Below are 111,637 nucleotides of genomic sequence, written 5' to 3'. Positions count from 1 at the left end.
CGCGCGCATGGCCGCCAACGCCCTGATCGGCCGGACGAAAGCCTCGACGGACGCTTGGCTGCTCACGTATCGAGCGGTTCAGCACGCCTTCGTCAAGGACGTGATGCGGCGCCCGGAGGTGCAGGCGTCGCACGACGGCGTGCGGCAGTTCGCGAGCATTTTCATCGCGCTCCAGGAACTGCGTCACCTTGCGGACTACGACCCGAGCCGCTCTTTCACCCGCGAGGAGGCGGTGACCGCTGTCGAGCTCGCGGAACGCGGCATCGCCGCACTCGCCACCGTCCCCGCCGCCATCCGCCTCGACCTCGCCGCCCGCCTCCTCTTCAAGCCCCGGCCCTGAACCGGCGCCGCCCGCGACACGAACGGACCCGACCGATGAAGCTCACCCTCTCCTGGCTCGAGGAGCATCTCGAGACCGCCGCCTCCCTCGACGTGGTCGCCGAGACGCTCACCCGCATCGGCCTCGAGGTGGAGGCCGTGGAGGACAAGGCGAAGGCGCTCGCGCCCTACCGGATCGCCTCCGTGCTCACCGCCGAGCAGCACCCCAACGCCGACCGGCTGCGGGTCTGCACGGTCGACGTCGGCGACGGCGCGCCGCCGATCCAGGTCGTCTGCGGCGCACCGAACGCGCGGGCGGGCATGAAGAGCGTCTTCGCCCCGCCCGGCACCTACATCCCGGGCAAGGACATCACGCTCGGCGTCGGCGTCATCCGCGGCGTCGAGAGCGCGGGCATGCTCTGCTCGGAGGCCGAGCTCGGCCTCTCGGAGGACCACGACGGCATCATCGACCTGCCGCAGGAGGCGCCCACGGGCCAGGCCTTCGCGGCCTATGCGGGCCTCGACGACGCCGTGATCGAGATCGGGCTGACGCCGAACCGCTCGGACTGCGCCTCGGTGCACGGCATCGCCCGCGATCTCGCCGCCGTCGGCCTCGGCGCCCTGAAGCGCGCACCGGAGCCGGCGCTCGAGGGCGCGTTCGAGCTGCCCGTGCGGGTCGAGCGCGACCTGCCCGGCGAGGAGCACCTGTGCCCGGCCTTCGCCTTGCGGCTCGTGCGCGGCGTCCGCAACGGCCCCTCCCCCGCCTGGATGCAGCGGCGGCTGAAGGCGATCGGCCTGCGCCCGATCAACGCGCTCGTCGACATCACGAACTACATGACCTTCGACCGCGGCCGCCCGCTGCACGTCTTCGACGCGGACAAGGTGCGCGGCGACCTCGTCGTGCGCAAGGCGCGCGCCGGCGAGAGCCTGCTCGCGCTCGACGGGCGTACCTACGCGCTCGACGAGAGCGTCGTCGTCATCGCGGACGAGAACGGCCCCGAATCGATCGGCGGCATCATGGGCGGCGAGCACACCGGCTGCGACGAGGGCACGACCAACGTGCTGATCGAATCCGCCCTGTGGGATCCGCGCGACATCGCGCGCACGGGCCGCCGGCTCGGCATCGTCACCGACGCGCGCTATCGCTTCGAGCGCGGCGTCGACCCCAACGACACGCTGCCCGGGCTCGACGCCGCGACGCGGCTCGTGCTGGACCTGTGCGGCGGCGAGGCCTCGACGCGCGTGCTCGCGGGCGCCATTCCGGACACGAGCCGCATCATCACCTTCCCGTGGAGCGAGACGAAGCGGCTCTCGGGCCTCGACGTGCCCCAGGCGGAGGCGAAGGTGATCCTCCAGGAGCTCGGCTTCCACCTGTCGGGCACCGGAGCGGGCGACGCGGTGAAGGTGCTGCCGCCCTCCTGGCGTCCCGACATCGAGGGCAAGGCGGATCTCGTCGAGGAGATCGTACGGATCGCCGGCATCGACCGGATCGACGCGCGCCCGCTAGCCCGCGACCGCGGTATCGCCAAGCCCGTGCTCACCCTCGTGCAGAAGCGCACGCGCACGGCCAAGCGCACCCTCGCGGCACGCGGCCTGCTCGAGGCCGTGACCTGGTCCTTCATCGCCAAGGAGCAGGCACTGCTCTTCGGCGGCGGCGACCCGTCGCTCGAGGTGGCGAACCCCATCGCGTCGGACCTCTCCGACATGCGTCCCTCGCTGCTGCCGGGGCTGATCCGTGCCGCGCAGCGCAACGCCGATCGCGGCTATCCGGACGTGGCGCTGTTCGAGGTCGGCCAGTGCTTCCGCGACGACACGCCCGCGGGCCAGACCATGCGCGCCGCCGCCGTGCGGCGCGGCACGGCGCGGCTCGAAGGGTCGGGGCGGCACTGGGACGGCGGTGCGCGCACGGTCGACGTGTTCGACGCCAAGGCCGACGCGCTGGCGCTCCTCGCCGCCCTCGGCATGCCGGTCGGCGCGCTCCAGATCGTCGCCGGCGGGCCGGACTGGATGCATCCCGGGCGATCCGGCCGCATCCAGCTCGGGCCCAAGGCGGTGTTCGGCCATTTCGGCGAGCTGCACCCCTCCGTCCTGAAGGCGCTCGACGCCAAGGGGCCGATCGTCGCCTTCGAGATCGACCTCGAGACGCTGCCTGCGCCGAAGGCGAAGCCGACCAAGGTGAAGCCGCCGCTCGCGCTCTCGGGCTTCCAGCCGCTGACCCGCGACTTCGCCTTCGTGGTCGACGCGGGCGTCGAGGCGGCGGCGATCGTGCGCGCGGCGCAGGGCGCCGAGAAGGCGCTCGTGGCCGACGTCGCCGTCTTCGACGTCTACGAGGGCGAGCGCGTCGAGGCCGGCAAGAAGTCGGTCGCCGTCGCCGTGACCCTCCAGCCGCGCGAGAAGACGCTGACGGATGCCGAGATCGAGGCGATCTCGCAGAAGATTGTCGGCGAGGTGGGCAAGAAGACGGGCGCCGTCCTGAGGACGTGAGCCGCTGGAGCGGAGGGCGGACGCCGGCGGGATGCCGAACGAGGACGTGCAGCTTTCCGCTCGCGCGGCGGCGGCGCCTGCGGTAGAAGCGCGCCGCCTCCCCTCGACACCGGATCCGCGCCATGGCCACGCCCGTCTCCCCCCTCGCCCCCGCGACGCTCCCGACGCTGCCCGAGATCGCGGGCGTGCGCCTCGCCACGGCCGCGGCGGGCATCCGCTACCGCGGCCGCACCGACGTGCTCTGGGTCGGGCTCGACGCCGGCACCGCGGTCGCGGGCGTGTTCACCCGCTCGAAGTGCCCCTCCGCGCCGGTCGACTGGTGCCGGGCGAACCTCGCGGGCGGGGAAGCGCGGGTTCTCCTCGTCAATTCCGGCAACGCCAACGCCTTCACCGGCCGCAAGGGCGCCGACGCGGTGGCGCTCTCCGCCGACATCGCCGCGCGCGCAGCCGGCTGCGCGCCGGCGGAGGTGTTCGTCGCCTCCACCGGCGTCATCGGCGAGCCGCTCGACGCCACCCGCTTCGAGGGCGTGCTGCCGGACTGCGCGGCGCGCGCCGAGGGCGGCGCGGCCGCCTGGGAGGCGGCGGCGCGGGCGATCATGACCACCGACACCTTCCCCAAGCTCGCGACGCGCACCATCGACCTCGACGGCGTCCCGGTGACGCTCAACGCCATCGCCAAGGGCGCGGGCATGATCCAGCCGGACATGGCGACGATGCTCGCCTTCGCCTTCACCGACGCGGCGATCGCCGCCCCGGTGCTGCAGGCGCTGCTCGCCGCCGCGACGGAGCGCTCGTTCAACTGCGTGACGGTCGACGGCGACACCTCGACCTCGGACACGCTCGTCGCCTTCGCCACGGGCAAGGCCGACATGGCCCCGATCGCGTCCGCCGACGACCCGCGCGCCGCCGCCTTCGGCGCGGCGCTCGAGGACCTGCTCGTCGAGCTGGCCCAGCTCGTCGCCAAGGACGGCGAGGGCGCGCGCAAGTTCGTGACGGTCAGGGTGTCGGGCGCGGTCGACGACGCCTCGGCCAAGCGCATCGCCTTCTCGATCGCCAACTCGCCGCTGGTGAAGACCGCGATCGCCGGCGAGGACGCGAACTGGGGACGCGTCGTGATGGCGGTCGGCAAGGCCGGCGAGCCGGCGGACCGCGACCGGCTGTCGATCTCCTTCGGCGGCGTGCGCGTCGCCCGGGAGGGCGCCCGCGACCCGGACTATTCCGAGGAGGCGGCCTCCGCGGCAATGCGCCTCCCCGACGTCGAGATCGGCGTCGCGCTCGGGCTCGGGGACGGCGCGGCGCGGGTGTGGACCTGCGACCTCACCAAGGCCTATGTCGAGATCAACGGCGACTACCGCTCCTGAGCCGCGCCGGCGAGAGGCTCGCCGGGATGACCCGCGTGCGTCGACTCCGCGCGGCATGAACGTCGCCATCGTCGGCGATGCCCCCGCGTGCCGCCGCGCACGGCTCGAACGGCGCGACGTCCCGCGCACCTCCGACCCCTTCACCGGAAAGTGAGCAGACACGCGCCGGCCGTCTTGCGTGCCGCGGCGCTTTGGGCCAAACACGGGCGCTCACGCGCCGCCCTCCTCGGAGCTTCCACCGTGGCCAGCAAGACCAACTCCCGCAACCTCCTCACCGTCGTGTCGGTGATGATCCTCGTCGGCGTCGAGGTGTTCGGCGTCGCGCTCGCCGCCGGGTGGGCGATCGCGGGGCTGTTCGAGCTCGGCGACACGGTGAGCTACGTGCTGATGGCGCTGTTCAGCGTTCTCGGCCTGTGGCTGATGTGGGGCTTCTGGAAGAAGGCGGTCGAGATCGAGCCCGTCACGGGCTGACGCCCGCTCGCGCTTGCTCCCTCCCCTCCCCGCACGCTTGCTCCCGGCTCGAAAGGTTCGTATCTGAACCGTGCCGCCGGAAACCCGTTCTCATCCGGTGCAGGCATGCCTCGCATCATCGGCCCGGGCCACCGGCGCGCGCGCCGCGAGTGATGCGCCAGCCGAGGGAGTGAACGCGTGAGCGACAACGACGCCCCGAAGACCGCATCCGAGGAGACGGCGGAAAACCTGCCCCCGCGCGAGGCGATGGATTTCGACGTCGTCGTGGTCGGCGCCGGCCCCGCCGGGCTCGCGACCGCGATGCGGCTGAAGCAGCGCGCCGCCGAGGCCGGTGCGGAGATCTCCGTCGTCGTGGTCGAGAAGGGCGCCGAGGTCGGCGCGCACGTGCTCTCGGGCGCGGTGATCGACCCGTCGGGCCTCGACGCGCTGGTGCCCGATTGGCGCGAGGACCCCGAGCGCCCGCTGGATACCGAGGTGACGAAGGACGAGTTCCTGTTCCTCGGCCCGGCCGGCGGCGTGCGGCTGCCGAACCTGTTCATGCCCTCGCTGATGTCGAACCACGGCAACTACATCGGCTCGCTCGGCCGCGTCTGCCGCTGGCTGGCGCCGCGCGCCGAGGCGCTGGGCGTCGAGATCTATCCCGGCTTCGCGGCCTCCGAGGTGCTGGTCGAGGACGGCAAGGTGGTGGGCGTCGCCACCGGCGATCTCGGCATCACCCGCGAGGGCAAGCCCGGCCCGAACTACACCCGCGGCATGGAGCTGCGCGCCAAGTACACGATCTTCGCGGAGGGCGCGCGCGGCAACCTCGCGAAGCAGATGATCAACCGCTACGGCCTGATGGAGGGCCGCGAGCCGCAGAAATACGGCATCGGCGTCAAGGAACTCTGGGAGCTGCAGCCCGAGAAGCACCGCCCGGGCCTGGTGCAGCACTCGTTCGGCTGGCCGCTCGACAACCGGACCGGCGGCGGCTCCTGGCTGTACCACTACGGCGAGAACCTGGTCTCCGTCGGTTTCGTCGTGCATCTGAACTACGAGAACCCGACGCTCTCGCCCTTCGACGAGATGCAGCGCTTCAAGACGCATCCGATCATCGCGGAGACCTTCGAGGGCGCCAAGCGCATCGCCTACGGCGCGCGCGCCATCGTCGAGGGCGGCTGGCAGTCGGTGCCCAGGCTCTCCTTCCCCGGCGGCTGCCTCGTCGGCGATGCCGGCGGCTTCGTCAACGTGCCGCGCATCAAGGGCTCCCACAACGCCATGCTGTCGGGCATGCTGTGCGCCGACCACGTCTTCGAGGCGGTGCAAGCGGGGCGCGCCCACGACGAGGTGGCGAGCTACGAGGAAGCCTGGCGCGCCTCGGCGGTGGGCGAGGACCTCTACCGCGTCCGCAACGTCAAGCCGATGTGGTCGAAGTACGGCACCGCGCTCGGCGTCGCGCTCGGCGGCTTCGACATGTGGACGCACCAGATCATGGGCGCGTCCTTCTTCGGTACGCTCCCCCACGGCAAGCCGGACCATGCGTGCCTGAAGCCGCTCTCCGAGGTGAAGCCGAAGACCTACCCCAAGCCCGACGGCGTGCTCGCCTTCGACAAGCTCTCCTCGGTGTTCCTGTCGAACACCAACCACGAGGAGGACCAGCCGAGCCATCTCGTGCTGCTCGACCCGAAGGTGCCGGTGGAGCACAACCTGCCGAAATACGGCGAGCCGGCGCGGCTGTACTGCCCGGCGGGGGTCTACGAGATCGTCTATTCCGATCCCGACGCGAAGACGGACCCGAAGTTCGTCATCAACGCCCAGAACTGCGTCCACTGCAAGACCTGCGACATCAAGGACCCGACGCAGAACATCCAGTGGGTGACGCCCGAGGGCGGCGGCGGGCCGGTGTACCCGAACATGTGAGCGGCTGTCATCCCGGACGGCGAAGCCGATCCGGGACCCAGAACCTCGGGTGTTCGTGGAGCGGCGCGCCAGCGCCGCGGCCGGGACGGCTGCCGGCAGCGACCGTGGACGCGCGCGCTCTCGCGCACGCCGAGAGGTACGTCGCGGATCTGGGCCCCGGGCCCGCTTCGCGACCCGGGGTGACAGGGGTGCTCACCCCTCCCCGGCCAGCACCTCCGCCAGATCCCGCGTGAGCGTCCCCACCAGCGGCTCGAGGTTCTCGCGCCGGGTGCGCCGCACGCGCTCCGCCTTGAGGATCGCCTCGAGGTCGTGGAAGGTGCGCTCGAGGTCGTCGTTGACGAGCACGTAGTCGTAGTCCCGCCAGCGCTCGATCTCGCCGAGCGCGGTGCGCAGCCGCCGGCGGATGGTGGCGTGGTCGTCCTCGGCGCGGCGGGCGAGGCGCTTCTCCAGCTCGGCGATGGAGGGCGGCAGGATGAACACGCTCGCCACGTCGGGCCGCATCGCCTCGTAGAGCTGCAGCGTGCCCTGGACGTCGATGTCGAAGAGGATGTCGCGGCCCAGCTCGAGCGCGGCCTCGACCGGCGCGCGGGGCGTGCCGTAGTAGTTGCCGTGCACCTGGGCGTGCTCCAGCAGCTCGCCGCGCTCGCGCATCAGCAGGAAGTCGCGCTCCGGGATGAAGCGATAGTGCACGCCGTCGACCTCCGAGGCGCGGCGCGGGCGCGTCGTCACCGAGACCGACATGGTGATGTCCTTGTCGGTCTGGAGCAGCAGGCGCGAGAGCGTCGACTTGCCGGCGCCGGACGGCGAGGCGATGATCAGCATCACGCCGCGGCGGCTCCGCTCGCGCGCGCTTTCGGCCTCCACGATCGTGCCGGTCTCGGGTGCCATTGGCGTCACTCCACGTTCTGCACCTGCTCGCGCAGCTGATCGACGACGTGCTTGAGCGAAAGCCCGATCTGCGAGAGCGTCACGTCGTTCGCCTTGGCGCACAGGGTGTTGGCCTCGCGGCCGAATTCCTGGGCGAGGAAGTCGAGCCTCCGGCCCACCGCGCCGCCTTCGGCCAGCAGCGAGCGGGCCTGGGCCACGTGTGCGGCGAGCCGGTCGAGCTCCTCGCGGATGTCGGCGCGCGTGGCGATGAGCGCCGCCTCCTGCTGGAGCCGCCCCGCGTCGAGCCCGCCATGAGCCTCGAGGAGCGCCGCGACCTGCGCCGCGAGCCGCGTGCGGACCGCCTCGGCCGAGCGTCCGGGATGCGCCTCCGCCCGCGCGACGAGGTCGGCGATCGCGGCGAGATGCCCCTCGATCACCGCCTCCAGCGCCGCGCCCTCCTCACGGCGCGCGGCGGCGAGCGCCTCGGCGAGCCGCGGCAGGGCGGCGCGCAGGTCGGCTTCCAGTGCCGCGGGGCTCTCGGCGGCCTCGCCCTCGTCGAGCTCGATCACGCCGCGCACGGCGAGGAGCCCGTCGAGGGAGGCCGGGGCGACGCCGTCGGGCACCCGCACGTCCGCGAGCGCGTCGAGCAGCGCCTGCAGGACCTCGCGGTTGACCCGCACCGTCGGCGCGGCCGAGGCGCGCTGGAACGTCAGCGAGAGCTGCACCTGGCCGCGCGCGAGTGCCTGCGAGAGCACGCGCCGCGCCTCCTCGCCGATCGCGTCGAAGCCCGGCGGCGTGCGCGGACGCACATCGAGGCCGCGGCCGTTCACCGACTTCGCCTCGAGCGCCCACGTGGTGGCGCCCGTCGTCCCCGCTTCGCGGGCGAATCCCGTCATGCTGGCAATGGCCACGCGCGCATCACTCCGTTCCGTCCGGCGGCGCGCGGACCATAGGCGCGGCGTGCCCGCGGAACAAGACGCCCGATCCCGTCCTCCCCCGGCGGCCGCGCCGGCGTCGACGGGACACGCACGGGAGGTCCGTCGTGCGTTTCGGCCTCACGGCAAACGAGGGGAGAAGCCGGGGCTGGTCGGCGGCGCGCGTTCCCTCGACGCTCTCGTCGGCGGGGACCTCGCGCGGCCGGGCGCCGGAGCTAGTCCGCTCCGCGCCGCTCCCAGGCCTCGAACAGGTAGAACCCGTTCCAGCGCGCCAGAACGTCGGCGGCGCGCGTGTCGAAGCCGTGGGGCACGGGCGTCTCCCCGTCGAGGCGGCCGACGAAGGCCCAGTCCCGCGCGTCGATGAAGGCGGGGACCGCGCGGTCCTCGGGGACGGCACAACGCAGTTCCTGCGCGTCGCGGCGCATGAAGACGTTGAAGCGCGCCGACGGCGCGCGGACGGAAGGCGCGGGAGCGACGGTATCCGTCATCATGACCTGCTTCTCCCCTGCGGCGAGCCGTTGCGGGTGGTGCGATGCGACCGCACCGCGATTTCGACGATTCGTACCGGCGATCCGCGGCTTTTCGATGACGCGGCGGACCGTCGCACGCTGCAAAGGCCACGCTGACCCATTGCCGCCGGATTGGCAGGTGAAGCGTGCCTCACCGATCAAGAGCGCCCGAATCGCGGCGCGCATTCGTCGAGGGGTGGAATGACGCAGGCGATCACGGCGCGGCTCGACGCGTCCGCGGGCACTGCCGCGAGCGGGTCCACGCAGGTGGGTCACTCGCAAACCGGCGCGAGCCGGATTGGTTCCCTGCCGGTCGGCGCGACCGGCGCGACCGGGGCGGCTCGCTCCGCCCGCCGCATCGCCGCTGTGCTCGGCATCGGGCTCGCCGCCAATCTCCTGGTCGTCGACGGTGCGCGCGCACCGAGCGCCGGCATCGCCGCGGCGGTCGCGAGCCCCGCCCCGTGCTGCGTGTCGGGCCTCGTGCCGCTCGCCCTCGCCTCCGCCGGCCTCGACGCGCTGCGGACCCACCTCGCCGCCGCGACGCCGCAGGCGGCTCACACCCACATCGCCGCGCGCATGGCCCGCGCGGCGCCGGCGGCGGCGGGCGCGAAGCTCGAGACGCTCGAGCGCGCGATCTCGCGGGAGACCCGCACGGTGCGCTTCGGCGCCATGCGCGTCGAGCGCTGGATCGTCACCGCGGTCCGCGCCGCCGCCGCGCGCACGGGCGCCGATCCGGTCTTCATGCTCGCGCTCGCCGACAAGGAATCGAGCCTGCGCCCGGGGGTGGGCGCGAGCACGTCCTCCGCGGAGGGGCTGTTCCAGTTCATCGAGCAGACCTGGCTGCAGGTCGTCTACGCCTTCGGCGCCGATCACGGGCTCGCGGACGAGGCGGCGGACATCGCGCAGAACGCCGACGGACGCTACGTCGTGGACGACGAGGAGCGGCGCGCCGAGATCCTGGCGCTGCGCCGCGATCCGCTGCTGTCGGGCCTCATGGCCGGCGAGATGCTCGCCCGCGACCGGGCGCGCATCGAGGCGGCGCTCGGTCGGGGGCTCGCCCCGCACGAGGTCTACATCGCCCACTTCCTCGGCCCGGGAGGCGCCGAGCGCTTCCTCGCGGCCAAGGACGAGACTCCCGAGGGCGCCGCGGCCGCGATCTTCGCCGCCGCCGCGCGGGCGAACCGCACGATCTTCTACGACGGCGGCAACCGCAGCCGGCCGCTCAGCTTCGCCGAGGTCGACGCGCGCTTCGCCGCGATGATCGGCACGCGCATCGACCGCTACGTCTCCGTCGACGGGCGCTCCGAATCCGCCCGTGCGCGGCGCCTCGCGCGCCTGCTCGAGCACGGCAGCGCCGTCTATGCGCGCCTCGATCCGGACGCGCCCGGGGACACCGACGCCGCGGCCGCGTCCGAGGCGGACGCGCTCGTCCTCGCCACGATCGCCGGCGAGGAGGGCAAGACCGTCCCGCTGCCGCCCCGCGCTCGCCGCGGCGGCTGAGACGACACGCGCGCACCGGCGTCGCGCCGCCGTTGATCCAGATCAGGGCGGCGCCCCCCGGCGTCGGCCTAGCCTTCCCGAACGACATACCAGGGAAGGTCACCGCCCGTGCTCGCGTCACGCCACGTTCCGACCGACCGCGCTCGGCCGGCCCGACCCGGAAGGCGGCTCGACCGCGTCGTCGTCCCGACCGGCGCCGAACGGACCCTGCCCCCCGGCGAGATCATCGTCACCAAGACCGACCCGAAGGGTCGGATCACCTACGCCAACGCGACCTTCCTGGCGATGGCCGCGCTCGACGAGGCGCAGGCGATCGGCGCGCCGCATTCGATCATCCGCCATCCCGACATGCCGCGCTGCGTCTTCGCCCATCTGTGGCGGGAGATCGAGGCGGGCCGCGAGGTGTTCGCCTACGTGAACAACCTCGCCGCCGACGGCGCGCACTACTGGGTCTTCGCTCACGTCACCCCGAGCCGCGACGCCGCGGGACGCCTCGTCGGCTACCATTCGAACCGCCGCGGCGCCTCCGCCGCCGCCCGCGCCGTGGTCGAGCCGCTCTACGCCGAGCTCCTCGCGATCGAGCGCGCGCACGCGAGCCGCCGGGACGGGCTCGCGGCGTCCCAGGCCGCCCTCGCGGCGCGGCTCGCGGCACTCGGGCGCAGCTACGACGAGCTCGTCCTCTCGCTCGTCCGCCTGTGAGCGCGGGCGACGCGGCGTCGCACGCGCGTCGTCGAACCATGCTCCATCGGCTGCGCTTGACCTTCGGCCGTTCGCGCGCCTCCCATGACGGACCCGTTCCCGACGACCCCGCGCGCCGTGCAGCCGTGCCGCGCCCGCAGGAGAGCCCGACCATGAGCACCTGGAACCTCGACAAGCTCTTCGCGCCCCGCTCCATCGCCCTCGTCGGCGCGAGCCCGCGGGAGGGCTCGCTCGGGCGCACCGTGCTGCGCAATCTCGGCCGGGCGGGCTTCACCGGGCCGATCACGCCGGTGAACCCGCGCCACCGCGAGATCGACGGGCGCCCCTGCGTCGCCAGGCTCTCCGACATCGCGGAGGCTCCCGATCTCGTCGTCGTCGCCTCCCCGCCGGGCTCCGTGCCGGGCGTGATCGAGGACGCCGGGCGGATCGGGGCGGGCGCCGCGATCGTCATCACGGCGGGGCTGGGCCACGGCCCGGGCTCGCTCGCCGAGGACGCGCGCCAGCGGGCGCGGCGTTACGGGCTGCGAATCGTGGGACCGAACTGCCTCGGGGTCATGGCGCCCCGGGCGGGGCTCGACGCGAGCTTCGCCGCGAACGCACCCCTGCCCGGCGATCTCGCGCTCGTCTCGCAATCGGGCGCCATCGCGGCCGGCCTCGTCGAGTGGGGCAAGCAGCGCAACGTCGGCTTCTCCGCCGTGGTCTCGCTCGGCGACAAGGCGGACGTCGATTTCGGCGACTGCCTCGACTACTTCGCCGCCGACCGCCACACGCGCGCGATCCTCCTCTACGTCGAATCGATCAGCGCCGCGCGCAAGTTCATGTCCGCCGCCCGCGCGGCTTCGCGGGCGAAGCCCGTCGTCGTGATCAAGTCCGGCCGCCACGCCCAGGGCGCCAAGGCGGCGGCGACCCATACCGGCGCGCTCGCGGGCTCCGACGGCGTCTACGATGCGGCCTTCCGCCGCGCCGGCCTGCTGCGCGTCTACGACCTCGACGAGCTCTTCGCCGCCGCCGAGACGCTCGGCCGGCAGAAGCCGTTCCAGGGCTCGCGCCTCGCGATCCTCACCAACGGCGGGGGCGTCGGCGTGCTCGCCGTCGACCGGCTGATCGACCGCGGCGGAACGCTCGCCGAGCTCTCGGCGGACACCCGCACGGCGCTCGACGCCGTGCTGCCGCAGACCTGGTCGCGGGCGAACCCCGTGGACATCATCGGCGACGCCGACGCACATCGCTACGCCGCCGCGCTGGAAGCGCTCCTGAAGGACCCGGCGAACGACGCCGTCCTAGTCCTCAACGTGCCCACGGCGCTCGCCTCCGCGCCCGCAGCCGCGCAGGCGGTGGTCGAGACCGTGGCGCGCGACCGCGAGACGGCGTTCCGCCGCAAGCCCGTCTTCGCCGTGTGGCTCGGCGAGGACCCGCAGGCCGGGCGCGCCTTCGAGGCTGCCGGCATCCCGCACTACGCCACCGAGGCCGAGGCCGTGCAGGGCTTCATGCACCTCGTGCGCTGGCGCGAGGCGCAGGACATCCTGATGCGCACGCCCGCGAGCCTGCCGCAGGACTTCGCGCCCGACCGCGCCGCCGCCCGCGCCATCGTCGAGCGCGTCGTCTCGGAGGGGCGCACCTGGCTCGACCCGATCGAGGTGTCGGGCCTGATGCGCGCCTACGCCATCCCCGACGCGCCGGTGACGCTCGCGCGCACGGCCGAGGAGGCCGGCGCCGCGGCGCGGCCTTTCGTCGAGGCGGGCGGCACGGTCGCGGTGAAGATCCTCTCGCCCGACATCGTCCACAAGTCCGACATCGGCGGCGTCTCGCTCGACCTCACTAGCGTGCAGGCGGTGGAGGAGGCGACCCGCGACGTCCTCGCCCGCGCGGCTCGGCTGAAGCCGGGGGCGCGCGTCACCGGGGTGACGGTCCAGCCGATGGTGCGCAAGCCCAAGGCCCGCGAGCTCATCGCCGGCATCGCCCACGACGACACGTTCGGCCCCGTGATCGTGTTCGGCCGCGGCGGAACGGCGGTCGAGGTGATCAACGACAAGGCGCTGGCGCTGCCCCCGCTCGACATGAACCTCGCCGCGGGCCTCGTCGCCCGCACGCGGGTCTCGCGCGTCCTCGCCGCCTATCGCGACGTGCCCGCCGCCGATCTCGAGGCGGTCCAGCTCGTCCTCGTCAAGCTCTCGCACCTGGCCGCCGACCTGCCGGAGGTGCGCGAGCTCGACATCAACCCCTTCCTCGCCGACAAGGACGGGGTGATCGCCGTGGACGCCCGCGTCGCCGTGGCACCGGTGAGCGGCCGTCGCGCGAGCGCCCCCCACGCGAGCTTCGCGGTGCGGCCCTACCCCGTCGAGTGGGAGCGCCGCCTGCCGCTCCCGGACGGGCGCGAGGTCTTCGTGCGCCCGGTCCGGCCGGAGGACGAGGCGCTCTTCCTCGACTTCTTCAAGCGGGTCACCGACGAGGACCTGCGCCTGCGCTTCTTCGCACCCGTGAAGGACTTCTCGCATTCCTTCATCGCCCGCCTCACCCAGATCGACTACGCCCGCGCCATCGCCTTCGTCGCCGTCGACCCGGACACGGGCGAGATGATGGGCGCCGTGCGCCTCCACGCCGACGCCAACCACGAGAGCGGCGAGTACGCGATCCTGCTGCGCTCCGACCTCAAGGGCATCGGGCTCGGCTGGCGGCTGATGCAGCTGATGATCGAGTGGGCGAAGGCCGAGGGCCTCGCCCATGTCGAGGGCCAGGTGCTGCGCGAGAACAGCACCATGCTGGAGATGTGCCGCCAGCTCGGCTTCGCGATCCGCGCGGACCCGGACGATCCGGACCTCAAGGTGGTGCGGCTGGATCTGGAGGCCTGACGATGGCGAGCGTCCACGTAGCCGATCGTCCGTGTGGCCATGCGCACGCGGACGCGACGTCGCCGCGGCGCATCTCCCTATGGTTGCTGTTTGCGCCGCGGATCGCATAAGCTAAATCCCAGCGGCTCCCGGCGAGGGCTCGGCAATCCCCGATCAAGGCCGTGCGGCTGCGAAAACCCGCCGATGAATTCCTTCTCTTGCATAGGTCCTATGCCGGGTCTACGCTTCGGATCCGGGCGTGCGCCGCTCGGCCAGACGACAACGAGAGAATGGAGGAACCGGCATGCTCGACGATGCTTCCACGACGCCCCGCAGCCCGGCAGCCGACACCGCGGCTCCCGTGAGCGACACGGTCGAGCCCGGCCGTCGCGGCTTCCTGAAGGGCGCGAGCCTCGGCGCGATGGGCGCGCTGCTCGGCACCGCCATTCCGTTCGGCCGCAACATGCCCCCGGGCTTCGTGCCGGTGGCGCTCGCCCAGGATTCCGGGCTGGGCCTGATGGACGCCAAGCAGGGCCTGACGCTCCTCAACGACCGCCCGGTCAACGCCGAGACGCCGGCGCACCTGCTCGACGACGACGTCACGCCCTACGAGCGGATGTTCGTGCGCAACAACGGCCTCGTGCCCCAGCACGCCCTGGACATGAATGCCGACAGCTGGACGCTCACCATCGACGGCGAGGTCGAGAACCCGCTGACGCTGACGCTCGCCGACCTGCAGAACGAGTTCGAGACCGTCACCACTCCGCTGTGGGTCGAGTGCGGCGGTAACGGGCGCGCCTTCTTCCAGCCCGGCGCCTCGGGCAACCAGTGGACCGTCGGCGCCGTCGGCTGCCCGGAATGGACGGGCGTGCGCCTCAAGGACGTGCTCGAGCGCGCGGGCGTGAAGCCGACCGCCGTCTACACCGGCCACTACGGCAACGACGTCCACCTCTCGGGCGACCCGGACAAGGAGGTGATCTCCCGCGGCGTGCCGATCGAGAAGGCGCTCGCCCCCGAGAACCTGATCGCCTGGGCGATGAACGGCGAGCCGGTGCCGGCGATGCACGGCTTCCCGCTGCGCCTCGTCATCCCGGGCTTCCCCGGCTCGGTCTCGCAGAAGTACCTCACCCGCATCTGGGTGCGCGACCGCCAGCACGACGGCGCCAAGATGACGGGCTACTCCTACCGGCTGCCGGCCTATCCGGTCGCGCCCGGCACCGAGGTGCCGGAGAGCGACATGGTCGTCATGATGGAGATGCCGGTGAAGTCGCTCGTCACCTTCCCGGCGACCGGCGCCGAGGTGGCCGCCGGCCGGCCCACCGAGGTGCGCGGTCACGCCTGGTGCGGCAAGGGCGACGTCGCGGCCATGCACGTCTCCCTCGACTTCGGCCAGACCTGGCAGGAGGCGGAGCTGATGGCGCCGCCCAACACCTTCGCCTGGCAGCGCTGGACGGCGAGCGTCACCCCGCCGGAGGCCGGCTACTACGAGGTCTGGGCGCGCGCCACGGACAAGGACGGCAACATGCAGCCGGCGGTCGTCCCGGGCTGGAACCCGCGCGGCTACGGCAACAACATGATGCACCGCATCGCGCTGTTCGCCGTCTGAGGCGCCCGTTCGCCATGCATGCGACCCGGACCGGGCGCCCGCGATCGCGGGCGCCCGGCTCCGTCGCGCCCCTCGCACCGCCATTTTCGAGATCGCCGACCCATGATGTCACGCCCCCGCCGCGTATCGCCCGCGGCAGCCGCTCTCGCCCTCGTCGCCCTGCTCGCTCCCCTGCTCGCTCCGGCCGGCCTCGCGGCCCAGGGCTTCGACCCGATGCGCCCGGGCGGCGGCGGCTTCAACCCGATGCTGCCGCAGGGCGGCGCCCCCACGCCGCCGGCGGACGACGTCCCCCGCAATGCCGAGTTCGGCAACCTGCCCGACACGCCCGGCATGGAGGACACGTTCTATCTCTGCTCGGCCTGCCACTCGCTCGACATCGTCACCCAGCAGCGCATGACCGACGCGCGCTGGGACTACACCTGGACCTGGATGGTCGAGGAGCAGGGCATGGCGGAGATGGACGAGGAGACCAAGGACCTGATCCTCTCCTACCTGAAGCGCCACTTCTCCTCCGAGCGCTGAGCGGCGCGACCGCCTGCCGGCTCAGGCGAAGGCGAGCACCCGCGCCGGGCCGCCGGAGCCGCCGCGATGCTTCGGCGCGCCGAGCACCAGCGTGGCGCCGGAGGCGGGCAGCGCCTCCAGGTTGGCCACGCATTCGAGGCCCCAGCGGTTCTCGGGCAGCCAGGCATAGTGCGTTGCGAAGTCCGGCGAGGGGCCGTGGTCGAGGGAGAGCGTGTCGACGGCGATCCCCACCGCGGTGCTCTCCTCCAGCAGCATCTGCGCAGCCTCGAGATGGAAGCCGGGGAAGTGCATCGTCCCCTCCGCATCGACGTTGCGGAAACGCTCTCCGTCCACGTACGCGCCCCAGCCCGAGAGCATGGCGACGCAGCAGCCCTGCGGCAGCGGCCCGTTGGTGGCGATCCAGGCCTCGAGGTCGTCGGGCGTGACCTGCGCGTCGGCGTTCTCCGCCGCCTTGGCGCGGATGTCGACGATCGCGAGCGGGGCGACGAGGCTCGTCACCGGGATCTCGTCGACGCTCGCGCCGTCCTGCGAGAAGTGCAGCGGCGCGTCGACGTGGGTGCCGGTGTGCTCGTTCACGCGCAGCACATTGAGGTTGAACATGTGCTCCGCATAGTTGAACAGGTTCTCGACGAAGAACTGCTGCTCGCCGAAGAACGTCGGAAAGCCCTCGTGGAGCGTGTGCGTCAGGTCGACCGGCGCGCCCGCGATCTGGGCGCGGGCGGGGCTCGCGCCCAGCGTCGCCGCCCCCGCGGAGACGGCGGCGATCGCCGCCGCGCCGCCCGCCCCGCGGCGGAAGAGGTCCCGGCGGCTGAGCATGCGGTCCTTGACCGCGTTGGTCACGCAGATGTCGCACATGATCGCCTCTCCCCTCCGTGCGCGCTGCCCCGTGTCGCGCTTCCCCTGTGGGAAAAAGCTTAGCCGGGTGCGGCATCGCGTCAATCATCGAAGATCGTCTGTGCGTCCTCCCGCTCGAAGCACAGGTTGACCGTGCGCATGGTCGCCCGCGAGCGATGGCGCACGCCGGCCGCGACCAGATAGGCCTGCCCCGGCCCGAGCACGACGGTGCCCTCGTCGAGATCGATCTCGAGCCGCCCCTCCACCACGACGAAGAGCTCGTCCGACCCCGGATGCCGGTGCCAGCGATACGTCCCCTCGAAGACGGCGATGCGCAGGCAATGGTCGTTCACGCCGGCGAGGACGAAATTGTGGTGTCCGTCGAGGCCGCTCGTGACGGCTGCGAAGTCGACGGGCTGCGGGGTCTCGGAGGTCATCAGGCGGGCTCCCGGCGTGTGTATGCGGCATCCGATCCATCGGCGAGAGGTGCGCGCCTACGCAACCGTAAAGGTCGCGTTCCCCGTCACCCCGCGACCGCCCGCCCGCTTGCCGAAAGTTCACATCCGAACTACTCCTGGCCTGCGCCTTTCGTCGCATGAAGACGGCTCGCCCGAGAGCCGCCAGAGGAAACGCCAGAAAGCCTCCGAGGAGCCCGCCATGGCCTATCGCGCCCCCGTCTCCGAGATGCTGTTTTCCATGCGCGCCGTCGCCGGGCTCGACGCCAAGATCGCGACCGGCCTCTACCCGGACCTGACGCCGGACCTCGTCGCGCAGATCCTCGAGGCCGCGGGCGACTTCGCCGCCGAGCGGCTCGCGCCGCTGAACCGGCCGGGCGATCTCGCGGGCCTGACCAAGGACGCCGCCGCGGTGCGCACGCCCGACGGCTTCGCCCGGGCCTACCGCGACTGGATCGCCGGCGGCTGGAACGCGCTGCCGGGGCCCGTCGAGCACGGCGGCCAGGGGCTGCCGATCCTCGTCAACACCGCCTGCGTCGAGATGTGGAACTCGGCCAACATGGCCTTCGCGCTCTGCCCGATCCTGACCATGGGCGCCATCGACGCCATCGAGGCGCACGCCGCGCCGGAGCTCAAGGAGCGCTATCTCGGCAGGCTCGTCTCCGGCGAGTGGACGGCGACGATGAACCTCACCGAGCCGCAGGCGGGCTCCGACCTCTCCGCGCTGCGCACCCGCGCCGAGCGCGCCGAGGACGGCAGCTACCGCATCTTCGGCCAGAAGATCTACATCACCTACGGCGAGCACGACTTCGCCGACAACATCGTCCACCTCGTGCTGGCGCGCCTGCCGGACGCGCCGCACGGCACGCGCGGCATCTCGCTCTTCCTCGTGCCGAAGGTCCTGCCCGACGGCACGAGGAACGACGTCGTCTGCGCCGGCCTCGAGCACAAGCTCGGCATCCATGCCGCCCCGACCTGCACCATGGCCTACGGCGAGCGCGAAGGCGCGGTGGGCTGGCTCGTCGGGGAGGAGAATCGCGGGCTCGCCTGCATGTTCACGATGATGAACAACGCCCGGCTCGCCGTCGGCGTACAGGGCGTCGCCATCGCCGAGCGCGCGACGCAGCACGCCCTCGCCTATGCGCGCGAGCGCCGCCAGGGGCGCACCGCGAGCTACACGGGACAGGGGATGGTCGCCATCGCCGAGCACCCCGACGTCAGGCGCATGCTCGCGACCATGCGCGGGCTCACCGACGCCGCGCGCGGCATCTGCTTCCTCACCGCCGCCTCGCTCGACGAAGCGGCGCGCGCGCCCGACGTCGAGACGCGCAGGGCCGCGTTCGAGCGCGCCTCGCTGCTCACGCCGGTCGCCAAGGCGTTCTCCACCGACATCGGCGTGGAGGTCGCCTCGCTCGGCGTGCAGGTGCACGGCGGCATGGGATTCGTCGAGGAGACCGGCGCCGCGCAGCACTATCGCGACGCGCGCATCCTGCCGATCTACGAGGGGACGAACGGCATCCAGGCGATCGACCTCGTCACCCGCAAGCTGCCGCTGTCGGGGGGCGCGACGGTGCGCGGCGAGATCGCGCGCATCCGCGCGGTCGCGACCCGCGTGACGAAGGAGGCGGACGACGCCTTCGGCATGCTGGCCGCGCGCCTGCGCGAGGCGGTCGGGCGCCTGGACGAGACGACGTCGTGGATGCTGGCCGCGCTCGCGGACGGGCGTCAGGAGGATGCGCTCGCCGGTGCCGGCCCGTACCTGCGGCTGTTCGCGCTCGCCCGCGGCGTCGCCTGCCTCGCCGAGGAGGCGCTCGCCGCAAGGGCCGCCGTCGACGCGGGCGAGACCGACCCGGCGCACGCCGCGCGGATCGCGCGGGCGCGCTGGATGGGCGAGGCGCATCTGGGCGAGACCGAGGGCCTCGCCCGCGCCGCGACCGCCGGCGTGGCGGCATTGCCCGCAGCCGACGACGCGTGATACCGGTCGCGGCGGGCCGCGCGCGGCACACCACGATCGCGGAGTGACACTGCCGATGGAGACCGGCGCACAGCACGTGGTCGCCCTGGTCGCCGGCGCCTCGCGCGGCGTCGGGCTGGGCATCGCGCTGGGGCTGGCCGAGGCGGGCGCGACGGTGATCGTCACCGGCCGCTCGTCGGAGGCGGGCGCGCGCACCGAGGGCAGGCCGGAGACCGTGGAGGACGCCGCGCGCGCGGTGGAGGCGGCGGGCGGGCGCGGCTACCCCTACGTCTGCGATCACGGCAGCGAGCGCGAGGTCGACGGGCTCGTCGCCTGGGCGCTCAGGCGCTTCGGGCGCATCGACGTGGCGATCTCGTCGGTCTGGGGCGGCAACGAGGGGTTCGACGGGGAGACGTTCCCGGACGGCTCGCGCTGGGGCACGCCGTTCTGGCGACGTCCGGCCGGGCTGACGAGCCGGTTCCACGAGACGGGCGTGCGCCCTGCGCTCCTGCTGGCGCGCGCGGTGGCACCAGCGATGGTGGCGGCGCGGCGAGGGCTGATCGGCTTCGTGTCCTTCGACACGAGCGAGGGTTATCTCGGCGATGTCTTCTACGACGGCGCGAAACATGCGCTCAATCGCCTCGCCTTCGCCTGCGCGCAGGAGCTCGCGCCCCACGGCGTCACCGCGCTCGCGCTCTCGCCCGGGCGGGTGGCGACCGAGCGGGTGCGCGAGGCGGGGGAGGCGGACGCGGCGACGGAAACACCGCTCTTCGTCGGGCGCGCGGTGGCGGCGCTGGCGGCGGACCCGGAGGTCGCGCGCCACGCCGGCCGCGTCGTCGCCACCGCCGACCTGGCGCGCCTCTACGGCTTCACCGATCGAGACGGGGGCGTGCCGGAGCGCTTTCGGCCCTGACCGGCGGCCGGCGGCGCCGGGGTGGCGTGGCGCCCCGCGCATCGACGAGGCCGAGCGCCTTCGCCGTCTCGGGCAGGGACAGGCCGAAGCTCGCGAAGTGGGCGAGCGCGTCGACGACGCAGTAGGGGCACCAGGCCCGGTCGACGAAGGGCATCCGGTAGAACAGGTACTGCGCGGCGACCGCCGCCTGGGCACCGGAGAAGGCGCTCGCGGCGACGGGAATCCACGGCCGCTCGCGCCAGCGCTCGGGCGGGCCGGCGGCGGCGAGCGAGAGGTTCGCGGCGTGCATCGACAGCGTCAGCGGGCCGTCGGGCATGCCGTAGGAATAGGCCTCGTCCGAGGTGTTCACCTTGGCGGTGTCGAAGTGCGGCCGGCGCGTCGGCGGATCGGGCAGGCGACGCAGGGCGCCGGTCTGGAACAGCGTGACGAAGGCCATCGAGGCCATGCCGACGAGCGAGGTCGCGACGATCGCACGGCGATAGGCCATGTCCCGCGAGCGGTCGTGGCGCATCCGCGTCTTCAGGCGCTCGGGCGTATAGCCCGGGCTCGTCGCCTCCATGAGGTACTGCTTCATCGGTGCCTCGCTCTCGTGCCGCGGTCGGGTTCTCCGGCCAACGCCTGCCGCGTCGCGAGAGTTGCCGACGCGGCGAAATCGCGCGAGGGTGCCCGCCGCTTCCGGGAGAGACGATCCGCATGCCGAGCGACCCCACCGCCGATACGCGCCCCATCGTCGCGCTGGTCGCGCACGACGAGAAGAAGGGCGACCTCGTCGCCTTCTGCCGCTCGCACGCCCGCGAGCTCTCCCGCTTCCGGCTGGTGGCGACGGGGACGACCGGCGGGCGCATCGCGGAGGCGCTGCCGCAGCTCGAGATCACGCGGCTGAAGTCCGGCCCGCTGGGCGGGGACCAGCAGATCGGCGCGCTCATCGCCGAGGAGCGCGTGGCGGCCATGATCTTCTTCGTCGACGCGCTGACGCCCCACCCGCACGACGTCGACGTCAAGGCCTTGATGCGGCTGGCGATCCTCTACGACATCCCGTTCGCGCTGAACCGCGCCAGCGCGGAGCTGGTGCTGAAGGCGGACGAGGCCTGAGGGCGCACCTGCGCCGACGCGACACCTGCGCGGACGCGAAAAGGGCGCCCGGTCTCCCGGACGCCCGTCCCGATGCTTCGCCGTCGCAGTCGGCGCCTCACGCGCCCTGCTTCTCCAGGTCCTTCGACCATTCGCCGGTGGAGGCGAGCCCGTTCATGCGGGCGCGGTGGTTGAAGGCGGCCTGGCCGGCCTCGACGTTCTCGGGCTTGCCGGACCACGCCTTCTGCGGCGCCGCCTGGAGGGCGCGGCCGTAGGAGAAGGTCATGTGCCAGGGGAAGCCGCCGATCTTGTTCATGGCGTCGAGATGCGCGGTCGCATCCTCGTCCGACTGGCCGCCGGAGAGGTAGGCGATGCCGGGCACGGCGACTGGCACGCAGCGCTCGAGCACCTGGATCGTGCGCTCGGCCACCTCCTCGACGGAGGCCTGCTTCGGGGACTTCTTGCCAGGCACGACCATGTTGGGCTTGAGCACCGTGCCTTCCAGCACGACGCGCATCTCGTAGAGCTCCTGATAGAGCGTCTTGAGGACCCACTCGGTGACGTCGGCGCAGCGCTTGATGTCGTGGTCGCCGTCCATCAGCACCTCGGGCTCGACGATCGGGACGATGTCGGCCTCCTGGCAGATGGCGGCGTAGCGGGCCAGCGCGTGGCAGTTCGCCTTCACCGCCGTCCAGGTCGGGATGCCGTCGGCGATGTCGATCACCGCCCGCCACTTCGCGAAGCGCGCGCCGAGCTCGTAGTATTCCTGCATGCGCCGCGGCAGGCGGTCGAGGCCCTCGGTGATGGTCTCGCCCGGGCAGCCGGGGAGCGGGCGCGCGCCGGCGTCGACCTTGATGCCGGGGATCGCGCCGGACTGCTTGATCACCTCGACGAGCGGCGTGCCGTCCTTGGCCTTCTGGCGGATGGTCTCGTCGAAGAGGATCACGCCCGAGATGTGGTCGCGCATCGCCGGCTGCGTGCGGAACATGAATTCCCGGTAGTCGCGGCGATTGTCCTCGGTGTTCTCGACGGAGATCGCGTCGAAGCGCTTCTGGATGGTCGCGGTGCTCTCGTCGGCGGCGAGGATGCCCTTGCCGGGCTGCACCATCGCGTAGGCCACCTCTGTCAGCTGGTCGATGTTCATCGCGCCCCTTTCCTTTCCTCGGTTCCGGTCTCGTACGGTTCGGATCTCAGCGACGCAGCGCCTCGACGCCCGGCAGGCTCTTGCCCTCGAGCCATTCGAGGAAGGCGCCGCCGGCGGTGGAGACGTAGGAGAAATCGTCGGCCACACCCGCGTGGTTGAGCGCCGAGACGGTGTCGCCGCCGCCGGCGATCGACACGAGCGCACCCTCCCGGGTGCGCTTCGCGGCATAGCGCGCGGCCTCGACCGTGCCCTTGTCGAAGGGCGTCTTCTCGAAGGCGCCGAGCGGGCCGTTCCAGACGAGGGTCTTCGCGTCGCCGATCGCCGCGCGCACGCGGTCGACGGAGAGGGAGCCGACGTCGAGGATCATGCCGTCGTCGGGAATGGCGTCGATGCCGTACTCGTGGTGCGGCGCGTGCGCCTCGAACTTCTCCGCCACCGTGGCATCGACCGGCAGCACGATGGCGCAGTTCGTCGTCTTCGCCTTGTCGAGGATGCGCTGGGCGGTCGCCGCGAGGTCGCGCTCGGCGAGCGACTTGCCCACCGCCACCCCGATGGCGTGGAGGAAGGTGTTGGCCATGCCCCCGCCGATGACGAGGCTGTCGACCTTCGAGACGAGGTTCTCCAGCAGGTCGAGCTTGGTCGAGACCTTGGCGCCGCCGACCACCGCGCAGACCGGCCGCCGGGGGTGCTCGAGCGCCTTCGTCAGCGCGTCGAGCTCCGCCTGCATGGCGCGGCCGGCGAAGGCCGGCAGGATGTGCGCGACGCCCTCGGTCGAGGCGTGGGCGCGGTGCGCGGCGGAGAAGGCGTCGTTGACGTAGAGATCGCCGTTCTCGGCGAGCGACCTGGCGAAGTCGGCGTCGTTCTTCTCCTCGCCCGCGTGGAAGCGGGTGTTCTCGAGCAGCAGCACGTCGCCGTTCTGGAGCTTCGCCACCGCCTCACGCGCGACGTCGCCGACGCAGTCCTCGGCGAAGGCGACCTCGCGGCCGAGCGCCCGAGCCAGCGCCGGGACGACGACCGAGAGGCTCTCGCTCTCGACCCGCTTGCCCTTCGGCCGCCCGAAATGCGCGAGGAGGACGACCCGCCCGCCCCTGTCGGCGATCTCGCGGATCGTGGGGACGACGCGCTCGATGCGGGTCGCGTCGCCGACGCGGCCGTCCTCGACGGGGACGTTGAGGTCGACGCGCAGCAGCACGCGCTTGCCGCGCGGGTCGGCGTCGTCGAGGGTGCGGAAGGCGCTGGTCTTGTCGGCCATGGCGGGCACTCCGTGCAGGAAACGCGGGACGTCACGCTCGAGGATCGGATCGCGGGCGCGGACCCGGCGCACCGGGCGCCGGGCCTCGCAGGGGGTCGCGTCAGATCAGGCGCGCCATGTGCACCGCGGTGTCGGCCATGCGGTTGGAGAAGCCCCACTCGTTGTCGTACCAGGACATGACGCGCACGAGCGTGCCCTCGAGCACCTTCGTCTGGTCCATGTGGAAGATCGACGAGTGCGGATCGTGGTTGAAGTCGATCGAGACGTTCTTCTCGTCGGTGTAGCCGAGCACGCCCTTCATCGGGCCCTCCGCCGCGGCCTTGATCGCGGCATTGATCTCGTCGACCGCCGTCGCGCGCTTGGCCACGAACTTGAAGTCCACGACCGACACGTTCGGCGTCGGCACGCGGATCGCGACGCCGTCGAGCTTGCCGTCGAGCTCGGGCAGCACGAGGCCCACCGCCTTCGCCGCGCCCGTCGAGGTCGGGATCATCGACAGGGCCGCCGCGCGGGCGCGGTAGAGGTCCTTGTGCATCTGGTCGAGCGACGGCTGGTCGTTCGTGTAGGAGTGGATCGTCGTCATGAAGCCGTGGTCGATGCCGACCGCGTCGTTCAGCGCCTTCGCGACGGGCGCGAGGCAGTTCGTCGTGCACGAGGCGTTGGAGACGACGAGGTGGTCCTTCGTCAGCCCCTGGTGGTTCACGCCGAAGACGACGGTGAGGTCCGCGCCGGAGGCGGGCGCCGAGACGATGACGCGCTTGGCGCCGGCCTCGAGGTGCAGCGCCGCCTTCTCGCGCGACGTGAAGATGCCGGTGCACTCGAGCGCGATGTCCACGCCGAGATCCTTGTGCGGCAGCTCGGCCGGGTTCTTCACCGCCGTGACCTTGATCGGCCCGGTGCCGACGTCGATCGTGTCGCCGTCGACCGTCACCGTGCCGGGGAAGCGGCCGTGCACCGAGTCGTAGCGCAGGAGATGAGCGTTGGTCTCGACCGGGCCGAGGTCGTTGATGGCGACGACCCGGATGTCCGTGCGCCCGCTCTCGGCGATGGCGCGCAGGATGTTGCGCCCGATCCGCCCGAACCCGTTGATGGCGACCTTCACCGTCATCTCGATCTCCCTGTGCTGCGCCGGCGCGCCGCGCCGGCTCGTCGATTGCGTCCCGTCTCGCCGCGTGGCGCGCCGCCGAGGCGGCGCGCGCGGCTCAGCCGTTGTGCCGCGCCGTGATCTTGTCGGCGAGCGCCGCGGCGGTGATGCCGAAGTGCTCGTAGAGCTGCTTGTAGGGCGCGCTCGCCCCGAAGCTCTCCATGCCGACGAACACGCCGTCGCTCCCGATCACCGCGTCCCAGCCGAAGCGCACGCCCGCCTCGACGGCGGCGCGGATCGGCGCGTCTCCGAGGATGCGCGCGCGCACCTCCTCCGGCTGCGCGAGGAAGAGGTCGAGCGCAGGCGTCGAGACAACGCGCGAGGGGATGCCGCGTTCGGCGAGCAGCGCCTGCGCCGCGAGCGCGATCTCGACCTCCGAGCCCGAGGCGAAGATCGTCGCCTTCGCCGCGCCGCCCTGCGCCGGGGACAGCTCGTAGGCGCCGGTCTCGCAGAGGTTCGCGTCGCTGTGAGTCGTGCGCGCCGGGGCGAGGTTCTGGCGGGTGAGCGCGATCACGCTCGGCCCGTCCGTGCGCTCGAGCGCGAGCTGCCAGCACTCCGCGGTCTCGACCGCGTCGCCCGGCCGGAAGACGCGCATGTTGGGCATCGCGCGCAGTGCCGCGAGGTGCTCCACCGGCTGGTGGGTCGGGCCGTCCTCGCCCAGCCCGATCGAATCGTGCGTCATCACGTAGATCGCCGGGATGCCGGCGAGCGCCGCGATGCGCATCGCGGGTCGCGCGTAGTCGGTGAAGACGAGGAAGGTCGCGCCCGCCGGGCGGAAGCCGCCGTGGAGCGCGATGCCGTTCATCGCCGCCGCCATGCCGTGCTCGCGGATGCCGTAATGCACGTAGCGGCCGGCGAAGTCGCCGGGCTTCACGGGGACGGAGGTCTTGACCTTGACGTTGTTCGACGGCGTCAGGTCGGCGGAGCCGGCGACGAGCTCGGGCACCGCAGCGGCGATGGCGTTCAGCACCGCCTCGCTCGCCTTGCGGGTCGCCACCGCCGCGGGGCCGTCGACGAGCGCGCGCTTGTGGGCGGCGATCGCCTCGCCGAGCGCCTTCGGCGGGATGCCCGCGAGGCGCCGCTCCAGGTCGGCGCGGGTCTCGGCGGGCAGAGCCTGGAAGCGCTGCTCCCAGGCCTTGCGGGCGGAGCGTCCCTTGCGGCCGGCCTTCTCCCAGGCCTTCTTGATCGAGGCCGGGATCTCGAACGGCGCATGGCCCCAGCCGAGCGCCTTCTTGGCGCCGGCGAGCTCCTCGGCACCCAGCGGCTCGCCGTGCGCCTTCGACGTGCCCGCGCGCGTCGGTGCGCCGAAGCCGATCGTGGTCTTGCAGGCGATCAGCGTCGGGCGATCCGCCTTCCGCGCACGGGAGAGGGCGCGGGCGATCGCCGCCTGGTCGTGGCCGTCGACGCGCATCGTCTTCCAGCCGCAGGCCTCGAAGCGCTTGCACTGGTCCGTCGTGTCGGACAGCGACAGCGGCCCGTCGATCGAGATGCCGTTGTCGTCCCACAGGACCACGAGCTTGTGGAGCGCCAGGTTGCCGGCGAAGGCGATCGCCTCGTGGGAGATGCCCTCCATCAGGTCGCCGTCGGAGGCCAGCACGTAGGTGTGGTGATCGACGATCTCCTCGCCGTACTCCGCCGCGAGCATGCGCTCGGCGAGCGCCATGCCGACCGCGGTGGCGATGCCCTGGCCGAGCGGCCCGGTCGTCGTCTCGACGCCCGGCGTGACGAAGTTCTCGGGATGGCCGGGGGTCTTCGAATGGAGCTGGCGGAAGTTCTTCAGCTCCTCGATCGTCATGCCCTCGACGCCCGTCAGGTGCAGGAGCGCGTAGAGCAGCATCGAGCCGTGGCCGGCGGAGAACACGAACCGGTCGCGGTCCGGCCAGGCCGGGTCGGCGGCGTCGTACTTGAGGAACTTCGTGAACAGCACCGTCGCGACGTCCGCCGCCCCCATGGGCAGGCCGGGATGGCCGGACTTGGCCTTCTCCACCGCGTCCATCGCCAGCGCGCGGACGGCGTTGGCGAGATCGGACGGAGTCGGGGCCGCCTCGGCGGCTGCGGCGGCGCGGGCCGGGTCGGGCTGGTCGTTCACAGGGTCTTGTCCGTGGCTCGTGGGCGGGCCCCGGATCGCGGGGCCATGTCGGGTCGCGGGCTGATTACCATGGCCCGCCCCCTTGTCAAAGCCGGCCCCGAGACTTTCGACGCAACCGCAGCACGCGCGATCAGCCGCCGCACGCCCCGGGGGCGTCCGCGGCGTGCGGTGTGCGCATGCGAAAAGGCGCCCGGGTGGGGCGCCTTCGCGGGGACGATGCTGTCCGGAGGGACGGGATCGAAGGAGGCGGGGCGACCGGAACGGCGCCCCCGCGGCTCACTTGATCTTCGTCTCCTTGAAATCGACGTGCTTCTTCGCAACGGGATCGTACTTCCGCTGCGTCATCTTCTCCGTCATCGTGCGGGTGTTCTTCTTGGTGACGTAGAAGTAGCCGGTGTCGGCGGTCGACAGCAGCTTGACCTTGATGGTGACGGCCTTCGCCATGGGATCGTCCTCGTGAGCCTCGTCGCGGCGCCGGGACCCGTCGGGCCGCCACCACACCGCCAAAACCGAAGAGGCCGGGCGAGCCCGGCCGAAAGTCGCCTGCATATGCGCGATCGGGCGTCGCGCGTCAAGGCCGGATCGGTGCGCCTCAATCGAACAGGGAGTCGATGTCGTCCTGCGAGACGTGGCCCGCGTCCTCCTCGAGCTTGGGCCCGTTGAGCAGCGCCTTCTCGTCGTCGACCTTGGGCCCGAGCACCTCGTGCTGGATCAGCTCCTGGAACGCGTCGAGGCCGCCCCACACGTCGATCATGCGGTCGAGGCGCTCCTCGACGAACTTGAGCACGTTGACGATCTTGGTGATGCGCTGGCCGGTCAGGTCCTGGAAGTTGCAGGCCTCGTACATCGAGATCACGCGGTCGAGGATGGCGCCGATCTCGTCGCCCGAGCCCTTCGTCCCGCCAGAGGCGCGCAGCATGTTGACGTGCGTCTCGATGTCCTCGAGGCCCGACAGGATCGAGCCCGTCGCCTCCTCGGTGGCGGTGACCACGGCGTCGAGCTCGCCGGCGACCCGGCGCATGCCCTTGCCCTCCTCGTCGGACTTGTAGAGCGAGGCGATCTCGCGCTTCGTCTGCGTGATCGCCGCCTTCATGGCGTCGATCTCCTGGCGCAGCGCGTAGACCTCCGTGATCTCCTTGCGATAGGCGTCGATCACGTCCGACGCGAGGCGTTGCGACGGGTCGAGGAACTGCCGCAGCTCGCCGATGGCCTCGATGATGTGCGACAGCCGCGGGTCGGCACAGCCGGACCCCGCCGCGGCGCCCGGCACGGCGCAGCCGCCGTTGAGCACCGGCGGCAGCGTGATCGGCTCGTGCCGGAGGGTTTCCTCGATGCGGTAGCGCTTTTGGGAAAAGGACATCTGTCGCCGACGCTGGTCTGGACACGGGGATGGCGCACAGTCGCCCATCAAGGTTTAGGATTGGGTGAACGTGACCGACGAGCCGGCAGCGTCGGCCGGGCGCCGCGCGTTCACCACGTTGCTGCACGCGCGCTTAAGGTTAAGTTCAACGAGGCATCGCGCGTCCACGAACCTTCAAGGCTGCGCGCCCTTCGCTCTCTCGCGGGCGTCCGTGCCGAGCGCACGGCCGCCGGGGAACGGAGGGAGAGTGGATCATGCTCGCAAAGCTCGGGCTCGCAAGGCTCGTCCGGCGCCCGCGAAGCGGCGCCATCGTCGCGGCGGCGCTCGCCGCCCTCGTCGCGCTGGCGGCGCCCGCACCGCGGGCGCAGGCGCAGGATCTCGGCGGCGGCTTCCTGGAGCTGCTGCTCACCGGGAGGGACCCGACGCCGCAGCGCGCCGCGGCGCTCTACGCCGCGCCCCCGCCGGCGGCCGCCGGCCCGGCGCGGGTGGCGCCGCCGGTCGAGACGCGCCGCCCCGCACCGGCCGCGCCGCAGGTCGCCGCCGTGCGACCCGGCGGAGGCGCGATCGCCGATATCTATCGCCGCCAGGTCGTCGGCTACGACGGCCCCCACGCGCCGGGCACGGTCGTCGTCGACACGCGCAACAAGTTCCTGTTCCTCGTCCAGGAGGGCGGCACGGCGCTGCGCTACGGCGTCGGCGTGGGGCGCGAGGGCTTCTCCTGGCGCGGCACGGAGCGCATCACCCGCAAGGCGGAATGGCCGGACTGGCGCCCCCCGGCGGCCATGCGCCGGCGCCAGCCGGAGCTGCCGGCCTTCATGCCCGGCGGCCCCTCGAACCCGCTCGGCGCCCGCGCGCTCTATCTCGGCGACACGCTCTATCGCATCCACGGCACCAACGAGCCGGGCTCCATCGGCCGCGCGATGTCCTCGGGCTGCATCCGCATGATGAACGACGACGTCGTCGACCTGTACCAGCGGGTGCGGGTGGGGACGCGGGTCGTGGTGATGTGAGCGGGCGCGGGGGTGCATCGCGCGAGGCGAGCACCTCTCGGCAGCCGTCCGGCGCAGGTCGACGGCGCAGGTCGACGGCGCAGGTCGACCGCGCTTGCGCCGGAGCCCCGTGACGAAGACGTCGCGTCGATCGCGCGCGTGGAGCGGGTCGGCGCCGGCGACCGCCGTGACGGGCCGGGCAGACCGGCCGGTCTCGTAGCCGACCCGTCGGCTCGCCGTCGGGCGAAGCCGACGCCTCGGCGCGTGCGCCTACGCGCGCCCGAAGAGCCCGAAGAGCCCGGATAGCCCGAAGAGTCCGAAGAGCCCGGACATCCCGCCTCGGCGCACGGCGCACCACACGCGTTGCGCGGTTTCGCACCGCCCTTCGCACCGACGATCAACCATTTCTTCATGCCCGACGAACGAAGTTCTGCTCACCTATCTTTACGTAAGCGAGACGCAGATGCGAAGAGTACGGGCGTTCGGGCTTCAGGCCGTCATCACCGCCACGGTCGCCGCGGTGGCGCTCCTGGCGAGCGTGGCCGTGGGCGTCATCGCCTACCGCAGTGCGCACGAGGCACTCACCGAGGCGAGCCGCGAGCGGCTCGCACTGATCTCCACCTCCCGTGCCGCCGCGCTCCAGCGCACCCTGGATGCGACCGTGCGCGACATCGAGGCGCTTTCGGAGAACGTCGCGGTCCGCTCGGCGCTCGGCGAGCTGAAGGACGCCTACTTCCTCAACCCGCAGGAGCGTGAGCGCTTCGTCACCTACTTCACCGCCCCGGCGGGGATCGAGGAGCGCATCGCCCTCACCGGCCAGGGCGAGCGCACGCTCTACGCCTGGCGGCACGAGGGGGTGCACGCCTCGTTCCGCGCGATCATGGCCGATCGCGGCTACGCCGACATCCTCGTGCTGACGCCGGAGGGCGACGTCGTCTATTCGGTGGGCAAGCACGGCGACTTCGCCGGCGCCGTCGCCGACGCGACCCTCGCCGGCAGCGGGCTCGCCCGCGCCCACGCCGCGGCGCTCGCGGGCGTCGAGACGACCGACGGACGGGTCGCGGCAAGCACCGCGGCGATCGACTTCGCGCCCTACGCCGCCGTCGGCGGCGAGCCCTCCGCCTTCCTGGCGCGCGCCGTGGTCTCGCCCGACGGCAGCCTCGTCGACGGCGTGCTCGTCTACCGCATCGCCGCCTCGAGCTTCGACGCGGTCCTCGCGGACCGCACGGGGCTCGGCGAGACCGGCGAGAGCTACATCGTCGGGGCGGACGGCCTGCTGCGCTCGCAGCGCCCGCGCGTCGACGCGACCTCGGTCCTCGCCCCGCTCGGCCGCCCGGCCGTGATGGAGGCGGCTGCCGGCGGCTTCGAATACGTCCAGGATGGGGTCGAGCGCTTCGCCGACAAGCGCGCGCTCTCCTTCATGGACGTGCCGTTGAATCTGGTGACCGAGCAGGAGGCGAAGGAGGCGCTCGCGCGCGTCGCGGCGACCCGCGACGGCATCCTGGTGGCGACGCTCGCCGTCCTGGGCGGCGCGCTCGTCCTCGCGCTCCTGATCGGCCGCTCGATCGCCAAGCCCATCTCCGCGCTCGCGGTGGCGCTGCGCGCCATCGCCGACGGGTCGGCGACCGCCGGCGAGGGCCGCATCGTCGGTGACGAGCGCCGCGACGAGATCGGCGAGATCGCCCGCGCCGTCGCCGGCATCCGCGACCGCGTCCAGGCCGACGCGGCCGCCCGCGAGGCGGAGGAGCGCGACGCCCGCGAGCGCGAGGCGCAGGCGCGCCAGCGCGCCATGCGCGCGCTCGCCGGCGAGCTCGAGCAGACGGTCGGCGAGGCGCTGCGCACCCTCGGCCGGGAGGCGCAAGCGCTCTCCGCCGCGTCGCAGGACATGGCCCGTCTCTCCGAGAGTGCACGCGGCGGCTCCGAGCGCGTCGCGGGCGCGGCGGGCGCCGCCGGCGGCTCGGTGCGCGACGTCGCCGTCTCCGCCGAGCAGCTCTCCGACTCGATCGGCGAGATCGCCGGCCTGATCAGCCGCTCGGCGACGATCACCAACGAGACCAACGCGCACGCCGCCTCGACGAGCGACGTCGTCGCCTCGCTCGAGGAGAACGCCCAGCGCATCGGCGAGATCGTCACGATGATCGACTCGGTGGCGGAGCAGACGAACCTGCTGGCGCTGAACGCCACGATCGAGGCCGCCCGGGCGGGCGCCGCCGGCAAGGGCTTCGCGGTGGTGGCCGCCGAGGTGAAGTCGCTCGCCTCGCAGACGGCGAAGGCCACCGAGGAGATCTCCCGCCAGATCGCCTCGATGCGCGACGCCACCCGCAACGCCGTCGGCGCGGTGGGCTCGATCAAGACCCGCGTCGCCGAGATCGCCACCGCCATGACCTCGGTCGCGAGCGCCATCGAGGAGCAGTCGGCGGCGACGCAGACCATCGCGGCGAGCGCGGAGGGCGCGCGCGAGAACGCCGCGGGCGTCAGCGACGGGATCGAGGAGGTGCGCGCCGTGGTCGTCTCCACCGACGAGGCGGCCGATCGCGTGGTGCGGGCGAGCGCCGTGGTGCGCGAGCAGACGACCCTCCTCGACGACCGCATCCGCCGCTTCCTCGACGAGGTCGCCGCGGCGTGACCACGCTGCCGGGCGGCGCGGCATTTCCGCCGCGCCGCGGACATTCGTCCTCGCCGTGCGCCGCGCGCCGTTGACGGGCGCGGCGCACGAACTAAAGGTGCGCGCTCCCGTTCCCGCGGAGGCTTCCCCCGCATCCCGAAGGAGACAGCGCACGATGACTGCCGTCTGGCCCGTGCATGGCGAGATCACCGGCCCGATCGTGATGATCGGCTTCGGCTCGATCGGCAAGGGGACGCTTCCCCTGATCGAGCGTCACTTCGCCTTCGACAAGGACCGGTTCACGGTCGTCGACCCGAGCGATGCCGACCGGGCGCTGCTCGACGATCGCGGCATCGCCTTCGTTCACGAGGCGGTCACCCGCGAGAACTACCGCGAGCTGCTCACGCCGCTGCTGACGAAGGGCGGCGGGCAGGGCTTCTGCGTCAATCTCTCGGTCGACACCTCCTCGCGCGACCTGATGCGCCTGTGCCGCGAGCTGGGCGTGCTCTACATCGACACCGTGGCGGAGCCCTGGAAGGGCTTCTACTTCGACAAGGACGCCGGCCCCGAGGCGCGCACGAACTACGCCTTGCGCGAGGCGATCCTGGCCGAGCGCCGGGACCGGCCCGGCGGCACGACGGCCGTCTCCTGCTGCGGCGCCAATCCCGGCATGGTGTCGTGGTTCGTCAAGCAGGCGCTCGTCAACGTGGCCACGGATCTCGGGCTCGCCTTCGAGACTCCGACGTCGCGCGAGGGCTGGGCCGCGCTGATGCGCGACGCCGGCGTCAAGGGCATCCACATCGCCGAGCGCGACACCCAGCGCGCCCGCGACCCCAAGCCGATGGGCGTGTTCGTCAACACCTGGTCCGTCGAGGGCTTCGTCTCCGAGGGGCTCCAGCCCTCCGAGCTCGGCTGGGGCACGCACGAGACCTGGATGCCCGACAACGCCCGCACCCACGAGTCCGGCTGCGGCGCGGCGATCTACCTGCTCCAGCCCGGCGCCAACACCCGGGTGCGTTCCTGGACGCCGACGGCGCAGGCGCAGTACGGCTTCCTCGTGACGCACAACGAGTCGATCTCGATCGCCGACTACTTCACGGTGCGCGCCGGCGGCGAGGTCGCCTACCGCCCCACCTGCCACTACGCCTACCATCCGGCGAACGACGCCGTGCTCTCGCTGCACGAGATGTTCGGCGCCGGGGGCGTGGCGCAGGAGACGTTCCACATCCTCGACGAGCACGAGATCGTCGACGGCATCGACGAGCTCGGCGTGCTGCTCTACGGGCACGAGAAGAACGCCTACTGGTACGGCTCCCAGCTCTCCATCGAGGAGACGCGCCGGATCGCCCCCTACCAGAACGCGACGGGCCTGCAGGTCTCCTCCGCCGTCCTGGCCGGCATGGTCTGGGCGCTCGAGAACCCGAACGCCGGCATCGTCGAGGCGGACGAGCTGGACCACGTGCGCTGCCTCGAGATCCAGCGTCCGTACCTCGGCCCGGTCGTGGGGGTCTATACCGGCTGGACGCCCCTCGACGGGCGCCCGGGCCTGTTCCCAGAGGACATCGACACGAGCGACCCCTGGCAGTTCCGCAACGTCCTCGTGCGGTGACCGTCGCCGTCCTGCGACGCGGGAGCGGGATGACAGCTCCCGGGTCCGCCCCCATATTTCGAGGCGGATCCGGAGCCCGAGCCACGATGCCCCATTTCGACCCCCACTACGCCGACAAGCTGCGCGGCTCGCAGGGCGTGGCGGACGCCGACAGCGTGCTCGACCTGCGCGGGGCCGGGCGCGCCGCGGCGGAGGCCTCGCTCGCGGAGCTGATCGAGCGCTCCCGCTTCGGCGAGGCGAAGGCGGTGGCGATCCGGATCGCCGCGCCGCTGCCCGGGGCGGGCGAGACGCTGTTCCAGCCGGTGGGCCGGGCGCTGCTCGAGGCCAAGCGCAAGGGCCACGTGACGAGCCTCTCGCCCCTGCCGGCGGGCGACGGCCTCGGCTTCTTCGTGCGCCTCGCCGGCCGCGCCGGCAAGGCTTGACCCGGGCGATCGGGCTTGCCATTTCGCCGGTGTGGCTGTAAGGACCCGCCTTCGCCAGAATTTCCCCGACCCGGCAAGCCCGTCGGCAAGCTCATCGAAAGGGGCCGCTCATGGCTCGCGTGACCGTCGAAGACTGCATCGACAAGGTCGAGAACCGTTTCGAGCTGGTGCTGCTCGCCAGCCACCGCGCCCGCATGATCTCGTCGGGCGCCCCGCTCACCATCGATCGCGACCGCGACAAGAACCCGGTCGTCGCGCTGCGCGAGGTCGCCGACGAGACCGTGCGCCCGGACGACCTGCGCGAGCAGCTCATCCACTCCATGCAGAAGTACGTCGAGGTCGACGAGCCGGAGGCCGAGGCCGTGCCGATGATCGGCGCCCCCGCCCCCGAGGGCTCCGGCGGCGAGGACGGCGAGGTCAGCTTCGACCGCATGTCGGAGGAGGACCTCCTGCGCGGGCTCGAGGGGCTGCAGCCGCCGGCGCAGACGGACGACGACGAGGGCTGAGGGACCGGCCCACTGCCGGTTGGACGTTCATGAGCCCGGCCGTGAGGCCGGGCTTTTTCGTTGCGATCGCGACCGCCCGCCGGCGCGGACGCGTCAGCGCGGGCGGGACCGCGACGACGGCAGGGCCCATGCCATCGCCGCCTCGAATTCCCCGTCGGTCATGGCGACACCGGCGCGGGCGAGGTGCCGGAAGGCCTCGAGCGCTTCCTCCGGCGGCAGGTTGACCAGCTCGGTGACATGGCACCTTGCGTCCATCAGGAGGCGGGTGACCTGATCGAACCAGTCCAGGTGCGCCTGGGGCACGACGCGGCCCGGCGTGCGCAGGACCAGCGACCACAGGAGCGCGTTCTCGAACAGCGCACGCACCGGCACGCGGTTGCCGCTCGTCGCCTCCTCGACGGGGACGAAGTGGATCGCGCGGGCTTCCGGGTCGCCGACCAGCGCCTTGCCGGATCGCCACGTGGCGCGCTCCGCCTGCGTCATGTCGGACGGCCCCGGCGTGTCGAAGGGAGCGAGCGACCACGCGAAGGTGGCGAGCCGATTCTGCCCGTCGAGCAGGATCGAGAAGCGCCGGGCGTAATGGGGCTGAAGCGGGCCTATGCGCCCGCGCGAGGCACCCGCGAGATCGATTCCCTCCGGCGGGCGCCAGATCAGGAACTGGCCGATGGGCCAGCCGCGCAGCAGGCTCGCCCAGAAGCGCTCGACGTCGTCCTGTCCCCAGACGTAGGGGCGCCGGAACGCGGCCGGCGCGAGGAAGCCCTCGCGGGCGCGTCGCATGACCGTCTCGATCAGCTCGCCGTTCACCGTGACCCGCGCCATGACGTCCTCCCGACGCCCGCGTTCCAGCCCACCGCGCGACCGAATTGAGCGCTCGCGCCGTGCGCGCTGCGGAGCTTAGCGGAAGTCGCGATCGTGCGCACGCGGGTCGCGCGGCGCTACCGAAGCTGTCGGCGGCGATCGACGACGCGCTCGCGCCGGCCTGAGGATCGACCGCCCGAGAGGCCCGCGGAGGCGAGCCGATCGCGCTCCCATTCGCCACCCGCACCCCGCCAATTCGCCACACGGCCCTGTTCACCGCTCGCGAAAACACTCATCTTAGGCGCATGCACGCACGCGCGCGTTCGGCGCGTGCCCGGAGGTCCCCCACGCGCATGATGCGTCAGTACGAGCTGCTCGAGCGGGTCAAGCGCTACAACCCCGCCGCCGACGAGGCCCTGCTCAACCGGGCCTACATCTACGCCATGCGGGCGCACGGCACCCAGACGCGGGCGTCGGGCGACCCGTTCTTCGCGCATCCGCTGGAGGTGGCGGCGATCCTCACCGACATGCGGCTCGACGACGCCACCATCGTCGCCGCCGTCCTGCACGACACGGTGGAGGACACCGAGGCGACGCTCGACGAGATCCGCGGCACGTTCGGGCCGGAGATCGGCGCGCTCGTCGACGGGCTCACCAAGCTCAAGCGGCTCGACCTCGTCTCGAAGCGGGCGGCGCAGGGCGAGAACTTCCGCAAGCTGCTGCTCGCCATCGCGCAGGACATCCGCGTGCTGCTCGTCAAGCTCGCGGACCGCCTGCACAACATGCGCACGCTCCACTTCATGCCGCCGGAGAAGCGCGCGCGCATCGCCGAGGAGACGCTCGACATCTACGCCCCGCTCGCCGGGCGGATGGGCATGCAGGAGATGCGCGAGGAGCTCGAGGACCTCGCGTTCAAGCATCTGCGGCCGGAGGCCTACGAGACCATCACCAAGCGGCTGGAGACGCTCACGGCCAAGAACGAGCGGCTCGTCGAGGAGATCGAGCGCGATCTCGCCCAGCGCCTGGAGACGAAGGGGCTCGGCGCCGTGGTGAAGGGGCGGCGCAAGCGCGCCTACTCGATCTGGAAGAAGATGGAGCGCAAGTCGGTCGCCTTCGAGCAGCTCTCCGACATCTTCGGCTTCCGCATCCTCGTGGGCAGCATCGACGCCTGCTACGGCGCGCTGGGCCTCGTGCACTCCACCTGGCCGATGGTGCCCGGCCGCTTCAAGGACTACATCTCCACCCCCAAGCAGAACGACTACCGCTCGATCCACACCACGGTCGTCGGCCCCGGTCACCAGCGGGTCGAGCTGCAGATCCGCACCCGCGCCATGGACGAGGTCGCCGAGTACGGCATCGCCGCGCACGCGCTCTACAAGGACCCGGCCCAGGCGCCGAAGCCGATCGGCGAGAGCCGCGCCTACCAGTGGCTGCGGCGCACGATCGACCTCCTGGCGGAGGGCGACAACCCGGAGGACTTCCTCGAGCACACCAAGCTCGAGCTGTTCCACGATCAGGTCTTCTGCTTCACGCCCAAGGGCCGCCTCATCGCGTTGCCGCGCGGGGCGACGCCGATCGACTTCGCCTACGCCGTGCACACCGACGTCGGCAACACCGCGGTCGGCGCCAAGATCAACGGCCGCATGGCGCCGCTCCTCACCGAGCTCGCCAACGGCGACGAGGTCGAGATCGTGCGCGCCGGCGGCAGCCAGGTGCCGCCTGCCGCCTGGGAGAGCCTCGTCGTCACCGGCAAGGCGCGCGCCGCCATCCGCCGCGCGACGCGCACCGCCGTGCGCAAGCAGTATGCCGGGCTCGGCCTGCAGATCCTGGAGCGCGCCTTCGAGCGCGCCGGCAAGGCGTTCTCGGAGGAGAAGCTCAAGGCGGCCCTCCCGCGCCTCGCCCGCACCTCCGTCGACGACGTGCTCGCGGCGGTGGGGCGCGGGGAGATGTTCTCCGGCGACGTGGTGCGCGCGGTCTACGCGGACTTCAAGGACGTCGGCCGGCTGGTCTCCGGGGCGGCGACGCAGGGGGCGGGCTGGGTCGCGCTCGGGGCCGATGCGCTGAAGATGAAGCTGCCCGACGCCGCGGACGACCCGCGCGCGATCCCGATCCGCGGCCTCGACGCCGACCTGCCGGTGCGTTTCGCGCCGGAATCGGGGGCGGTGCCGGGGGACCGGATCGTGGGCATCATCACGCCGGGCGAGGGCGTGACGATCTACCCGATCCAGTCGCAGGCGCTCGCCGCCTTCGAGAACGTGCCGGAGGCCTGGGTCGACGTGCGCTGGGACGTCGAGGCGATCACGCACAAGCGCTTTCCCGCGCGCATCAAGCTCGAGACCATCAACGAGCCCGGCTCGCTCGCCCAGATCGCGCAGGTCGTCGCCGACCACGACGGCAACATCGACAACATCTCGATGCAGCGCCGCACCCCCGACTTCACCGACGTGGTGATCGACGTCTCGGTGTGGGACATCAAGCACCTGAACGGCATCATCGCCGAGCTGCGCGCCAAGCGCGTGATCTCGAAGGTCGAGCGGCTGATGGGGTGAGCCCCGGCCCGCCGCTGGGCATGGGCCGGGGCCGAGTTCCGCCGCGCGCTCAGCGCACGACGTAGACCACGCGGCGCGTGCCCGGCTCGACGAGCACCGGGACGCCGTTCACGTAGGCGTACTCGTACTCGTAGTCGGGGATCGAGCGCAGCTCCACCGCCGGGGGCAGGCCGACGCCGGCGACGACCTCACCCTCGAGATAGACCGGCTCGACACGGTTCTCGACGACGTAGGTGCGCACCGGCGGCGGCGGGGCGGTGAAGCCTTCGACGGCGCCGCCGATCGCGCCGGTCACGGCGCCGACGGTCCCGCCGATGATGGAGCCGACGATCTCCCCGGCGACGGCGCCCGTGGCGGTCACGGGGTCCCACTCGGCCCGCGGCACGATCTCGCGACGCTGCGTGACGACGACGCGGGCGTTCTCCACCTCGGCCGTGAGGTAGTCGCCGTAGGCCCAGGCCTCGGTGCCCTCGTGCTGCACGCGGCACCAGGCCGAGGACGGCAGGCAGCCGAGCACCGTGACGGTGGCGTTGCCGTCGATCACGTCGACGACCTCGTAGTTCGGGCCGGGCCCGGCGCGCATGTTGAGGTCGGTGGTGGCGGTGGCAGCGACCTGCGCGGACGCCGGGGCGGCGAGCCCGATCGCAGCCGCGCTGGCGGCGGCGAGGAAGATGGTGCGGGTCATGAGTCCCTCCTTCGTTCTCGTGAGGACGGGCGAGCGAACGCCGCAGGAAGGACGATGTTCCGGGGATGTGCGACCACCGGCGGCGCGCCGGTTCTCCCCGCTTTTCCCCGGCGCTCGGGCGATGCTAGCGTGCTCGAGAGCGCCGACCGAGCGCCAGCCGAGGAGCCCCCGCCCCATGAACCTTCACGCCCTCGCCGCCGCCCGCGCCGCGCAGTCCCGCCCCGTCCGCGTCGCGCTCGTCGGCGCGGGCAAGTTCGGGGCGATGTTCCTCGCGCAGGTGCCGACCATCCCCGGGCTCGAGGTGGCGGCGATCGCCGATCTCGATCCGGAGCGGGCGCGGGCGACCTGCCGGGCCGTGGGCTGGGACGAGGGCCGGATCGCGGCCACGCGCTTCCACGAGGACGGGCGCGCGGCGATCGCCGAGGACGTGGAGGTCGTCATCGAGGCGACGGGCGCGCCGGAGGCGGGGGTGATCCACGCGCTGGCGGCGATCGAGGCGCGGCGCCACGTCGTCATGGTCAACGTCGAGGCCGACGTGCTCGTCGGGCCGGCGCTGGCGGAGAGGGCGCGCGAGGCGGGCGTCGTCTATTCCATGGCCTACGGCGACCAGCCGGCGCTGGTGTGCGAGATGGTCGACTGGGCGCGCGCCGCCGGCTTCTCCGTCGCGGCCGCCGGGAAGGGCACGAAGTACCTGCCGGCCTACCACGGGGTCACCCCCGACGACGTCTGGACGCACTACGGCCTCACGCCGGAGGCTGCCGCGGCGGCGGGGATGAACCCGAAGATGTTCAACTCCTTCCTCGACGGCACGAAGTCCGCCATCGAGGCCGCCGCCATCGCCAACGCCACCGGGCTCGCGGTGCCGGAGGACGGCCTCGCCTTCCCGCCCTGCGGCGTCGACGACCTCGCGCACGTGCTGCGCCCGCGGGACGCCGGCGGCCTGCTCGAGCGCGACGGGATGGTCGAGGTGATCTCCTCGCTCGAGCGTGACGGGCGCCCCGTCTTCCGCGACCTGCGCTGGGGCGTCTACGTCGTGCTGAAGGCGCCCACCGCCTACGCGGCGGCGTGCTTCCGGCAGTACGGCCTGCCGACGGACCAGAGCGGCACCTACGCGGCGATGTACAAGCCGTTCCACCTGATCGGGCTCGAGCTGTCCATCTCGGTGCTCTCGGCGGCGCTGCGCGGCGAGCCGACGGGGACCACCCGCGCCTTCGCCGCGGACGTCGTCGCGGTCGCCAAGCGCGATCTCGCCGCGGGCGAGACGCTCGACGGCGAGGGCGGCTGGACGGTCTGGGGCCGGGTCACGACCGCGGCGGCGAGCCGGGCCGCCGGCGCCGTTCCCATCGGCCTCGCGCACGGCGTGCGGCTCGTGCGCCCCGTCGCGGCGGGCGCGGTCGTCACCCAGGCGGACGTCGCGCCGCGGGCTCGTCCGAGCGAGGCCGAGCGGCTGCGCGAGACGCTGGTTCCGGCCTGAGCGGGCCGACGCGGCCCCGACGAAACCACGCACGCCGCAGCACGTTCGGCAGGGTGCGCCCCGGCGGCCGGGGCGTCGTCCCCACGAGCCCGAAAGCCGAACGAGCCGTGCCCCTCCGGAGACCGCAACACGGCCTCGCGCGCATCGCCGCCGCGCTGGCGCTGCTCCTCACCCTCCTCGTGCCGGCGGTCCATGCCCAGGAGGACGAGAGCGGCTCGTCGCCGTTCGCCTACCGGATCGAGGCGCTCAACGCCGGGCTCGAGCCGGCGCGCCCGCCGCTTCGGCTCGACACGCCGCGGGCCGCGCTGGAGAGCTTCCTCGACGCGATCCGCCGCGACCGCTTCGCCCGCGCCGGGCACGTCCTGAACCTCGACGCGATTCCGCCCGAGGAGCAGGCGGCGCGTGCGCCCGACCTCGCGCTGATGCTCGCCTATCTGCTGCAGCGCCACGACCTGATCGACTGGTCGGAGATCCCCGATCAGCCGGACGCGCGGGTGCTGCCGACCGTCCAGCAATCGATGAGCCCCTACAGCCGCCGCTCGGTCGAGCTCGGCACCCTCGAGCTCGAGGGACGGCCCGTGCAGGTCAGCCTGCAGCGCTTCCAGGCCCGCGACGCCGAGCCGGTCTGGCTGTTCTCGCCCTTCGTCGTCGAGCGCGTCTCGGCGCTCTATGCGCAGGAGCGGCCGGGTCTTCTCGCCGACTGGGTTTCGCTGGAGCGCCGCCTCGACACGCTGGGCCGGCCGTCGGCCTGGGAATGGAGCGCGGCGGCGGCCCTGCTGCTGGCGAGCGTGGCGCTGTGGTTCGGCGTCTATTACGGCCTGCGGGCGCTCGGGCGGCGCACGCCGACGCTCTGGCGCCGCGACGCCCGCCACGCCGCCTGGCCCTTCGCCACGCTGGTGGCGGCGCTCGCATTCCGGCTCGGCACGGAGCATCTGATCCTGCTGACGGGTCCGGTCGCGTCCAATCTCGATGTCGCCTCGGAAGTGATCGCCCTCTTCGCCGGGGTGTGGCTGTTGCTGAGGCTCGTCGACGCGGGGACGCGGCGGCTCAGCGAGCGCTACGTCGTTCCGCTGACCGCGGACGATCCAGAGAACCGGCGCACCAAGACCACCGTCTACGTCGTGCGGCGGCTCGCCGTGGTCCTGATCGCCCTCGTCGGCGTGGGCTGGGTGCTGCTCAAGGTCGGGCTGTTCGACAGCTTCGGCCTGTCGATCCTGGCATCGGCCGGCGCGCTGGGCGTGCTCGTCGCCATCGCCGCACGTCCGCTGTTCGGCAACATGGTCTCGGGCCTGCAGATCGCCCTCACCGATCCGCTGCGCATCGGGGACGTGGTGGTCTACGACGGCCATTGGTCGACGGTGGAGGACATCTCCTTCGCCCACACCGTGCTGCGCACCTGGACGGACACACGGCTGATCGTGCCCCACACGGACTTCCTGGCCCGTCCCTTCGAGAACTGGTCGAAGGAGGGCGAAGCCGTCAAGCGCATCGTCAAGCTCGCCGTCGACTACCGCCTCGACGTCGGGCGGGTGCGCGCGAAGCTCGCGGAGATCCTGCGCCACGATCCGCGCCTGACGGGAGAGGCGCCCCTCGTCGAGATGGTCGAGACCGAGGGCGAGCACGCCGTTCTCTGGATCTGGCTGCCCGGCATCGACGCCCTCTCGTCCTGGTACCTGCACAATGAGGTGCGCGAGAAGCTCTACGCCTGGCTCCAGGAGCTCGACGGCGGCGCCTACCTGCCGCGGCGGCGCCTGCAGCTCCTCGACGAGGACCGCGCGCGTGCGGCGCGCGGCCCCGCCGCAGGCTCCGTGCCGCTTGCGGAGCGGGCGGGGCGGCGTGCGTCCTAGAGCCGGAAGTCCTCGCCGAGGTAGAGCTTGCGCACCTCGCGGTTGGCCACGATCTCGTCCGGCCGGCCCTCGGTCAGCACGCGGCCGGAATGGATGATGTAGGCGCGGTCGATCAGGCCGAGCGTCTCGCGCACGTTGTGGTCCGTGATCAGCACGCCGATGCCGCGCTTGGTGAGATGGCGCACCAGGTTCTGGATGTCGCCCACCGCGATCGGGTCGATGCCGGCGAAGGGCTCGTCGAGCAGCATGAACGAGGGATCGGAGGCCAGCGCCCGGGCGATCTCGCAGCGCCGCCGCTCGCCGCCCGACAGCGCGATCGAGGGCGACTTGCGCAGGCGCGCGATGTTGAACTCCTCGAGCAGCTCGTCGAGCTTCGCCTCGCGGCGGTCGCGGTCGGGCTCGACCACTTCCAGAACCGCGCGGATGTTGTCCTCGACATTGAGGCCGCGGAAGATCGAGGCCTCCTGCGGCAGGTAGCCGATGCCGAGGCGGGCCCGGCGGTACATCGGCATCAGTGTGACGTCGTTGCCGTCGAGGCTGATCGTGCCCCGGTCGGCGGCGACGAGGCCGGTGATCATGTAGAAGATCGTCGTCTTGCCGGCACCGTTGGGGCCGAGCAGCCCCACGGCCTCGCCGTTGCGCACGGCGAGGCCGGCGTCGTTGACGACCATGCGTCCGCGGTAGGATTTCTGGAGGCCCTTGACCGCGAGGATGCCCGGCCCGCCGAAGACCGCGCCGGGAACCTCGGCGAGCGAGGGGGCAAGGGGCGGATAGTCCGGATCGTCGTCGAGCGCGGCGTCGAGCTCGGGCTCGCGCCGCGGCGCCCGGGCGAACAGGCCCTTGAGGCGCGCCGCGAGGCTCGGGCGCGGCGGCGGAGCGGACGGCTCCTCGAGCGCGCTCCAGTCCGGCTCGGGCCAATTCTGGTCGTAGGCCTCGTCGTAGGCGTGGTCGTGGGCGACGTCCTGGGCGATGTCGTCGGCGTTGCCGTGCGCGCGCCAGTCGTCCGGTGCGCCCCAGTGCTCCGGCGGCAGCCCGGCCTCCGGCGGCTCCCGGTCGTCCGGCGCGGGCACGTCGTGCGGGCGCGGCGGCCCCGCGCCGTCGCCGTGCGTCCCCGTCGTCTGCGGCCGCCTCTGATCCACGCGCGAATCCTTCCCCTCGCCCCGATCCTCGCACGCGCCCGTTCGGGCCCGCCCGGTTCTACTGCCCGCCGCCGGGAACGAAAAGCCCGCGCACGCGCTGCTCGCCTCCGGCCTCGATGTTGGCGACGCCCGAATCGACGTCGTAGACGAGCCGCTCGCCGCGCGTGACGTTCTGGCCCTGGCTGAGCGCGACGTCTCCGGTGAGGACGACTTCGCCCCCGGTCCGGTCGTAGACCGCCCGTGCGCCGGTCGCCACCTGGTCCTGCGAGAGGATGGTGACCGGCCCCTCGCACTCGATCCGGTCAATGGACTCGGTGCCCTGCCCTGGCCCCTGCCCTTGCCCCTGCCCTTGCCCCCCGGGGGCCCCCTCCTCCGCACGGTGGAAGAAGATCGTCAGCTCCGAGCAGCGCATCGTCGTGTCGCCCTGAACGGCGACGACGTTGCCCTGGTAGACGGCCCGGCTCTCGCGCTCGAACACGTCGAGGCGGTCGGCGTCGATGCGGATCGGCTCCTGCGAGCCCGAGCCGAGCCCGCCGAAGGCGCCGGTGCGGGGCTCCGGCTCCTGCTGCGCGAGCGCGGGCTGCGCGACGGCGAGGAAGGTCCCGGCGAGGACGACGGACGCGGCGAGGCGGGATCGACGACGCACGGAGGCGGCTCCCTTTGGCTGGTCGCTGGAGAGGATGGGGCCGGTCACGGGCGTGCGCTCCGAACCTCGGCGGGGACGGCCGCGGCGGACGCCGCCCGGTCGCGCGCGGCGTCCGCCTCGCGCTCCGCCTCCGGATCGCCCTCCGCGCCGAGGAGGAAGGTCGAGGTGACGCCGCCGACGAAGGTGATGACGTCGCCGCCGCCGGTCAGCGACAGCGTCTGCGCCTCGATCACCCCCGACCCGACGCCGACCCGCACCGGCTCATCGGAGACGACGGTGCCGGCGGCGAAGTCCACCGTCGCGGAGCGCAGGTCGGCGGTGTAGCCGAGCGTCGAGGTGACGCGCACGTCGCGCTCCAGCGTCAGGAGCTCGATCTGCGTGTCGAAGCGCCCGGTCGCCGCCTCGACCCGCACGACATTGCCCCCGTCGTCGACGGACACGCGGGCGCGCAGATCGACGAGGTCGACGAGATGGGGCGTGCGCACGTCCTGGGAGGCCTCCGTCGCGGTGACCTCGTAGGGCCGCGTGTCGTCCTGGAAGCCCGACAGGCGCGGGCTGTCCATGACGATGCGCGTCCCCGAGACGTTCACCGGCCCGATCGACAGCCCACCCTGCGACGCGAAGGGATTGAACAGCGTGATCGTCGCGACGAGAACCACCGCCCCCGCCGCACCCACGGGGATCGCGCGCTTGAGAAAGCGCACGCGCCGGGAATGCGCGAGCGCGCGCGCATAGCTGCGGCGCGCGCGGGCGGACGCCGATGCGGTCTGCGGGTCGGTCAGCGCTCTGGCGTGCACGCGCGGTCCTCAGGAGCCCCTCGAGGCGAAGTGGCGGCTGCGTCATCCCCTCCGCACGTGGCGAAGATGAGGCCTGCCGCAACCCGTCTTATGCCTCTCCGCGCGCGGGCGTGCAAACGCCTCGTGGGCGGCGCCGTCAGGAATGCGCGAAGATGTCCGTCTCCGGCCAGCCGAGCAGGTCGAGCCGCGCGCGCGTCGGCAGGAACTCGAAGCAGGCCCGCGCCAGCGCCGTACGGTCCTCGCGGGCGAGGCGCAGGTCGAGCTGGTCCTTGAGCGCATGCAGGTGCAGCACGTCCGAGGCCGCGTACTCGATCTGCGCCGAGGTGAGCGTGTCGGCGCCCCAGTCCGAGCTCTGCTGCTGCTTCGAGATCTCCTGGCCGAGAAGCTCGCGCACGAGGTCCTTGAGGCCGTGGCGATCGGTGTAGGTGCGCACGAGCTTGGAGGCGATCTTGGTGCAGTAGACCGGCCCCGGCATCGTGCCGAGCGCGTGCTGGAGCACCGCGAGATCGAAGCGGGCGAAGTGGAAGATCTTGAGCACGGCCGGATCCGCCATCACCGCCGCGAGCCGCTCCGGGCGCGGGCCGTCGCGCAGGATCTGCACGACGTCGGCGTCTCCGTCCCCGCGGGAGACCTGCACGACGCACAGCCGGTCGCGCAGCGGGTTGAGCCCGAGGGTCTCGGTGTCGACCGCGATGGCGGTACCGGGGTCGTAGGAGGCGGGCAGGTCCCCGCGGTGCAGCCGGACGGTCATGCTTCTGGCGCTCGTCTCGCGTGTTCGGATGGTCGCGGGACGTGTTCCACGGCCGCGGCGACGATGTCAAATGCGCGGCCGGCACGCGCCGGCCGGACTCCGCCCGCCCGCCGGCTCAGCCCTTGTCGGTGATCTCCCTCAGCTTCGCCTGCATCTCGGCCATCTGGGCCTTGAGGTCGTCGAGCTCGCGGGTGGAGTCCGCGTCACCCATACCGGCCCTCTCGCCGGCCCCCTTGCCGGCCCCCTTGCCGCCGCCGTTGGAGCCCTCTCCCACCGCATCGGCGTGGCGCTTCACCGCCTCCGCGCGCACGCCCGGGAAGGGGGAGAACATGCGCATCGCGTCCGAGAACAGGCTCATGTTGGCGCGCACCTGCTCCTCGAGCGTGGTGAAGGCCTTGCCGCCGAAGGCGGTGGTCATCTGCTCGCGCAGCTTCGCCTGCTCCCGCAGGAAGCTCTCCATCGAGAACTCCAGGTAGGCGGGGACGACCGCCTGCATCGAATCGCCGTAGAGCCGGATGAGCTGGCGCAGGAAGGCGATGGGCAGCATGGTCTGCGCGCCCTCCTTGTTCTCCTGCTCGAAGATGATCTGGGTGAGCACCGAGCGGGTGATGTCCTCGCCGGTCTTCGCGTCGGTGACCGCGAAGTCCTCGCCCTCGCGCACCATCCGGCCGAGGTCCTCGAGCGTCACGTAGGTCGAGGTCCCGGTGTGGTAGAGCCTGCGGTTGGCGTACTTCTTGATGACGGTCGGCTGCTTCTCGTCGCTGGCCATGGCGCCCTCGTCACTCGACATCGGGGGTCGTTCGCGCGGTACGTCGCGGCGGGTCCGCCTCGTCAATTCGTCTGACCGGCCCGCCGAGCGTTTCCCCGGGACGAGACCTTAGAAGCTTCGTGCCGCCTCCGAAACAGCTATTTCGCACCGCACCGCGCCGGCCGCGATGCCACCCCGCGCCGCGGGAGGTGCGTGCTTGCACGGCCTTGACTGAAGCGCGCGCTCCGGTTCGATAGCCTTGAACACGGGCGCCGATCCGGCGCCGAGAGCCGAACACCAGGAAGGATCGCCATGGCCGCTCAGGACATCGTCATCGTCTCCGCCGCGCGCACGCCCGTCGGAGCCTTCAACGGCGCGTTCGCGGCCGTGCCCGCCCACGAGCTCGGGGCCACCGCCGTCAAGGGCGCGCTCGAGCGCGCCGGCGTCGACGGCGCGGAGGTCGACGAGGTCATCCTCGGGCAGATCCTCGCCGGCGGCGAGGGCCAGAACCCGGCGCGCCAGGCGGCGATGAAGGCGGGCGTCCCGCAGGAGGCGACCGCCTTCGGCATCAACCAGCTCTGCGGCTCGGGCCTGCGCGCGGTGGCGCTCGGCATGCAGCAGATCGCCACCGGCGACGCGAAGATCGTCGTCGCCGGCGGGCAGGAGAGCATGTCGATGGCGCCCCACGCCGCGCACATGCGCGCGGGCACCAAGATGGGCGAGCTCAAGCTCGTCGACACGATGCTCAAGGACGGCCTGCTGGACGCCTTTCACGGCTACCACATGGGCAACACCGCCGAGAACGTCGCCGCCCGCTGGCAGCTCACCCGCGAGGAGCAGGACGCCTTCGCTGTGGCCTCGCAGAACAAGGCCGAGGCGGCGCAGAAGGCCGGGCGCTTCGACGACGAGATCGTCGCCTTCACGGTGAAGACCCGCAAGGGCGAGACGGTGATCGCCGCCGACGAGTATCCCCGCCACGGCACGACCATGGACGCGGTGGGCAAGCTCAAGCCCGCCTTCTCGAAGGAGGGCACCGTCACCGCCGGCAACGCGTCGGGCATCAACGACGGCGCGGCCGCGCTCGTGCTGATGACGGCGGCCGAGGCCGAGCGTCGCGGGCTGACCCCGCTCGCGCGCATCGCCTCCTGGGCGACGGCGGGCGTCGATCCCGCGGTGATGGGCACCGGCCCGATCCCGTCCTCGCGCAAGGCGCTCGAGCGCGCCGGCTGGAAGGTCCAGGACCTCGACCTCGTCGAGGCGAACGAGGCCTTCGCCGCCCAGGCGCTCGCGGTCAACAAGGACATGGGCTGGGACCCGCAGATCGTGAACGTCAACGGCGGCGCCATCGCCATCGGCCACCCGATCGGCGCGTCCGGCGCGCGCGTGCTCACCACGCTCCTGTTCGAGATGGGCAAGCGCGACGCCAAGAAGGGCCTCGCCACCCTCTGCATCGGCGGCGGCATGGGCGTCGCCATGTGCCTGGAGCGCTGATCGCCCGCGCGCGACATCCCGGCCGGGAGGCGGCACGCCGGCCGCGCCCGGCCGCACGAGACGAGTTCATCTGGGAGGAACAGCCATGTCACGCGTCGCAGTGGTCACCGGGGGCACCCGCGGCATCGGAGCCGCGATTTCCAAGGGCCTGAAGGAAGCCGGCTACAAGGTCGCCGCCACCTATGCCGGCAACGACGAGAAGGCCAACGCCTTCAAGGAGGAGACGGGCATTCCCGTCTACAAGTTCGACGTCGCCGACGCCGCCGCCTGCGAGGCGGGGCTGAAGGCGATCGAGGGCGATCTCGGCCCCGTCGAGGTGCTCGTCAACAACGCCGGCATCACGCGCGACCGTATGTTCCACAAGATGACCTTCGAGCAATGGTCGGAGGTCATGCGCACGAACCTCGATTCGATGTTCACGATGACGCGGCCCCTGATCGAGGGCATGCAGGCGCGCAAGTTCGGGCGCATCATCATCATCTCCTCCATCAACGGCCAGAAGGGCCAGATGGGCCAGGCGAACTACTCCGCCGCCAAGGCCGGCGTGATCGGCTTCGCCAAAGCGCTGGCGCAGGAGAACGCGGCGAAGGGCATCACCGTCAACGTCATCGCGCCGGGCTACATCGGCACCGAGATGGTGATGGCGGTGCCGAAGGAGGTTCTCGACACCAAGATCATCCCGCAGATCCCGGTCGGGCGCCTCGGCGAGGCCGAGGAGATCGCCCGCTGCGTCGCCTTCCTCGCGTCGGACGGGGCGGGCTTCATCACCGGCTCGACGCTGTCGGTGAACGGCGGGCAGTACATGGCGTGAGGAAGCCGGCGTGAGGAAGCCGGCGCGAGGAAGCCGGCGCGAGGAAGCCGGCGCGAGGCGGTCGTGGCGAGGGGCATCCCCTCTCGCCACGCGCCGCAACGCGCGCTAGACACGGGACACGCGCCGGGGAGGCCGGCGCGCCCCCGGAGCCGCCATGCCCCGCCTCGAGACGCCGACGTTTCCCACAGCCGCCGTCGCCGCGCCGCACGACGCCGCCGCGCAGGCCGGCCGCGCGATCCTGATCGAGGGCGGCAACGCGGCCGAGGCCATGATCGCCATGGCGGCGACCATCGCGGTCGTCTACCCGCACATGAACGGCATCGGCGGGGACGCCTTCTGGTGCGTGGCCGAGCCGAACGGGCGGGTGCACGCCATCGACGCCGCCGGCTTCGCGGGCGCGAGCGCGACGCCCGCGCTCTACCGGGAGCGCGGCCTCGACGCCGTGCCCGCCCGGGGCCCCCTCGCCGCGCTCACCGTGCCGGGCGCGGTCGACGGCTGGCGGCTCGCCGGGGAGCTCGCCCGCGCCCGGGGCGGCCGGCTGCCGCTCGCGACGCTGCTCTCCGACGCGATCCGCCGCGCCCGCGAGGGCGTCCCCGTCTCGGGCAGCGAGGCGCGGCTCTGGGCGTCGGGCAAGGGCCCCAACGAGCGCACCGCGCTCGAGGACGCGCCCGGCTTCCGCGACACGTACTTCGTCGACGGCGCCCCGCCGGAGGCGGGCGCCCCGCGCCGCTTGCCCGCGCTCGCCGATACGCTCGCCTATCTGGCGGACGCCGGCCTGCGCGACTTCTACGAGGGCGACGTCGCCCGGGAGATCGCGTCGGGGCTGGAGCGCATCGGCGCGCCGATCACGCGCGCGGACCTGCGCCGCTACGAGGCGCGGGCCGTCCGGCCGCTTTCGCTGAAGCTCCCCGGCGTCGAGGTCTTCAACCTGCCGCCGCCGAGCCAGGGCCTCGCCTCCCTCGCGATCCTGGGTATTGCCGAGCGGCTCGCGCTCGGGCGGCCGGACACGGTCTCCTGGCACCACGGCCTCGTCGAATCGGTCAAGCGCGCCTTCGCGATCCGCGACCGCGCCGTGCGCGACCCCGCCCTCGTCGACGGCGACCCGCAGGACCTCCTCGCCGACCCGATCCTCGCCCGGGAGTCGGCGGCGATCTCCATGAGCCGCGCCGCGCCGTGGCCGCAAGGCGGGGGCGAGGCGGACACGATCTGGATGGGCGCGATCGACAAGGACGGGCTCGCCGTCTCCTTCATCCAATCGCTCTACTGGGAATACGGCTCGGGCTGCGTGCTGCCGGGGACCGGGATCACGCTGCAGAATCGCGGTGCGGCCTTCTCCCTCGCGCGCGACGCCGCGAACCCGCTCGCGCCGGGCCGCAAGCCCTTCCACACGTTGAACCCGCCGATCGCCCGCTTCGCCGACGGGCGCGTCGTCGCCTACGGCTGCATGGGCGGCGACGGCCAGCCGCAGACCCAAGCACAGGTCCTCTCCCGCTACCGCGCCGGCGCCTCCCCCGCGGAGGCGGTCGACGCGCCGCGCTGGCTGCTCGGCCGTACCTGGGGCGAGACATCGACCTCCCTCAAGCTCGAGAGCCGCTTCGACGAGAGCCTGATCGCCGGCCTCGATCGCCTGGGCCACCGCGTCGAGGTGCTCGACGCGCCCTATTCCGACACGCTCGGCCATGCGGGGCTTCTCGCGAAGCATCCGGGCGACGGGCGGGTCGAGGCGACGCACGACCCCCGCTCGGACGGAGCCGCGCTCGGATCATGACCACCCGCTATGCCCTCTACATCGCCCCGCCCGCCCATTCCGAGCTCTGGCGCTTCGGCTCGGAGGTGCTCGGCTACGATGCGGAGACCGGGGCGGACGTCCCCCAGCTCGTGCCGCCCTCCTGCGAGGCGGGCGGCTTCCGGGCGCTGACCGAGGACCCGCGGCGCTACGGCTTCCACGCCACGATGAAGCCGCCCTTCCGGCTCGCGGAGGACCGGGACGCGGACGCGCTCGTCGGCGCCTTGCACGACTTCTGCGCCGGGCGCGCGGCCTTCCGGCTACCGCGGCTCGAGGTCCGCGCGGTGGGCGCCGACTCCGACGGCAACGCCTTCCTCGCCCTCGTCGAGCCGCAGCCGACGCCGGAGCTCGTCGCGCTGGAGCGCGCCATCGTCACCGGCTTCGACGCCTTCCGCGCCCCGCTGACGGACGCCGAGATCGCCCGGCGCCGTCCGGAGCGGCTCTCGGAGGAGGAGCGCGAGAACCTGATGCGCTGGGGCTATCCCGGCGTCCTCTCGCGCTTCCGCTTCCACCTGACGCTCACGGGCCGCGCCCCCGCCGCCGCCGTGCCGGGCCTCGTCGCCGAGCTCTCCGCGCTCCACGCGGAGCGGGTCTCCGAGCCGGGGCTCCTCGTCGACCAGATCGCGCTGTTCGTGCAGGATCGCGCGGAGGACCCCGCCTCGCGATTCGTCGTGCGCGAGCGGGTCCTCCTCGTCTGAACACACTCGCCCTCCGGAGATTCCCGATGCCCTGGACGCTGGGCCTGATGACCGGCACCGTGCTCGACGGCAATGTCGACATCGCCGCGCTCGATACCGACGGCGTGCGGATCGCGGCCTTCGGCCCCTGGACGCTCGCGCCCTACGGCGGGGACCTGCGGGGCCTTCTCCAGGGCACGCTCGCCGCCGCGCGCGCCTGGGACTTCGCGGGTCCGGAGCCCGCGATCTTCGCCGAGGCGGAGGCCGCGCTCACCCGGGCGCAGGCGCTGGCGGTGAACGACTTCCTCTCCCACAACGGCATCGCGCCGGCGGACGTGACGGCGATCGGCTTCCACGGCCAGACGGTGCTGCATCGCGGCCCCGCCGGCGGGCGGCCGGGCGCGACGCGCCAGCTCGGCGACGGGGCGCTGATGGCGGCGATCACCGGCATCGAGACGGTCTTCGACTTCCGCTCGGCGGATGTCGCCGCCGGCGGCCAGGGCGCGCCGCTGGCGCCCGCCTACCACGCGGCGCTCCTCGACACGATCGGCGCCGGGCCGGAGACCGCCGTGCTCAACCTCGGCGGCGTCGCGAACCTCACCTGGCGCGACGCCGGCGGCAAGCTCCACGCCTTCGACACCGGACCGGCGAACGCCCCGCTCAACGACTGGGTCGCCCGCCACACCGGCGCGGCGATGGACGTCGACGGCGCCCTCGGCGCGGAGGGGAACGTGGACGAGGCCCGGCTCGCGCGCCTGCTCGAGCACCCCTATCTCGCCGCGCCCTATCCCAAGAGCCTCGACCGCTTCGGCTTCGAGGCGGCGATGGCCGACGGCCTCTCGCTCGCCGACGGCGCGGCGACGCTCACGGCCTTCACCGCCGGGGCGGTGGGCCGCGGCCTCGACCGCCTGCCGGGCCGCCCGAGCCGCCTCGTCGTCTCCGGCGGGGGCCGGCGCAACCCCACCCTCATGCGCATGATCGGCGCGCGCGCCGGCGTCGAGGTCCTGCCCGCCGAGGCGGTCGGCTGGCGCGGCGACGCCGTGGAGGCCGAGTGCTTCGCCTTCCTCGCCGCCCGCGTCCTGCGTGGCATGCCGTATTCCTACCCGACGACGACGGGCGTGCCCGTGCCGACGGGCGGAGGCCGCGTGGCGCACGCCGAGGCGCTGCGACCCGACGCATAGGAGCATCGCAGCCCTTTCTTCACTCTTCCCGGGCATGATGGCGGCCCTACGGGAACGCGTTGTGGGACGGGCATGCAAGCGTTGCAGGCGATACAGAACGAGGTCCTCGAGCTCGTGGCGCGGGGCGTGCCGCTCTGCGAGCTGGCCGAGCGGCTCTGCCGGCTCGTGGAGGCGCACGACGCGTCCGTCGTCTGCTCCGTGCTGGCGGTGGACGACGAGCGGCGGCTGCGGCCGATCGCGGCGCCGAGCCTGCCCGGGGGCTTCTCCGCGTCGGTCGACGGCGTGCCGATCGGGCCGAAGGCGGGGTCCTGCGGCACAGCCGCCTTCCTCGGGCGGGAGGTGCTCGTCGAGGACATCGCCACCGATCCGCTCTGGGACGGTTTCGCGCATCTCGCGCTCGATGCCGGCGTCGCCGCCTGCTGGTCGCGGCCCGTGCGCGGCACGGACGGGCGGGTGCTCGGCACCTTCGCGCTCTACTACCGCGAATGCCGCGGCCCCGCGCCCGCGCACCGCGCCATCATCGAGCGCTGCACGCACCTGTGCTCGATCGCGATGGAGCACGACCTGCTCATCGCCCGCAATCGCCGGCTCGCGCTCGCCGATCAGCTCACCGGCCTGCCCAACCGGACCGCCTTCGAGGAGGATCTCGGGGCGCTCGCCGGACGCGGGCCCTGCGCGACCGGGCTGCTCCTCGTCGACGTCGACGGGCTCAAGATCGTCAACGACACGCTCGGCCACGCGGCGGGAGACGCGCTCGTCGCGTCCGTCGCCTCGGTCCTGGCGGAGCTCGACGGGGGCATCCGCGCCTACCGGATCGGGGGCGACGAGTTCGCGCTCCTGCGCCCGGAGGCCGCGACGCCCCAGTCGCTCCGGGCGCTCGCCTCGTCGATCTTCCGGCGCCTGCACGCGCTGCCCCAGGACGCCACGGCGCTCGGCGCACCGAGCGTCACGATCGGCGCGGCGATCGACAAGGGGACGTGCGAGCTGAGGCGCAAGGCGGACCTCGCGCTCTACCACGCCAAGGCCGAGCGGCGCGGCAGCTACATGATGTACAAGGAGGGCATGCGCACCGCCATCGGCTCGCGGCTCGAGGCAATCCGCGAGGTCGGCACGGCGCTCGCGGACGAGCGCATGACGACCTGGCTGCAGCCGATCGTCGACCTCTCCGACGGGCGCATCGTCGCCATGGAGGCGCTCGCGCGCATGCGCCGGGAGGACGGGGTCGTCGTCAGTGCCGGCGCCTTCCAGGCGGCGCTCGACGACGCGGGCATCGCCTGCGCCATCACCGACGCGACGCTCGCACGCGTCGCCGCGACGATCCGGGAATGGGACGACGCCGGCATCGGCGCGCCGACCATCGGCATCAACGTCACCGCCTTCGATCTCGCCCGGGGCGGGCTCGACCGGCGCCTCGCCCGCGCCTGCGAGCGCGTCGGCATCGCGCCCTCGCGGATCGCCGTCGAGATCACCGAGAACGCGGTGATGCGCGCGGGCGACCGGGCCGTCACCACCACGCTCGCCGCGCTCAAGCGCCGGGGCGTCCGCGTCGCGCTCGACGATTTCGGCACCGGCTTCGCGTCGCTCACGCATCTGCTCGAGCTGCCGGTCGACGTCATCAAGATCGACCGCGCCTTCGTCTCGCGCATGCGCACGGACCCGCGGGCGCGCACCATCGTCGAGGCGCTGCTCGCGATCTCGCGCGGGCTCTCCCTCAACCTCATCGCCGAGGGCATCGAGACGATGCGGCAGGCCGAGGAATTGCGCGCCATGGGCTGCACGCTCGGCCAGGGCTTCCTGTTCGGCCGCGCCGAGGCCCCCGCGATCGCGCTCGAGCTCTACCGCCGGCTGGGGCGGCCGACGGCGGCGCCGGCCCGGCGCGAGGCCTCCGCCGCCTGAGCGGGAGCGCGCCCGGCCTCAGAACCCCGTCTCGATGCGCTCGTAGACGCTCTCGGTGAAGGTGAAGAGCTGCGCCCCCATGAACGGGGCGGTGAAGAGGATCACCAGGAGGATGGCGACGATCTTCGGGATGAAGGTGAGCGTCATCTCCTGGATCTGGGTGAGCGCCTGGCCGAGCGCGATGACGATGCCGACCCCCATCGCCACGGCGACCGCCGGGGCGGAGGCGACGATGACGGTCCAGATCGCCGCCTGGACGAGGTCGAGCGCGTCGACCGCGTTCATCAGCCGAGCCTCACGCCGGGACCGACGAGGAGCGTCTCGCCGCCCGACAGCGTCGCGAGCGGACCCTCGTCGGTGAGGCGCACGCCGGTGATCTCGCCCGAGATCGACCCGTCGGCGGAGGTCGCCGTGCGCCCGATCAGGTCGCTCGCCTGGGCGAGCGAGGTGGCGGAGAGGAGCCCGTCGAGCTTCTTGTTGGTCATGATCGCCTGCTCGACCATGGAGAAGGTCGCGAGCTGGGCGACCTGCTCCGACGGGTCCATCGGGTTCAACGGGTCCTGGTTCTTCATCTGGGCGATGAGCAGGCGCAGGAAGCTGTCGTAGTCCATGCTGCCGGCGCCGCCGGCGCTGGCGGGGCGGCCGGGGCTCCCGGTCGGGGCGCCGGGCTGCGTGGCGGTGGCGGAGGCGACGTCCATCTCTCGGGCTCCGGTGCGGTGGCGGGTCAGGCGGCGCTGCGGCGCGTGGCCGGGGCGGCGAGGATCGCGTCCTCGACGGGGAACAGCGCGCGCAGGGTCTTCATGGCGTCGAGCCGGCGGCCCGCCTCCATCTGGTCGCGCACCGTGAGGAGGCCCTCGATAATCTGCGGGCTCGCGAAGGTGCGCAGCGCCGCCGCGAGCCAGCGCTGGAACAGCGCCTGCGCCTCGCCCGCGGCCTTCGGCTCGATGAACGTCGTCTGCACCGCGAAGTAGAGCTGGCGCAGCGGCGTCGTCGTCTCGTCGGGCTGGAGCACATGGCTTTCCAGCAGGAAGGTGGCGTCGTTGAGGATCTCGAGCGTGGTCTTGCGCTCGGCGCGCACGACGGCCCCGTTGATCCACACGCGCTCGCCGGCACGCAGGGACAGGCGCATCGTGCGGCTCATCGCAGGCCCTCCGCGATCGTCTGGTTGACCTCGATGATCGCCGAGAAGTCGTCCGTCTGCCCCATGCGGATGGCCTCGGCCTCGCGCATGACCCACAGGCCGATGGAGATCAGGTCGGCGCGCAGCTTCTGCGGCAGGTCGTTCTCGGCGCTGGCGAGGTCCTCGATCAGGATCGCCCAGAGCTGGCGGGTGAAGTGCAGCGCCTCCACCGTCTCGCGCGAGGTCGCGCCGGCGTCCTGCGCCCGGCGCAGCAGCGCGATCGCCTGCTCGACCGCCTCGCGCTCGCGCGCGCGTGTGTCCGAGAACGTATCCTCGACGATCTCTGCATAGGAGAATTGGTACATCGTCGCCTCGTTCGGTTGGGCGTCAGAGGTAGTTGAGCAGGCTCATCTCGCGGATGCGGGCGGTGAGGGAGTAGGACACCTCGACCTGGGACATCAGCGCGTTGACGCGCGTGGCGGCCTCGTAGGGGTCGACGTTCTCGAGGCCCGTCACCTGCCTCGTCAGGATGTCGCGCTGGATGCCCATCCGCTCGGTGGCGTCGGCGACGCGGTTCTGGGCGACGCCGAGGCGCGCCTGGACCGTGGTCAAGTCCTGCATGGCGCCACCGACGAGGCCGATCGCACGCTCCACCAGCTCGCGGTAGGCGGGCTGGGCGAGCCCGTCGCCGCCCAGCCCCACCAGCATCGTGTAGGCCATGGCGAGGTCGCGGAAGGGCTGCTCGTTGGCGTTGGCGGAGGTGGCGATCACCTCGTTGCCGGAGATGCGGCTCGACAGGTTCTCGTCGGACGCGCTCGACCAGAGCGCGCCCCATTGCGGGTCGGCGAAGAGCGGGGCGAGCTGGGTGTCGACGAAGGTCGCCATCTGCGCGTCGGTGATGCCGGCGACCGCCGGATCGTCCTGGTCGAAGCCGAAGAAGCCGAGGAAGGCGGCGTCCACCGCGAGCTTCGCCGGCGAGGCCGGCGGGCCGGCGTAGTCCGTCATCGGCGGCGTGTCGGTGTCGATGCCGGCGAAGAGGTACTGGCCGTTGAGGTTGGCGTTGAGCGTGCCGACGAGGCCCTTGAGGTCGAGCTCCGCCTGCGGCGCCACCACCTCCGCCGCCTGGGCGTTCTCGCGCACGGCGATCAGCACGCCGAGGAAGTCCTCCGCCGTGCCCTGCACGTTGGAGAGCGCCGCCTGCGTCGTGTCGAGCCGCGCCGAGACGAGGCCGTTGGTGTCGAGGATGGCCTCGATGCGGGCGAGCTCCTGGCGCAGCTCGACCGATTGCCCGGTGCGGGCGCCGAGGGTGAGCCCGACATCCGCGTGGCGGCCCGACGAGAGCTCCTGCGTGGCGCGGGCGAGCTCGGACTGGCTCCTCACCAGCGAGAGGCGGGTGGCGCTGGCGACGCCGAGCGTGGAGACGAAGGAGGTCTTCATCGGATCTTACCTCACGGCTTGCAGGAGCGAGGCGAGCATGGCGTCGACGGCGGAGATGATCCGCGCCGAGGCGCCGTAGCTGCGCTCGAGCTCGAGCATCAGGGCGAGCTCCTCGTCGAGGTTGACGCCGGTGACGTTGGAGAGGCTCTCCTGGGTGCGCTCCAGGAACGTGGTCTGGTAGGCGGCCTCGGCATCCGCCTGCTTGCGCGCGGCCTCGAGCCACCCCACCGACCCCGCCGCGAAGCGCGCGAGCGTCGTGTCGGGGTTGACGCCGGCCGTGGCGTCGAAGGGCTGCGACGCGTCGAGCGCGCCGAGCAGGCCCTGCAGCCGGCCGGAATAGGAGGCGGCGTCCGCGGGATTGTAGTCGTAGGCGGCGCCGTTGATGCCGCCGTCGCGGATCGCCGTGAGGTCGCCGCCCTGGCCGGGGTCGACGCCCGGGTTGACGCGGATGCGCGCCGAAAGGTTGTCGATCGCCGTCGTGCCGGGCGGCAGCGCCGGGCCACCGTCCCAGGTGAACAGGCCCGCCTGCGCGGCCAGGATCGGCGGATCGTTGATCTGGTCGGTCTCGGCGGTGGCGAGGACGAGCCCGCGGGCGATCTCGTCGAGCTGCTTCTGGTAGACGCCGCTCGTCTCGTCGCGCAGGGTCGCGTGGCCGAAGAGCGCGCCGGACTCGATCGCCATCGTGGCGTTCGGCCCGGTGATCGGCACGCCGTCGGCGAACACCGCCCGCCCGTCGATGCCGGCGTCGTAGGCGAAGGTGCGCTCGAACGTGACCGGGCGCGCCGTCTTCTCGAACAGGGTGACGCCGGAGTCGGTGTAGATCACCATGTCGTTGTCGCGGCGCGTGATCGTGGTGACGCCGATCTCCCGGGAGAGCTCGCCGAGGATCTCGGCGCGGGTGTCGAGGTGGTCGGTCACGTCCGTGCCCGCCGCCGTGCCGGCGACGACGGCGCGGTTGACGGTCTCGAAGCGGGCGAGGAGATCGTTGATCGTGTCGACCGAGGTCGCCATCTCGCCGTCCGCGGTGGCGCGGGCGGCCTGCACCGTCTTCGTCGCGAGGTTGAGCCGCTCGGCGAGATCCTGCGCCCGTCCGAGCACCGCACCCGCGAGGATCGGGTCGCTCGGCCCGTCGGCGTGCATCTGCAGCGCGTTCTGGAAGGCGCCGAGCGCGCCGGCGACCGAGAAGTCGTCCTGCGGGTCGCCGATCGTCTGGGCGAGGCGCTCGAGCCCGTCGAGATGCGCGGTGCGCGCCGCCGCGTCCGAGCGCGCCTCGAGCATGCGGGTGTAGAGCGCCTGGTCCTGGGCGCGGCCGATCGAGGCGATGTAGGTCGAGCCGAGCCCGCTCGTCGCCACGTTCGCGGTCTTGCGCGCATAGGCCGGATCGTTCGCCCCGGTGATGTTGCGCGCCGTGATCGCCGTCTGCTGCGAGGTGACGGAGAGCGCGGTCTGGGCGGAGTTGAGCGCGAGCGAGAGGGACATCGGGGGCCTCGGTGCGTGGGCGCCGTGGAGGAGGACGGCGCGGGCGCGGTCAGCGCTTCAGGTTGACGAGCACGTCGAGCAGCTCGGAGCCGGTCTGGAAGACCTTGGAATTGGCCGTGTAGCTGCGCTGGCTCTCGATCATCGAGGTCAGCTCCCCGGCGAGGTCGACGTTCGACTGCTCGAGCGCGCCCGAGACGATGCCGCCGAGCCCGCCCTGCCCCGCCGCGCCGAGCTTGACGTCGCCGGACTCGAGGCCGAGCGAGTAGACGTTGCCGGCCTGCGGCAGCAGGTTGTCCGGGCTCGTCACGTCCGCGAGCGGCAACTGCCAGGTGGCGCGGCGCTCGCCGTTCTCGAACACGGCGTAGACGATGCCGTCCTGGGCGATCTCGACGTCGCGGATGGCCGAGGGCGCATTGCCGTTCACCGACGCCTGCATCACCGTGTAGTCGGCCCCGACCTGCGTCATCTGCGACAGGTCGAGGGCGAGCGGCTGGCCGCCGGGGACGGCGAGGTTGAGCGCCGGCGTGCCGACCACGCGCCCGTTCGCCGGGTCGAAGGTCAGCGCCACCGTGTCGAGCGGGCCGGCGCCGTAGGGAAAGCCGCCGCCGGCGGGCGCGTCGGCGCGGTCGAACACGGTGGCTTCCCACGTGTTCGGCCCGGTCTTGGCGAAGTAGACGTCGAGCACGACCGCGTTGCCGAGGTTGTCGTAGGCGACGAGCGAGGAGGTCGATTCGTAGGCCGCCGTCGCCGCGTTGCCGGAGGGCAGCGTCGCCGGGGCGACGAGGGCGGGGGCGTTGGAATCGAGGTTCGCCGCGAAGGTGCCGGTGGTCGAGGCGGTCGCCTCGAGCGCGGTCTGGCCGACGTTCACGGGCTGGAGCCCCTGCAGGTCGTTGACCACGATCGCCGGCGTCGCGCCGTCGATGGGCTGGCCCATCAGCCTGAAGCCGGCCGCGTTGACGAGCTCGCCTTCTCCGTTGGGGACGAAGGAGCCGGCGCGGGTGAGGAAAGGCGTGCCGTTGGCGTCCGAGACCACGAAGAAACCGCGGCCCTTGATCGCGAGATCGGTGGAGGAGGTGGTGAACACCTGCGCCCCCTCCTGGCTGATCGCGTGGCGCACGTGGGGCGTGACGCCGCCCGACGTGTACTGCCCCGACGTGTTGCCGAGGATCAGCGACGAGAACTCGGTCTGCGCCCGCTTGTAGCCGTTGGTGTTGGCGTTGGCGATGTTGTCGGCGACGGTCGCGAGCTTCGACGACTGCGCCGCCATGCCCGACACGCCCGTGCGCATCACTCCGTAGAGGCTCATGTCCGCGTCTCCACCACGCAAGAAGAGGATCGTTGCGGGTGATCTGACGTCGGCGAGCTTGCGCGTGGCTGGCGCCGGGGGCGGTAGCGGTCGTCAGCCCTCGTCGCGCAGGAGCCGGCGGATGACCTTGCCCGTCGTCGTCAAGGGCAGGCTGTCGCGGAAGACGATCTCGCGCGGGTACTCGTGGGCGGACAGCCGCGTGCGCACGAAGGCGCGGATGTCCTCGACGAGCGCGTCCGACGGCGCGACGCCCTCGCGCGGCACGACGAAGGCCTTGACGATCTGGGTGCGCACCGGGTCCGGCTTGCCGACCACCGCGGCGAGCGAGACCGCGGGATGGCGCAGCAGGCAATCCTCGATCTCGGCGGGGCCGATGCGGTAGCCGGCCGACGTGATGAGATCGTCGTCGCGGCCGACGAAGCGCACGTAGCCGTCAGCGTCGGCGACACCCTGGTCGCCGGTCGTCATCCAGTCGCCGACGAACTTCGCCCGCGTCGCCTCCTCGCGCTTCCAGTAGCCGAGGAACATCACCGGGTCGGGGCGGCGCACCGCGATCTGGCCCGGCTCCTCCGGATCGCAGACGCTCCCGTCCTCGCGGATGACGGCGACCGTGTGCCCGGGCACCGCCTTGCCGATCGCGCCGGCGCGGGAGACGCCGATCGCGGCGCAGGACGAGAGGACGAGGTTGCACTCGGTCTGGCCGTAGAACTCGTTGATCGTCAGCCCCAGCGCCTCACGGCCCCAGGCGAAGGTCTCCGCACCCAGAGCCTCGCCGCCCGAGCCCACCGTGCGCAGGACGAGCCCCTGCGGCGGGGCGCCTGCGGCACGCAGCATGCGCAGGGCCGTCGGCGGGATGAAGGCGTTGGCGACCCGCTGCTCGACCATGAGCCGCCAGGCGTCGTCGGGGTCGAACTTCTCGAGCTTGCGGGCGACGACCGGCACGCCGAAGTGCAGGCCGGGCAGGAGCACGTTGAGGAGCCCGCCGGCCCAGGCCCAGTCCGCCGGCGTCCACAGCCGGTCACCCGGGCGCGGCAGGAACTCGTGGTGCATCTGCACGCCGGGAAGGTGGCCGAGCAGCACCCGGTGCGCATGCAGCGCGCCCTTGGGCTGGCCGGTGGTTCCCGAGGTGTAGATCATCATCGCCGGATCGTCGGCGGCGGTGTCGCGGGGCGCGAAGTCCGGGCTCGCCGCCTCGAGCGCGGCGTGGAACGACACCGCGTCCCGCCCGGGCCCGCCGGCGGCGCCGTCGACGCACAGCACGCAGGCGAGGTCCGGCAGGTCGAGGCCGGCGATCTTCTCGATGCCCGCGCCGGTCGCGACGAGCCCCTTCGCGCCCGCGTCCGCGAGGCGGTAGCCGAGCGCGTCGACGCCGAAGAGCAGCGCCAGCGGCAGCGCCACGGCGCCGATCTTGTAGAGCGCGATATGAGCGACGGCGACCGCGGCGGATTGCGGCAGCAGGATCGCGACCCGATCGCCGGGGCCGATGCCGCGGGCGACGAGGGCGTTGGCGAGCCGGTTCGAGGCCTCGCGCAGCCGCCCGTAGCTCCACGGCACGACGGCACCCGCGCCGTCCACCTCGATGATCGCGATGCGCTCCGGCGCGACGGCGGCCCAGCGGTCGCACACGTCGACGCCGATGTTGTAGCGCTCCGGCACGTTCCAGCGGAACGCGCGCGTCAGGCTGTCGTAGTCGCGCGCCTCGTCGAGCATCGGCCTCGGGTCTCCTCGTGGGGAGGCGAGGTTTAGCGCGTCGCGGAGGCCTGGCAAAGCCTCCCCTCTCCCATCCGGGAACTCGGCTCGACGAACAGGCCGCCACGCCGACGACGGGCGATCGGGAACTCCCCTCTCCCTCGCGGAGAGGGGCGGGGGTTGTGGGGCCGTCAGGATGAGGCTCGCCCGCGATTCAGGCCTGCTTCGCCGCCGGGCGGCATCCGCGTCGTCATGGTCCTGCACGCCCCACACCCCCGGCCCCTCTCCGCCAGGGAGAGGGGAGACTCGCGGCGGTCCCGCCTCACTCCTCCATCGCGATCAGCGCGGCGTTGCCGCCGGCGGCGGCCGTGTTGACCGTCACCACCTGCTCGGTGGCGAAGCGCTGGAGGTAGTGCGGGCCGCCGGCCTTCGGGCCGGTGCCGGAGAGCCCGTGGCCGCCGAAGGGCTGCACGCCGACGACGGCGCCGATCATGTTGCGGTTGACGTAGACGTTGCCCGTCGTCATCCGCCGCACGACCCGCTCGATCGTCGCCTCGATGCGCGAGTGCACGCCGAGCGTCAGGCCGAAGCCCTTGGCGTCGATGGCATCGAGCAGCGCGTCGAGCGCCTTCGCCTCGTAGCGCACCACGTGGAGGACGGGGCCGAAGATCTCCTCGCCGAGCTCCTCCGGCTTCGCCAGCTCGAAGAGATGGGGCGCGACGTAGGTCCCCTCCGCCGGCGCCTCCATGGCGAGATGCGTGCGGCGCGCGCGCGCCGTCGTCGCCGCGATGTGCGCGTCGAGCTTGGCCTTCGCCTCGGCGTCGATCACCGGGCCGACCTGGACGGAGAGGTCGCGCGGGTCGCCGACCTTCAGCTCGCGGGCGGCGCCGGCGATCATGGCGATCATCTTGTCGGCCACGTCGGCCTGGACGCAGAGCAGCCGCAGCGCCGAGCAGCGCTGGCCGGCGGAGCGGAAGGCGGACATGACGACGTCGTCGGCGACCTGCTCGGGCAGCGCGGTGGCGTCGACGATCATGGCGTTGATGCCGCCGGTCTCGGCGACGAGCGGCACGATCGGCCCGTCCTTGGCGGCGAGGGTGCGGTTGATGATCCGCGCCACTTCCGTCGAGCCGGTGAAGACGACGCCCGCGACCCGTGCGTCCGCCACGAGCCGTGCGCCGATCGCCCCGTCGCCCGGCACGAAGGCGAGGGCGCCCGCGGGGATGCCCGCCTCGTGGAAGAGCGCGGCCGCATGGGCGGCGACGAGCGGCGTCTGCTCGGCGGGCTTGGCGACGACGGTGTTGCCGGCGACGAGCGCCGCCGCGACCTGGCCGACGAAGATCGCCAGCGGGAAGTTCCAAGGCGAGATCGCCACGAACACGCCGCGCCCGCGCAGGGTCATGCGGTTCGTCTCGCCGGTGGGACCGGGGAAGTCGATCGGCGCACCGAAGACGCGCTCGGCTTCCACGGCGTAGTAGCGGCAGAAGTCCACCGCCTCGCGGATCTCGGCGAGCGCGTCGTCGATGGTCTTGCCGGCCTCGACCTGCATCAGGTGGACGAGCCGGCCGCGGTCGCGCTCGATCAGGTCGGCCATGCGCCGTATCGCCCCCGCCCGCAGGGCCGCGGGGCTCGCGGCCCAGGCGGGGTGCGCGGCGTGCGCCGCGGCCATGGCGGCGTCGGCGTCCGGGAGCGAGGCCTCGACGACCCGGCCCGCCAGGGTCCGCCCGTCGATCGGGCTCGCGACCTCGCGCGCCGCGCCGTCCCGCGCGCGCCCGCCGATCACGGGCCGCGCCAGCGCCGCGCCGGGGCGGCCGGCCTCGATCTCGGCGGCGAAGGCGGCCAGCGCCGCGCGGTCCCCGAGCTCGACGCCGCGCGAGTTGGCCCGCGAGGAGCCGAACAGGTCGCGCGGCAGCGGCAGCTTGGAATGGCGTGCGCGCTGCGGCGTGCCGATGATCGCCTGCGGGCGCTCGAGCAGCCGCTCGACGGGCACGTCCGGGTCGGCGGCGACCGAGACGAACGAGGAGTTCGCCCCGTTCTCCAGGAGGCGCCGCACGAGATAGGCGAGGAGGTCGCGGTGCCCGCCGACGGGCGCGTAGACCCGGCAGCCGAGACCGGGATGGCGCTCCAGCAGGCGCCCGTAGAGCGTCTCGCCCATGCCGTGCAGGCGCTGGAACTCGTAGCCGACGCCGTCGCCCGCCCGCGCCGCGATCTCGGCGACGGTGAGCGCGTTGTGGGTGGCGAATTGCGGGTAGAGACGCGGGCGTGCGGCGAGCAGCCGATCGGCGCAGGCCATGAAGGAGAGGTCCGTCATCGCCTTGCGGGTGAAGACCGGGTAGTCCGGCAGGCCGCGCTCCTGCGCGCGCTTCACCTCGGTGTCCCAGTAGGCGCCCTTGACGAGGCGCACCATGAAGCGCCGGTCGAGCCGCTCGGCGAGCGCCGCGACATAGTCGATCACGGCCGGCGCACGCTTCTGGTAGGCCTGGACGGCGAGGCCGAAGCCGTCCCAGCCGGCGAGCGACGGGTCGGCGGCGACCGCGGCGATCACCTCGAGCGACAGCTCGAGCCGGTCCGCCTCCTCCGCGTCGACGGTGAAGTTGAGGTCCCAGGCCTTCGCCTTGCGGGCGAGATCGACGACGCGGGGCGTCAGCTCCGCGAGCACCCGCTCGCGGGAGAGCGCCTCGTAGCGCGGATGGAGCGCCGACAGCTTCACCGAGATGCCCGGGCGCTCGGGGAGGCGCTTGTCGCCGGCGCCGCGGCCGATGGCCTCGATCGCCTGCGCATAGCTCTCGAAGTAGCGCTCGGCGTCCCGGGCGGTGCGGGCGCCCTCGCCCAGCATGTCGAAGGAATAGCGGTAGACCCGGCCCTTGCCGGTGCGGGCGCGGGAGAGCGCCTCCTCGATCGTCTGGCCGAGCACGAAATGCGAGCCGAGCACCCGCATCGCCTGGCGCGTGGCCGTGCGCACGGTAGGGAGCCCCAGCCGCTTCGTCATCTGCTGGAGGATGCCCTCGGGCGTCTCGCCCGGGCGGATGACGCGTGCGGTGACGCCGAGCGCCCAGGCGGAGGCCGAGACGAGGAACGCCCCCGACTTGGCCTCGTGATGCGCGAAGTCCCCCTGCCCGAGCTTGTCCTCGATCAGCCGATCGGCGGTCGCGGCGTCGGGTACGCGCAGGAGCGCCTCGGCCAGCACCATCAGCGCGAGCCCCTCGCGGGTGGACAGGGCATACTCCCGCAGGAGATCCTCGACGCCGCCGAAGCCGCGCTCCTCGGCGCGGATGGCGCCGATCAGGTCGCGGGCGAGGGCGTCCGAAGCGTCCTCCGTCGCGGGCGCGGCGCGCGCCTCGGAGAACAGGCGCTCGGCGAGGGCGACGTCGTCCTCGGCGTAGGGGGCGGAGAAGGGCGGGAAAGCGTGGGAGAGGGCGTCCATGGCGGGGCTCCCGTCGACGGCCGGTACGGCATCGGGCGATGTCTCACCATAGCGCGACTTGCGTCGCGCTTCCACTGGCGTATCTTGATGCTTCCCGCCGAAGCGGCGGCGCAGCGAGGATTTTTCGGTGAAAGCCACGGAACTCGATCGGGTCGACACTCGCATCCTCGCCGTGCTCCAGGAGGACGGGCGCATCTCCGCCGTCGAGCTGGCCGAGCGCATCGGCCTCTCGCCCACGGCGACGGGCGAGCGCCTGCGCCGGCTGCAGAAGGACGGCGTGATCGTCGGCTTCACCGCCCGGCTCGACCCGCACCGCGTCGGGCTCGGCCTCCTGGTCTTCGTCGAGGTCTCCCTCGACAAGACGACGCCCGACGTGTTCGAGCGCTTCGCCGAGGCGGTGCAGCGCGCGCCCGAGGTGCTCGAGTGCCACATGGTCGCCGGCGGCTTCGACTACCTGGTCAAGACGCGCATCTCCGACATGGCCGCCTACCGCCGCTTCCTCGGCGACGTCCTGCTCGCGCTGCCGGGCGTGCGCGAGACGCGCACCTACGCGGTGATGGAGGAGGTGAAGACGGACGGGGCCCTGCCGGTTTGAGGCCGCTCCGGCGGCACCGCGGTCGAACCCTGCACGTCGGGCGTCGTTGCCGGGCGAAGTGCGCCCACACGTGAACCCGCGAGCGCACCCGCACGTCCAGCCGACGGAGGCCTCGATGACCGCATCCGAGAATCCCCTGAAGCGCGATTTCCCCGGCGACGTCCATCGCGTCGAGGCCGCGCGCCGCGCCGATCCCCACTTCGAGAAGATCGTCGCCCGCTACGAGGAGGTCGACCGCGAGATCGCGCGGATCGACGCGCGCCAGGAGCTGCGCACCGACGACGAGGAGAAGGTGCTGCGCGAGCACCGCGTCGCCCTGCGCGACGCCATCGCCCAACGCCTGCGCGAGGACGGGCCGGCGCCGTAGGGACGCCGGCGCCGGGAGCCTTGAGGGGCGCCCGGCGGCGCCCCCTTCACGCGGCCGCCGGCTTCACTCCGCCGGGGCCATGGCGGCGCGGCGCGGCGGCAGCCGCGCCCAGGCCGGCCGCTCGAACAGGAAGGCGGCCGGCGTGTTGCGCACGATCCGCTCCAGCACCAGCGGCGCGATCACGGCGCCGAGCGTGACCACGAGCGAGACCACGCCGACGTCCTCGACGAGGCCGGTGCGCAGCAGCACCTCGCGGGTCGCGGCCATGGGGAAGAAGAAGGCGAGGTAGATCGCGATCGAGTGCTGCCCGGCATAGGCGAAGGGCCGCCCGGCCATCGTCCCGGCGATCAGCGCCGAGACGCAGACGATCGCCACCGCCCCCGCGACGCCCAGCGCCAGGCTCACCACCGGCAGGGCGGCGAGCGTCGTCGTGGTGCCGAGCACGCCGACGGTCGTGAGCGCCAGCACGCCGTTGACGACGGCCCAGACGCCGAGGAAGCCGAGCGCGGCGGCCCTGCGCGCGACCGCCGCCTCGGCGAGGCGGAAGATCATCGGCGCGAGATGCCAGCCGGCGAGGAAGTAGACCAGGCGCGCGGCGAACTCGTCCAGCAGGAACCAGCCGGTGTGGATCGGCGCGATCTCCAGCGCCGCGGCGGCCGCGAGCACCAGGACGGGGTTCACCCGGCGCACCAGCTTCGCCACGATCGAGAAGATCGCCAGCATGTAGACGAACCACAGCGTCGAGAACGGCTCGACCAGGGAGATCGCGAGGTGCTCGAGGAAGCCGGCGAGCGTGCCGTCCGAGACCGTGCCGATCTTCACCAACGACTGGATCACGAGCCAGAGCAGGTAGAAGTAGACGAAGTGCAGGATGCGCTTGTCGCCGTAGGTGCGCCAGTCGCGGTCGACGACACGTGCGAGGAACAGGCCCGAGATCAGGAAGAAGTCCGGCATGCGGAAGGGCGCCGCGAAGGCGACCACCCAATGCATGAAGCCCTCGCCACCCATCGCCTCGCCGACGCCGAGGGTGGCGTGCATCATCACCACGAAGACGATGCAGATCCCCTTGGCCGCATCGACCCAGCCGACCCGGCCCGCGTCCGCCGGCGTTCCAATCCGATGCATCGCGACCTCCTCATCCCGTGCCCGTGCGCCGTCGCTGGTCTCGTCCCGCCGCGGGACGCCTGCGCGGCATTCGCCACGAATTGTGCAGGTTCCGGGCCAGGCGCGCCGATGCCGGCCGTCGTCGCACGACGAGGGTAAAGGTCCCGCCCCCGCGCCGGCGCCGTCCGCCGGCGTGGTTGATCCTTCCTGAACGGGCCGGCGCACCGGGCCGCAAGCCCGACGCAAGGCACGCCGCGCACCCTGGCCGCGTCAGAAACGACGAGGAGCTTCGTCCGTGGTCGACGGCATCCACCTCTTCAGCCTCGCCTCGCGCAAGTCCGAGTGGCTCTCCGTGCGCCAGGCGACGATCGCCGAGAACGTGGCGAACGCGAGCACGCCGGGCTTTCGCGCCCGCGACGTCGAGCCGTTCCGGGACGTCCTCGACCGCACGAGCCTCCAGCTCGCCGCCACGCGGCCGGATCACCTCCTGCCGGCGCAGGACGCCCGCGTCTCCGAGACGCGCACCCGCGACGGCTGGGCGATCACCCATTCCGGCAACTCGGTGAGCATCGAGGAGGAGCTGATCAAGGCCTCCTCGGCGAGCCGCGAGCACTCGCTGGCGAGCGGCATCGTCAAGTCCTTCCACCGCATGCTGATGCAGAGCGCCCGATGATCGATCCCCTGACCTCCGCCTCGCGCATCGCGGGCTCCGGCCTCGAGGCCCAGTCGACCCGCATGCGCATCATCGCCGAGAACCTCGCCAACGCGAACGCCACGGGCGACACCGCGGGCGCGGACCCCTACCGGCGCAAGACCGTCACCTTCGAGAGCCTGATCGACCGGTCGTCCGGCGCGAGCCTCGTCTCGGTGGACGGTGTCGGCGCCGACCGCGCGCCGTTCCGCACGGAGTTCGACCCGTCGCACCCGGCCGCCGACGAGAACGGCATGGTCAAGCTGCCCAACGTCGACATGCTCGTGGAGATGGCCGACATGCGCGAGGCCAACCGCGCCTACGAGGCCAACCTCGCGGTGATCCGCCAGACCCGCTCCATGGTCGCCCAGACCATCGACCTGCTCAGGAGCCAGTGATGATCGACGCCGTCGGTTCCCTCTCCAGCCTGTCCGGCCTCTCGGGCGTGTCCGGCCTCGGCGCCGCCCGCGCGACCGAGCGCCTCGCGATCACGGCGCCGCCGGCGCACGCGGGCTCCGCCGCCGCGGCCGGCACCCCGGATTTCGGCGCCGTCCTCGCCGACGTCGCCAAGCAGGGCGTCGCCGTCGTGCGCGAGGCCGAGGCCGCCTCCATCGCCGGGATGAACGGCAAGGCCTCAGTCCAGCAGGTGGTCGAGGCCGTGATGAACGCCGAGCGCACGCTCCAGACCGCCATCGCGGTGCGGGACAAGGTGGTGCAGGCGTACCAGGAAATCAGCCGGATGCAGATCTGAGGAGGATCGCCGCCATGAAAGCGCTCGCCATCGCCGCCACCGGCATGAACGCCCAGCAGCTCAACGTCGAGGTCATCGCCAACAACATCGCCAACATCAACACCACCGCCTTCAAGCGGGCGCGCGCCGAGTTCACGGACCTGCTCTACCAGACCGAGCGGCTCCAGGGCGTGCCCATGCGCGGCGGCGAGGCGGCGATCCCGGAGGGCGCGAACCTCGGGCTCGGCGTGCGCACCGCCGCGATCCGGAACCTGCACATGCAGGGTGCGCTCTCCCAGACCGGCAACAAGCTCGACCTCGCGCTCGACGGGCGCGGCTGGTTCCAGGTGCAGGGGCCGGAGGGCGAGATCCTCTACACCCGCGCGGGCTCCTTCAACACCAACGCCGAGGGCCAGCTCGTCACGATGGAGGGCTACCTCGTCGACCCCGCGATCCAGGTGCCGGAGAACACGGTCGAGATCGTGGTCAACCAGTCCGGCCAGGTCTTCGCCCGCGTGCCGGACCAGCAGCAGCTCGAGGATCTCGGCCAGCTGACGCTCGCGAACTTCGCCAACGAGACCGGCCTCGAGCCGATGGGCGGCAACCTCTATCGCGAGACCGAGGCGTCCGGCCAGCCGGTGGTCGGCGTGCCCGCCGATCCCGGCTACGCCAAGATCCACCAGGGCTATCTCGAGGCGTCCAACGTCGATCCGGTGAAGGAGATCACCCAGCTGATCTCCGCCCAGCGCGCCTACGAGATGAACTCCAAGGTCATCCAGGCCGCCGACCAGATGGCCTCCACCGTCACGAACGGCATCCGCTGAGCGAGCGCGACGACCGGAGCTGCGCCATGTGCCCCTTTCCCGAGACCGCCGCCCGCCGGCGCCCGACCGCATGCCTCGCAGCGGGCGCGGCCCTCGCCTTCGCCGCGCTCGTGGCGCCGTCGCCGGCCCGCGCCGCCGGCGTCACGCTGCCCGTGCCGACGATCACGATCTATCCCGGCGAGACGATCAAGGACACCGTGCTCGTCGAGCGCGAGTTTCCCCCGAGCACCGGCCAGCTCGCCGTCGTGCGCGACGCCGACGCCCTCGTCGGCAAGGTCGCGCGCCGCACGCTGCTGCCGGGGCGCGTCGTGCCGCAGAACGCGGTCGAGGAGGCCAAGCTCGTGGTGCGCGGGGAGACGACGCAGATCGTCTTCCAGGCCGACGGGCTCGTGATCTCGACCCTGGTCACCCCGCTCGAATCCGGCGGGGCGGGGGACCGTGTGCGCGCGCGCAACCTCGATTCCGGCCTCGTCATCGTGGGCGTCGTCCAGGACGACGGCTCGCTGCGCGTGGGGACCCCGTGATGCGCCGCCTCGCCTCGCTCCTCCTCGCGCTGGCGGTGGCCGCGACGGGCGCTCTCGCGCTCGCCCCCGCCGCCCGCGCCGACGCCTTTCCCGGCGGCGTCACGCGCATCAAGGACATCACGACCCTCAAGGGCATGCGCGAGAACCAGCTCGTCGGGTACGGGCTCGTGGTGGGGCTCGCCAATACGGGCGACACGCTGCGCAACGCACCCTTCACCGAGCAGTCCCTCACCTCGATGCTCGACCGGATGGGCGTCAACGTCGGCGCCGACCAGCTGCGCGCCCGCAACGTCGCCGCCGTCGTGGTGACCTCCGAGCTGCCGCCCTTCGTCGGGCGCGGCTCGCGGATCGACGTCACGGTCTCGGCGCTCGGCGACGCGCGCTCGCTGCTCGGCGGCACGCTCGTGATCACGCCGCTGATGGGGGCCGACGGCCAGATCTACGCTGTGGCGCAGGGGCCCGTCGCCGTCACCGGCTTCTCCGCGGCCGGCGAGGCCGAGATCGTCACCCAGGGCGTGCCGACGGTGGGCCGCGTGCCCAACGGAGCCCTCGTCGAGCGCGAGCTGCCCGACCATTTCGGCAACATGCGCTCGCTGATCCTGGAGCTGCGGAACCCGGACTTCCGCACGGCGGTGCGCATCGCCGACGCCATCAACGTCTACACGCAGGCGCGCTTCGGCGGGCGCGGGGCCTACGAGCGCGACTACCGCTCCGTGCTCGTGGTCAACCCGCCGGACGTCAGCCCGGTGCGCTTCCTCGCCGAGCTCGGCGACCTCGTGGTGACGCCCGATACGCCCGCGCGCGTCGTCATCGACGAGCGCACCGGCACGGTGGTGATCGGCGCGGACGTGCGGATCTCGACCGTCGCCGTCACGCACGGCAACCTCACGGTGCGCGTCACCGAGCTGCCGGTGGCCTCGCAGCCGGCGCCGTTCTCGGACGGCCAGACGGTGGTCCTGCCCGACACCCGCGTCGAGGTGCGAGAGGGCGAGGGCCGCCTCGCCATCCTCCAGGGCTCGAGCCTGCAGACCCTGGTCGCCGGCCTCAACCAGATCGGGCTGAGGCCCGCCGGCATCATCGCCATCCTCCAGGCGATCAAGTCGGCGGGGGCGCTGCAGGCGGATCTGGTCATCCAGTAGCGGGGCGCTCGCCGCCGCCGGCGCCGGTCTCCGCCGAGATCAGGTCGGCGACGAACGGCAGATGATCCGACGCCACCCGGCTCGTGGCCGTGCGCAGGGCGCGCCCGTTCGCGAGCCGCGCCCCGTTCGCCGCCATGATGTGGTCGATCCGGGTCAGCGGCATCCAGGAGGGGAACGTCGGGTGGCGTGCCCCGCTTCCAGCCCGGGCGCATTCGAGCGCGGCGGCGAGGCGCTTGTAGGCGGCCGAGCGCAGGCCGGCATTGAGGTCGCCCATCAGCACCGCGGGGCCGCTCGTGCCGCCGAGCCAGTCCGGCCCGAGCAGCGCCTGCGCCTGGGCCATGCGGTCGCGGGCGCTGAGCACGGCCAGATGCGTGCAGATCACCTGGAGCGGCCCCGCTCGCGTGTCGACCTCGACCCACAGCGCGGAGCGCCGCTCCGGCATGGCCGGGCCGAGCCGCGGCAGCGGTCCGCCCTTCACGGGACGCATCGGCAGGTCGGAGAGGACGGCGAGGCCGAACTGCTCGCCGGCGAAGGTCGCGGTGCGCTGGAAGTGCCAGCCCATGCCCAGATTGCGCGCGAGCGTCATCAGCGCGTGCGCGCCCTCGGCACGCGCGCTCCAGCGCACCTCCTGGAGCGCCACGATCCGCGCGCCGCTCTCGCGGATCACGGCCTCGATGCGCTCGGGCTCGCGGCGGCGATCGGTGCCGTAGAACGAATGGATGTTGTAGGTGAGGAGACGGGGCATCGAGACGCGAGATGGGGTCGGGAGGGCCGCGCGTGAAGGTGCGCCCCCCTCACTCGCGCAGGCGAATGCGCCCCTGCGCGAACAGGGCGCGGCAGTCGCCGGCATCCGCCATCCTGTCCTCGTCGAGCGGGACCGCGGCCATGCCGTCGCCCTCGAAGCGCGGGTCGTCGCACTCGCCGTCGCCGGCGAAGCGGCTCGTGTCCGCGCCGAAGTCGATCGACGCGAGCGCCTCGTCGGAGGGTGTCGGGGGCGGAGACGCGTCCGCGGCCGTCGCCGCGAGCGCGATGGAGCCCGCCTTGTAGAGCCGGCGGCAATCGCTCGCGTCCGCGAGCGTCGTCTCCTCCTGGACCGAGAAGGCCATGCCCTCGCCGACGAAGCGCGGGTCGTCGCACTCGCCGTCCTTCGGCCACGACCCGGAATCGTCACCGAAGGCGATGGCGTCCAGGGGCGGCTGCACCGCGGCGGGCGTGCCCCAGCGAGGGCTCGAGCTGCGTGCGAGCAGCCCGGCCTCGAAGAGGCGGCGGCAGTCGCTCGCGTCGCGCATCAGCTCCTCGGCGGAGGGGGCGCCGGCCATGCCCGCGCCCTCGAAGCGCGGATCGTCGCACTCGTCGTCGTTCGGCCAGCGGCCGGTGTCGTCGCCGAAGTCGATCCCTTCCGCCGATTGCGGCACGGGCGCGACATCGTCGGTGCGCAGCGCGACGGCGCCCTCCTCGAACAGCCGACGGCAGTCGCCGGCGTCGCGCAGGCGCTCCTGCTCCAAGGGCTGCGCCGCCATGCCGGCGCCCTCGAAGCGCGGATCGTCGCACTCGCCGTCGTTCGGCCAGCGGCCGGTGTCGTCGCCGAAGTCGATCCCGTCCGCCGATTGCGGCCCGGGCGCGACATCGTCCGAGCGCAGCGCCACCGCACCCCCCTCGAACAGCCGACGGCAGTCGCCGGCGTCGCGCAGGCGCTCCTCCTCGAAGGGCTGCGCCGCCATGCCGGCGCCCTCGAAGCGCGGATCGTCGCATTCACCGTCGTTCGGCCAGCGGCCGGTGTCGTCGCCGAAGTCGATGCCGGCCGTCGCCGGGCCGGGACCGGTGGCCGGGGCGGGCGCGGCCCCGCGCAGCGCGATCGCGCCCCCCTCGAGCAGGCGGCGGCAATCGCTCGCGTCGCGCATCCGGTCCTCGTCGAGGAGGAGCGCCGCCATGCCCTCGCCGGTGAAGCGCGGGTCCTCGCACTCGCCGTCGTTCGCCCAGCGACCCGAATCGTCGCCGAAGTCGATGCCCTCCCCCTGGAAGACCTCCGGCGCGGCGATCGGGTCGACGGCGCCCGCCTCGAAGAGGCGCCGGCAGTCGCCGGCGTCGGCGCCGCGGTTCTCCTCGACGGTGAGCTTGGCCATGCCGGCGCCCCGGAAGCGCGGGTCGTCGCACTCGCCGTCGTTGGCGAAGCGGCTCGAATCGTCGCCCCAGACGAAGCCCGGCCCCGCCTCGCGGGCAGCCGCCGGGCCGGCCGCGAGGCCCGCGAGGAGCCCGAGCGTCGCGCATGCTCCGGCGAGCCGCAGGGCGGTGCGCCCCCGCCTCGTCGCCTCGTCCACCCCGATCGTCATGGCATTCCCCCGGCCCGTCGCATCCCGCGCGCGACTGTACGCCCCTCGCGCACGGGGCGGAAGGGCGGATGCGCGCGCTTCCCGATCCGCGCCGCACGGGGTAAGCCGGTGCGTATCGTCCCGCCGAGCGAGGTCCCCATGGTCGACGCCGCCCCCGCCGCCCCGCGCAGCCTCGCGGGCCTCACGATCCTCGACCTGACCCGGGTCCTCGCCGGCCCGAGCGCGACGCAGCTGCTCGGCGACCTCGGCGCGCGGGTGATCAAGGTCGAGCGCCCCGGCGTCGGCGACGACACCCGCGCCTGGGGCCCGCCCTTCGTCGCCGACGAGAGCGGCGCGCCGAGCGACCTCTCCGCCTACTTCCTCGCGGCCAACCGCAACAAGCGCTCGATCGCGATCGATCTCGCGAGCGAGGCGGGCGCGGGGCTCGTGCGCGACCTCGCCGCGCGGGCGGACGTGGTGATCGAGAACTACAAGCCCGGCGACCTCGCCCGGCGCGGCCTCGGCTACGAGGACCTGCGGGCGGTCAAGCCGGATCTCGTCTGGTGCTCGATCACCGGCTTCGGCCACGACGGGCCCTATGCCGAGCGGATCGGCTACGACTTCCTCGTCCAGGCCATGGGCGGCATCATGAGCATCACCGGCGAGCCGGACGGCGAGCCGATGAAGGTCGGCGTCGGCATCTCCGACCTGATGTGCGGCATGTACGCGGTGGTGGGCATCCTCGCCGCCCTGCGCCACCGGGACGCGACGGGCGAGGGGCAGTTCCTCGAGGTCTCGCTCTACGACACGCAGATCTCCTGGCTGGTGAACGCCGCCACGAACACCCTCGTCTCCGGGAAGGCTCCGCGGCGGCTCGGCAACCGCCACCCGAACATCGCGCCCTACCAGACCTACCGCGCCGCGGACGGGCACCTCGTCGTCGCCGTGGGCAACGACGCGCAGTTCCGCCGCTTCTGCGCCGCGCTCGCAGCGCCCGACCTGGCGCAGGACGCGCGCTTCGCCACCAATGCCGGCCGGCTCGCGCATCTCGACGCGCTCAACGCCGTTCTCGACCCGATCGTCGCCGGGGACACCGTCGCCGGCTGGGTCGCGCGGCTCGAGGCGGCGCAGGTCCCGGCGGGGCCGGTCGCGAGCGTGCCCGAGGCGCTCGCCGATCCCCACACCCGCGCGCGGGGGATGGTGATCGAGATGCCCTCGCCCGTGGTCGAGGGGCAGGCGCTCGCGCTTCTCGGGAACCCGCTCAAGCTCCGCGCCACCCCCGTGTCCTACGACAAGGCACCGCCGCCGCTCGGAGCGGATCGCGACGCGGTGCTGGCCGACGTGCTCGGTCTCGACGCGGAGGCGATCGCGGCGCTGGCGCAGGCCGGCGCGTTCGGGCCGGCGCCGTGAGGAGATACCGCGGGTTTTCATCGAATCGAGCGAAGTATTCGCGCCGCTTAACGGTGTGTTACCAACGCTTGCGAATCGTCGCTAATTTGAATTCGGATTCATCCCTCGGCAAGTAACCCCCCCTTGACGGTGCCGGTGATTGCCTGCGGCGCACGACCACATAAGCGTTGCCGCAACAAATCTTCGGATTTATCCGTATGACGTCCGATACAACGGGGGTACTGTCGTGTACATCATCGTCGACGAACGAGAGCTTGTCACCACCGGTTACCGATCCGGCTTCGACCGGGAAGGCGTGTCCGCCGTCGGGTTCGACCCATCCGACTTCAACGACTGGATCGCCGGCGCCGCCGAGGAGGATCTCGGCGCCGTCGAGGCGATCCTCATCGGCGATTGCAGCGAGCGGGAGACGCTGCCGCGCCTCGTCAAGAGCCGCTGCAAGGCGCCGGTGATCGCCATGAACGACACCCATTGCCTGGAGCAGACGCTCGGGCTGTTCGCCGCGGGCGTCGACGACGTCGTGCGCAAGCCCGTGCACGTGAAGGAGATCATGGCCCGGGTCGGCGCCTTCAACCGGCGGGCGCAGGCCGGTCCTGCCGAGAGCGAGGCGGCGCCGGTGGAGCACGACCTGCGGGTCTTCTTCGACGGCCGCGATCCGATCGTGCGCGGCGATGTCCTGGCGCTGCCGCGGCGCGAGCGACGCATCCTCGAGTACCTGTTCAAGAACAAGGGCAAGCGCGTCCAGCGCGAGCAGATCTTCTCGGCCGTCTACGGCGTCTTCAACGAGAACGTCGACGAGGCGGTGGTCGAGAGCCACATCTCGAAGCTGCGCAAGAAGCTGCGCGGGCGGCTGGGCTACGACCCGATCGATTCCAAGCGCTTCCTCGGCTACATGTTCGCCTGATCCTGCGTTTTCATCCGTCGCTCTCGGCCGTTCGGGTCGATCCGCTTCTTCCTTCCGATCGTTTCGCATCACGAGCTGGTACCGGCCTTCGCGCCACCCGGGACGACGCGTCCCACCCGAGCCGACACCGTCCGCCGCGACCTCAGCGACGCTCCCCGCCGGGGACCGCGCCCAGTTCCACCACGAACATCGCCCCGCCGCCCTCCGGCCGCACCACGCGGACGTCGCCGCCGTGCCGGCGCGCGATCTGGCGCACCAGCGACAATCCCAGCCCCCAGCCGCCCGCCGCCTCCGAGCGCCCCGCCGGGCGGTAGAAGGCCTCGAAGACCCGCTCGCTCTCGCCGTCGGGCAGGCCCGGGCCGTGGTCGCGCACGCCGAGGACCGCCCCGCCCTCCGGACGGGCCGAGACGCGGGCCTCGATCGGCGGGGCGCCGTGGCGCGCGGCGTTCTGGAAGAGGTTGCGCACGAGCCGGCGCAGGAGCCGCGGATCGCCCGGAATCTCGACCGCCTCGCCCTCCACGGACGCGCCGACGCGCGCGCCCTCCTCCGCGGCGAGCGCCAGCAGGTCGACGGGCTCGATGCGCTCGAGGCCGGCGACGTGCTCGAGCCGGCTCGCCACCAGGATCTCCTCGACGAGCGCGTCGAGCTCCGCGAGGCTCGTCACGATCTCGCGCTCCAGCGCCGGGCGCGGATCCTCGCGCCAGAGGTCGATCGCCATGCGCAGGCGCGCGAGCGGCGAGCGCAGCTCGTGGCTCGCATTGGCGAGGAGGGCCGTGTGGGAGGCGACGAGGCGCTCCACCGTCTCGGCGGCCGCGTCGAAGCTCCGTGCCACGGCCGCGACCTCGTCGCCGCCGGCAAGGCCGACGCGGACCGAGAGGTCGCCTGCCCCCCAGGCCTCGACGCCGGCGCGCAGGCGCTCCAGCCGGCGGGTGATGTGGCCGACGACCGGGTAGGCGACGAGCGCGATCAGGATCGCGATGATCGCGATCGGCACCAGCGGGTTGCGGTCGTCGTCGCCCTCGCCCGCTGGGTCGTCGCGCCCGAAGCGCGCCTGCACGACGCGCCCGTCGGGCAGGGTGAAGACGAGGACGCGGTGTGCGCGCTCGAGCCGCGGATCGCCGGCGACGAGCCGCCCGTCCGGGCCGCGCAGGGCGAGATCGGCGCCGAGCGCCTCCGACAGGCGGGCGAGCGCCGGGCCCGGGTCCTCCACGGGCAGCGTGCGCGCGAAGAACGTGCGCCCGCGCTCCGCCCAGGGCCCGCGCTCGTCGGCGGCGGCGATGCGGAACACGATCGCCCCCGCCACCGCGACGACGAGCACCGCCGCGACCACCGTGAGGTAGATCTTCCAGAACAGGGAGAGGCCGCGCGGGCGGCGCAGGACGCCGGAGAGCCGCGCCATCAGCCGCCCTCGTCCTGGACGCGCGCGAACACGTAGCCCGCGCCGCGCACGGTGAGGATGCGGCGGGGGTGCTTCGGGTCGTCCTCGATCGCGGCGCGGATGCGCGAGACGTGGACGTCGATGGAGCGGTCGAAGGCCTCGAGCTCGGCGCCGCGCACCAGGTCCATCAGCTGCTCGCGCGAGAGCACGCGCCCGGCGTTCTCGGCCAGCGCAGCGAGGAGGTCGAACTGGTAGGAGGTGAGCGCGCGCTCGGTTCCGTCGACGCGCACCTGGCGCGCGCCGCGGTCGACCTCGAGCCGCCCGAAGCGCAGCGGCGGCGGCCCGGCCTGGGCGACGCCGCCGTGGCGCCGGCGCAGCACCGCCTTGAGGCGCGCCAGCAGCTCGCGCGGGTTGAAAGGCTTGGGCACGTAGTCGTCCGCGCCGATCTCGAGCCCGACGATCCGGTCGGTCTCGTCGCCCTTGGCTGTGAGCATGACGACGGGGACGTCGGAGGAGGCGCGGATGCGGCGCAGGGTCTCGAACCCGTCGAGATCGGGCAGCATCACGTCGAGCACGACGGCCGCGGGCGGGCGCCGGGCGAGCTCGGCGAGCCCGTCCCGCGCCGTCGCAGCGGCGCGGGCGGGAAAGCCGTTCTGGTCGAGGTAGTCCCGCAGCATGCCCGACAGGCGCACGTCGTCGTCGACGATCAGGATCTCGTCCGGCATCGGTGCTGCGGTCCTCTCTCTCCGGGGTCGCTCGGGCTCAGTCTATCACCAACGGCCCCAGCCGCGACGGCGCTCGCCCATCTCCTCGACCAGCTCGGCGCGCTGCTCGGGCTCGAGCACCTCGGCGGCGTCGAGCAGGGCCTGGAGGCCGCGGGCGGAGGCGGCGTCCATGGCGGCGAGGCGCTCGGCCCGCAGGGTCTCGGCGGCGGCGCGGTCGATGGTCTGCGCGCCCAGGATCTCCGCGAGATCCTCGCGGGTGTCGCGGAAGCCGCGCATCAGCGGCACGATCTCGCCGCGCGCCTCCTCGGCGATGGCCTTGATGCGCTCCACCTGCTCGGGGCTGGCATCGACCTCGTCGAGCGTGCGCTCGAGGCGCCATTCCATGAACTCGGCCATGCGGCCGCGCTCCTCGCCGAAGCGGGCGTGCATCGTCTCGGCCCGCGGCCCGTCGCCGGCGGCGTGGCGCAGGATCGGCGCGTCCTGCGCGACCGCGAAGCCGGCGCCGATCGCTCCGACGCCGAGCACGGCGACGCCGGCGGCGAGGAGGCCGCGGGAGACGCGGGAGCGGGCGGGGCCGGCGTTCGGGGCCTTGGGGGTGGTCTCGGTCGTCATGGGTCTCGTCTCCTCGGGGGAAGCAGCTCCGACGGCTGCGATGGGGAGACGATGCGCCCGTCACGTGTCGCGATTGCGCGGGCGATGTGAAGAAAGGTGAAGCCGAGCGCTAGTCCTCCGCCGGCTCGGCGTGCGGAAGGCGCGCCGCCTCCTGCGAGACGAGGTCGCGCAGCCAGCGCATGGCGGGATCGGTGTCGAGGGCGGCCGGCCAGAGCAGGGTCGGCGTGAAGGCGCGCTCGTCGAGCGGCGGATCGCGCACGACGAGGCCGAGCGCCGGCGCGTGGCGCATGGCGAGCGTGCGCGGCAGCGTCACGACGTGGTCCGTGCGCGCGACGACCTCCATCGCGGCGTAGAAGTGCGGCAGCCGGAGCGCCACGCGGCGCCGGAGCCCGCGGCGCGCGAGCGCCTCGTCGAGGAAGCCGCGCCCGTCCCCGAGCACGGTGACGAGGACGTGGTCGAGCCCGGCATAATCCTCGATCGTCCACGTGTCCCCGACCGGGTGGCCCCGCCGGGTGAGCACGACGAAGCGGTCGCGGTAGAGCACGCGGCTGCACAGGCCCGGCTGCGGTGCCTCGGCGACGCCGAAGCTCAGGTGCACGCGCCCGTCGCGCAGGTCGGCGAGCGTGCCCGCGCGCAGCGGCACGACGTCGAGGTCGACGTGCGGCGCCTGCTCGGAGAGCCGCGCGATCACCTCCGGCAGGAGGATGATGGTCTGGTGGTCGGTCGCCGAGATCACGACGCGCGCTTGCCATTGCGCCGGCACGAAGGCCTCGGGCGCGAGCAGGTCGCGCACGTCCGCGAGCGTGCGCGCGAGCGCCGGCTGGAGCGCCAGGGCGCGGGCCGTCGGCACGAGCCCGTCCGCGCCGCGCACCAGGATCGGGTCTCCGAGCAGCGCCCGCAGCCGACCGAGTGCACGGCTCATCGCAGGCTGGCTGAGGTTCGCCGCGGCGGCCGCGCGCGTGACGTTGCGCGCGGCGAGCAGGTGGTCGAGCAGGACGAGGAGGTTGAGGTCGATCCCACGTAAATTCGTCTCGCGCATGATGACAATATCGACGATGCATTGGACGCATGCAAGCGGCCTCCATAGGGTCCCGGGTATCGGCACGCGGCGCTCCGAGCCGCGCGCCACCCTCGAGACCCCGAGAAGGAGACCCGCCCATGTTCCTCGTCACCGGACTGACCGGCAACACCGGTGCCGCCGTCGCCGACACCCTGCTCGCCGCCGGCGCCCCCGTGCGCGCGCTCGTGCGCGACCTCGACCGCGCCGCCCCCTGGGCGGCCCGCGGCGTCGACCTCGTGCGGGGCGACGCGACCTCCGCCGACGATCTCGCGGCCGCCATGGAGGGCGTGTCTGGCGCCTACGTGCTCGCGCCGCCCGCCTACGCGGCGGACGACGTCGTCGGCGCGGTCGCCTCGGTCGGCCGCGCCACCCGCGAGGCGATCGAGCGGGCCCGGCCCGAGCGCCTCGTCTTCCTGTCCTCGGAGGGCGCGCAGGTTCCCGTGGGCACCGGCGTGATCCGCAGCCTCCACGCCGTCGAGGCCATGCTCGCGGGCGCACCGACGCGGCTCACCTTCCTGCGCGCGGCCTACTTCCAGGAGAACTGGCTCTCCGTCCTGCCGCTCGCGGCGGCGCAGGGTATCCTGCCCTCGATGCTCGACCTCGCGCGGCCCCAGCGCATGGTCGCGACCGCCGACATCGGCCGGGTGGCCGCCGAGACGCTGCTCGCGGACGCGCCGCCCGCGCTGATCGAGCTCGCCGGCCCGCGGGACTATGCGCCGGCCGATGTCGCCGCCGCCGCGGCGCGCGTGCTCGGCCGCCCGGTCGCGCCCGTGGCGCCCCCGCGCGCGGCGTGGGAGGGCATCTTCCAGGAGGCCGGCCTGCGCCCCGGGGCGTCCGCACTGATGGCGCAGATGTACGACGGCATCGCGTCCGGTGTCGTCGCCATGTCCGGCGACGTGCCGCTCACCCGCGGGCGGGTCTCGATCGACGAGACGCTGGCCGGCGCGGCGAAGCGTCTCGCGGCCTGACACCGGGCCACGCCCGCACCCCTTGCCTCACCGTCCCCCAGCCGCTACAGCCCCGCGCGAGACGCGCACCCCGCGCGCGGCCGGCCCGAGGGCGAGACGATGACGCAGTTCAAGGACAGGGTGTTCTCCGGCATGCAGCCGACGCACACGCTCCATCTCGGCAACTATCTCGGCGCGATGGTCAACTGGGTGCGCATGCAGGATACCCACGACTGCATCTATTGCGTCGTGGATCTCCACGCCATCACCATGCCGCAGGAGCCCGGGGCTCTGCAGGCGAACATCCGCGAGGTGGCGGCCGCCTACATCGCCTGCGGCATCGACCCGCAGCGCTCGATCCTGTTCAACCAGTCGCGCGTCCACGAGCACGCCGAGCTCGCCTGGGTGTTCAACTGCGTCGCCCGCATGGGCTGGCTCAACCGCATGACGCAGTTCAAGGAGAAGGCCGGCAAGGACCGCGAGAACGCCGCCGTGGGCCTGTTCGCCTACCCGACGCTGATGGCCGCCGACATCCTGCTCTACAAGGGCACCCACGTGCCCGTGGGCGAGGACCAGAAGCAGCATCTCGAGCTCACCCGCGACATCGCGCAGAAGTTCAACAACGACTTCGCCGGCTCGATCGCGGAGAACGGGTTCGGGGAGACGTTCTTCCCCCTGCCGGAGCCGATGATCCAGGGCCCGGCGACGCGCGTCATGAGCCTGCGCGACGGCACGAAGAAGATGTCGAAGTCCGATCCCTCGGACTACTCGCGCATCAACCTCACCGACGACGCCGACGCCATCGCGCAGAAGGTGCGCAAGGCCAAGACCGACCCCGAGCCGCTGCCGACCGAGGCCGCCGGCCTCGCCGGGCGCCCGGAGGCGGACAACCTCGTCGGCATCTACGCCGCGCTGCGAGACGTGCCGCGCGAGGCGGTTCTGGCGGAGTTCGGCGGCGCCAACTTCTCGACCTTCAAGTCGGCGCTGGTCGACGTCGCCGTGGACCGGCTCGCACCGATCACGTCCGAGATGCGCCGGCTCGCCGCCGATCCCGGCCACATCGACTCGATCCTCGCCGAGGGTGCGCACAAGGCCTCGGTCATCGCCGCCGAGACCATGGACGCGGTGCGCCGGATCGTCGGGTTCGGGCCGCGCTGAGGTCAGGCATGCCGCCGGGGAATTGCTGCCCTGCACGGGGCGCGGCTGGCGCGGCGCCCGCGCGGGGCGCATCGTCGCGCGGCGTTGCCCGCCTGCCGTCCGAGCCGCGTCGACCATGACGTCCACCCTGCCCTTCCTGCCCGACCTCCACACGCTCGTCCTGTTCTCGGGCGCGTGCCTCGTGCTCTTCGTCACGCCGGGGCCGGACATGAGCCTGTTCCTGTCGAAGACCGTGCAGGGCGGGCGCGCCTGCGGCATGGCGGCGATGCTCGGCGCCTTCACCGGCGCGCTCGTCCACACGCTGCTCGCGGCGCTCGGGCTCTCGGCGCTCCTCGCCGCCTCGCCCGCGGCCTTCACGGCGGTGAAGATCGTGGGCGCCCTCTATCTCCTCTGGATGGCTTGGGACGCCCTGCGCAACGGCTCGGCGCTCAGCCTGCGGCCGGGCGGGCCGGCGCCGGCGTCGCTGCGCGCGACCTGGCTGCTGGGCGTGGGGATCAACCTGTCGAACCCGAAGGTGATCCTGTTCTTCGTCACCTTCCTTCCCCAGTTCGTCGCCGCCGGCGATCCGCACGCGGCCGGGAAGCTCGTCTTCCTGGGGCTGTGGTTCGTCGCGCTCTCCGCCCCGCTCGCGGCGCTGGCGATCCTGGCGGCGGACGAGGTGGTGGCGCTGGCGCGCACGCGCCCGCGGGTGCTGCGCGGCGTCGACATCGTCTTCGCCGGCGTGTTCGGCCTCTTCGCGCTGCAGATCCTCGCGACCGCGCGCTGAGCGCGGCTTCAGAGCGCCTCGGCCTCGAGCGTGCGCTCGCGCATCGCCGTGAAGCGCACGATCCGCTGCGCGGTCGAGACCGAGAGCTGCTGGAAGGCCGCGAAGGCCGAGCGGTGGACCTCGTCCGTGAGGTTGCGCCCCGCCTTGGCGACGAGGAAGGTCTTGAAGGTCGACCAGCCGAAGCGCAGCGAGCGCAGGATGAACAGCAGCGGGTCGTAGTGGTTCGAGTGGTAGGCGCGTGCGACCACCGTCGTCGGCACGTGGGCGAGGTGGGCGATCGCCGCCAGCGCCTCCTCGATGCGCCCGTCGCGCGCCCAGCCGGCGATGGTCTCCTCGTCGAGGGCGCCGGACCCGGCGCATTCGGTCACGATCCGCGCCGCATCGGCGAAGTCGTCGACCAGCGCCTTGTAGCTGGAGGTACGCACCACGTCCTCGGCCGCGTCGTCCACCGCGTCGTCGAAGGCGGCGGCGTCGATGGAGAGCCCGTCGAGGCTGCCGAGGGCGGCGCGCATCGACACCCGCGCCTTCTCGCGGGCGATGGCGACGAGCTGCTGGAGCTGCTCGTTGCCCAGGCTCGCCCTGGCCTGGAGCTGGCTCTGCAGGCCCTCGTCGCCGCGGGCCTTCTCGACGAGGCACGAGAGCGAGCGGTCGGAGAGCGCCGCACCCTCGTTGCCGGCGACGGCGCACACGACGCGATCGTCGCCGCGGTCGACCAGGATCTCGGTGATGCGCTCGGACAGGCATGCGCGGCGGGTGAGCGCGAGGAGATGCTCCTGGCTCTTGCTGGCGGCGACCTCGGCGAGATCGTCCTCGCCGAGCCGCACGGCCCGCTCGAGCACGGGGCGGGCAACGGCGATCTCGTCGTCGAAGGCGAGGTCGCGCAGCACGCCCTCGGGCGCGTTGACGAGGTCGGCGAGCCGCTCGGAGAGCTCGACGCGGACGCGGAACTCGATCCCGCGGGCGAGCCGCAGGATCACCTCGTCGAACACGGCGACGTGCAGGTCGGCGAGGTGCGGCGCCTGCTCGATGAAGAGATCGGTCATGCGCCGCAGCGTCTCGACGCGTCGGGACGGGTCGCCGTTGGCGACCGCGTCCTCCACGTCCGACACGAGCGAGGTCAGCATGTCCATCGAGCAGGGATCCCGGCGCCGTCCGTCCGCACGGCCGTATCGCGCGGACCTTAACGGCCTTTCGTAAGCGATGTGTTGAGGGCGACCGCTCAATGCCGCATGCGCCGGCGGGGTCGCGACGGACCCGCCGCGGCGGGCGGACCGGAGCGGAGGGCAGAGGGCGGAGAGCCGGTGTGCCTTGCTTCGGCACAGGCTAGTCTAACGGCCTCCAGAACCCCGAGGACGCCGCACGATGTACATTGCACGCACGCTCGGAACCCCGCTCGTCTGCGAGGCCCGGCAGGAACGCCACGACATCTGGTTCGATATCGCTTTCTCCGAGCGGCGACGCCGATCTCGGCCGCACGCGCACTTGAATCCTCCGCCGCAGGCGCGTATATGCCTCCCTGTCAGCTCTGGTAGCGGCGTGAGAGCGTCGCCTCGCGGGAGTGGACCCTGACCGGGTCCGCTCCTTTCTCATATTTGACGCGGGTTCGCCGGGGCTCGGTGCGGGACGGCCCGCACGACGAGCGCATTTTCCGAGCGGCGTCCGCGACGACGGACGCGCTCCACAAGACGAGGACGTGAGCCGCCGTGGCGGATCGAACGCACGATCGACTTGAAGAGCGCCTGATCGCCGAGACCGGCCTCGCCGCGCGCGTGGCGGCGATCGTCGAGCCCGTGATCGAGGATCTCGGCTACCGGCTCGTGCGCGTGAAGATCTCGAGCCAGAACGGCTGCACGGTCCAGGTCATGGCCGAGCGGCCGGACGGCACGATGGGCGTCGACGATTGCGAGATCGTCAGCCGGGCGATCTCGCCGGCGCTCGACGTCGACGATCCGGTGACGACGGCCTACAATCTCGAGGTCTCCTCGCCGGGCATCGACCGGCCGCTGGTGCGCCCGGGGGACTTCGTCCGCTGGGCCGGCCACGAGGCGAAGGTCGAGATGGCGCGGCCGGTGGGGGCGCGCAAGCGCTTCCGCGGGCTGGTGCGCGGCGTCGAGGACGAGCACGCGCTGATCCTCCTGCCGGACGTCCCGGAGGGCGTGGAGCCGCTGGCGCGGCTGCCGCTCGACGACATCGGCGAGGCGCGCCTCGTGCTCACCGACGACCTCATCCGCGAATCGCTCAAGCGCGGAACGGCGCCCTCCGCCGAGGGCGCGGACGAGACCATCGAGAGCGCCGAGGAGGAGGGCGAGGAGCCCGCCGCCACGGCTGCGACCGAGGACAACGACAACCATCCCTCCCCGAAGGAGTGACAGGACCATGGCCGTCAGCGCCAACAGGCTCGAGCTCTTGCAGATCGCCGACGCGGTCGCCCGCGAGAAGGTGATCGATCGCCAGATCGTGCTCGCCGCGATGGAGGACGCCATCCAGAAGGCGGCCCGCTCCCGTTACGGCAGCGAGACCGAGGTGCGCGCCGAGATCAACCCGAAGACGGGCGAGATCGCGCTGTCGCGGCTGCTGCAGGTGGTCGAGCGGGTGGAGAACGACGCCACCGAGATCACCCTCGAGGAGGCGCGCCGCAAGAACCCGGCCGCCATGATCGGCGACTTCATCGCCGAGGCGCTGCCGCCCTTCGACTTCGGCCGAATCGCCGCGCAGTCGGCCAAGCAGGTCATCGTGCAGAAGGTCCGCGACGCCGAGCGCGACCGCCAGTACGACGAGTTCAAGGACCGCGTCGGCGAGATCGTCAACGGCCTCGTCAAGCGGGTGGAGTACGGCAACGTCATCGTCGATCTCGGCCGCGCCGAGGCGATCATCCGCCGCGACGAGCTGATCCCGCGAGAGACCTTCCGCCCCGGCGACCGGGTGCGCGCCTATCTCTACGACGTGCGCCGCGAGACGCGCGGGCCGCAGATCTTCCTGTCGCGTACGCATCCGCAGTTCATGGCCAAGCTCTTCGGCCAGGAAGTGCCGGAGATCTACGACGGCATCGTCGAGGTCCGCGCGGTGGCCCGCGACCCGGGCTCGCGCGCCAAGATCGCGGTGATCTCCCGCGATTCGTCGATCGACCCCGTCGGCGCCTGCGTCGGCATGCGCGGCTCGCGCGTGCAGGCGGTCGTCGGCGAGCTGCAGGGCGAGAAGATCGACATCATTCCCTGGAGCCAGGACGAGGCGACCTTCATCGTCAACGCGCTCCAGCCGGCCGAGGTGGTCAAGGTCGTGCTCGACGAGGACGCCGAGCGAATCGAGGTCGTCGTGCCCGACGAGCAGCTCTCGCTCGCCATCGGGCGGCGCGGCCAGAACGTGCGCCTCGCCTCCCAGCTCACCGGCTGGGACATCGACATCCTGACCGAGGCCGAGGAGAGCGAGCGGCGCCAGAAGGAGTTCGTGGAGCGCACGAACCTCTTCATGGAGGCGCTCGACGTCGACGAGGTCGTGGGCCAGCTCCTCGCCTCGGAGGGCTTCCGCACCATCGAGGAGATCGCCTATGTCGATCTCGGCGAGATCGCCTCGATCGAGGGCTTCGACGAGGAGACCGCGCAGGAGATCCAGATGCGCGCCAACGAGCATCTGGAGAAGATCGAGGCCGAGAACGAGGCCAAGCGCATCGAGCTCGGCGTCGCCGACGAGGTGCGCGAGGTCGTGGGCATCACCAGCGGCATGCTGGTGGCGCTCGGCGAGAACGACGTGAAGTCGATCGAGGATCTCGCGGGCTGCGCCACCGACGATCTCGTCGGCTACACCGAGGGGCGCGGCGCCGAGGCCAAGCGCCATGCGGGCTTCCTCGACGGCTTCGAGCTGTCGCGGGGCGACGCCGAGGCGATGATCATGGACGCGCGCGTGCGCGCGGGCTGGATCGAGGCGCCGGCCGAGGAGGAGGCTCCCGAAGAGGAGGCTCCCGAGGGCGAGTACGCCGAGGACGCCGACTACGCCGACGGCGAGGCCTACGAGGCCGAGGCCGAGGCGGAGGCCCTCGAGGGCGACGACGTCGAAGGCGGCGCGGATGCGGGCGAGGTTCCCGCCGGCGAGGCCGGCGAGGACGACGCCCAGGCGCATCGGGGCTGAGCGGGACGAGAGGGGACGACGCGGGCGTGACGCGCACGGAGGGTGACGAGACCAGGGGCCGGCGTGCGGCCGCGGGCGAGCGACGCACGACGCGTCACGAGCCCCGGCGAACCTGCGTCGCCACCCGCGAGGTCCGCTCCCCCGAGGAGCTGATCCGGTTCGTCGCCGCGCCGAACGGCGCGCTGACGCCCGACCTGAAGGGAAAGCTGCCCGGCCGGGGCGTGTGGGTCTCGGCCAGGCGAGAGGCGGTGGAGAGCGCGGTCGAGCGCCGGCTCTTCGCGCGGGGGCTCAAGGCCGCCGTCACCGTCCCGGAGGACCTCGCCGCGGCGATCGACGCCGCGCTCGTGGAGGACCTCCGCCAGGGGCTCGCCCTCGCCAACAAGGCGGGGCGGGTCGTATCGGGCTTCGACACGGTGGTGAAGACCGTCGGATCGAAGACCATCGCCAGCCTCGTCCACGCCTCCGAGGCGGCGGACGACGGCAAGAGAAAGATCGCGCAGGCGCTGCGACGGCGCCTGGGCGAGACCGCGGAGCGAATTCCGGTCGTGACGGAGCTTTCCGTCGACGATTTGGATTTGGCTTTGGGGCGGTCTCATGTGATACATGCAGCCCTCGTCGCGGGCGCCGGAAGTCGCATCTTCCTGGAGCGCTGGCGACGGCTATGCGTCTATCGCGGAACCATCGCCATGAACGCCGCGCCCCTCGACCCCGAGGGCGCCGGCCTCGACGACGAGACGAACCCGCAGGATCGTGAGCGGAATGAGTGATACCAAGACCCCGGGCGACAAGACGCTGCAAGCGCCGCAGAAGACCCTGAGCATCAAGCCCCGCATCGAGCAGGGTACGGTGCGTCAGAGCTTCTCGCACGGGCGTACCAAGCAGGTCGTCGTCGAGCGCAAGCGCGGCACCCGTCCGCCAGCGGAGGCGAAGGAGGCGGCACCGGCCGCCAAGCCCGCCACGCCGCAGGCGCCGGCGGCGAAGCCCGCACGCCCGGGCACCCCGACGCGTCCCGGCGCGCAGGTGCTGCGCTCGCTTTCCGAGAGCGAGCGGGACGCCCGCGCCGCCGCCCTGCTCGACGCTCGCCGCCGCGAGGAGGAGGAGCGCCGTCGCCTGGAGGAGGCACGCCGCCACGAGGCCGAGGAGCGCGCCCGCGCCGAGGCCCAGGCGAAGGCCCGCGAGGCCGAGGAGCGCGCCCGTCGCGAGGCGGAGGATCGAGCCCGCCAGGAAGCGGAGGCTCGGGCCCGCGCCGCCGAGGCCGCGCCCGCCCCGTCCGCGCCGGACGCCACGCCGGCCGAGGCGCCCGCCGCGAAGGCCCCCGCCGCCGCGAAGGCCCCCGCCGCCGCGAAGGCACCCGCCGCAGGGCAGGCGCCCGCCGAGGCCACCGCGACCGCGACGCCGCGCGAGGCGGCGCCCCGCGCCGCGCGGCCGGCCGGCGAGCGGACCACGCCCCGCGTCACCGCGCCGCGCCCGGGCCTGCCGCCGCGCACGACCGTGCCGCGGGTCGACGCCCGCAAGCCGGCGAGCCTCGACTTCATGGCGCGTCCCGCGCCGGAGCCCGAGCCCGAGCCGAAGCCGGAGGCCGCGGCGCCCGCGGCGAAGCCCGCCGCGCGTGCCGGCGAGACGACAGCGCGCCCCGCCGCGCCCGGTGCCGCCGCGCGTGCCCGCACGCCGGCCGCCGACGACGAGGCGCCCCGCGGTCGCAAGGGCGCGCCGAAGGCGCCCCCCGTCCCGAAGGCGACGAAGGGCGGCGAGGATCGTCGTCGCGGCCGTCTCACCGTCACCAAGGCGCTCGCCGGGGACGACGAGCGCACGCGCTCCGTCGCCTCCTACAAGCGCCGCATGCAGCGCCTCCAGGGCAAGGGCCAGGCGACCGAGCGCGAGAAGATCTCCCGCGAGGTGGTCATCCCGGAGACGATCACCATCCAGGAGCTCGCCAACCGTATGGCCGAGCGCGCGGTGGACGTCATCCGCCTGCTGATGAAGCAGGGCGAGATGTACAAGATCACCGACACGATCGACGCCGACACGGCGCAGCTCGTCACCGAGGAGATGGGCCACACGGTGAAGCGCGTGGCCGAGTCCGACGTCGAGGAGGGCCTGTTCGCCGCGGCGGACACCGACGAGCACCTGGAGTCCCGCCCGCCGGTCGTGACCATCATGGGCCACGTCGACCACGGCAAGACCTCGCTGCTCGACTCGATCCGCAAGACCAACGTCGTCGCGGGCGAGGCCGGCGGCATCACCCAGCACATCGGCGCCTACCAGGTGACGAGCCCCTCGGGCGGCAAGATCTCCTTCATCGACACGCCCGGCCACGCGGCGTTCACCGCCATGCGCGCCCGCGGCGCCAAGGTGACGGACATCGTGGTGCTGGTGGTCGCGGCCGACGACGGCGTCATGCCGCAGACGGTCGAGGCGATCTCCCACGCCAAGGCGGCCGGCGTGCCGCTGATCGTGGCGATCAACAAGATCGACAAGCCGTCGGCCAACCCGCAGCGCGTGCGCACGGAGCTTCTCCAGCACGACGTGCAGGTCGAGTCGATGGGCGGCGACACGCTCGAGTTCGAGGTCTCCGCCCTCACGCGCGAAGGTCTCGACGAGCTGCTCGAGGGCCTCGCCCTCCAGGCCGAGATCCTCGACCTGAAGGCCAACCCGGAGCGGGCGGCCGAGGGCACGGTGGTCGAGGCCAAGCTCGACCGCGGCCGCGGCCCCGTGGCCACCGTCCTGGTCCAGCGCGGCACGCTGAAGACCGGCGACATCATCGTCGCGGGCTCCGAGTGGGGCCGCGTGCGCGCGCTGGTGTCGGACGTCGGCGAGCAGGTGAAGGAAGCCGGGCCGTCGGTTCCGGTCGAGGTGCTCGGCTTCAACGGCACGCCCGAGGCCGGCGACCGCGTCGCGGTCGTCGAGAACGAGGCGCGCGCCCGCGAGGTCACCGAGTACCGCGCCCGCCAGAAGCGCGAGCGCGCGTCCGCCCGTGCCAGCGGCGCCACGCGCTCGCTCGCGGACATGATGCGCGACCTCAAGGAGGGCGTCGGCCGCAAGGAGATGCCGCTCGTCGTCAAGGCGGACGTGCAGGGCTCGCTCGAGGCCATCGTCGGCGCGCTCGAGAAGATCGGCAACGACGAGGTCGCGGCCCGGGTCATCCACGCCGGCGTGGGCGGCATCACCGAGTCGGACGTCACCCTGGCGGAGGCCTCCGGCGCCGTCGTGCTCGGCTTCAACGTGCGCGCCCACAAGGAAGCGCGCGAGAGCGCGGAGCGGGTCGGCGTCGAGATCCGCTACTACAACATCATCTACGACCTGGTGGACGACATCAAAGCCGTCATGTCGGGCATGCTTCCCCCGCAGCTCCGCGAGGAGCGGCTGGGCGAGGCGGAGATCCTCGAGGTCTTCGCCGTGTCCAAGGTCGGCAAGGTCGCGGGCTGCCGCGTGCAGGACGGCGTCGTGCAGCGGGGCGCCCACGTGCGGCTCATCCGCGACAAGATCGTCATCCACGAGGGCAAGCTCTCCCAGCTCAAGCGCTTCAAGGACGACGCGCGCGAGGTGGTGGCCGGCCAGGAGTGCGGCATGGCCTTCGAGAACTACCAGGACATGCGCAAGGGCGACGCGATCGAGTGCTATCTCGTCCACGAGGTGCGCCGCACGCTCTGAGCGCGGCGCACGCCCCGGCGGCGCCCCGTTACGGGCGCTCGCATCCTCGTTCTCCAGCGCTCCGCGGCGTCCGAGCCCCCGCGGCGCGCTGGATGGTTCTTTCCCCTCGCGCGTGAGCCGCGCCCGGCCGTCGGGCGCAGCGCACCCGCGTCGCATGGGCCCGCGCGGCCCGCGGAGGAGGCGCCCGCCATGGCGAAGCGTTTCGAATCATCCGGACCGACCCAGCGCCAGCAGCGCGTCGCGGAGCTCGTCCGCCACGCGCTGTCGGACGTGCTCGCCCGCGGCGACCTGACGGATCCCGTGCTGACGACCCATGTCGTCACCGTCCCCGAGGTGCGCATGTCGCCCGATCTCAAGCTCGCCACCGCCTACGTCATGCCGCTCGGCGGCCAGGACGAGGCGGCGGTGCTCGAGGCGCTCGACCGTTCGAAGAAGGTCCTGCGCGGCGAGGTGGCGCGGCGGGTGAACCTGAAGTTCGCCCCCGACCTGCGCTTCCGGCGCGACGAGAGCTTCGACGAGGCAGCGCGCATCGATGCGCTGCTGCGCTCCGAGCGCGTACGCCGCGACATCGACGGCGACGCGCCGGACGACCCCACCGACGACGAGACATGACCTCCGGCCCGAGACGCGACGCATCGATCATGGACACCCAGATGAGCGACGAGACCACGAACGCCCGCACGACCGACGGCGCCCAGCGCCAGGCCGATGGGCAGGGGACAGGCCCCCGCGGCCGCCGCGGCCCGCGCCCGGACCGCCCGAAGCGGCGGGACGTCAACGGCTGGCTCGTGCTCGACAAGGCGATCGGCGTCACCTCCACCCAGGCGGTGGCCATGGTCAAGCGCGCCTTCAACGCCAAGAAGGCGGGGCACGCCGGCACGCTCGACCCGCTCGCCTCGGGCATTCTGCCGATCGCGCTCGGGGAGGCGACGAAGACGGTTCCGTTCGTGATGGACGGCCGCAAGGCCTACCTGTTCACCGTCAGCTGGGGCGTCGAGACCGACACGGACGATGCCGAGGGCCGGGCCGTCGAGCGCTCCGATGCGCGCCCGTCGCCCGCGGAGATCGAGGCGATCCTGCCCGATTTCGTCGGCCAGATCATGCAGGTGCCGCCGCGCTTCTCGGCGATCAAGATCGCCGGCGAGCGCGCCTACGACCTCGCCCGCGACGGCGAGACGGTCGAGCTCGTGGCGCGACCGGTCGAGATCGACCGCATCTCGCTGGTGGCGCACCACGGCGACACCTCCGTGTTCGAGGCGGAATGCGGGCGGGGCACCTACGTGCGGGCGCTCGCCCGCGACTTCGGCCGCCGCCTCGGCTGCCTCGGCCACGTCTCCTCTTTGCGCCGCACCCGTGTCGGCCCCTTCACCGAGGAGGACACGGTCGGGGCCGAGGATCTCGAGGCCTTCCGCGCCGCCGTGGAGGCCGGCGAGAGCCCGGCGCTCGCGGACCTCGTCCTGCCGGTGCAGACGGCGCTCGGCGAGCTCGAATCGGTCCCCGTCTCCCGCGACGCCGCCGCGCGCCTGATGCGCGGCCAGTCCGTGATCCTGCGCGGCCGCGACGCGCCGGTCGAGGGCCAGGCCTACGCGACGTTCGGCGGCATCCTGGTCTCGACGGGCACGATCGAGCGCGGCGAGTTCGTGCCCCACCGGGTGTTCAACCTCAAGGCCTGAAGTCCCGTCACCGGGGTCGCGGAGCGGGCCCCGGGGGCACGGGCCCTCGGGAGCGCTCTCTCGGCGTGCGCGGCAGCGCGCGTCCCTCCGCCGCCGACGCGGGCGTCTCGCCCCGCTGCGTGCCGACGCCGCGCGACGGGCACCCGCGGGATGCCGGAGCTAGGCCCCCTCGCCCGCCCCGCCGCGTCGCGCGGTGAGCGAGACGCCGATCTCCACCGAGAAGCCCACCGTGGCCTCGTCCGGATAGCTCTCGCCCATGCCGAAGTCGCGGCGATCGACGGTCACGGTGCCCGAGGCCGTCGCCACCCCGTCGACGATGTCGAGCGTGAAGGGCAGCGCGACCGGCACCTCGGCGCCGGCGAGCGCGAGCGTGCCCTGCGCCCGGTAGCCGCCCTCTTCGCCACCCGCTTCGCCGCCCTCTCCACCGCCCTTCTCGGCCGCGACGATGTCGGCGGCGAAGCGGGCGGCGGGATGCGACTCGGCGTCGAAGAACTCGGGCCCGCGGGCCTGCTCGGTGACGGAGCCGAGGGTCATGGACGCGATCGGGATCGCGACCGTGACGAAGCCGTGGCGGCCGTCCGCGTCGGGTGTTTCCTCGAACGCGATGTCCGCGTCGAACCGGGCGAAGCGACCGGTGACGGGGGAGCCCATCTGGCGCACGGTGAAGGTGAGCTCTCCGCTCTCGACGATCCAGGACGACGAGGTCGCGGCGACGGGTGTTGCGGGCAGCGCGACGCCGGGGCGCGCATCCGTGTCCCCGCCGCCCTGCGCCAGCGTCACGACGGCGCCGCCGACGAGGCCGTAGACGACGAGCGCCCCGAGCACCGGGGCGAGGGCCCGGCGCTGCACGGGGACCGGCGCCGTCGCGGCGCTCGCGAGGCGCCCGGGCAGCATGCGCGCGAGCGTGCCGTCGCGATCGACGAGGTGGTGCTTCAGCGCGCCGGCGACGTGCAGCGCGAGCGCCGCCATCAGGAGCTTCGTGAAGGTCGCGTGCACCGCGCCCGCGGCGGCGGCGACGTCGGCGGATCGCGGCACGAAGGGCAGCGTCTGGGCGAACGGCCACCAGATCGGCGCGAAGCCGGCTGCCGCCGCGTGCTGGACCCAGCCCGAGAGGGGCACCGCGACGAGGGAGACGTAGAGGAGCCAGTGGACGCCTTCCGCGAGCGCGGTCTCGAGCCGCCGCTCGGGACGGAGCGGCACCGGGCGCGGCTGGCCGAGCATCCAGCCGATCCGCACGAGCGCGAGGAAGAAGACCGCGACGCCGAGCGTCTTGTGGATCGAGAACAGGAGCGCCTTCGTCGCCAGCGCGTCCGACGTGTCGTAGCGCCACTCCACCGCGACGAGGCCGAGCGGGATCATCGTCAGGACGAGGGCGGCGATCGCCCAGTGCAGGGCCTTCGACACCGCGCCGTAGCCGGTGGTGGTGTTGTGCGCCGGCATGAGGACCTCCCTCGAACGACGTGGCCGGGCCGCGTGCGGCGGCCCGGCGTCTCTCTCCTGCGCGGATCGATCCGCGCGTGGTTCACTCGGCCCGCATGGCCTCGATCGAGATCCGCACCTCGACCTCGTCGCTGACGAAGGGCGCGAACATGCCGAGCGCGTAGTCGCTGCGGACCAGCGTCGTCGTGGCGTCGAAGCCCGCCCAGGGCTTGTTCTCCATCGGGTGCATGCCGGCGGCGTTGAGGGTGGCGTCCAGCACGACGGACTTCGTCACGCCGTTGAGCGTCAGGTCGCCGGTGATGAGTGCGGTGCTCTCGCCGGTGACCTCGATGCCGGTGGAGACGAAGCTCACCATCTCGTCCTCGTCGGCGCCGAAGAAGTCTTCCGTCATGAAGTGCTCGAAGCGGCCCTCCCAGCCGGTGAACATCGAGCGCACGGGGAAGGAGACCTCCACCGAGGAGGCCGCCGGATCGTCCTGCACGAACTCGATCCTGCCCTCGAAGCCCGAGAACATGCCCCAGGTCGTCGAGTAGCCGAGGTGGTCGTAGGAGAACAGGATCTGGCTGTGGCTCGAGTCGAGCACGTAGGTCTCGGCCTGGGCGGCGGGGGCGGCGAGGAGGGCGGCGGCGAGCGTGGCGCCGGCGAGGGAGGGGATGCGCAGCATGGGTACGAAGTCTCCGGATGGCTGTCGGGACGCGCCTCGCGGGCGCTTGGGAGATGGAAGGTAGTGGAGACCGGCTGTGCAAAAAAGACAAGATTGGATGCCTGGCGGCAGAGGTTATCTTGCGGACACGCAATAGCACGAAGACGTGAGCGGGCGGATGCCGGCCGCCCTACTCATCGCGATCGAAGAGAGTGCCTTGGTCGGGTGGCGTCCTCTTCGACGCGGCACGGCGCTTGCGCTGAGGGAACTTCTCGCCAGGGCCCCATTCGACGCGTGGACCGCGTGTCTGAGTCGATATTCGTGTGAGGATCTGCCGGTCGACGAGATCTGCAATGATGTCGCGCGACTTGAAAACATGCACATCCAGCATGTTTTGGATGGTACTGTTTGTTATCCGCCCATACTCGTCTACGTGCGCTATGATCTTCCGATCAATGTCGTCGGTGGTCCTCCGCTGGTACACGACTGCCGAGCCGAGCTGACGCAAGGCCTCGGCCCTGAGCCGGTATGTGGGCGCAGCGCGTCGGGCCGTCGCTCGCGTCGGTTCGATGAGCCCGATCTCATCCGTGGCCAACCGCCGAAGCACGGCCTGTACCTCGTATTCCGGCTTCTGGAGCAGTCGCGTGAGATCGGTGGCGGAGACCGTCTTTGCACTGCATAGTCGATGGACGACGAGTGTCATGTCCGTATCGTCTCTCTCGTCATCAGGGAGTGTCGCGAAAAATCGCGCGACCTGCGTGTTGACCGCCCCGCCCACGAAGACGAATCGTACCTGGTCGACCTGTGCCTCGATGCGCGGCAAGCCTCTGCCAGCCTTGATCAGCTCACGGTAAATTCTGTCGACCCCACGCCCCAGCTCCTCAGCGAGCCCCAGCGTTCGCGCCATCCGCGTCAGTGCAGCGTTGCGCGGCCGTGACGCCGTGGTCAGGATGTTGTCGACGGTGACGCCGGCCACCAAAGGCCCCGGAGAGGCGATGCTGAAGACCTCGGGTGAATGCTCGATGAGCGTGGCACCCCGCCTCGTATAGTCGCGATGGCATATCGCGTTCGAGATGACCTCTCTCACGGCCAAGGTCGGAAAGTCCGCTAGGGAGAACTGCTGGCCGTTCGGCAGCGTGATGGGCGTCAATGTCTGTCGCGCCTCGACGAGGTCCATGACGCGCTGGAAGGCGATGACGAGAGGAGCTCGTAAGCGCTGAACGGTCCGGGGCTCGCCCCCGGGTGTGGCACGGTACTGATAGACGAGCTCATCGGATTCGAAGGTGGGTGGAGCGAACATCAGCGCACCTGCCCGGGTAACCCGTCCCTGGGGGTCCAATGCTCCGACGGCACGCAGCAGATCGGCGTCGCTCCGCGTCGCCAGCAGCCGGCGCTCGTCGGAGAAGCGAGCGAGGAGTCTCCGCGCGGTTGCAAGTGCCTCGGGGTCGAGATGATGAAGGCCGATCTCCAACGACCCTGCCGACCAGTCGACTCCTTGCTTCTCTTCCCTGAGCCTCTGGTAGTCCACGGGCATGACGGGAAGACAATCCTTGTTGATCCTCTGCGTTGCGCGTCCCTTCGTGTCGGCATGGATCTCTGGGCTTTGCGGAACGATCGCAAGGAGGATGTCGGGTCTGTCCTCGAACCTCTCGACCGTCACCGACAGCGGAGGGCTCGTCAGCTCGAAGACACGCTGCCGGAGGTGGTCCGGATCGACAGCCGTTCCGGTCAGCGCGTCCAGGCCGCGTGCCTTGTCCGAAACCCCGATCACCACCACGCCGCCTGCGGAATTAGCAAAGCAGATCGCCGCCTCCGCGACCACCCTGTCGATCTCACTCCTGCCAGCCTTGTCCTCCTTGAAGTCCAACGTCTGGCTTTCGAGGTCGCCGGCTTTGGCACCCTTGGCGATCCTGCGCAAAGCGGTCACTGCTTCGCTGCGCGCGCTCATGAATCCCGTCCGAGTTTGATCCGAGTTTGATGTTACCCTTCACAGTGTAGGGTAACATCAAACTCGGATCAAACTCCGCTCTCGGCAGCGAACGCAACCCGTCCTCAAAGACGAAGGGCCCGCCGAAGCGGGCCCTCCCTGCGCGTCCGACGGCGGGCCGATCACATCCGGCCGATGGACCAGAAGAAGGTCTCGCCCGACGAGTCGTCCACGCCGTCGTTGTCGGTGACGGCCCAGCCCGTTCCGGCGGCGTCGATGGCGAAGCCCTCGATCTTGTCGACGACGTAGCCGTTCCACCGCGCGAGGTCGGGGACGAAGTCGCGCACCAGCTCCTTCTCGACCACCGGCAGGTCGCCGCCGAGCGGAGCGGGCTGCATCTGCGCGAGCGGCACGCGGTAGAGGCGCTTGACCATGGCGTTGGGGCCGACCTGGTTGTCGCGCTCGACGATGTAGACGTGGTCGCCGTGCGCCGTGATCTCGGAGAGCCCCATCCAGGCGCCCTCGCCCGGCGTCTCGAGCGGGTAGCGCACCGCGCCCCATTCCTCGGTCTCGATGTCGTAGGAGACGAGCTTCACGAAGCCCTTCTCGTCGTCGGACCACTCGCGCTGGATCGCGATCCACAGCGTGTCGCCGACCTTGGTGACGCCCTCGGCGCCGAAGCGGCGCTCGACCGCCAGCAGCTCGGCCGGGAAGGCCACCTCGTCCTGGATCTCGCCCTCGCCGTCGACGTGGTAGAGCGCGTGCGGGATCAGCCGGTCGGTGCGGCCCTCGGAGGCGAGCCAGAAGCCGCCCTCGCCGTCGGCGACGATGCCCTCGAGGTCGAGCTTCTGGGCGGGCCGGCCCTCGCGGGTGACGCGGATCGCGTCCGTGATCCGCGCGGGGGCCTGCGTCGCGTCGATCACGAAGATCGAGGGCTGCATGCCGAAGAAGCTGTCGTTGACCGCGTAGAGCCGGCCGGCGACCTCGGGATCGGCGGCGAGGCCCGAGAGCGCCGAGAAGCCGATCGGGCGGCCCGCGTCGTCGAGGGTCGAGCGGATCGTCGGGTAGGACGGCGCGCCCTCGCCCATCTCGAACACCATCACGTGCGAGCGGGGCCCGCCGTCCTCGCCGAGATCGGCCTCGTTGGCCACCGCGAGAAGGCCGCGCTCGGGGATCGCGACCGCGCCCTCGGGGGCGATGCCCGACGGGAGCAGCTGCACGAGCTCGGGCTCGGCGCCGGTATCGCGGTAGACGCCGACGATCGAGCCGCGCTCGGAGAGGAGGAAGATGTAGGTCTCGTCCCCGAAGGTCGCGACCTCCATGCCCTCGGGCTCGACGCCCTTGTTGCCGGAGCGCTCTTCCGGATAGTGGCCGGCGAGCGCCACCTCGTGCTCGAACGCGGCGCCGGACTCGAACAGCACGTCGCCCGCCTTCGAGAAGATGGTGAAGCCGCGCGAGCCGCCCTCGTAGTCGCCTTCGTTGGCCGAGACGATGCGGTCGGTGCCGAGCCACTTCACGGCATCGGGCTCGCGGGGAACGGCGGTGAGCGTCCCGTCGAAGGTGAGCGCACCCTCCTCCTGCGTGTCGACGTTCACGAGGTCGACCGCACCCGCGGAGAAGTGCGCGACGACCGAGCCGTCGGCGGCGAGCACGACGACGTGGTTGTTCTCCTGGAGCGAGACGACGATCTCGCCGGCCTCGTTGACGTCGACGAACTCGGGCTCCGGATCCTCCGGCGCCACCTCGGCGAGGCCGGTGACGTCGGCCACGATCATCGCGTCGCAATCGGGCGCGCCCTCGACGAGCGGGATGATCGCCACGAAGCCGGCCGGCATCTGCGGGACGACGCCGTCGTTCAGGTCCTCGTCGCGCTCGTTCTCGATCGCGATGGCGAGGAAGGAGCCGTCGGGCGCGACGGCCGTCGAATCGGGCTGGCCGCCGAGGTCGCACGAGCGCGTCAGCGTGCGGCTCGCGACGTCGAGGACGGCGAGGTGGCCGGAGGGCTCGACGAAGCTCTCCGAGGTGTTCACGGCGACGAACACGGTCTGCCCGTGCGCGGCGACCGAGGTCGGCTCGCCGTCGGTGGCGACGGTGCCCAGCGGCTGCGGGCCCGCGGGGTCGGTGATGTCGACGAGGCCGACCGCGCCGAGCGGGCTGTCGGAATAGACGAGCGTCATGCCGTCGCCGGTCGCGGTGACGATCTCGGACGAGGTCTCGGTCAGCGGGTCGGCGTCCGCCGGCAGGTTCTGCGGGACCGGGAAGGACGCGACCCGGTCGAAGCCCTGCGCCGCCGCGGGTAAAGCGGTCGAGGCGAGTAGAGCGGCGGCGAGCGCGCCGCCGAGCGTGCGGATCCTCGTGTCGGGCATGTCCTGGACTCCCCCTGTCCGTTGCAGAAGCTTGGCGCATCGGTCCTAGGAGGGGCGCACGACGGTTGGATGACAGGCGCGGCTGGAATGGGGGCCCGGAGGCGGAAAGGCTTGGCGGGCGCTCCACGCGGGTTCAAGATGCCTGTCCCACCGCAAGCACGAGCCCCGCAGAGCCCATGCGCCGCATCACCCCCGACACGATCCGCCCGCCCTTCGCCAACTACGCCCACGCGGTGGAGGTGCCGCCGGGCGCGCGCCTCGTCTTCGCCTCGGGCCAGCTCGGGATCGACGCGGACGAGCACGTGCCGGACGGCGCGGGCGCGCAGGCGGACCTGTGCTTTTCCAACATCGCCGCGGTTCTGGCGGATGCCGGCATGGGCCCCGCCGACGTCGTGCGCATCGACGCCTTCGTGTCCGACCGCGCCCACCTGAAGCCGTACATGGAGGCGCGCGATCGCTGGGTCTCGTCGCCCGCCCCGGCCTCCACGCTGATGATCGTCTCGGGCTTCGCGCGGGAGGTGTTCAAGGTGGAGATCGAGGTGATCGCGGCGAAAGTCGATCCGACGCCCGACGGGGAGGCCGCCTGATGCCGCTCCTCGACTGGCACGCCCTCTCCACCGCCGATTTCGGCGAGCGCGACATGTCCCGCGCCATCGCGGTCCTGCCCGTCGCCGCGATCGAGCAGCACGGGCCGCACCTGCCGACGGGCGTCGACACGCTGATCGCCGAGGGCTACCTCGCGCGGGTGCGCCCGCTCGTGCCCGACGGCCTCGAAGTCCTGCTGCTCCCCACCCAGGCCATCGGCAAGTCGAACGAGCACCTCGCCTTCCCGGGCACGCTCAGCCTCTCGGCGGAGACGACGATCGCCGCCTGGCGCGAGATCGGCGAGAGCGTCTTTCGCGCCGGCTGCAAGAAGCTCGTCTTCGTCAACTCGCACGGCGGCAACATCCCCGTCGTCGACATCGTCGCCCGGGAGCTGCGTGTGCGCCTCGGCATGCTGTGCGTGACGAGCGCCTGGCATCGTCTCGGCTATCCGGAGGGGCTGTTCTCGGCGCACGAGCTGCGCCACGGCATCCACGGCGGCGAGATCGAGACCTCGCTGATGCTGGCCTTCCGCCCCGATCTCGTGCGCATGGAGAGAGCGGCGGACTTCGAGCCGATCATGGTGCGCATGGCGCGCGAGAATGCGCACCTCTCGGCGATCCAGCCCGTCGGCTTCGGCTGGATGGCGCAGGACGTCCACCCTGCGGGCGTCGCGGGCGACGCCGCCGCGGCCACCCCCGAGAAGGGCGCGGCCGCGGCGGATTTCGGGGCGCGGGCGTTCGTCGAGCTGCTGCGCGAGGTCGACCGCTTCGCGCTGCCGGGATGAAGCCCGGGCGCACGGCCCGGGCCTCTCGCGGTCGGGCGATCACTGCGCGGTGACGACGGTCATGACGAGGTTGCCGTCCGTGCGGATCGGGCCGTCCTCGGCGGCGCCGAGCGTGTACTCGAAGATGCCGGTCTGCGTGCCGCCGTCCTCGGAGTGGACCATCAGCATGAGCTTGTCGCCGGCGGCGACCTCCTCGGTGAGGATCGCGGCGACGTCCTCGGTCGTGCCCGCCTTCAGCGGCGCATGGCCGACGACCGGGCCCGGCTTCATGTCGTCGCCGGTGCGGTGGACGACGAGCCAGCCGTTCGCCGGAGCGGCGACGGACGCGGCGGTGACCGTGCCGCCGGAAACGTCCTGGTCCATGGCCTCCACCATCGGCGCGTCCTGCGCGAGGGCGGCGGTGGAGAGCGCGGCGAAGCCGGCGGCGGCGATGAGCGTGCGGGTGATCATGAAGTCGTCTCCCTGAGTTCGTTTCGCACGGGCCGGCGCGGGATCGCGTCGGCGTCCGTCGGGGCGCAGGTACGGAGCGGGGAGACGGCGGGTTTCGCGCCGGCGCGGAAAATCGCGCGGGCCGCGGAGTAGGAATTCCTTCACCGGATCGCGCGTCGCGACGTCCCGTCGCATGGATATGATCCTAGGTGTTCCGATATTTCAGAAAAGTCTGAAACTACGGAAACGACGGCATCCGCCGCCGGACGCACCCGGGCCAATCCCATGAACCTGCCTCCCCTCGTCCAGACCTTCGTGCTCCATTTCGGCGAGATGGGCGGCCGCTGGGGCGTCAACCGCACCGTCGGGCAGATCTACGCCCTGCTGTTCGTGTCGCCGCAGCCGCTCGTCGCCGACGACATCGTCGAGGCGCTCGGCGTCTCGCGCTCCAACGTGTCGATGGGACTGAAGGAGCTCCAGGCCTGGAACCTGGTGCGCCTGCAGCACAAGCCGAACGACCGGCGCGACTACTACTCCGCGCCGGAGGACATCTGGCAGATCGTCCGCACGCTCGTCGAGGAGCGCAAGAAGCGCGAGATCGACCCGACGCTGTCGATGCTGCGCGAGGCGCTGATGGAGCGCCCGGAGAGCGAGTACGAGCGCCATGCGCAGGAGCGCATGCGGGTGATGCACGAGCTCATGGACGCGATGTCGGACTGGTACGACGACGTGCGCCGCATCGAGACGGAGCGCCTCGTGCAGCTGATGAAGCTCGGCTCGCGCATCACCCGCGTGCTCGAGGCCGCCGACCGGCTGAACTTCATGTCTCCCAGGAAGAAGAAGCCCGCGTCCGCGACCGACGACGACCACGCCTCCTCCGACCGCCAGGAACAGCGCCCCGGAGACGACCCGGACGAACCGTGACGACGCCGCGTCCCCCGCACGACGCCGTCACCCGCTCCCCCGACGAAGGCGAGAAGACGCCATGATGGACGCCCTCCTGCTCTCGCGCATCCAGTTCGGCGCGAACATCACCTTCCACATCCTGTTCCCGACGATCACGATCGCGCTCGGCTGGGTGCTCCTGTTCTTCAAGCTGCGCTTCGACGCCACCGGCGACGAGCGCTGGATGGACGCCTACCGCTTCTTCGTGAAGGTGTTCGCGCTCTCCTTCGCGCTGGGCGTCGTGTCCGGGATCACCATGTCCTTCCAGTTCGGCACGAACTGGCCGGGCTTCATGGAGCGCGTCGGCAACGTCGCGGGGCCGCTCCTCGCCTACGAGGTGCTGACCGCCTTCTTCCTGGAGGCGACGTTCCTCGGCATCATGCTGTTCGGCTTCCGCAAGGTGCCGAACTGGCTGCACACGCTCGCCACCGTGCTCGTGGCGTTCGGCACGACCATGTCGGCCTTCTGGATCCTGGTGCTGAATTCCTGGATGCACACGCCGGCGGGCTACGAGGTGATCGACGGCGTGGTCCACGCCACCGACTGGTGGGCGATCGTCTTCAACCCGTCCATGCCCTACCGCCTCGTCCACATGCTGCTCGCCTCGGGCCTGACCGTCGCCTTCCTGGTCGCGGGCCTGTCGGCCTGGCGCTGGCTGCGTGGCGATCGCTCGGGCGGCGTCGTGGCCGGCCTGCGCACCGGCGTGTTCCTGGCCGCCGCGCTCATCCCGCTCCAGATCCTCGCCGGCGACATGCACGGGCTCAACACGCTCGAGCACCAGCCCGCCAAGGTCGCGGCCATGGAGGGCAACTGGGAGACGCGCGGCAACGTCCCGCTCGTGCTCTTCGCCCTGCCCGACCAGGAGGCGCGCGAGAACCGCTTCGAGATCGCGATCCCCAACGGCGCGAGCCTGATCCTGAAGCACGACCCCGCCGGCGTCGTGCCGGGCCTGAACGACTTCGTGGCCGACGACGGCACGGTCGAGCATCCCCCCGTCGCGCCGGTGTTCTGGGGCTTCCGCATCATGGTCGGCGTCGGCCTGCTGATGCTCGCCGTCTCCTGGGCCGGCGCCTGGCGGCTGTGGAAGAGCGACGAGCCCGGCACGGTGCTCGGTCTCGCGCTGGTCGCGATGACCTTCTCGGGCTGGGTCGCGACGATCGCGGGCTGGTACGTCACCGAGATCGGCCGCCAGCCCTGGCTCGTCACCGGCGTGCTCTCGACCGCCGAGGCCGTGACGCGCACCGCCGGGGCCGGCATGGTCTGGACCTCGCTCGCGATGTACCTTGCGCTCTACGTCGTGCTGCTCGCGGCCTATGTCGGGACGCTCTATCACCTCGCCGGCAAGGCGACCGCCGCCGCGACCGGCCGGGCCGCGCCGACGGACCCGATCGCACAGGGCGGCGAGCGCCTCGCCGCCACGCCCTCCGCCTGACCCGGAGCACCGACATGGACCTCCTCCTGCAAGGCCAATCCTGGCTGCCGGTCGCCTTCGCGGCCCTGCTCGGGCTCTCGATCCTCCTCTACGTCGTCCTCGACGGCTACGATCTCGGGGTGGGCATCCTCACCGGCGCCGTCGGCGCGGGTGAGGACGGCGCCCACAAGGACCGGATGATCGCCTCGATCGGGCCGTTCTGGGACGCCAACGAGACCTGGCTCGTGCTCGCGGTCGGCCTCCTCCTCGTCGCCTTCCCGTTCGCGCAGGGCGTGGTGCTCGGCGCGCTCTACCTGCCGGTCGCGGTGATGCTGATGGGGCTCATCCTGCGCGGCGTCGCCTTCGACTTCCGCGCCAAGGCGGTGGACGGGCACCGGATCTGGTGGGACCGCGCGTTCTTCTCGGGCTCGGCGATCGCGGCGCTGGCGCAGGGCTACATGCTCGGGCTCTACATCGTCGGCTTCGAGCGCACGGCGGCCAACGTCGCCTTCTCGCTCCTCACCGCGGTGTCGCTGCTGGCGGGCTACGCCTTCATCGGTGCCTCGTGGCTGATCCTGAAGGGCGAGGGCACGCTCCAGCGCCGGGCCGTGCGCTGGGCGCGGGGCACGCTCTGGCTCGTGGCGCTCGGCTTCGTCGCGGTCTCGGTGGTGACGCCGCTGATGAGCGAGCGCATCTTCGCCAAGTGGTTCGAGCTGCCCTGGCTCGTCCTGCTCGCTCCCCTGCCGGTGGCGACCGCGGCGATCTTCGTCGTGCTCCACCTCGTCCTGAAGGCGTTGCCGACGCGCACCGACCGCTTCGCCTGGGTGCCCCTCGCCGGTGCGATCGCGCTCTTCGCGCTCGGCTTCTACGGGCTGGCCTATTCCTTCTTCCCCTACGTCGTGCCCGAGCGGATGACGATCTGGGAGGCGGCCGCATCGGACGCCTCCCTGCTGATCATGTTCGTCGGCGCCTGCCTCGTCCTGCCGATGATCGCCGGCTACACGGCGCTGTCCTACTGGATCTTCAGGGGCAAGGCGGGCAGGCTGCGCTACGATTGAGCAGTTGCGGGGCGGGCCGCTCAGGCGGCGCGGACCTCGGCGAGGAAGGACTGGACGCGCTGCGACAGCGCCCCGGCCTGCGTGTCGAGCTCCGCGGAGGAGCCGAGGATCCGCCCGGCCGCCCGCGTCGTGGTCGCCGCCGCCTCGCGCACCCCCGTGATGTTGGTGGAGACCTCGCTCGCGCCGGTGGACGCCTGGGAGACGCTGCGGGCGATCTCCCGGGTGGCGGCGTTCTGCTCCTCGACGGCCGCGGCGATGCCGGAGGCGTAGCCGCTGAGCGTGCGGATCGCACCGGCGATGCCGTCGATGGCGGTGGCGGTGTCGCCCGAGACCTCCTGGATGTCGCGCACCTGCTCAGCGATCTCCTCGGTCGCCTTGGCGGTCTGCGACGCGAGCGACTTGACCTCCGCGGCCACGACGGCGAACCCCTTGCCGGCCTCGCCGGCACGCGCCGCCTCGATCGTCGCGTTGAGTGCCAGGAGGTTCGTCTGCTCGGCGATCTGCTGGATCAGCCCGACGATGTCGCCGATGCGCTGGGAGGCCTCGGTCAGCCGCCCGACTTTCGCGACGGTCTCCCCCGCCCGCTCGGCGGCGCCGCCGGCGACGTTCGCCGTCTCGGCTGCCTGCCGCCCGACCTCCTGGACGGTCGCGGCGAGCTCCGTCGAGGAGGCCGCGACGGTCTCCACGTTCGCGGCGGACTGCTCGGAGGCGATGGCGACCGCCGTCGCCTGGCTCGTCGTCTGCTCGGCGGCGGCGGACATGGCGCCGGCGGCTTCGGAGAGCTCTCGCGACGAGCGCGAGAGCGCGCTGCCGACGGAGGCGGCCGCCTCCTCGAAGCGCGCGATGGCCTGCTCGATCGCCTCCTGACGCCTGGCGCGGATCGCCTGGGCATCGGCGGACTCGGCGCGCAGGCGCTCCGCCTCGAGGCCGTTCTCCTTGAAGACGAGCGCCGCCTTCGCGACGTCGCCCACCTCGTCGGCGCGCTGCGCCTCCGGGATGGCGATGTGATACTCGGACCGGGCCAGATGCCCGAGCGTCGCCACGATCGCGTTCAGCGGCTTGCCGATGCCGAGATGCGCGATCAGCCCGCCCAGCACGGTACCGAGAACGATTCCCGCGCCGGCCACCGTCACGATCGTCGTGCGTGCGTCCTGGTACGTGACCACGGCCGCGTCGGCCGCACGCTCGACATGCCGGAAGATGCCCTCCATCAGGTCGCGGGTTCGCCCGCGCAGCCCGTCCGCGAGGTCCGTGTTCTCGTTCGCGGCCGCCCGCAGCGCCTCGATCGCCGGGCTCGCGTCGACGCCGTCGATCTCGCCCGCCATGCGGACCACGCGCGCGAGGCCCACCGCGTAGGTGGCGAGTTCCTCGTTCACGGCGGCGACCTCGGCGCGAAGCTCGCCGGGCGCCCCTGCGAGGAGCTCGCTCATCCGCCGCTCGAGCCGCTCGAGCTCCTCGTCGATGTCCGCCACGACGGCCTCGCGAACACCGGGTCGAGGGTCGGCGACGAGGCGGAACTGCTCGCCGCCGACCGCGAGCATCGCGGTGTTGACGCGAGCCGTCAGGACCGCCTGTTCCGCGTAGAAGTCCATCGTCGCGGCGGCGTCGGACAGAGACCTGAGGGACAGGATCGCGATCGACGAGATCACGATGGCCACGAACGAGAGGATGCCGATGAGGCACATCACCTTCGTCGTAATGCGAAAGCGCGCGAGAACGGTCATTCGGAGGCTCCGAGCATAGCGGTACGGGAATCAACACAGCCTGAGGTGTGGATAGACCCTCGACTCGGATGCCGAACGAACGGTTAACGCAGGAAACGTTCCATTGCGCCTCGCGGCCACGTGCGCGGCTGCGGCCGCTCAGAAGTAGGACCGCACCAGCCCCCCGACCAGGATGTTCCAGCCGTCGATCAGGACGAAGAACAGGATCTTGAAGGGCAGCGAGATCACGGTGGGGGGCATCATCATCATCCCCATCGACATCACGATCGTCGCCACCATGATGTCGATGACGAGGAACGGCAGGGCGATGATGAAGCCGATCTCGAAGCCGCGGCGCAGCTCGGAGATCATGAAGGCGGGGATGAGCGTGCGCAGGTCGATCGCGTCGTCGGACGTGGGGGCCTGCGGCCGCGCCGGGATCGCGCCCTCCTGCGCCACCGCCTCGGAGACGAAGCTCGCGCTGGCGAGCTCCTGGAACATGGCGAGGTCCTCGTCTCGCACGTGGGCGAGCATGAACTCGCGGAACGGCTGGACCGTGCGCGCGAAGGCCTCCTCCTCCGCGATCTCCTCGGCGATCAGCGGCTCGATGCCCTCCGCCCAGGCGCGGTCGAAGGTCGGCGCCATGACGTAGAAGGTCATGAACAGCGCGAGCGAGATGAGCACGAGGTTCGCGGGAGTCGACTGCAGGCCCATGCCCGCGCGCAGGAAGGAGAGCGCGACCACGAAGCGCACGAAGCTCGTGACCATGATCATCAGCCCCGGCGCGATCGAGAGCACCGTGAGCAACGCGACCAGCTGGACGACGCGCCCGGTGGTCGAGCCCTCGCCCTCCGGCAGCAGGCCGGACAGGTCGAAGCCCTGCGCCACCGCGGGCGCGGCGAGGAGGAGGCCCACCAGCGCGAGCGGGGCGGCGAGAAGGAGGGCGCGGGCGCGGCTCATTGCACGACCAGGCTCTCGATGACGAACTCGCGCACGCGGCCTTCCGAGCGGGTGCGCGCACGCTCGGTGAGGTCCTCGCGCAGGTGCGCGAGGCCGGTGGCGCCCTCGAGCCGGGCGAGCGGCAGCGTGCGCAGGTAGGCGAGCGTGTCGCCGGAGACCCGTGCGGCGAGCGCCTGCGCCTCCTCCGGCTCGACCCCGTCGAGCAGAAGCGCCGCATCGACGCGCACCCAGACTTCGGCGGGGTCGGCGAGGTTCGCCACGACCGGATCGAGCCGAACCAGGCTCACGTCCGCGTCGCGCACGGCCGGGGCCGCGTCTCCTGCGGCGACCGTCGCGCCCGGGTCGGCGGGGTCGCCGAGCGTCAGGCCGAGCCCCGCGCCCGTGCCGACACCGAGCAGGGTGAGGAGGACGAGGGCGACCGCGAAGGCGACGCCGGAGCCCTTCTCCTCGCCCGACGCCCCCCGCCCGCGGCCCCGCGACGGGAGAGCGGGCGCCGATGCGGTCCCCGTGGGCGCGGGGAGCCCGGCGGACAGGGCGGGAAGTGCGGCTCTCGCCGGCTCGCGGGCCATCGTGCGGTCTCCTCTCAGAACGGCGCGACGCGGTCGTAGAGCTGCTGGCCCCAGCCGGGCTGCTGCACCTCGGTGGTGCGGCCGGCGCCGCCGTAGGAGATGCGCGCCTCCGCGATCTGGTCGTAGCGGATCGTGTTGCGCGGGGAGATGTCGCGCGGCCGGGCGATGCCGGCGACCGAGATCACCCGCACCTCGTAGTTCACGCGCACCTCCTGCGAGCCCGAGATCAGGAGGTTGCCGTTGGGGAGGACCTGGGTGACGACGGCGGCGACCGAGACCACGACGCGCTCCGAGCGCCCGACCGAGCCGCGCCCGCGGGTGCGGGTGTTGGCGGAGAGATCGGCGCCGAAATCGCCGCTCGTACCGACCCCGTCGACGCCGAAGCCGAAGCCGAGCCCGAAGCCGGCGCCGGAATCCCGCGAGCGGCTCGACTCGTTGTCGAGCGTCGCCTCGTCGTCGATCGTGATGTGCACGGTGACGACGTCGCCCGTGCGCATGGCCCGGCTGTCGGCGAAGAGGTTGTCGCGCCGGTCGTTCCAGAGCGAGTGATAGGCACGGGGCGGCTCGGCGGGGGAGGTCGAGACCGGCAGCGCCACGTGCGCCGCGGTCAGCCCGGCGCCCACCGGCGTCAGGCCCGGCGCCTGGTTGATGTCGCTCAGCGTCGAGGAGCAGGCGCCGAGGGCGGTCAGCCCGAGGAGGGCGACGGCCCGGGTCGTCGCCGTGCGGATAGTCGCCGTGCGGATGGCGAGGCGGCGCGTCATAGGGACTGCTCCTGGTCTGCTGCGTCGGTGCGCGCCGTCTCGGCGGCGGTGCGGGCGAGCTGGGCGGCGCGGCCCGGCTCCATCTCGTTGAGGATCGCGCTCGCCTGGCGCGGGGCGAGCTTGGCGAGGACGGCGGAGGCCATCTCCGCCTCCAGAGCGGCGAGCTGGGCGGCGGCGGCGTCGGGGCGCATGCGGGCGTAGATCGCGACGATGCCCTCCTCGGCCTGGCGCAGGTGCTCCTCGCGCCGGGCGAGCGCCTCCTCGACCTCGATGCGCAGGGCCTCGAGGTCGGCGAGGCGGGCCTCGATGCGCGTCTCGATCTCGAGGAGCGCGCGCGCCTGCCAGCGCACCCGCGCCTCCTGCGCCGCGTCGCGGATCGCGTCGCAGTAGAGCGCGACATCCGCGGGTGCATCGGCGGGTGCGGGCGGGACGGGGTCTCGCGCATCCTCCAGCGCGGCGGCGGGCGCGACGAGGAGGGCCGCGCCGAGCGCGGCCGCGGCTGCGAGCGTAAGCCTCCGTCTGGGATGGCGCATGTCGACCTCGTCGGAATTCGGCTGGACCGAGGTCTAGGGCGCCGAGCTTGCACCAGGCTTGCGGAGCGGCGGCCCTGTCCCACCCCTTCCCCGCGGGCCGATCGAGGGGTAGACAGGTCGCCATGAGCGAAGACACGACCGCGCCCTCCCTCCTCGACCTCGTGCGCCCGCTGGACGCCGGCGCGCACGTCACCGCCTGCGCCTTCCTCGGCGACGTCGCCGCGTTCGCGCTGGGCGACGGCGGCGTGCTCCTGTGGAAGGGCGGCGAGGGCCATCGCGTCGAGGCGCATCCCGACGGCTCGGTTCTCTCGGCCGCGTGCGACGGCGAGCGGCTCGTCACCGGCGGCGACGACGGGCGCGTCGCGGTGACCGGCGCCGACGGGTCGACGCGCACCTTCGCCGAGGCCGGCGCCTTCTCCTGGATCGACGCGCTGGCGCTGCACCGGGACGGCGGCATCGCCTGGTCGTCGGGCAAGACAGTCACCGCCCGCGACCCGAAGGGCAAGGAGCGCACGCTCTCGACGCCCTCCTCCGTGCGCGGCCTCGCCTTCGCGCCCAAGGGCTACCGGCTCGCCGTGGCGCATGTCGACGGCGCGACGCTGTGGTTCCCCAACCTCGACACCGCTCCCGAGCGGCTCGAGTGGAAGGGCGCGCATCTCGACGTCGTCTGGTCGCCGGACGGGCGCTTCGTCGTCACCTCGATGCAGGAGAACTCCCTGCACGGTTGGCGTCTCCAGCCGGACAAGGGGCACATGCGGATGTCGGGCTATCCCGGCAAATCGCGCTCGCTGTCGTGGACGCACGACGGCAAGTGGCTCGCGACCTCGGGTGCCGACGCGGTGATCCTCTGGCCGTTCGATACGAAGGAGGGGCCCACCGGCAAGCAGCCGCGCGAATGCGGCGTGCGGCCCGCGCAGGTCTCGCGCGTCGCCTGCCACCCGCGCTCGCCGGTCGTCGCCGCCGGCTTCCAGGACGGCGCGGTGCTGCTGATCCGGCTCTCCGACGCCTCCGAGCTGCTGGTCCGCCCCGCGGTGAAGGGCTCGGCCGTCACGGCGCTCGCCTGGGACGCCCGCGGCACGACGCTGGCCTTCGGCGCCGCGGACGGCGCCGGCGGCGTCCTCGTACTGCCCTGAGGCCGGCATGGCGGGCCTCCTCGGCGCCTTCGCGAACCGCTTCGGCCGCGCCCGCCCCCCGCGCGCGGCGCTCGACCGGGTCGCGGCGCTGGCGCGCGAGGCGCTCGCCCTGCCCGAGGACGCGACGCTCGCCGTCAACGAGATCGTCTGTGCCGACCCCGCCTGCCCGGGTACCGAGACCGTGATCCTCGTCATGATCCCCGGGACGCGCACCCGCGCGATCAAGGTCGTGGGCGAGGCCGACGCGGTGACGGAGGCGGCGCTGCGTGCCGCCGCGGACGACGCGTGCGCCGCGCGGGGAGCGGGCTGATGCCGCTCTCGCGCATCGCCGCCATGGGCATGGGACTCGTGGGCGCCCTCGCCGGCTCGCAGGGACCGGAATTCGCGCAGCAGTACGAGCAGCGCCTCGGCGGTGCCGTGGACGAGCTCGCGACCGTCGTCGCGCGCTTCGACGCGGGTGCGCGCGACGCCGGGCTCGATCGCGAGGGCGCGCTCGGGCGGCTCGAGGCGAACCCCGACGATCTCGTGCGACGCCAGGGGACGGACGCCCGCGCCGCCGCCGCGCGGCTCGCGGCGCTGCGGGCCCACGCCGCGCGCCTCGCCGCGCGCGACGGGCTCTCGCAGGTCCTCGTGGTGCTGCGCGACGGCGATCCGCAGATCGCGGCGGCCGCCTACCGGACCTACGAGCCGGCCGTGCCGGTGACGGCGGACGGCGCGATCGCCGGCGGGCTCGGCTTCGCGTCGCTCTGGCTCCTGACCTTCGGCGCCGGCAAGGGCGTGAAGCGCGGCGGTCGCAAGAGCATGGCCCTCGCACGCGCCCGGCTCGGCGGCGGCCGCAAGACGGCCACCGCGACGCCGCGGGCGATGCGCGAGGGCCCGCCGGAGCGGTCGCCCGGCACGGAGGCGCACAACCAAGCGCTTGACGGCAAAGGGATCGGCGAAAGTCCCTACGACCTCCGAAGGGATTGATTACAGCCGCTCCAGACTGTAACCCGCGAGAGCGGATGACGCATTGTCGCCGCTGGGGGCTTCCGTTAGTTACCCCTGCGAGCCTGTGTCTTTTTCGCGGCGTCGCGCCGCAGGCTTAACGAGGAGCGAGACGAGATGGCGTCAGCCGAGAGCGCACGAGCCCGAGCGAGGCGGCCCCTGTCGCCGCACCTGCAGATCTACCGCTGGACCTGGACGATGGCGATGTCCATCTTCCACCGAGCGACGGCGATCGTGCTCTACGTCGGCACCGTGTTCCTCGCCTTCTGGCTCGTCTCCCTCGCCTCGGGTCCGGAGGCCTACGCCTCCGCCGCGTGGTTCTTCGGCTCGCCCGTCGGGTACCTGCTGCTCTTCGCCTATACCTGGGCGCTGATGCACCACATGCTCGGCGGCGTGCGGCACTTCCTGTGGGATTTCGGCGCGGGCTTCGAGCCCTCGCAGCGGTTCCTGCTCGCCAAGCTCACCCTCGTCGGCTCGATCTCGCTGACGCTGGTGATCTGGATCGTCGCGCTGATCGCGCGCTGAGGAGGACGGACCATGGCCACGCGCAACTCCATCCGCACGCCCCTCGCCCGCGCCAAGGGTCTCGGCGCCTCCGGCGGCGGGACGGACCATTTCTGGCACCATCGCATCACCGCGGTGTCGAACCTCCTCCTGATGCTGCCCTTCGTGGTGATCGTGGCGCTCGTCGCCGGCCGTCCCTACCCGGAAGCGGTCGCGATCGTGTCGCACCCCCTTGCCGCGATCGTGCTCTCGCTCTTCGTCATCTCCATCACGGTCCACATGCGCCTGGGCATGCAGATCGTCATCGAGGACTACGTGCACGGCAAGGGCGCGAAGATCGCCGCCGTGATCGCGAACACGTTCTTCGCGATCGCCATCGGCGCGGCGAGCCTCTTCGCGATCCTGAAGGTCGGCTTCGGCCCCTTGCTCTGAGGGAGTAACGAGACAATGGCGAACGACACGTCCCCCGCGGCCGACGGCGCGGCCCCGAAGACCAACGGCGCGGCCTACCCGGTCACCGACCACACGTTCGACGTGGTGGTCGTCGGCGCCGGCGGCGCGGGCCTGCGCGCGACGGTCGGCTGCTCGCAGGCGGGCCTGCGCACGGCCTGCGTGACGAAGGTGTTCCCGACGCGCTCGCACACCGTGGCGGCGCAAGGCGGCATCTCGGCCGCGCTCGGCAACATGGGCGAGGACGACTGGCGCTGGCACATGTACGACACCGTCAAGGGGTCGGACTGGCTCGGCGACCAGGACGCCATCGAGTATCTCTGCCGCCACGCGCCCGCCGCCGTCTACGAGCTCGAGCACTGGGGCGTCCCGTTCTCGCGCACCGAGGCCGGCAAGATCTACCAGCGGCCCTTCGGCGGCATGACCACCCGCTTCGGCGAGGGCACCGCCCAGCGCACCTGCGCGGCGGCGGACCGCACCGGCCACGCCATCCTGCACACGCTCTACGGCGCGGCGCTGAAGAACGACACGAACTTCTTCATCGAGTACTTCGCCATCGACCTGATCATGGACGAGGAGGGCCGCTGCCGCGGAATCGTCGCCCTCGACATGACCACGGGCACGATCCACCGCTTCCGCGCCCAGATGGTGATCCTGGCCACCGGCGGGTACGGCCGCGCCTACTTCTCGGCGACCTCCGCCCACACCTGCACCGGCGACGGCAACGCCATGGTGCTGCGCGCCGGCCTGCCGCTGCAGGACATGGAGTTCGTGCAGTTCCACCCCACCGGCATCTACGGCGCGGGCTGCCTGATCACCGAGGGCGCCCGCGGCGAGGGCGGCTACCTGACGAACTCCGAAGGGGAGCGCTTCATGGAGCGCTACGCGCCCTCGGCCAAGGACCTCGCCTCGCGCGACGTGGTCTCGCGGGCGATGACGATGGAGATCCGCGGCGGCCGCGGCGTCGGCAAGGAGGGGGATCACATCCACCTCCACCTCGACCACCTCGACCCGAAGATCCTGCACGAGCGCCTGCCCGGCATCTCCGAGAGCGCCAAGATCTTCGCGGGCGTCGACGTGACGAAGGAGCCGATCCCGGTCCTGCCGACCGTGCACTACAACATGGGCGGGATCCCGACGAACTTCTACGGCGAGGTCCTGACCAAGAAGAACGGCGATCCGGATTCGGTCGTGCCGGGCCTGATGGCCATCGGCGAGGCCGCCTGCGTCTCCGTCCACGGCGCGAACCGGCTGGGCTCGAACTCGCTGATCGACCTCGTGGTCTTCGGCCGGGCCGCCGGCCTGCGCTGCGCCGAGATCGTCAAGCCCGGCGAGAGCCAGGCGCCGCTGCCCGCAGGATCGGCCGACAAGGCGCTGGCGCGCCTGGATCGCTTCCGCAACGCCAACGGCACGACGCCCACGGCCGACCTGCGCCTCCAGATGCAGAAGACCATGCAGAACAACTGCGCCGTCTTCCGCACCGGCGACGTGCTGAACGAGGGCAAGACGCTGATCCACGAGGTCTGGGGCGGGATCGCCGACGTCTCCACCAAGGACCGGTCGCTGATCTTCAACACCGACCTGATCGAGACGCTCGAGTTCGACAACCTGATCACCCAGGCGGTGGTGACGATGGAATCGGCCGCGAACCGCACCGAGTCCCGCGGCGCCCACGCCCGCGAGGAC

At 72.4% G+C, this 111,637-nt stretch carries 103 protein-coding genes (2 of these 103 only partly in view); 57 read left to right on the top strand and 46 right to left on the bottom strand.

Annotated elements, in window-relative coordinates; genetic code table 11:
* From G407_RS30230 to G407_RS0105940, 5 genes are all read left to right on the top strand, one after another.
* Window positions 1-340, top strand: partial view of a hypothetical protein gene (locus G407_RS30230; protein WP_052341005.1) — the 3' portion only. Its footprint begins 122 nt before the window's first position; 340 of the gene's 462 nt are visible here — the last part of the coding sequence; its start codon lies off the left edge, out of view; the stop codon is at window positions 338-340.
* A gap of 35 nt (window positions 341-375) precedes the next feature.
* Window positions 376-2,802, top strand: a complete 2,427-nt coding sequence (gene pheT / locus G407_RS0105960; RefSeq protein ID WP_029030083.1) for a phenylalanine--tRNA ligase subunit beta — start codon at window positions 376-378, stop codon at window positions 2,800-2,802.
* Between the two features lie 122 nt (window positions 2,803-2,924).
* Window positions 2,925-4,163, top strand: coding sequence for a bifunctional glutamate N-acetyltransferase/amino-acid acetyltransferase ArgJ (gene argJ, locus G407_RS0105955; protein ID WP_029030082.1), 1,239 nt, complete (start codon window positions 2,925-2,927; stop codon window positions 4,161-4,163).
* 288 nt (window positions 4,164-4,451) lie between these two features.
* Window positions 4,452-4,634, top strand: coding sequence for a hypothetical protein (locus G407_RS0105945; RefSeq protein ID WP_052341034.1), 183 nt, complete (start codon window positions 4,452-4,454; stop codon window positions 4,632-4,634).
* Between the two features lie 246 nt (window positions 4,635-4,880).
* Entirely contained in the window at window positions 4,881-6,530 is a 1,650-nt protein-coding gene (locus G407_RS0105940; RefSeq protein WP_043539092.1) for an electron transfer flavoprotein-ubiquinone oxidoreductase, read from the top strand.
* A gap of 192 nt (window positions 6,531-6,722) precedes the next feature.
* Here the strand turns inward: G407_RS0105940 and gmk are convergent, their stop codons facing one another.
* From gmk to G407_RS0105925, 3 genes are all read right to left on the bottom strand, one after another.
* On the bottom strand, window positions 6,723-7,418 hold the full coding sequence (gene gmk / locus G407_RS0105935; RefSeq protein ID WP_052341004.1) for a guanylate kinase: 696 nt from the start codon (window positions 7,416-7,418) through the stop codon (window positions 6,723-6,725).
* 5 nt (window positions 7,419-7,423) lie between these two features.
* Window positions 7,424-8,308: a YicC/YloC family endoribonuclease gene (locus G407_RS0105930; RefSeq protein WP_029030078.1), complete on the bottom strand. Its 885-nt coding sequence runs from the start codon at window positions 8,306-8,308 to the stop codon at window positions 7,424-7,426.
* A 239-nt stretch (window positions 8,309-8,547) separates the two neighbouring features.
* The gene (locus G407_RS0105925) at window positions 8,548-8,823 is read right to left on the bottom strand and encodes a hypothetical protein (RefSeq protein WP_245259024.1); all 276 of its coding nucleotides are present in this window, start codon (window positions 8,821-8,823) and stop codon (window positions 8,548-8,550) included.
* 219 nt (window positions 8,824-9,042) lie between these two features.
* Between G407_RS0105925 and G407_RS30225 the strand changes: the two genes are divergently transcribed.
* From G407_RS30225 to G407_RS0105900, 5 genes are all read left to right on the top strand, one after another.
* Window positions 9,043-10,341, top strand: a complete 1,299-nt coding sequence (locus tag G407_RS30225) for a lysozyme family protein (protein WP_052341003.1) — start codon at window positions 9,043-9,045, stop codon at window positions 10,339-10,341.
* Window positions 10,342-10,548: 207 nt separating this feature from the next.
* Window positions 10,549-11,040 (top strand): PAS domain-containing protein, encoded by a 492-nt coding sequence (locus G407_RS25995; RefSeq protein ID WP_052341032.1) that lies wholly within the window; start codon window positions 10,549-10,551, stop codon window positions 11,038-11,040.
* Between the two features lie 152 nt (window positions 11,041-11,192).
* Window positions 11,193-13,889: a bifunctional acetate--CoA ligase family protein/GNAT family N-acetyltransferase gene (locus G407_RS0105910; RefSeq protein WP_029030076.1), complete on the top strand. Its 2,697-nt coding sequence runs from the start codon at window positions 11,193-11,195 to the stop codon at window positions 13,887-13,889.
* 283 nt (window positions 13,890-14,172) lie between these two features.
* Complete coding sequence (locus tag G407_RS25990; RefSeq protein WP_084327340.1) at window positions 14,173-15,474, top strand: sulfite oxidase; 1,302 nt, start codon at window positions 14,173-14,175, stop codon at window positions 15,472-15,474.
* Window positions 15,475-15,576: 102 nt separating this feature from the next.
* Complete coding sequence (locus tag G407_RS0105900; protein ID WP_029030075.1) at window positions 15,577-15,996, top strand: hypothetical protein; 420 nt, start codon at window positions 15,577-15,579, stop codon at window positions 15,994-15,996.
* A 21-nt stretch (window positions 15,997-16,017) separates the two neighbouring features.
* Here G407_RS0105900 and G407_RS0105895 read toward each other — a convergent pair whose 3' ends face one another.
* Both G407_RS0105895 and G407_RS0105890 read right to left on the bottom strand, forming a co-directional pair.
* Window positions 16,018-16,851: a cyclase family protein gene (locus tag G407_RS0105895; RefSeq protein ID WP_029030074.1), complete on the bottom strand. Its 834-nt coding sequence runs from the start codon at window positions 16,849-16,851 to the stop codon at window positions 16,018-16,020.
* A gap of 80 nt (window positions 16,852-16,931) precedes the next feature.
* Window positions 16,932-17,267, bottom strand: coding sequence for a cupin domain-containing protein (locus G407_RS0105890; RefSeq protein ID WP_043539029.1), 336 nt, complete (start codon window positions 17,265-17,267; stop codon window positions 16,932-16,934).
* A 220-nt stretch (window positions 17,268-17,487) separates the two neighbouring features.
* On the opposite strand from G407_RS0105890, the gene G407_RS0105885 reads away from it, so the two are divergent.
* Entirely contained in the window at window positions 17,488-19,260 is a 1,773-nt protein-coding gene (locus G407_RS0105885; protein WP_029030072.1) for an acyl-CoA dehydrogenase family protein, read from the top strand.
* 55 nt (window positions 19,261-19,315) lie between these two features.
* Window positions 19,316-20,152: an SDR family NAD(P)-dependent oxidoreductase gene (locus G407_RS0105880; protein WP_029030071.1), complete on the top strand. Its 837-nt coding sequence runs from the start codon at window positions 19,316-19,318 to the stop codon at window positions 20,150-20,152.
* Here G407_RS0105880 and G407_RS30220 read toward each other — a convergent pair.
* Complete coding sequence (locus tag G407_RS30220; protein WP_052341002.1) at window positions 20,109-20,726, bottom strand: vitamin K epoxide reductase family protein; 618 nt, start codon at window positions 20,724-20,726, stop codon at window positions 20,109-20,111. The two genes, G407_RS0105880 and G407_RS30220, sit on opposite strands and share 44 nt — an antisense overlap.
* 119 nt (window positions 20,727-20,845) lie before the next feature.
* Here G407_RS30220 and G407_RS0105870 point away from each other — a divergent pair, with 119 nt between their 5' ends.
* On the top strand, window positions 20,846-21,244 hold the full coding sequence (locus G407_RS0105870; protein ID WP_052341001.1) for a methylglyoxal synthase: 399 nt from the start codon (window positions 20,846-20,848) through the stop codon (window positions 21,242-21,244).
* A 97-nt stretch (window positions 21,245-21,341) separates the two neighbouring features.
* On the opposite strand, the gene G407_RS0105865 is transcribed toward G407_RS0105870, so the two are convergent.
* The 6 genes from G407_RS0105865 to G407_RS0105840 all read right to left on the bottom strand — a co-directional run bounded on the left by G407_RS0105865 (window position 21,342) and on the right by G407_RS0105840 (window position 28,212).
* Window positions 21,342-22,367: a class I fructose-bisphosphate aldolase gene (locus tag G407_RS0105865; protein ID WP_029030069.1), complete on the bottom strand. Its 1,026-nt coding sequence runs from the start codon at window positions 22,365-22,367 to the stop codon at window positions 21,342-21,344.
* A gap of 46 nt (window positions 22,368-22,413) precedes the next feature.
* Complete coding sequence (locus tag G407_RS0105860) at window positions 22,414-23,619, bottom strand: phosphoglycerate kinase (RefSeq protein ID WP_043539084.1); 1,206 nt, start codon at window positions 23,617-23,619, stop codon at window positions 22,414-22,416.
* Window positions 23,620-23,719: 100 nt separating this feature from the next.
* The gene (gene gap, locus G407_RS0105855) at window positions 23,720-24,727 is read right to left on the bottom strand and encodes a type I glyceraldehyde-3-phosphate dehydrogenase (protein WP_029030067.1); all 1,008 of its coding nucleotides are present in this window, start codon (window positions 24,725-24,727) and stop codon (window positions 23,720-23,722) included.
* 94 nt (window positions 24,728-24,821) lie between these two features.
* Window positions 24,822-26,852 (bottom strand): transketolase, encoded by a 2,031-nt coding sequence (gene tkt, locus G407_RS25980; RefSeq protein ID WP_084327339.1) that lies wholly within the window; start codon window positions 26,850-26,852, stop codon window positions 24,822-24,824.
* A gap of 276 nt (window positions 26,853-27,128) precedes the next feature.
* Entirely contained in the window at window positions 27,129-27,296 is a 168-nt protein-coding gene (gene rpmG / locus G407_RS0105845; RefSeq protein ID WP_029030066.1) for a 50S ribosomal protein L33, read from the bottom strand.
* A 148-nt stretch (window positions 27,297-27,444) separates the two neighbouring features.
* On the bottom strand, window positions 27,445-28,212 hold the full coding sequence (locus tag G407_RS0105840; protein WP_029030065.1) for a protein phosphatase CheZ: 768 nt from the start codon (window positions 28,210-28,212) through the stop codon (window positions 27,445-27,447).
* A gap of 254 nt (window positions 28,213-28,466) precedes the next feature.
* Between G407_RS0105840 and G407_RS0105835 the strand changes: the two genes are divergently transcribed.
* From G407_RS0105835 to rpoZ, 5 genes are all read left to right on the top strand, one after another.
* Window positions 28,467-29,222 (top strand): L,D-transpeptidase, encoded by a 756-nt coding sequence (locus G407_RS0105835; RefSeq protein ID WP_084327338.1) that lies wholly within the window; start codon window positions 28,467-28,469, stop codon window positions 29,220-29,222.
* A 442-nt stretch (window positions 29,223-29,664) separates the two neighbouring features.
* A complete protein-coding gene (locus G407_RS0105830) occupies window positions 29,665-31,827 on the top strand; it encodes a methyl-accepting chemotaxis protein (RefSeq protein WP_029030063.1) in 2,163 nt (720 codons plus the stop codon).
* Between the two features lie 154 nt (window positions 31,828-31,981).
* The gene (locus tag G407_RS0105825) at window positions 31,982-33,415 is read left to right on the top strand and encodes a homospermidine synthase (RefSeq protein WP_029030062.1); all 1,434 of its coding nucleotides are present in this window, start codon (window positions 31,982-31,984) and stop codon (window positions 33,413-33,415) included.
* Window positions 33,416-33,501: 86 nt separating this feature from the next.
* The gene (locus G407_RS0105820; protein ID WP_029030061.1) at window positions 33,502-33,837 is read left to right on the top strand and encodes a hypothetical protein; all 336 of its coding nucleotides are present in this window, start codon (window positions 33,502-33,504) and stop codon (window positions 33,835-33,837) included.
* Window positions 33,838-33,947: 110 nt separating this feature from the next.
* A complete protein-coding gene (gene rpoZ / locus G407_RS0105815; RefSeq protein ID WP_029030060.1) occupies window positions 33,948-34,343 on the top strand; it encodes a DNA-directed RNA polymerase subunit omega in 396 nt (131 codons plus the stop codon).
* Window positions 34,344-34,436: 93 nt separating this feature from the next.
* Here the strand turns inward: rpoZ and G407_RS0105810 are convergent, their stop codons facing one another.
* Entirely contained in the window at window positions 34,437-35,162 is a 726-nt protein-coding gene (locus G407_RS0105810) for a DUF262 domain-containing protein (RefSeq protein ID WP_029030059.1), read from the bottom strand.
* 332 nt (window positions 35,163-35,494) lie between these two features.
* Between G407_RS0105810 and G407_RS0105805 the strand changes: the two genes are divergently transcribed.
* On the top strand, window positions 35,495-37,690 hold the full coding sequence (locus G407_RS0105805) for a RelA/SpoT family protein (protein WP_029030058.1): 2,196 nt from the start codon (window positions 35,495-35,497) through the stop codon (window positions 37,688-37,690).
* A gap of 49 nt (window positions 37,691-37,739) precedes the next feature.
* Here the strand turns inward: G407_RS0105805 and G407_RS0105800 are convergent, their stop codons facing one another.
* Entirely contained in the window at window positions 37,740-38,375 is a 636-nt protein-coding gene (locus tag G407_RS0105800) for a DUF1236 domain-containing protein (protein ID WP_029030057.1), read from the bottom strand.
* A 175-nt stretch (window positions 38,376-38,550) separates the two neighbouring features.
* Here G407_RS0105800 and G407_RS0105795 point away from each other — a divergent pair, with 175 nt between their 5' ends.
* Both G407_RS0105795 and G407_RS25975 read left to right on the top strand, forming a co-directional pair.
* A complete protein-coding gene (locus G407_RS0105795) occupies window positions 38,551-39,849 on the top strand; it encodes an NAD(P)H-dependent oxidoreductase (protein WP_029030056.1) in 1,299 nt (432 codons plus the stop codon).
* Between the two features lie 107 nt (window positions 39,850-39,956).
* Window positions 39,957-41,696 carry a mechanosensitive ion channel family protein gene (locus G407_RS25975; protein ID WP_043539028.1) on the top strand — a complete coding sequence of 580 codons (1,740 nt, stop codon included), beginning with the start codon at window positions 39,957-39,959 and terminating at the stop codon, window positions 41,694-41,696.
* Here G407_RS25975 and lptB read toward each other — a convergent pair.
* From lptB to phaR, 5 genes are all read right to left on the bottom strand, one after another.
* A complete protein-coding gene (gene lptB / locus G407_RS25970; RefSeq protein ID WP_084327355.1) occupies window positions 41,693-42,532 on the bottom strand; it encodes an LPS export ABC transporter ATP-binding protein in 840 nt (279 codons plus the stop codon). The genes G407_RS25975 and lptB overlap by 4 nt on opposite strands.
* A 361-nt stretch (window positions 42,533-42,893) precedes the next feature.
* Window positions 42,894-43,481, bottom strand: a complete 588-nt coding sequence (locus G407_RS25965) for an LptA/OstA family protein (protein ID WP_156917479.1) — start codon at window positions 43,479-43,481, stop codon at window positions 42,894-42,896.
* 44 nt (window positions 43,482-43,525) lie between these two features.
* Window positions 43,526-44,278, bottom strand: coding sequence for a hypothetical protein (locus tag G407_RS25960; RefSeq protein ID WP_052340999.1), 753 nt, complete (start codon window positions 44,276-44,278; stop codon window positions 43,526-43,528).
* Window positions 44,279-44,414: 136 nt separating this feature from the next.
* Window positions 44,415-45,029 carry a ribonuclease D gene (locus G407_RS0105770; RefSeq protein ID WP_029030055.1) on the bottom strand — a complete coding sequence of 205 codons (615 nt, stop codon included), beginning with the start codon at window positions 45,027-45,029 and terminating at the stop codon, window positions 44,415-44,417.
* A gap of 115 nt (window positions 45,030-45,144) precedes the next feature.
* Window positions 45,145-45,798 carry a polyhydroxyalkanoate synthesis repressor PhaR gene (gene phaR / locus G407_RS0105765; RefSeq protein ID WP_029030054.1) on the bottom strand — a complete coding sequence of 218 codons (654 nt, stop codon included), beginning with the start codon at window positions 45,796-45,798 and terminating at the stop codon, window positions 45,145-45,147.
* Between the two features lie 291 nt (window positions 45,799-46,089).
* Between phaR and G407_RS0105760 the strand changes: the two genes are divergently transcribed.
* The 6 genes from G407_RS0105760 to G407_RS0105735 all read left to right on the top strand — a co-directional run bounded on the left by G407_RS0105760 (window position 46,090) and on the right by G407_RS0105735 (window position 53,619).
* Entirely contained in the window at window positions 46,090-47,268 is a 1,179-nt protein-coding gene (locus tag G407_RS0105760; protein ID WP_029030053.1) for an acetyl-CoA C-acetyltransferase, read from the top strand.
* An 85-nt stretch (window positions 47,269-47,353) separates the two neighbouring features.
* Window positions 47,354-48,079 carry an acetoacetyl-CoA reductase gene (gene phbB / locus G407_RS0105755; RefSeq protein WP_029030052.1) on the top strand — a complete coding sequence of 242 codons (726 nt, stop codon included), beginning with the start codon at window positions 47,354-47,356 and terminating at the stop codon, window positions 48,077-48,079.
* Window positions 48,080-48,233: 154 nt separating this feature from the next.
* Window positions 48,234-49,847, top strand: a complete 1,614-nt coding sequence (locus tag G407_RS0105750) for a gamma-glutamyltransferase family protein (RefSeq protein WP_029030051.1) — start codon at window positions 48,234-48,236, stop codon at window positions 49,845-49,847.
* A complete protein-coding gene (locus G407_RS0105745) occupies window positions 49,844-50,563 on the top strand; it encodes a DUF1045 domain-containing protein (protein ID WP_029030050.1) in 720 nt (239 codons plus the stop codon). Before G407_RS0105750 ends, G407_RS0105745 begins: the two co-directional genes overlap by 4 nt.
* A gap of 26 nt (window positions 50,564-50,589) precedes the next feature.
* On the top strand, window positions 50,590-51,723 hold the full coding sequence (locus G407_RS0105740) for an anhydro-N-acetylmuramic acid kinase (protein ID WP_029030049.1): 1,134 nt from the start codon (window positions 50,590-50,592) through the stop codon (window positions 51,721-51,723).
* A 72-nt stretch (window positions 51,724-51,795) separates the two neighbouring features.
* Window positions 51,796-53,619, top strand: coding sequence for a putative bifunctional diguanylate cyclase/phosphodiesterase (locus tag G407_RS0105735; RefSeq protein ID WP_029030048.1), 1,824 nt, complete (start codon window positions 51,796-51,798; stop codon window positions 53,617-53,619).
* 18 nt (window positions 53,620-53,637) lie between these two features.
* Here the strand turns inward: G407_RS0105735 and fliQ are convergent, their stop codons facing one another.
* From fliQ to putA, 9 genes are all read right to left on the bottom strand, one after another.
* A complete protein-coding gene (gene fliQ / locus G407_RS0105730) occupies window positions 53,638-53,904 on the bottom strand; it encodes a flagellar biosynthesis protein FliQ (RefSeq protein WP_029030047.1) in 267 nt (88 codons plus the stop codon).
* Window positions 53,904-54,317, bottom strand: coding sequence for a flagellar hook assembly protein FlgD (gene flgD / locus G407_RS0105725; protein ID WP_029030046.1), 414 nt, complete (start codon window positions 54,315-54,317; stop codon window positions 53,904-53,906). The genes fliQ and flgD overlap by 1 nt, the downstream gene beginning before the upstream one ends.
* Before the next feature lie 26 nt (window positions 54,318-54,343).
* On the bottom strand, window positions 54,344-54,760 hold the full coding sequence (gene flbT / locus G407_RS0105720) for a flagellar biosynthesis repressor FlbT (protein WP_029030045.1): 417 nt from the start codon (window positions 54,758-54,760) through the stop codon (window positions 54,344-54,346).
* On the bottom strand, window positions 54,757-55,104 hold the full coding sequence (gene flaF, locus G407_RS0105715; protein WP_029030044.1) for a flagellar biosynthesis regulator FlaF: 348 nt from the start codon (window positions 55,102-55,104) through the stop codon (window positions 54,757-54,759). The genes flbT and flaF overlap by 4 nt, the downstream gene beginning before the upstream one ends.
* A 22-nt stretch (window positions 55,105-55,126) precedes the next feature.
* Entirely contained in the window at window positions 55,127-56,176 is a 1,050-nt protein-coding gene (locus tag G407_RS0105710) for a flagellar hook-associated family protein (RefSeq protein ID WP_029030043.1), read from the bottom strand.
* 6 nt (window positions 56,177-56,182) lie between these two features.
* Window positions 56,183-57,655 (bottom strand): flagellar hook-associated protein FlgK, encoded by a 1,473-nt coding sequence (flgK, locus tag G407_RS0105705; RefSeq protein WP_029030042.1) that lies wholly within the window; start codon window positions 57,653-57,655, stop codon window positions 56,183-56,185.
* A 49-nt stretch (window positions 57,656-57,704) separates the two neighbouring features.
* On the bottom strand, window positions 57,705-58,961 hold the full coding sequence (locus tag G407_RS0105700) for a flagellar hook protein FlgE (RefSeq protein WP_029030041.1): 1,257 nt from the start codon (window positions 58,959-58,961) through the stop codon (window positions 57,705-57,707).
* 93 nt (window positions 58,962-59,054) lie between these two features.
* Complete coding sequence (locus G407_RS0105695; RefSeq protein ID WP_029030040.1) at window positions 59,055-60,671, bottom strand: AMP-binding protein; 1,617 nt, start codon at window positions 60,669-60,671, stop codon at window positions 59,055-59,057.
* A gap of 301 nt (window positions 60,672-60,972) precedes the next feature.
* Window positions 60,973-64,074: a bifunctional proline dehydrogenase/L-glutamate gamma-semialdehyde dehydrogenase PutA gene (gene putA / locus G407_RS0105690; protein ID WP_029030039.1), complete on the bottom strand. Its 3,102-nt coding sequence runs from the start codon at window positions 64,072-64,074 to the stop codon at window positions 60,973-60,975.
* Between the two features lie 127 nt (window positions 64,075-64,201).
* Between putA and G407_RS0105685 the strand changes: the two genes are divergently transcribed.
* The gene (locus tag G407_RS0105685; RefSeq protein ID WP_029030038.1) at window positions 64,202-64,669 is read left to right on the top strand and encodes an Lrp/AsnC ligand binding domain-containing protein; all 468 of its coding nucleotides are present in this window, start codon (window positions 64,202-64,204) and stop codon (window positions 64,667-64,669) included.
* Between the two features lie 115 nt (window positions 64,670-64,784).
* Window positions 64,785-65,036: an HP1242/YdcH family protein gene (locus tag G407_RS0105680; RefSeq protein ID WP_029030037.1), complete on the top strand. Its 252-nt coding sequence runs from the start codon at window positions 64,785-64,787 to the stop codon at window positions 65,034-65,036.
* Window positions 65,037-65,099: 63 nt separating this feature from the next.
* Here the strand turns inward: G407_RS0105680 and G407_RS0105675 are convergent, their stop codons facing one another.
* Entirely contained in the window at window positions 65,100-66,161 is a 1,062-nt protein-coding gene (locus G407_RS0105675; RefSeq protein WP_029030036.1) for an acyltransferase family protein, read from the bottom strand.
* Window positions 66,162-66,435: 274 nt separating this feature from the next.
* On the opposite strand from G407_RS0105675, the gene flgB reads away from it, so the two are divergent.
* The 6 genes from flgB to flgI are packed head-to-tail and all read left to right on the top strand — an operon-like array spanning window position 66,436 to window position 70,048.
* Window positions 66,436-66,813, top strand: coding sequence for a flagellar basal body rod protein FlgB (flgB, locus tag G407_RS0105670; RefSeq protein WP_029030035.1), 378 nt, complete (start codon window positions 66,436-66,438; stop codon window positions 66,811-66,813).
* A complete protein-coding gene (gene flgC, locus G407_RS0105665) occupies window positions 66,813-67,229 on the top strand; it encodes a flagellar basal body rod protein FlgC (RefSeq protein ID WP_029030034.1) in 417 nt (138 codons plus the stop codon). Before flgB ends, flgC begins: the two co-directional genes overlap by 1 nt.
* Complete coding sequence (gene fliE, locus G407_RS0105660; RefSeq protein WP_029030033.1) at window positions 67,229-67,582, top strand: flagellar hook-basal body complex protein FliE; 354 nt, start codon at window positions 67,229-67,231, stop codon at window positions 67,580-67,582. The genes flgC and fliE overlap by 1 nt, the downstream gene beginning before the upstream one ends.
* Before the next feature lie 14 nt (window positions 67,583-67,596).
* Window positions 67,597-68,385 carry a flagellar basal-body rod protein FlgG gene (flgG, locus tag G407_RS0105655; RefSeq protein ID WP_029030032.1) on the top strand — a complete coding sequence of 263 codons (789 nt, stop codon included), beginning with the start codon at window positions 67,597-67,599 and terminating at the stop codon, window positions 68,383-68,385.
* 26 nt (window positions 68,386-68,411) lie between these two features.
* Window positions 68,412-68,909, top strand: coding sequence for a flagellar basal body P-ring formation chaperone FlgA (gene flgA, locus G407_RS0105650; RefSeq protein ID WP_029030031.1), 498 nt, complete (start codon window positions 68,412-68,414; stop codon window positions 68,907-68,909).
* Entirely contained in the window at window positions 68,909-70,048 is a 1,140-nt protein-coding gene (gene flgI, locus G407_RS0105645; RefSeq protein WP_029030030.1) for a flagellar basal body P-ring protein FlgI, read from the top strand. The genes flgA and flgI overlap by 1 nt, the downstream gene beginning before the upstream one ends.
* Here flgI and G407_RS0105640 read toward each other — a convergent pair.
* Both G407_RS0105640 and G407_RS30215 read right to left on the bottom strand, forming a co-directional pair.
* Window positions 70,038-70,793 carry an endonuclease/exonuclease/phosphatase family protein gene (locus G407_RS0105640; protein WP_029030029.1) on the bottom strand — a complete coding sequence of 252 codons (756 nt, stop codon included), beginning with the start codon at window positions 70,791-70,793 and terminating at the stop codon, window positions 70,038-70,040. The genes flgI and G407_RS0105640 overlap by 11 nt on opposite strands.
* A 49-nt stretch (window positions 70,794-70,842) precedes the next feature.
* Window positions 70,843-72,378, bottom strand: a complete 1,536-nt coding sequence (locus tag G407_RS30215) for a hypothetical protein (protein WP_052340996.1) — start codon at window positions 72,376-72,378, stop codon at window positions 70,843-70,845.
* Between the two features lie 138 nt (window positions 72,379-72,516).
* On the opposite strand from G407_RS30215, the gene G407_RS25945 reads away from it, so the two are divergent.
* Window positions 72,517-73,767 (top strand): CaiB/BaiF CoA transferase family protein, encoded by a 1,251-nt coding sequence (locus tag G407_RS25945; protein ID WP_052340995.1) that lies wholly within the window; start codon window positions 72,517-72,519, stop codon window positions 73,765-73,767.
* A gap of 295 nt (window positions 73,768-74,062) precedes the next feature.
* Window positions 74,063-74,671, top strand: coding sequence for a response regulator transcription factor (locus G407_RS0105625; RefSeq protein ID WP_342418129.1), 609 nt, complete (start codon window positions 74,063-74,065; stop codon window positions 74,669-74,671).
* Window positions 74,672-74,813: 142 nt separating this feature from the next.
* Here G407_RS0105625 and G407_RS0105620 read toward each other — a convergent pair whose 3' ends face one another.
* The 4 genes from G407_RS0105620 to G407_RS25935 all read right to left on the bottom strand — a co-directional run bounded on the left by G407_RS0105620 (window position 74,814) and on the right by G407_RS25935 (window position 78,425).
* Window positions 74,814-76,070, bottom strand: coding sequence for a sensor histidine kinase (locus G407_RS0105620; RefSeq protein WP_052340994.1), 1,257 nt, complete (start codon window positions 76,068-76,070; stop codon window positions 74,814-74,816).
* Entirely contained in the window at window positions 76,070-76,774 is a 705-nt protein-coding gene (locus G407_RS0105615; protein WP_029030026.1) for a response regulator, read from the bottom strand. The genes G407_RS0105620 and G407_RS0105615 overlap by 1 nt, the downstream gene beginning before the upstream one ends.
* Window positions 76,775-76,819: 45 nt before the next feature.
* Window positions 76,820-77,386, bottom strand: coding sequence for a Spy/CpxP family protein refolding chaperone (locus G407_RS30210; RefSeq protein WP_052340993.1), 567 nt, complete (start codon window positions 77,384-77,386; stop codon window positions 76,820-76,822).
* A 109-nt stretch (window positions 77,387-77,495) separates the two neighbouring features.
* On the bottom strand, window positions 77,496-78,425 hold the full coding sequence (locus G407_RS25935; RefSeq protein WP_043539026.1) for a LysR family transcriptional regulator: 930 nt from the start codon (window positions 78,423-78,425) through the stop codon (window positions 77,496-77,498).
* Window positions 78,426-78,544: 119 nt separating this feature from the next.
* Between G407_RS25935 and G407_RS25930 the strand changes: the two genes are divergently transcribed.
* The 3 genes from G407_RS25930 to G407_RS0105590 all read left to right on the top strand — a co-directional run bounded on the left by G407_RS25930 (window position 78,545) and on the right by G407_RS0105590 (window position 81,317).
* Window positions 78,545-79,414, top strand: a complete 870-nt coding sequence (locus G407_RS25930; RefSeq protein ID WP_052340992.1) for an NmrA family NAD(P)-binding protein — start codon at window positions 78,545-78,547, stop codon at window positions 79,412-79,414.
* A gap of 99 nt (window positions 79,415-79,513) precedes the next feature.
* Entirely contained in the window at window positions 79,514-80,551 is a 1,038-nt protein-coding gene (gene trpS / locus G407_RS0105595) for a tryptophan--tRNA ligase (RefSeq protein ID WP_029030025.1), read from the top strand.
* Window positions 80,552-80,678: 127 nt separating this feature from the next.
* Entirely contained in the window at window positions 80,679-81,317 is a 639-nt protein-coding gene (locus G407_RS0105590; protein WP_029030024.1) for a LysE family translocator, read from the top strand.
* An 8-nt stretch (window positions 81,318-81,325) separates the two neighbouring features.
* Here the strand turns inward: G407_RS0105590 and G407_RS30205 are convergent, their stop codons facing one another.
* The gene (locus tag G407_RS30205; protein ID WP_052340991.1) at window positions 81,326-82,447 is read right to left on the bottom strand and encodes a DUF2336 domain-containing protein; all 1,122 of its coding nucleotides are present in this window, start codon (window positions 82,445-82,447) and stop codon (window positions 81,326-81,328) included.
* A gap of 573 nt (window positions 82,448-83,020) precedes the next feature.
* Between G407_RS30205 and rimP the strand changes: the two genes are divergently transcribed.
* The 6 genes from rimP to truB all read left to right on the top strand — a co-directional run bounded on the left by rimP (window position 83,021) and on the right by truB (window position 90,763).
* The gene (gene rimP, locus G407_RS25920; RefSeq protein ID WP_052340990.1) at window positions 83,021-83,686 is read left to right on the top strand and encodes a ribosome maturation factor RimP; all 666 of its coding nucleotides are present in this window, start codon (window positions 83,021-83,023) and stop codon (window positions 83,684-83,686) included.
* Window positions 83,687-83,693: 7 nt separating this feature from the next.
* Window positions 83,694-85,439, top strand: coding sequence for a transcription termination factor NusA (nusA, locus tag G407_RS25915; protein WP_052340989.1), 1,746 nt, complete (start codon window positions 83,694-83,696; stop codon window positions 85,437-85,439).
* Between the two features lie 26 nt (window positions 85,440-85,465).
* The gene (locus G407_RS25910; protein ID WP_084327336.1) at window positions 85,466-86,206 is read left to right on the top strand and encodes an RNA-binding protein; all 741 of its coding nucleotides are present in this window, start codon (window positions 85,466-85,468) and stop codon (window positions 86,204-86,206) included.
* Complete coding sequence (infB, locus tag G407_RS0105565) at window positions 86,199-89,090, top strand: translation initiation factor IF-2 (protein ID WP_029030023.1); 2,892 nt, start codon at window positions 86,199-86,201, stop codon at window positions 89,088-89,090. The genes G407_RS25910 and infB overlap by 8 nt, the downstream gene beginning before the upstream one ends.
* A 189-nt stretch (window positions 89,091-89,279) precedes the next feature.
* Window positions 89,280-89,702, top strand: coding sequence for a 30S ribosome-binding factor RbfA (gene rbfA / locus G407_RS0105560; RefSeq protein WP_029030022.1), 423 nt, complete (start codon window positions 89,280-89,282; stop codon window positions 89,700-89,702).
* A gap of 41 nt (window positions 89,703-89,743) precedes the next feature.
* Complete coding sequence (gene truB / locus G407_RS0105555; RefSeq protein WP_029030021.1) at window positions 89,744-90,763, top strand: tRNA pseudouridine(55) synthase TruB; 1,020 nt, start codon at window positions 89,744-89,746, stop codon at window positions 90,761-90,763.
* A gap of 159 nt (window positions 90,764-90,922) precedes the next feature.
* Here truB and G407_RS0105550 read toward each other — a convergent pair whose 3' ends face one another.
* The 4 genes from G407_RS0105550 to G407_RS0105535 all read right to left on the bottom strand — a co-directional run bounded on the left by G407_RS0105550 (window position 90,923) and on the right by G407_RS0105535 (window position 97,139).
* Window positions 90,923-92,203 (bottom strand): cytochrome b/b6 domain-containing protein, encoded by a 1,281-nt coding sequence (locus tag G407_RS0105550; protein ID WP_029030020.1) that lies wholly within the window; start codon window positions 92,201-92,203, stop codon window positions 90,923-90,925.
* Between the two features lie 82 nt (window positions 92,204-92,285).
* The gene (locus G407_RS0105545; protein ID WP_043539025.1) at window positions 92,286-92,867 is read right to left on the bottom strand and encodes a YceI family protein; all 582 of its coding nucleotides are present in this window, start codon (window positions 92,865-92,867) and stop codon (window positions 92,286-92,288) included.
* A gap of 169 nt (window positions 92,868-93,036) precedes the next feature.
* Window positions 93,037-94,794 carry an RNA-binding domain-containing protein gene (locus tag G407_RS25905; RefSeq protein WP_043539023.1) on the bottom strand — a complete coding sequence of 586 codons (1,758 nt, stop codon included), beginning with the start codon at window positions 94,792-94,794 and terminating at the stop codon, window positions 93,037-93,039.
* Between the two features lie 161 nt (window positions 94,795-94,955).
* Window positions 94,956-97,139: an esterase-like activity of phytase family protein gene (locus G407_RS0105535; protein WP_029030018.1), complete on the bottom strand. Its 2,184-nt coding sequence runs from the start codon at window positions 97,137-97,139 to the stop codon at window positions 94,956-94,958.
* A 176-nt stretch (window positions 97,140-97,315) separates the two neighbouring features.
* Here G407_RS0105535 and G407_RS0105530 point away from each other — a divergent pair, with 176 nt between their 5' ends.
* Together G407_RS0105530 and G407_RS0105525 are read left to right on the top strand one after the other, a co-directional pair.
* A complete protein-coding gene (locus G407_RS0105530; protein ID WP_029030017.1) occupies window positions 97,316-97,726 on the top strand; it encodes a RidA family protein in 411 nt (136 codons plus the stop codon).
* Complete coding sequence (locus G407_RS0105525) at window positions 97,726-98,508, top strand: creatininase family protein (protein ID WP_029030016.1); 783 nt, start codon at window positions 97,726-97,728, stop codon at window positions 98,506-98,508. Before G407_RS0105530 ends, G407_RS0105525 begins: the two co-directional genes overlap by 1 nt.
* Before the next feature lie 39 nt (window positions 98,509-98,547).
* Here G407_RS0105525 and G407_RS0105520 read toward each other — a convergent pair whose 3' ends face one another.
* Entirely contained in the window at window positions 98,548-98,958 is a 411-nt protein-coding gene (locus tag G407_RS0105520) for a DUF7282 domain-containing protein (protein WP_029030015.1), read from the bottom strand.
* Between the two features lie 264 nt (window positions 98,959-99,222).
* On the opposite strand from G407_RS0105520, the gene G407_RS25900 reads away from it, so the two are divergent.
* The 3 genes from G407_RS25900 (at window position 99,223) to G407_RS0105505 (ending at window position 102,351) form a co-directional block, all read left to right on the top strand.
* A complete protein-coding gene (locus G407_RS25900) occupies window positions 99,223-99,861 on the top strand; it encodes a GbsR/MarR family transcriptional regulator (protein ID WP_052340988.1) in 639 nt (212 codons plus the stop codon).
* Between the two features lie 64 nt (window positions 99,862-99,925).
* Window positions 99,926-101,314 (top strand): cytochrome ubiquinol oxidase subunit I, encoded by a 1,389-nt coding sequence (locus G407_RS0105510; RefSeq protein WP_029030014.1) that lies wholly within the window; start codon window positions 99,926-99,928, stop codon window positions 101,312-101,314.
* 14 nt (window positions 101,315-101,328) lie between these two features.
* Complete coding sequence (locus tag G407_RS0105505; protein ID WP_029030013.1) at window positions 101,329-102,351, top strand: cytochrome d ubiquinol oxidase subunit II; 1,023 nt, start codon at window positions 101,329-101,331, stop codon at window positions 102,349-102,351.
* Window positions 102,352-102,371: 20 nt separating this feature from the next.
* On the opposite strand, the gene G407_RS0105500 is transcribed toward G407_RS0105505, so the two are convergent.
* The 5 genes from G407_RS0105500 to G407_RS0105480 all read right to left on the bottom strand — a co-directional run bounded on the left by G407_RS0105500 (window position 102,372) and on the right by G407_RS0105480 (window position 106,877).
* Window positions 102,372-104,075: a methyl-accepting chemotaxis protein gene (locus G407_RS0105500; protein ID WP_029030012.1), complete on the bottom strand. Its 1,704-nt coding sequence runs from the start codon at window positions 104,073-104,075 to the stop codon at window positions 102,372-102,374.
* Window positions 104,076-104,213: 138 nt separating this feature from the next.
* Window positions 104,214-105,014, bottom strand: coding sequence for a flagellar type III secretion system pore protein FliP (gene fliP / locus G407_RS0105495; RefSeq protein WP_029030011.1), 801 nt, complete (start codon window positions 105,012-105,014; stop codon window positions 104,214-104,216).
* Window positions 105,011-105,583, bottom strand: coding sequence for a flagellar basal body-associated FliL family protein (locus G407_RS0105490; protein ID WP_052340987.1), 573 nt, complete (start codon window positions 105,581-105,583; stop codon window positions 105,011-105,013). The genes fliP and G407_RS0105490 overlap by 4 nt, the downstream gene beginning before the upstream one ends.
* 14 nt (window positions 105,584-105,597) lie before the next feature.
* Window positions 105,598-106,344, bottom strand: a complete 747-nt coding sequence (gene flgH / locus G407_RS0105485) for a flagellar basal body L-ring protein FlgH (RefSeq protein ID WP_084327335.1) — start codon at window positions 106,342-106,344, stop codon at window positions 105,598-105,600.
* Window positions 106,341-106,877 carry a MotE family protein gene (locus G407_RS0105480; RefSeq protein ID WP_029030008.1) on the bottom strand — a complete coding sequence of 179 codons (537 nt, stop codon included), beginning with the start codon at window positions 106,875-106,877 and terminating at the stop codon, window positions 106,341-106,343. Before G407_RS0105480 ends, flgH begins: the two co-directional genes overlap by 4 nt.
* Window positions 106,878-106,999: 122 nt before the next feature.
* On the opposite strand from G407_RS0105480, the gene G407_RS0105475 reads away from it, so the two are divergent.
* The 6 genes from G407_RS0105475 to sdhA all read left to right on the top strand — a co-directional run.
* Window positions 107,000-108,010: a WD40 repeat domain-containing protein gene (locus G407_RS0105475; RefSeq protein ID WP_029030007.1), complete on the top strand. Its 1,011-nt coding sequence runs from the start codon at window positions 107,000-107,002 to the stop codon at window positions 108,008-108,010.
* 7 nt (window positions 108,011-108,017) lie between these two features.
* A complete protein-coding gene (locus tag G407_RS0105470) occupies window positions 108,018-108,320 on the top strand; it encodes a hypothetical protein (protein WP_029030006.1) in 303 nt (100 codons plus the stop codon).
* A complete protein-coding gene (locus tag G407_RS30200) occupies window positions 108,320-108,979 on the top strand; it encodes a DUF2937 family protein (RefSeq protein WP_084327354.1) in 660 nt (219 codons plus the stop codon). The genes G407_RS0105470 and G407_RS30200 overlap by 1 nt, the downstream gene beginning before the upstream one ends.
* Window positions 108,980-109,114: 135 nt before the next feature.
* Window positions 109,115-109,522: a succinate dehydrogenase, cytochrome b556 subunit gene (sdhC, locus tag G407_RS0105460; protein ID WP_043539022.1), complete on the top strand. Its 408-nt coding sequence runs from the start codon at window positions 109,115-109,117 to the stop codon at window positions 109,520-109,522.
* 12 nt (window positions 109,523-109,534) lie between these two features.
* Complete coding sequence (gene sdhD, locus G407_RS0105455) at window positions 109,535-109,933, top strand: succinate dehydrogenase, hydrophobic membrane anchor protein (protein ID WP_029030004.1); 399 nt, start codon at window positions 109,535-109,537, stop codon at window positions 109,931-109,933.
* Between the two features lie 15 nt (window positions 109,934-109,948).
* Window positions 109,949-111,637: the 5' portion of a succinate dehydrogenase flavoprotein subunit gene (gene sdhA / locus G407_RS0105450; protein ID WP_029030003.1), read on the top strand. 153 nt of this gene lie beyond the right edge of the window; 1,689 of the gene's 1,842 nt are visible here — the first part of the coding sequence; its start codon is at window positions 109,949-109,951; the stop codon falls past the right edge of the window.

Origin of the sequence: Salinarimonas rosea DSM 21201 (assembly GCF_000429045.1) — a bacterium.
Classification (GTDB): Bacteria; Pseudomonadota; Alphaproteobacteria; order Rhizobiales; family Beijerinckiaceae; genus Salinarimonas; species Salinarimonas rosea.
Note: the sequence above shows the minus strand (reverse complement) of the source record. Positions and strands in the feature narration are given on the sequence as shown.

What these genes read in the sequence shown, in the direction of transcription:
- pheT (WP_029030083.1), top strand. Translation starts at nt 376, where the DNA reads ATGAAGCTCACCCTCTCCTGGCTCGAGGAGCATCTCGAGACCGCCGCC.
- argJ (WP_029030082.1), top strand. Translation starts at nt 2,925, where the DNA reads ATGGCCACGCCCGTCTCCCCCCTCGCCCCCGCGACGCTCCCGACGCTG.
- G407_RS0105945 (WP_052341034.1), top strand. Translation starts at nt 4,452, where the DNA reads ATGATCCTCGTCGGCGTCGAGGTGTTCGGCGTCGCGCTCGCCGCCGGG.
- G407_RS0105940 (WP_043539092.1), top strand. Translation starts at nt 4,881, where the DNA reads ATGGATTTCGACGTCGTCGTGGTCGGCGCCGGCCCCGCCGGGCTCGCG.
- gmk (WP_052341004.1), bottom strand. Translation starts at nt 7,418, where the DNA reads ATGGCACCCGAGACCGGCACGATCGTGGAGGCCGAAAGCGCGCGCGAG.
- G407_RS0105925 (WP_245259024.1), bottom strand. Translation starts at nt 8,823, where the DNA reads ATGATGACGGATACCGTCGCTCCCGCGCCTTCCGTCCGCGCGCCGTCG.
- G407_RS30225 (WP_052341003.1), top strand. Translation starts at nt 9,043, where the DNA reads ATGACGCAGGCGATCACGGCGCGGCTCGACGCGTCCGCGGGCACTGCC.
- G407_RS0105910 (WP_029030076.1), top strand. Translation starts at nt 11,193, where the DNA reads ATGAGCACCTGGAACCTCGACAAGCTCTTCGCGCCCCGCTCCATCGCC.
- G407_RS25990 (WP_084327340.1), top strand. Translation starts at nt 14,173, where the DNA reads ATGCTCGACGATGCTTCCACGACGCCCCGCAGCCCGGCAGCCGACACC.
- G407_RS0105900 (WP_029030075.1), top strand. Translation starts at nt 15,577, where the DNA reads ATGATGTCACGCCCCCGCCGCGTATCGCCCGCGGCAGCCGCTCTCGCC.
- G407_RS0105895 (WP_029030074.1), bottom strand. Translation starts at nt 16,851, where the DNA reads ATGTGCGACATCTGCGTGACCAACGCGGTCAAGGACCGCATGCTCAGC.
- G407_RS0105890 (WP_043539029.1), bottom strand. Translation starts at nt 17,267, where the DNA reads ATGACCTCCGAGACCCCGCAGCCCGTCGACTTCGCAGCCGTCACGAGC.
- G407_RS0105885 (WP_029030072.1), top strand. Translation starts at nt 17,488, where the DNA reads ATGGCCTATCGCGCCCCCGTCTCCGAGATGCTGTTTTCCATGCGCGCC.
- G407_RS0105880 (WP_029030071.1), top strand. Translation starts at nt 19,316, where the DNA reads ATGGAGACCGGCGCACAGCACGTGGTCGCCCTGGTCGCCGGCGCCTCG.
- G407_RS30220 (WP_052341002.1), bottom strand. Translation starts at nt 20,726, where the DNA reads ATGAAGCAGTACCTCATGGAGGCGACGAGCCCGGGCTATACGCCCGAG.
- G407_RS0105870 (WP_052341001.1), top strand. Translation starts at nt 20,846, where the DNA reads ATGCCGAGCGACCCCACCGCCGATACGCGCCCCATCGTCGCGCTGGTC.
- G407_RS0105865 (WP_029030069.1), bottom strand. Translation starts at nt 22,367, where the DNA reads ATGAACATCGACCAGCTGACAGAGGTGGCCTACGCGATGGTGCAGCCC.
- G407_RS0105860 (WP_043539084.1), bottom strand. Translation starts at nt 23,619, where the DNA reads ATGGCCGACAAGACCAGCGCCTTCCGCACCCTCGACGACGCCGACCCG.
- gap (WP_029030067.1), bottom strand. Translation starts at nt 24,727, where the DNA reads ATGACGGTGAAGGTCGCCATCAACGGGTTCGGGCGGATCGGGCGCAAC.
- rpmG (WP_029030066.1), bottom strand. Translation starts at nt 27,296, where the DNA reads ATGGCGAAGGCCGTCACCATCAAGGTCAAGCTGCTGTCGACCGCCGAC.
- G407_RS0105840 (WP_029030065.1), bottom strand. Translation starts at nt 28,212, where the DNA reads ATGTCCTTTTCCCAAAAGCGCTACCGCATCGAGGAAACCCTCCGGCAC.
- G407_RS0105835 (WP_084327338.1), top strand. Translation starts at nt 28,467, where the DNA reads ATGCTCGCAAAGCTCGGGCTCGCAAGGCTCGTCCGGCGCCCGCGAAGC.
- G407_RS0105830 (WP_029030063.1), top strand. Translation starts at nt 29,665, where the DNA reads ATGCGAAGAGTACGGGCGTTCGGGCTTCAGGCCGTCATCACCGCCACG.
- G407_RS0105825 (WP_029030062.1), top strand. Translation starts at nt 31,982, where the DNA reads ATGACTGCCGTCTGGCCCGTGCATGGCGAGATCACCGGCCCGATCGTG.
- G407_RS0105820 (WP_029030061.1), top strand. Translation starts at nt 33,502, where the DNA reads ATGCCCCATTTCGACCCCCACTACGCCGACAAGCTGCGCGGCTCGCAG.
- rpoZ (WP_029030060.1), top strand. Translation starts at nt 33,948, where the DNA reads ATGGCTCGCGTGACCGTCGAAGACTGCATCGACAAGGTCGAGAACCGT.
- G407_RS0105810 (WP_029030059.1), bottom strand. Translation starts at nt 35,162, where the DNA reads ATGGCGCGGGTCACGGTGAACGGCGAGCTGATCGAGACGGTCATGCGA.
- G407_RS0105805 (WP_029030058.1), top strand. Translation starts at nt 35,495, where the DNA reads ATGATGCGTCAGTACGAGCTGCTCGAGCGGGTCAAGCGCTACAACCCC.
- G407_RS0105800 (WP_029030057.1), bottom strand. Translation starts at nt 38,375, where the DNA reads ATGACCCGCACCATCTTCCTCGCCGCCGCCAGCGCGGCTGCGATCGGG.
- G407_RS0105795 (WP_029030056.1), top strand. Translation starts at nt 38,551, where the DNA reads ATGAACCTTCACGCCCTCGCCGCCGCCCGCGCCGCGCAGTCCCGCCCC.
- G407_RS0105770 (WP_029030055.1), bottom strand. Translation starts at nt 45,029, where the DNA reads ATGACCGTCCGGCTGCACCGCGGGGACCTGCCCGCCTCCTACGACCCC.
- phaR (WP_029030054.1), bottom strand. Translation starts at nt 45,798, where the DNA reads ATGGCCAGCGACGAGAAGCAGCCGACCGTCATCAAGAAGTACGCCAAC.
- G407_RS0105760 (WP_029030053.1), top strand. Translation starts at nt 46,090, where the DNA reads ATGGCCGCTCAGGACATCGTCATCGTCTCCGCCGCGCGCACGCCCGTC.
- phbB (WP_029030052.1), top strand. Translation starts at nt 47,354, where the DNA reads ATGTCACGCGTCGCAGTGGTCACCGGGGGCACCCGCGGCATCGGAGCC.
- G407_RS0105750 (WP_029030051.1), top strand. Translation starts at nt 48,234, where the DNA reads ATGCCCCGCCTCGAGACGCCGACGTTTCCCACAGCCGCCGTCGCCGCG.
- G407_RS0105745 (WP_029030050.1), top strand. Translation starts at nt 49,844, where the DNA reads ATGACCACCCGCTATGCCCTCTACATCGCCCCGCCCGCCCATTCCGAG.
- G407_RS0105740 (WP_029030049.1), top strand. Translation starts at nt 50,590, where the DNA reads ATGCCCTGGACGCTGGGCCTGATGACCGGCACCGTGCTCGACGGCAAT.
- G407_RS0105735 (WP_029030048.1), top strand. Translation starts at nt 51,796, where the DNA reads ATGCAAGCGTTGCAGGCGATACAGAACGAGGTCCTCGAGCTCGTGGCG.
- fliQ (WP_029030047.1), bottom strand. Translation starts at nt 53,904, where the DNA reads ATGAACGCGGTCGACGCGCTCGACCTCGTCCAGGCGGCGATCTGGACC.
- flgD (WP_029030046.1), bottom strand. Translation starts at nt 54,317, where the DNA reads ATGGACGTCGCCTCCGCCACCGCCACGCAGCCCGGCGCCCCGACCGGG.
- flbT (WP_029030045.1), bottom strand. Translation starts at nt 54,760, where the DNA reads ATGAGCCGCACGATGCGCCTGTCCCTGCGTGCCGGCGAGCGCGTGTGG.
- flaF (WP_029030044.1), bottom strand. Translation starts at nt 55,104, where the DNA reads ATGTACCAATTCTCCTATGCAGAGATCGTCGAGGATACGTTCTCGGAC.
- G407_RS0105710 (WP_029030043.1), bottom strand. Translation starts at nt 56,176, where the DNA reads ATGAAGACCTCCTTCGTCTCCACGCTCGGCGTCGCCAGCGCCACCCGC.
- flgK (WP_029030042.1), bottom strand. Translation starts at nt 57,655, where the DNA reads ATGTCCCTCTCGCTCGCGCTCAACTCCGCCCAGACCGCGCTCTCCGTC.
- G407_RS0105700 (WP_029030041.1), bottom strand. Translation starts at nt 58,961, where the DNA reads ATGAGCCTCTACGGAGTGATGCGCACGGGCGTGTCGGGCATGGCGGCG.
- G407_RS0105695 (WP_029030040.1), bottom strand. Translation starts at nt 60,671, where the DNA reads ATGCTCGACGAGGCGCGCGACTACGACAGCCTGACGCGCGCGTTCCGC.
- putA (WP_029030039.1), bottom strand. Translation starts at nt 64,074, where the DNA reads ATGGACGCCCTCTCCCACGCTTTCCCGCCCTTCTCCGCCCCCTACGCC.
- G407_RS0105680 (WP_029030037.1), top strand. Translation starts at nt 64,785, where the DNA reads ATGACCGCATCCGAGAATCCCCTGAAGCGCGATTTCCCCGGCGACGTC.
- G407_RS0105675 (WP_029030036.1), bottom strand. Translation starts at nt 66,161, where the DNA reads ATGCATCGGATTGGAACGCCGGCGGACGCGGGCCGGGTCGGCTGGGTC.
- fliE (WP_029030033.1), top strand. Translation starts at nt 67,229, where the DNA reads ATGATCGACGCCGTCGGTTCCCTCTCCAGCCTGTCCGGCCTCTCGGGC.
- flgG (WP_029030032.1), top strand. Translation starts at nt 67,597, where the DNA reads ATGAAAGCGCTCGCCATCGCCGCCACCGGCATGAACGCCCAGCAGCTC.
- flgA (WP_029030031.1), top strand. Translation starts at nt 68,412, where the DNA reads ATGTGCCCCTTTCCCGAGACCGCCGCCCGCCGGCGCCCGACCGCATGC.
- flgI (WP_029030030.1), top strand. Translation starts at nt 68,909, where the DNA reads ATGCGCCGCCTCGCCTCGCTCCTCCTCGCGCTGGCGGTGGCCGCGACG.
- G407_RS0105640 (WP_029030029.1), bottom strand. Translation starts at nt 70,793, where the DNA reads ATGCCCCGTCTCCTCACCTACAACATCCATTCGTTCTACGGCACCGAT.
- G407_RS30215 (WP_052340996.1), bottom strand. Translation starts at nt 72,378, where the DNA reads ATGACGATCGGGGTGGACGAGGCGACGAGGCGGGGGCGCACCGCCCTG.
- G407_RS25945 (WP_052340995.1), top strand. Translation starts at nt 72,517, where the DNA reads ATGGTCGACGCCGCCCCCGCCGCCCCGCGCAGCCTCGCGGGCCTCACG.
- G407_RS0105620 (WP_052340994.1), bottom strand. Translation starts at nt 76,070, where the DNA reads ATGGCGCGGCTCTCCGGCGTCCTGCGCCGCCCGCGCGGCCTCTCCCTG.
- G407_RS0105615 (WP_029030026.1), bottom strand. Translation starts at nt 76,774, where the DNA reads ATGCCGGACGAGATCCTGATCGTCGACGACGACGTGCGCCTGTCGGGC.
- G407_RS30210 (WP_052340993.1), bottom strand. Translation starts at nt 77,386, where the DNA reads ATGACGACCGAGACCACCCCCAAGGCCCCGAACGCCGGCCCCGCCCGC.
- G407_RS25935 (WP_043539026.1), bottom strand. Translation starts at nt 78,425, where the DNA reads ATGCGCGAGACGAATTTACGTGGGATCGACCTCAACCTCCTCGTCCTG.
- G407_RS25930 (WP_052340992.1), top strand. Translation starts at nt 78,545, where the DNA reads ATGTTCCTCGTCACCGGACTGACCGGCAACACCGGTGCCGCCGTCGCC.
- trpS (WP_029030025.1), top strand. Translation starts at nt 79,514, where the DNA reads ATGACGCAGTTCAAGGACAGGGTGTTCTCCGGCATGCAGCCGACGCAC.
- G407_RS30205 (WP_052340991.1), bottom strand. Translation starts at nt 82,447, where the DNA reads ATGGACATGCTGACCTCGCTCGTGTCGGACGTGGAGGACGCGGTCGCC.
- nusA (WP_052340989.1), top strand. Translation starts at nt 83,694, where the DNA reads ATGGCCGTCAGCGCCAACAGGCTCGAGCTCTTGCAGATCGCCGACGCG.
- infB (WP_029030023.1), top strand. Translation starts at nt 86,199, where the DNA reads ATGAGTGATACCAAGACCCCGGGCGACAAGACGCTGCAAGCGCCGCAG.
- rbfA (WP_029030022.1), top strand. Translation starts at nt 89,280, where the DNA reads ATGGCGAAGCGTTTCGAATCATCCGGACCGACCCAGCGCCAGCAGCGC.
- truB (WP_029030021.1), top strand. Translation starts at nt 89,744, where the DNA reads ATGAGCGACGAGACCACGAACGCCCGCACGACCGACGGCGCCCAGCGC.
- G407_RS0105550 (WP_029030020.1), bottom strand. Translation starts at nt 92,203, where the DNA reads ATGCCGGCGCACAACACCACCACCGGCTACGGCGCGGTGTCGAAGGCC.
- G407_RS0105545 (WP_043539025.1), bottom strand. Translation starts at nt 92,867, where the DNA reads ATGCTGCGCATCCCCTCCCTCGCCGGCGCCACGCTCGCCGCCGCCCTC.
- G407_RS25905 (WP_043539023.1), bottom strand. Translation starts at nt 94,794, where the DNA reads ATGAGCGCGCGCAGCGAAGCAGTGACCGCTTTGCGCAGGATCGCCAAG.
- G407_RS0105535 (WP_029030018.1), bottom strand. Translation starts at nt 97,139, where the DNA reads ATGCCCGACACGAGGATCCGCACGCTCGGCGGCGCGCTCGCCGCCGCT.
- G407_RS0105530 (WP_029030017.1), top strand. Translation starts at nt 97,316, where the DNA reads ATGCGCCGCATCACCCCCGACACGATCCGCCCGCCCTTCGCCAACTAC.
- G407_RS0105525 (WP_029030016.1), top strand. Translation starts at nt 97,726, where the DNA reads ATGCCGCTCCTCGACTGGCACGCCCTCTCCACCGCCGATTTCGGCGAG.
- G407_RS0105520 (WP_029030015.1), bottom strand. Translation starts at nt 98,958, where the DNA reads ATGATCACCCGCACGCTCATCGCCGCCGCCGGCTTCGCCGCGCTCTCC.
- G407_RS25900 (WP_052340988.1), top strand. Translation starts at nt 99,223, where the DNA reads ATGAACCTGCCTCCCCTCGTCCAGACCTTCGTGCTCCATTTCGGCGAG.
- G407_RS0105510 (WP_029030014.1), top strand. Translation starts at nt 99,926, where the DNA reads ATGGACGCCCTCCTGCTCTCGCGCATCCAGTTCGGCGCGAACATCACC.
- G407_RS0105505 (WP_029030013.1), top strand. Translation starts at nt 101,329, where the DNA reads ATGGACCTCCTCCTGCAAGGCCAATCCTGGCTGCCGGTCGCCTTCGCG.
- G407_RS0105500 (WP_029030012.1), bottom strand. Translation starts at nt 104,075, where the DNA reads ATGACCGTTCTCGCGCGCTTTCGCATTACGACGAAGGTGATGTGCCTC.
- fliP (WP_029030011.1), bottom strand. Translation starts at nt 105,014, where the DNA reads ATGAGCCGCGCCCGCGCCCTCCTTCTCGCCGCCCCGCTCGCGCTGGTG.
- G407_RS0105490 (WP_052340987.1), bottom strand. Translation starts at nt 105,583, where the DNA reads ATGGCCCGCGAGCCGGCGAGAGCCGCACTTCCCGCCCTGTCCGCCGGG.
- flgH (WP_084327335.1), bottom strand. Translation starts at nt 106,344, where the DNA reads ATGACGCGCCGCCTCGCCATCCGCACGGCGACTATCCGCACGGCGACG.
- G407_RS0105480 (WP_029030008.1), bottom strand. Translation starts at nt 106,877, where the DNA reads ATGCGCCATCCCAGACGGAGGCTTACGCTCGCAGCCGCGGCCGCGCTC.
- G407_RS0105475 (WP_029030007.1), top strand. Translation starts at nt 107,000, where the DNA reads ATGAGCGAAGACACGACCGCGCCCTCCCTCCTCGACCTCGTGCGCCCG.
- G407_RS0105470 (WP_029030006.1), top strand. Translation starts at nt 108,018, where the DNA reads ATGGCGGGCCTCCTCGGCGCCTTCGCGAACCGCTTCGGCCGCGCCCGC.
- G407_RS30200 (WP_084327354.1), top strand. Translation starts at nt 108,320, where the DNA reads ATGCCGCTCTCGCGCATCGCCGCCATGGGCATGGGACTCGTGGGCGCC.
- sdhC (WP_043539022.1), top strand. Translation starts at nt 109,115, where the DNA reads ATGGCGTCAGCCGAGAGCGCACGAGCCCGAGCGAGGCGGCCCCTGTCG.
- sdhD (WP_029030004.1), top strand. Translation starts at nt 109,535, where the DNA reads ATGGCCACGCGCAACTCCATCCGCACGCCCCTCGCCCGCGCCAAGGGT.